Source organism: Aliivibrio sp. SR45-2, assembly GCF_963890165.1.
GTDB classification, from domain to species: domain Bacteria; phylum Pseudomonadota; class Gammaproteobacteria; order Enterobacterales; family Vibrionaceae; genus Aliivibrio; species Aliivibrio salmonicida.
Genome location: NZ_CAWPRC010000161.1, coordinates 136,693 through 252,035, shown reverse-complemented (window position 1 = coordinate 252,035; position 115,343 = coordinate 136,693). Strand labels below are relative to the sequence as shown.

The window sequence follows — 115,343 nt, the reverse complement described above, 5'->3', positions numbered from 1 at the left end:
TTACGACTATTTTCTATAAAACGATTAATTATGCGATAAATCGTCTCTGGTTTTTCTGCATGCAACCAATGCCCGGTTCCATTCACTACATGCGCTTTTGCAGTAGGGAATTGAGCCATGATGCTTGCTCTATGCTCAGGCAGAATATAATCGGAATTTTCTCCTTTTATAAATAAGACATGGCCTGAGAAGGGAGTGATGTCATGCCAACCAATAATGTCAGAATACTGATTAAATAACGTCGACACGTTAAATCTAAAAGTTAACGTATTATTTACTTTATGCAATGACTTACTTAAAAATTGTCTAACTCCGGGATCAATAATTGAGGTTGATAATAAGACATCTGCTTCTTTTCGAGACGTTGGTGGCGTTGTTATTACACGTTGTAATCCAGCAAAAACAGCATCATGTTTTCGTTCTGGGTATGAAACTGGGGCCATGTCTAAGATAGAAAGAGAATTAATTTTTTCTGGGGAAGATCCAGCAATAGCCATTGCTACTTTGCCTCCCATTGAATGCCCAATAATATGGGCAGACGTAATGGAAAGATGATCCATTAATTCAATTACATCAGTCGCAAGTAAGTCATAATTATGTTCATTAGAGTGAAAAGAAAGTCCGTGATTACGAAGATCAACACTGATCACTTGATAGCTACTTTCAAATTGACGTGCTATCAATCCTAGGTTATCTAAGCTTCCGAATAGACCATGAATAAGGATCAATGGATCCCCGTTTCCTTGTTGTTTGTAATTAAGTCGCTTCATTTTTCTATGTTGTGTTAGGTTTGTCGTAGAGTATCACGATTATACAAGGTATAATTATGCCTTCATAAATAGATTAAGAATACGAACCATATAATGAAGACAATTGAAGTAGATGAAGAACTATACCGCTTTATTGCGAGCCAAACTCAACACATCGGTGAAAGTGCCTCTGATATTTTACGTCGTATCTTAATGCAATCATCCGCAACTGAACTTGTTGTTACAGCGCCTTCTGCTGTTATCAAACGAGGCATTGTCGTTAGTAAAGATGCCGGCAAAGAGATCTCTGTTGATCGAGTGAAAGCAGTACGTACCTTATTAATTTCTGATGAATTCTCCTCACTAGATAAAGCGATCGATCGCTTTTTAACTGTATTATCAGAATTATATACCATTGACTCTAAAGCTTTTTCTGAAGCAACAGAAGTTAAAGGTCGAACTCGAGTTTATTTTGCTGATAATCAAGATACCTTAATAGCAAGTGGTAAAACGACTAAGCCTCGAGAAATCAAAGGAACGCCTTTCTGGGTTATTACAAACACGAATACTAATCGCAAGCGCCACATGGTTGAATTATTAATGGAACGTATGGGTTTCCAACATGATTTAACAGAAAAAGTGTGCGCGGCGATTTAATTTTTTGAGTTAGCACTCAAATCATAATTTGTCACAAGGAATCGTCAAATGGCTATACATCCTCGCGCTGGGCAAAAAGCTCAGCAAGAAGATTTACACAATATCCCAGCATTAGTTGCTAATTATTTTTTATTAGAGCCAAACCCAGCTAATGCCGATCAGAAAGTGCAATTTGGTACTTCTGGACACCGTGGAACGGCGGATAAATCAACGTTTAATCAGCATCATATTTGGGCAATTGCTCAAGCGGTTGTTGATGTTCGTAAAGCGAATGGAGTGACTGGTCCTCTGTTTTTAGGGAAAGATACTCACGCATTATCTGAACCTGCATTTACGTCTGCAATTGAAGTATTTGTTGCAAATGGCGTTGAAGTTATTATTCAAGAGAATAATGGCTACACTCCGACCCCCGGTATTTCGCATGCAATTTTAACGCATAATGTTAAATTTGATGAGAAAGCGGATGGTATTGTGATTACACCTTCTCATAACCCACCTCAAGATGGCGGCATTAAATATAATCCTGTTCATGGAGGACCGGCAGAAGGTGAGCTGACGACAGCCATTGAAAATCGTGCGAATCAATTGATTGCGAATGAATTAACAGAAGTTAAACGCGTTTCTATAACAGAGGCGATGGCTTCTGATCTTGTGAAGCAAATTGACTTAGTTCAACCGTATATTAATGATCTGAAAAATGTGATTAATATTGAAGCGATTCAAAAAGCAAATTTAAAATTAGGTGTCGATCCACTTGGCGGTTCTGGCATTGAATATTGGCGTCAAATTGGTCAGGCGTTTGAACTTGATTTGACTCTTGTGAGTGAAGCTATCGATCCGTCATTCCAGTTTATGTCGTTAGATAAAGACGGTGTAGTTCGTATGGACTGTTCTTCACCTTATGCAATGGCTGGATTATTATCATTAAAAGATGATTATGATTTAGCGTTCGGTAATGATCCTGATTATGATCGCCATGGTATTGTTACGCCATCAGGACTAATGAACCCAAATCATTACCTTGCAGTATGTATTGATTATTTATATCGAAATCGACCTCAGTGGAAAAACGAAGTCGCTGTAGGTAAAACTCTCGTTTCTTCAGCTATTATTGATAAGGTTGTGGCTGATTTAGGCCGTGATTTATGTGAAGTTCCTGTTGGTTTTAAGTGGTTTGTTGATGGTTTATACAATGGGACACTAGGCTTTGGTGGTGAAGAAAGTGCAGGTGCTTCTTTCTTACGTTTTGATGGTACACCATGGTCAACAGATAAAGATGGTATTCTTTTGTGTCTACTTGCTGCTGAAATTACAGCAATAACAGGTATGAACCCGCAAGAATATTATAATAAACTTGCGGCTCAACACGGTGAATCAAGTTATAACCGTATTCAAGCGGTTGCGAATAAAGAACAAAAAGCGGTATTAAGTAAACTCTCTCCAGAGATGGTGTCTGCAACAACATTAGCAGGTGATGAGATTACTGCACGTTTAACGCATGCTCCTGGTAACGGTGCTGCGATTGGTGGTTTGAAAGTAACAACGGCGAATGGTTGGTTTGCTGCACGCCCATCTGGAACTGAAGAGATTTATAAAATTTACTGCGAAAGTTTTAAAGGTGCTGATCATTTGGCATTGATTGAGCAAGAAGCACAAGAAATTGTAAGTAATGTATTTAAAGACGCTGGATTATAGTGGTCTAGTATAATTTCAGTAAAATATTAATAAAAAAGCAGCGCATGTCGCTGCTTTTTTTATTTTAAATATAGGGACGTGATAGTGAATAATTTTCAGTTAGAAACAGTACTAAATAATGAATTAAAACCTCAATTAATTAAAGACTATTGCCCAAATGGACTTCAAGTTGAAGGTAAAAATGAAGTAAAGAAAATCATTACAGGTGTAACTGCTTCTCAAGCACTTATTGACGCTGCGATAGAGCATAAAGCAGATGCATTATTAGTTCATCATGGCTACTTCTGGAAGGGCGAAAATGAGTCAATTAAAGGGATGAAAGGCAATCGTATTCGTTCTTTAATTAAAAATGACATTAATTTATTTGCTTACCATCTTCCTTTAGATATACACCCAACACTTGGTAACAATGCGGAGTTAGCTCGTTTATTTTCAATTATAAATGTTGAAGGGCTAGAGCCAACGCCTCAATCCATAGCAATGAAAGGAGAGTTTGACGTTGCATTATCTGGCGAAGATCTTAGTTTAAGAATCAGCCAAATATTGAATAGAGAGCCCTTACACATTACCCCAGATGTGAATAAAAATATTAAAACAGTGGCTTGGTGTTCTGGTGGAGGTCAAGATTATATTGAGTTGGCGGCAGAGCAGGGGATAGATGCGTTTATATCAGGAGAAATATCTGAAAGAACGACTTATATCGCACGTGAATTAGGCATTCATTATTTTGCAGCTGGTCATCATGCAACGGAACGTTATGGAGTTAAAGCTCTTGGTGAGTGGTTGGTAAGAGAGCACGGATTTGACGTTAAATTTATTGATATTGATAATCCAGTATAGGCATTTACTTATGGATTCATTATTTGATGTTATTTAAATCAGAATAAAAAAGGTTGATGCTAACGCATCAACCTTTTTATTTAAGAAATAGTGACTATCTACATGAACTCTAAATTATTCACGTTCGTGAAGTGGTCTAAATTCGCGTAACTCTTCACCTGTATAAAGTTGGCGAGGACGACCAATACGGTTATCTGGATCACTGTGCATTTCGCTCCAGTGTGCGATCCAACCAACAGTACGAGACAGTGCAAAAATAACAGTAAACATTGATGCAGGGATCCCAATCGCTTTTAGAATAATACCTGAGTAGAAATCTACGTTTGGATACAGTTTTTTAGATACAAAGTATTCATCAGATAACGCAATTCGTTCAAGTTCCATTGCTACATCTAACAGTGGATCTTTAATGTTTAGCTCTTTCAATACTTCATGACACGCTTCACGCATTACTGTTGCTCGTGGATCGTAGTTTTTATAAACTCGGTGTCCAAAGCCCATTAATCGGAAAGGGTCTTCCTTATCTTTTGCTTTTGCAACGTACTCATCAATATTATCAAGAGAGCCAATTTCTTCAAGCATACGCAAACAAGCTTCATTTGCACCGCCATGTGCTGGTCCCCAAAGAGAAGCAATACCTGCGGCGATACATGCAAATGGGTTTGCACCTGAAGAGCCCGCTAAACGAACTGTTGATGTTGACGCATTTTGTTCATGATCAGCATGCAGAGTAAATATTTTATCCATAGCACGAGCAACAACAGGATTTACTTCATATTCTTCACATGGGTTTGCGAACATCATGTGCAAGAAGTTTTCAGCATACGTTAAGTCGTTACGTGGATAGATAAACGGTTGACCAATTGAATATTTGTAGCACATCGCTGAAAGTGTTGGCATTTTAGATAGAAGTCTAAATGCCGCAATTTCACGATGTTCATCATTATTAATATCTAGTGAATCATGGTAGAAGGCCGCTAATGCACCAACTACACCACACATTACAGCCATTGGGTGAGCATCACGACGGAACCCATGGAAGAAGCTTGAAATTTGTTCGTGAACCATCGTATGACGGGTAACAATATCTTTGAACGTTTCGTATTCTTCACGGCTTGGTGCTTGGCCATTCAGTAGTATGTAACATACTTCTAAGTAATCAGCATTATTTGCTAACTGATCGATTGGGAAGCCACGGTGTAGTAATACACCTTTATCGCCATCAATGTAGGTAATTTGAGATTCACAAGATGCAGTGGCAAGAAAACCAGGGTCAAAAGTGAAGTAACCATTAGCGCCTAATTTGCGTACATCAATCACTTCAGGTCCGATAGTGCCTTCCATTACTGGCATGTCTATTGGTGCTTGACCTTCAATGTGAAGAGTTGCTTTCTTATCAGCCATAACATTCTCCTTTTGTTATATTTTTATTCTATCCCGGATATGAGAGTGACAACTTTGTACCCATTACACGGGCTAATGTCAATTTTTGTGCGCTTATGTGTGCACTTGTTTATATTTTTGATGAAAAAAAAGTTAATTTTCTGTGGTGTGATGTAGGTGTTATTTATGCGTTTGTAATCAGATGTTTCACATCGTATACTGCGGCTGAGTCTCTGGTCTGTCCCTTGTATTATATAGGGTTAACGTGAATTTCATCTACTTAAAAATAGAGTTTTATTTGTTAAATAACTCGCATAAAGAGATGTTGCTCACAACGAAAGTTATGAAAATGTTAAATTTAACTGACTTTTGATAGATCAGGGGTATCTATAACAATAAAATGCTCAATGGAGCTGAGTGAGCCCCTTGTGAAAGTTAAGAAGTCAAGACCTGTCAACTTAGATCTACAAACGATCCGTTTTCCAATAACGGCTATCGCCTCTATTTTACACCGTGTAAGTGGTGTAATTACTTTTGTTTCTGTTGGAATATTGCTTTGGTTATTAAACCTATCGCTTTCTTCACCTATTGGATTTGCACAAGCCGCTGATCATATCGATGGCTTTTTTGTGACGTTCATTATGTGGGGTATCCTGACTGCTCTCGCTTATCATATTGTTGTTGGTATTCGTCATTTACTGATGGATATGGGACATTTTGAAGAGTTAGAGTCAGCCAGCCAAAGCGCTAAAATTGCGTTTGTAATTACAGCAGTGTTATCTCTTTTAGCAGGAGTATTGGTATGGTAGCTAATGTATCTTCCCTTGGTCGTAGCGGAGTTCATGATTTTATCTTGATCCGTGCTAGTGCGATCATCCTAACCCTCTACACACTATATATTGTTGGTTTTTGTGTTTTTGGCCCAGAGCTAACCTATATGTCATGGACTAACTTCTTTGGTGGTTTGTTCACCAAAGTATTCACCATGCTAGCTTTACTCTCCATAATCATTCATGCGTGGATAGGTTTATGGCAAGTACTTACAGATTATATTAAACCAGTATTGTTGCGTGCTCTGCTTCAACTAGGTTTGGTTGCTGTTTTGCTTGGGTATTTCTTCTCTGGTTTAATTATTGTGTGGGGTGTGTAGTGAGTATTGCTGTTAGAGAATTTGACGCTGTTGTAATCGGCGCTGGTGGTGCAGGAATGCGAGCTGCACTACAAATTTCAGAACAAGGCTTATCATGTGCTTTGTTATCAAAAGTGTTTCCAACTCGTTCTCATACTGTATCTGCTCAAGGTGGTATTACCGTTGCTCTCGGTAATGCGCATGAAGATCACTGGGAACAACATATGTACGATACCGTAAAAGGTTCCGATTATATTGGCGACCAAGATGCAATCGAATACATGTGTAAGAATGGCCCTGAATCAGTTATCGAATTAGAGAAGATGGGATTGCCTTTTTCTCGTTTTGATGACGGTACGATTTATCAGCGACCATTCGGTGGTCAATCTAAAAACTTCGGTGGTGAGCAAGCGGCACGTACTGCGGCGGCAGCTGACCGTACTGGGCACGCCTTGCTTCATACGTTATACCAACAAAATATTAAGCACAAAACGACCATTTTTTCTGAGTGGTATGCGCTTGACCTTGTTAAAAATGAAGACGGTGCGATTTTAGGCTGTACCGCGCTTTGCATGGAAACAGGGGAGATTTGTTACTTTAAATCGAAAGCAACCATCCTTGCTACAGGTGGCGCTGGTCGTATTTATGCGTCAACAACGAATGCGCACATTAATACCGGTGATGGTGTTGGTATGGCGATTCGTGCTGGCGTTCCAATGCAAGACATCGAAATGTGGCAATTCCACCCGACGGGCATTGCCGGTGCGGGTGTTCTTGTTACTGAAGGTTGTCGTGGTGAAGGTGGTTATCTTCTAAATAAAGACGGTGAGCGCTTCATGGAGCGTTATGCTCCAAACGCGAAAGATCTTGCTGGTCGTGATGTTGTTGCTCGTTCAATGATGGTTGAAATTCGCGAAGGTCGTGGTTGTGATGGTCCTTGGGGTCCTCACCTTAAACTGAAGTTGGATCATTTAGGTAAAGAAACGCTTGAATCTCGCCTACCTGGTGTGTGTGAGCTATCTCGTACCTTTGCTCATGTTGATCCAGTAAAAGAACCAATCCCAGTGATTCCTACTTGTCATTACATGATGGGTGGCGTACCAACACAAGTGTCTGGTCAAGCTATTAAGCAAGACCCAACGGGCGCAGATGTAGAAATTCAAGGTCTATTTGCTTGTGGTGAAATTGCGTCGGTATCGGTCCATGGTGCAAACCGCCTAGGTGGTAATTCACTGCTTGATTTAGTCGTGTTTGGTCGTGCAACCGGTCTTCATTTAGGTGAAACACTGAAGAAACAAGCAGAAGCTAAGCCGGCTACTGAAGCGGATATTGAAGCGTCTCTCGATCGTTACAATCGTTGGGAGAACAGTACGGGTGGTGAAGACCCAGTTCAAATCCGCAAAGACTTACAACAATGTATGCAAAATAACTTCTCGGTATTCCGTGAAGGCGATGCAATGGCTAAAGGTCTTGAAGAGCTTAAAGCGATTCGTGAGCGTTTGAAAAATGCTTATCTTGCCGATAAATCAACAGAATTTAACACTCAACGTATCGAATGTTTAGAGTTAGAAAACTTGATGGAAACGGCATTTGCAACCGCGGTTGCAGCTAACTACCGTACAGAAAGCCGTGGCGCGCACGCTCGTTTTGATTTTCCTGAACGTGATGATGCAAATTGGTTATGTCACTCAGTATATAATCCTGAGACGGAATCAATGACAAAGCGTAGTGTAAACATGGAGCCTATCCATCGTGAAGCATTTCCACCTAAAGCACGTACGTACTAAGAGAGGGCAGAAAGATGAAATTGAATTTTTCAATCTACCGTTATAATCCGGATGTAGATAATGCCCCTCATATGAAGGCGTATACGTTAGAAGTGGAAGAAGGCTCTGATATGATGGTGCTAGATGCACTTATCTTATTAAAAGAGCAAGATCCTACAATATCATTCCGTCGTTCATGTCGTGAAGGTGTATGTGGTTCTGATGGCTTAAATATGAATGGTAAAAATGGGCTTGCTTGTATCACTCCGTTATCAGAGTTGATTGGTAAAGGTGATCTTGTTATTCGTCCATTACCAGGCTTACCTGTCGTTCGAGATTTAATTGTCGATATGGCGCAGTTCTATGAAAATTATGAGAAAGTGAAACCTTTCCTAATCAGTGATGGTGCTACACCGCCTTCTAGAGAAAACCTACAGTCTCCTGAAGAACGTGAACACTTAGATGGGTTGTATGAATGTATTATGTGCGCATGTTGTACGACATCATGCCCATCATTCTGGTGGAACCCTGATAAGTTCATTGGACCTGCTGGGCTTCTTGCTGCTTACCGTTGGTTAATTGATAGTCGTGATACCGCAACAAACGAACGTTTGTCTAATTTAGACGATGCATTCAGTGTTTTTCGTTGCCATGGCATAATGAATTGTGTAAGTGTATGTCCTAAAGGGTTAAATCCGACAAAAGCGATTGGTCATATTAAGACCATGCTATTGAAGAAAGCGGTATAACCATACTCCCTCAACTTACTCATTGGTTTTATGAATCTTATTAAGCGGTGAGTAAGTTGAAGTTTATAAGCCCGGCACAAAAGACCGGGATAGACGTGAAACTACTGGATTAAGGGAAAATAATGCAGAATAGCGTGATGAAGGCATGGTTTGAGTCTTCACATTTAGCTGGCGCTAATGCAACGTACGTAGAAGAACTCTACGAACTCTATCTCAGTGACCCGGAAATCGTTAGCGATGAATGGAGAGAAGTTTTTGATACACTTCCAGTTGAGAATACTGGTGTATCAGAACAAGCCCATTCCCCTGTACGAGATTATTTCCGTCGTCTTGCGAAAGAAACAAAGCAAGTTAGTGCTCAAGTTAATGATCCAGATGTAGATGCTAAGCAAGTACGTGTTTTGCAGTTAATTAATGCATACCGTTTCCGTGGTCACCAAAATGCGAATTTAGACCCATTAGAGCTACAACAACATGAATATGTTGCAGAGTTAGAACCTGCTTTTCATAATCTAACTGACGCCGATTTCTCCGAAACGTTTAATGTTGGTTCTTTTGCTTCTGGGCAAGAGACAATGAAGCTTTCTGATTTGTATGAAGCACTACGAGGCACTTATTGTGGTTCTGTTGGTGCAGAATACATGCATATCACTAATACAGAAGAGAAACGTTGGATCCAACAACGTTTAGAATCTGTTGCGGGTAAACCAACATTTACGCCTCAAGAAAAGTTAACCTTCCTTGAAGAGCTAACTGCCGCCGAAGGGCTAGAGCGTTACTTAGGAGCTAAATTCCCTGGCGCCAAACGATTCTCATTGGAAGGTGGCGATGCCATGGTTCCGATGGTGAAAGAAATTATTCGCCGTGGTGGTGAAAATGGATGTCGTGAAATCGTTATCGGAATGGCTCACCGTGGACGTTTGAATATGTTAATCAACGTCCTTGGTAAAAAACCTCAAGACTTATTCGATGAATTTGCGGGTAAACATGGCGAATCATGGGGTACTGGTGATGTAAAATATCATCAAGGTTTCTCTTCTGATTTTGCTACGCCAGGCGGTAATGTTCACCTAGCCCTAGCGTTTAACCCCTCTCATCTTGAAATTGTTAACCCTGTAGTCATCGGTTCAGTTCGTGCACGTCAAGACCGTTTGAATGATGCCGCAGGTGACAAAGTCATTCCAATTACTATCCATGGTGATTCTGCGATTGCGGGTCAAGGTGTGGTGGCTGAAACATTCAATATGTCTCAGGCTCGTGCATTCCATGTTGGTGGTACGATTCGTATTGTTATTAATAACCAAGTTGGTTTTACAACATCGAATCCTAAAGATATGCGTTCAACGCAGTATTGTACTGATATTGCTAAAATGGTTCAGGCACCGATTTTCCATGTGAATGCGGATGATCCTGAAGCGGTTGCTTTTGTTACTCGTATTGCTCTTGATTATCGTAATGAATTCAAACGTGATGTTGTGATTGATTTAGTTTGTTATCGCCGTCATGGTCATAACGAAGCTGATGAACCAAATGCTACACAGCCTTTGATGTATCAAAAAATCAAAAAACATCCAACGCCTCGTAAGTTGTATGCAGATACATTGATTGCGCGTCAAGATCTTGAGCTAGAAACAACAACTCAATTAATTAATGAATATCGTGATGCTCTTGACCATGGTGAAGTCGTGGTTAAAGAGTGGCGTCCAATGCAACTGCATAATGTAGATTGGTCTCCATTTCTTGGTCACGATTGGAATATTGAGTGGGCTAACGAATTCGATAAAAATCGTTTGGTTGAGCTTGGTCAGCGTGTTTGCCAATACCCAGACAGTCATAAATTACACAGTCGCGTGAATAAGATGTGTAATGATCGTATTTCTATGGTTGCAGGTGAAAAAGCAATTGATTGGGGTATGGCCGAAACATTAGCCTATGCAACTCTTGTTGATGCGGGTCAGCGAATTCGTATTACTGGTCAAGATTCTGGCCGTGGTACTTTTTTCCACCGTCATGCTGTACTGCATAATCAATCTGATGCGAGTACGTATGTTCCGTTGGCAAATATTCATGATAAGCAAGGCCCATTTGAAGTACATGATTCTGTGCTTTCAGAAGCGGCGGTACTTGCGTTTGAATATGGCTATGCAACGGCAGAACCAAGTGGTTTAACCATTTGGGAAGCACAATTTGGTGATTTTGCTAACTGTGCTCAAGTGGTTATTGACCAATTTATCTCTTCTGGTGAGCAAAAATGGGGTCGTATGTGCGGTCTTACAATGCTATTACCTCACGGTTATGAAGGTCAAGGTCCTGAGCATTCATCTGCACGACTTGAGCGTTTCTTACAAATGTGTGCTGAACAAAATATGCAAGTTGTTGTTCCATCAACACCTGCACAGGTTTATCACATGCTGCGCCGTCAAGTTGTTCGTCCAATGCGTCGTCCATTGATCGTAATGTCACCAAAATCATTACTACGTCATCCTCTATGTACATCGTCACTAGAAGATCTTGCTGAAGGTAATTTCCAACCAGCAATCCCTGAAATCGATGCTCTGGATCCTGCGTTAGTTAAACGCGTCGTGTTCTGTTCTGGTAAGGTTTATTTTGATCTTTTAGAGCAGCGTCGTACTAATGAACAGAATGATGTTGCTATTGTTCGTATTGAGCAGCTTTACCCATTCCCTAAAGAAGACGTAGAAGCCGCCATCGCACAATATACAAATGTAGTGGATTATGTTTGGTGTCAAGAAGAGCCACAAAACCAAGGTGCTTGGTACTCAAGCCAACATAACTTCCGTTCAGCATTACCTGCGAGCGCAATATTACACTATGCAGGACGTCCAGCGTCTGCCTCTCCGGCAGTTGGCTATATGTCGGTGCACGTGAAACAACAAAAAGCGTTAGTTGAAGACGCTCTGACCCTAGATAAGAACTAGAAAGTATAGGAAAACGGATATGACAATCGAAATTCTGGTTCCAGATTTACCTGAATCTGTAGCAGACGCTACTGTAGCAACATGGCATAAACAACCTGGTGATGCAGTTGAGCGTGATGAAATACTTGTAGATATTGAAACAGATAAAGTGGTTCTTGAAGTACCGGCTCCTGAAGCTGGTGTACTCGAAGCTATTTTTGAAGATGAAGGTGCGACGGTTCTTTCTAAACAGTTGCTTGCTAAAATCAAACTAGGTGCAGTTGTTGGTGAGCCAACAAAAGATGTGACGAATGAGACGGAGTCTTCTCCTGATAAACGTCACACCGCATCGTTAGCAGAAGAGAAAAATGACGCATTAAGCCCTGCGGTACGTCGTTTACTTGGTGAGCATGACATTAAAGCATCAGATGTAAAAGGCACCGGTGTTGGTGGTCGAATTACTCGTGAAGATGTTGATGCACATGTTGCAGCATTAAAAGCAACATCAGCAAAAGCCACGGTATCTAATGAGCCAGCTGCGCCATTAGCTCATCGTAGCCAAAAGCGCGTACCAATGACTCGTCTTCGCAAAACAGTAGCAAGACGTTTATTGGAAGCGAAAAACAGCACGGCAATGCTAACGACGTTTAATGAAGTAAACATGAAACCAATCATGGAACTTCGTAAGCAGTATCAAGAGCAGTTTGAAAAGCGTCACGGCACTCGTTTAGGTTTCATGTCTTTCTATGTGAAAGCGGTAACTGAAGCACTTAAACGCTACCCTGAAGTGAACGCATCCATTGATGGTGATGATATTATTTATCATAACTATTTTGATATTAGCATGGCGGTATCTACGCCACGTGGTTTAGTGACTCCAGTACTTAAAGACTGTGATGCACTTGGTTTTGCTGATATTGAAAAAGGCATCAAAGAGCTTGCAATCAAAGGCCGTGATGGAAAATTAGCGGTTGAAGACTTGATTGGTGGTAACTTTACTATCACAAATGGCGGTGTATTTGGTTCGCTTATGTCGACCCCAATTATTAACCCACCACAAGCTGCAATTCTAGGTATGCATAAAATCCAAGATCGTCCAATGGCGGTTGACGGAAAGGTAGAAATTCTACCAATGATGTACCTTGCACTCTCTTATGATCACCGTCTAATCGATGGTCGTGAGTCAGTAGGTTTCCTCGTAACGATTAAAGAGTTACTTGAAGATCCTGCTCGCTTACTACTAGACGTTTAGTAATAAATATCTAGAAATAAACAAAGGCTATCATGCTCACGATAGCCTCTTATTCAACTTCATTATTGGATAAAAATAGAAAGATGCCTTAGAGCGTCTTAGGACATTAAAAATTCCCATTAAAGGGAATAACATAAAATGGATAGAACATAATGAACCTACATGAATATCAAGCAAAGCAACTCTTTGCAGAATACGGCCTTCCTGTACCCGAAGGTTACGCTTGTGATACGGCTCAAGAAGCTTTTGAAGCGGCTGGACGTATAAGCACTGCGAAAAAAGTGGTTAAGTGTCAAGTCCACGCTGGTGGTCGCGGTAAAGCGGGCGGTGTTGAGCTGCATGACACAAAAGAAGGCGTTAAAGAATTCGCTCAAAAGTGGCTAGGTAAAAACCTAGTGACTTTTCAAACGGATGCTAAAGGCCAACCAGTAACGAAAGTCTTGGTTGAAGAAGCATCAAATATTGCAAATGAATTATACCTAGGTGCGGTTGTTGACCGTGCTACGCGTCGTATCGTGTTCATGGCATCGACTGAAGGTGGTGTGGATATTGAGAAGATTGCTGAAGAAACTCCAGAGTTAATTCATCAAGCGGCTATTGACCCATTAGTTGGTCCTCAAGCTTTCCAAGGCCGTGAATTAGCCTTTAAACTTGGTCTTGAAGGCGATCAAATTAAGCAATTCGTTAAGATCTTTCTAGGTCTTGGCAACATGTTTGCTCAGTATGATTTAGCGCTACTTGAAATTAACCCACTTGTGGTAACGGCAGAAGGTAACCTTCTGTGTCTAGATGGTAAAATTAACATTGATTCTAATGCTATGTACCGTCAACCAAAACTGCGTGAAATGCATGATCCATCTCAAGAAGATGAGCGCGAAGCACATGCAGCACAATGGGAATTAAACTACGTTGCCCTAGATGGCAGCATTGGTTGTATGGTAAATGGTGCAGGCCTTGCTATGGGCACAATGGATATCGTGAATCTACACGGTGGCCAACCTGCTAACTTCCTAGATGTTGGCGGCGGTGCAACAAAAGAGCGTGTAACAGAAGCCTTTAAGATCATCTTATCAGACAGCAATGTAAAAGCGGTTTTGGTTAACATCTTTGGTGGTATTGTTCGCTGTGACCTTATTGCTGATGGCATTATTGGTGCGGTTGAAGAAGTGGGTGTAAAAGTGCCTGTTGTTGTTCGCCTTGAAGGTAATAACGCACCACTAGGGTCACAAAAACTGGCTGAAAGTGGCCTAAATATCATTGCGGCTACTTCATTAACTGAAGCGGCTGAAAAAGTTGTTGCTGCTGCGGAGGGCAAATAATGTCTGTACTAATTAATAAAGATACAAAAGTTATCTGCCAAGGTTTCACTGGTGGCCAAGGAACATTCCATTCAGAGCAAGCAATTGATTACGGAACAAAAATGGTTGGTGGCGTATCACCAGGCAAAGGTGGTCAAGTTCATTTAGGCCTTCCTGTATTTAACACCGTTCGTGATGCAGTTGAAGCAACTGGCGCAACCGCTTCTGTTATTTATGTACCAGCACCTTTTTGTAAAGATGCGATTCTTGAAGCAATCGATGCGGGCATCAAATTAATCGTAACGATTACAGAAGGTATTCCTACGCTTGATCTTCTTGACGTTAAAGTTCGTCTAGATGCTGAAGGTGTTGTGATGATCGGTCCTAACTGTCCGGGTGTAATTACTCCTGATGAATGTAAGATTGGTATTATGCCTGGTCACATTCATAAAAAAGGTAAAGTAGGTATTGTCTCTCGTTCAGGTACATTGACTTATGAAGCCGTGAAGCAAACAACGGATGAAGGTTTCGGCCAATCAACGTGTGTTGGTATTGGTGGTGACCCAATTCCGGGTTCAAACTTCATTGATATCCTAAAGCTATTCCAAGAAGATCCAGAGACTGAAGCAATTGTAATGATTGGTGAAATCGGTGGTACAGCGGAAGAAGAAGCGGCTGAGTTCATTAAGCATAATGTAACTAAACCTGTAGTTTCTTACATTGCAGGTGTTACCGCGCCTCCTGGTAAGCGTATGGGGCATGCTGGTGCAATCATCTCTGGTGGTAAAGGCACTGCTGAAGATAAGTTTGCAGCACTTGAAGCTGCAGGTGTTAAAACAGTTAAGAGCCTTGCTGATATCGGTAAAGGATTACGTGAAATCACTGGTTGGTAATCAACTGTTGATATTACCGTAAAAATAAACCCCGAGTTCTTGTGAACTCGGGGTTTTTATTTATGGGTATCATCTAAAGCTTATTATATTAAGACTGTTATTGAGTCGTTTTCTTTAACTGAGATAACATAAAGATAGCTGCGCCAGAAACAACAACGGAAGGGCCCGCTGGGGTATCGTAGTGCCAAGAAAGGGCAAGACCTGCAATAACGGCAATACAACCAAAGATTGATGCGAATAGCACCATTTGTTCTGGTGAACGAGAAAAACGTCGAGCGGTAGCAGCAGGAATAATTAGCAACGAAGTAATAATTAATGCACCAACAAACTTCATTGATATCGCAATGACTAACCCAACCATTAGCATTAAGACTAAACGCATTAACTCTACATTTACTCCCTCAACTTGAGCCAATTCTTCACTGATCGTGGATGACAATAGTGGGCGCCATACAATGTATATCAAACCTAAAACGATGATAACGCCGGTATAAATATAAATTAAGTCGTCATAAGTAACGGCAAGTAAATCACCAAACAAATAAGACATTAAATCCACACGCACATTATCTAAAAAGCTGACAGCAACGAGTCCTAGCGAGAGAGAGCTATGCGCTAAAATACCAAGTAAGGTATCAGTTGCGACTAAACGTTGTTTTTGTAGCGTAACTAATAATAATGCGATGGCAATACAGCAGACGATCAACGCTAAATTTAAGTTGATGTCGAATAAAAAGCCAAGAGATAACCCAAGTAAAGAGGCATGAGCGAGAGTATCGCCAAAATAGGCCATTTTTCTCCATACAACGAAAGAACCTAATGGCCCTGCAAGTAATGCAATGCCTAATCCTGCTAAAAGAGCAGGAAGTAAAAACTCAATCATGATGATGCCTTTTTATTTTTACTGCAGCATGAACCATTGGTAGGTTCACCAGAAAGATCATGATTGTGGTGGTGGTCATGATGGTAGAAGGCCAATTCTTGATCTCGTTGTTGACCAAATAATGCAATGTATTTAGGGTGTTTAGAGATCGACTCTGGCGCACCAGAACAACAAATATGATGCTGCAAACAAATGACCTCGTCTGTTTTCGCCATCACAAGATGCAAATCATGAGAGACCATAAATATTGCGCAATTAAAACGATGACGAATTGACTCTATTAGCGCATACAAACTGATTTGACCTTGAACATCGACACCTTGGGCTGGTTCATCAAGTACTAGTAAGTCTGGACGTTGTAGCAGTGCTCTTGCGAGTAATACCCGCTGAGATTCGCCACCCGATAATTTATGCATATTTGAGTTAAGTAAATGTTCAGCCTCGACCAGCTTTAATGCATCAAGGTATTCTTGTTGGCTGTATTTTCCCGCTAACTTCAAAAAGCCTTGTACTGTTAGAGGAAGGGAGTCATTTAAATGTATTTTTTGAGGTACGTAACCAATGCGTAATTTTTTTTCTCTTTTAATCTGACCACTGGTCGGTTTTTGCAAACCGAGAATAGCTTTCACTAACGTTGATTTACCTGCACCATTGGGACCAATCAAAGTAATGATCTTATTTGATTCGATGGATAATGAAATATTATCGAGAACATGACGGTCATCAAAGACAACGCAGACATCTTGTAAAGTGAGTAAAGTAGTCATTTTAAAATAAGAGTCGTTTGCAATTAGTAAGTGTTATAATGTAACATTTTAGAAATCCAACCGCCATCACATTTTTTAAGAGAAGAAAATGAGTAAAAAAAATCAATTTATTGCCTTATGTTTATGTACATTGTTAAGCGCTCAAGCTCAAGCAATGAACGTGTTGTCATCAGTGAAACCGATTAACCTAATCGTGCAAGAACTGACAAATGGCGTATCGGAGTCCTCTTACTTGGTTCCACAAAGTGCTTCTCCACATGATTATGCATTACGTCCTTCTGACATTAAAAAAATAAAAAATGCCGATATGATCATTTGGTACGGAAATGATTTAGAACCTTTCCTAAGTAAAGTGTTAGCGGACCAAAAAAATGTCATCACGATCAGTGAATTTAGTTCGGTTGATTTTTATCATTTTGATCAACATGGCCATGACGATCATGCCGAAGAAAGCGGGCATCATCACAATACTGATCCGCATTTTTGGTTAGGCCCAAAAGAAGCTTTGGGTGTCGCAAAAGAGATAACGGTTCAATTGATTAAAATTGATCCATTGAATAAAGACCAATATAAGTCTAATCTTGCAGCCTTTGAAAATAAGTTAGCACAGGCTGTGGAGACTATTTCAAAGCAATTAAAACCAGTGCAGAGTAAAGGCTACTTTGTCTTTCATGACGCATATGGTTATTTTGAACGTTATTTTGGAATGAATAACTTGGGGCACTTTACGGTGAGTCCGGATAGAAAACCGGGTGCAAAAACTTTGATTAATATAAAAAAATCACTTTTAAATCAACAAGCGGTATGTGTTTTTTCTGAACCTCAGTTTGAACCGGCAATTGTGACTACAATTACCAGAGGAACAGAAGTGCATAAAGGGGAACTTGATCCTTTAGCCATACAGCAAGCGGATGAAAATGGGGCTTATTTTATATTTCTATCAACCATCAGTAATGAGTTATCACGTTGTCTAAGTCAATAAAATATAAAAAAGCCATCGCGGCTAAAGTAGGTACATTATCAAAAAGACATAAGTTTATTTTATTGTCTTTATCTCTGTTTACCTGCGTTATCTTAATTTGGGAACCTACCCACAGTCTAGGTACTTCCTCATCAGTTCAAGGTCGAAATGAAGTGTCATTATCAAGTGATAATCTTCAAACATTAGCCGATCAAAACAGTGAACCTGTTGAGACAATCTTTGAACAAGATGATCCTAATTTCAATGCACCTAAAGATGAACTCGATAAACAGTTAGATGCAGCAGATACTGTGCATTCTCATACTGTGGCAAGCGGTGAAACACTCGGTGAAATATTCAAACAATATGCGCTACCAATGGCGGATATGTATTCATTATTGGATGTGAATAAGTCAGCAGCGAACATGAGAGTTGGTGCTGATCTTGAATGGCAGCAAGATAATGATGGAAAATTAACTGAACTTAAAATTCATCGTAATATAAAAGACACTGATGTTTACGCGTGGAGTGGTGATAAATACACATTTACGCAGTTAGAAGAGAAAGGTGAAATTAAACCGGTATTTCTAACGGGCAGAGTGACGAGTAACTTTTATAACTCAGCACGTTCAGCAGGATTAACGCCTGGACAAATTCAAACATTGGCTAAGCAATTACAGTGGAAATTTGATTTTGGCAGAGAAGCACGTAAAGGTGATAAATTTGCGGTTGAGATAAATAAAGAATTTATTGATGGAAAGGCAGTGTCATCTGGTGAAGTTGAAGCGGTACTGTACAAAAATGGCAGTAGAGAAATTACCTTACTGAAACATACGGATGGTCATTATTATGATGTTCAAGGCCGAAGTTTAAACCGAGCATTGGATCGTTATCCAACACATGAGCGTTTTAGAATCAGTTCGCCATTTAACCCATACCGAAAACACCCAATTACAGGGCGTATTTCACCACATAATGGGACAGACTTTGCAGCTCCAGTAGGCACCTCTGTTTATGCGACGGGTGATGGAGTGGTTGTTCGAGCTTTACACCATCCTTTAGCGGGTAATTATGTGATTATTAAGCATGGCCGTGAATACATGACGCGTTACCTTCACTTGAGTAAGATTTTGGTGAAGAAAGGGCAGAAAGTATCTATGGGCGATAAAATTGCATTAAGTGGTAATACAGGACGCTCAACAGGGCCACACCTGCATTATGAGCTGATTAAAAATGGGCGAGCGGTAAATGCAATGAAAGTTCCTTTACCTCAAGCTTCGCCTGTAGATAATAGCGAAAGAGCACACTTTAAACAGCAAGCAAAACTCACGATTGATGCATTGCGTGATCAAGTTTAATTATCCAGTGTGATAAAAAATGTAAGCCTTTTCTAATACAGAAAAGGCTTTTTTTATGATTAAGCCAGAGCTTGTGTTGGGAGGTAAGATTTCCAAGCGTTAGCATATAAAGATTGAGATAATGCTCTCAGTTTTGTTATGCGTGCTTGTTCAAATTCAGTGAATTTCCTGTCCTCGACAAATACAAGACGTTCCATATTTTGTATTTCTTCGTAAATTTTATGTTCAGCGCCATTCTTAACAATCGCGATGTCTTTTAAATGCAATTGGACTTCTGCAACGAGTTTTGTTTTTGGCAATTCAACTAATAGTTTTATATCTCGATACCCTGATTTAGCAGGTGTTGAAAAACGATTCGTTACACTCAGTATGGTTGTTTCTCTATTTAATGATTCATAAGCAGTCACGAGATCAGGAATGGAATCAGCGACGATGGTTGCTCGTGCGATGTCTGTGAGCTTATTTACCTGCCCGCTTAATTCTTGCTCTATTTTTAATAAAGCGCGCTCGCTACTTTTTACGCCAGCAAATTGAGGCTGAGTATTTGAAATCAGAGCGGTTTCTTTACAAATATTTTCTAACTCTCGTTGAGCTTGATGAGCTTTAGAATTTAAGATGTCGAAATCGGAATAAGGTTGATGTGAAAACTGGTTCCAACTTTCAATAGAAAGTAGGCCATTTAAGCTATGAAGGACATGATGGCGATCTAATTCTGATTGGTTAGCTTCTTGAAAATCAGGTTCAATGGACTCAATTAAAGAGGCTGCTTGTACTTGAGGTCGTCCAAAGACGAGAACCATTAAGACGGCAGCGCGGGCAAACTTTTTCATTCTTTTTCCTTAGCAAGATAGAAAGAAATAGCAACTAAGTAAAGCGTATCTTAGCAACACCTACTAATGAAATATGGGCATAGTTAGCAGATTCAATACCTAGCAAATAACCATTATTTAGGTTTGAGTTAGGCATCACAAAATGACACTTTATGACGTAAATATAGGTCAAAATTTGAACTTTTCTAATCTGGAAATGAAAGCAATTGTAACGAGAATATTTGATATTAATTAATCATAAGAGATTGATACGGCGACGAAGTGCCTTTTTAGTCACTAACTCTGTTATTTAGCCGCTAAATGTGTAAAATCGAGACTTCTTTTTTATACCGAAATTTAGAGTACAAGTAGGTTATCTATGACAGCAACAAATGAATTATTGCAGGATTTAAAAGCTCGTGGGCTTATTGCACAGTGTACAGCAGATGAAGAACTTGCTGAGCACCTATCTACAGACTGTCGTACTCTCTATTGTGGTTTCGATCCGACAGCAGACAGCTTACATATTGGTAGCCTTGTTCCTCTTTTAGTGCTTAAACGTTTTCAACAAGCAGGTCATAAGCCATTAGCACTTGTTGGCGGTGCAACTGGCCTAATTGGTGACCCAAGCTTTAAAGCGGCTGAGCGTCAATTAAATACATCAGATGTTGTTGGTGATTGGGTTAATAAAATCCGTGCACAAGTGTCTGCATTTGTTGATTTTAATGAATCAAAAAATGGCGCAGAAGTGGTGAATAACCTAGATTGGATTGGTGAAATCAATGTAATCGAATTCATGCGTGATATCGGCAAACACTTCAGCGTAAACGCAATGATTCAAAAAGAATCAGTGAAGCAGCGTATTGACCGTGAAGGTTCTGGTATTTCATTTACTGAATTCAGCTACATGCTACTTCAATCATACGATTTTGCTGCATTGAATAAAGCGAAAGAATGTACGCTTCAAATCGGTGGTTCTGATCAATGGGGTAACATTACTGGCGGTATCGATCTAACTCGCCGTATGAACCGTAATAAAGTATTCGGCCTAACGCTACCTCTAGTGACTAAATCAGACGGTACTAAATTCGGCAAAACAGAATCAGGTACAATTTGGTTAGACCCAAGCAAAACGTCACCATACGCATTCTTCCAATTCTGGTTGGGAACAGCAGATGCTGATGTATATGATTTCTTACGTTTCTTCACATTCTTATCTGTTGATGAGATTGCTGCTATTGAAGAGAGTGACAAAAGTGTACAAGGTCGTCCTGCTGGCCAAGGTGTACTAGCTAAAGAAGTCACTCGCTTAGTGCATGGTGAAGAAGGTTTAGCGTCTTCTGAGCGCATTACAGCCGCGTTATTCTCTGGTGACTTAGCCTCTCTAACTGAAACCGATTTAGCACAATTAGCACAAGATGGTCTACCAACGACTGAACTTGAGGCTTCTGAGCAAACTATCGTTGAAGTACTGACTCAATCTGAACTAGCAAAATCAAATAAGATGGCGCGTGAATTTATCGGTAACGGTGCGGTTTCAGTGAATGGTGAAAAAGTGGCTGATGCTGAAGTGATTTTGAAAAAAGAAGACGCATTATTCGGTAAGTACAGCGTGATTAAGCGTGGTAAGAAACTGTTTAACTTATACATCTGGAAATAATATTAGCTTCCGTTGATGAGGGATTTGTCTCTCATTAATGGGAGATAAATTATTCATTGTTCAGATAATAAAAAAGCGAACCGACAAGGTTCGCTTTTTTTATGCATGTTAATTTGTTCTATTTAAGAAACCGTAATTAACGGTGTTTTGGTTTATTACGTTTTGGTGCTGAACCGTTTGGCTTATTTGCAGTAGGTTTACTGCTACCAGGTTTGCCATTACCACTTGGTTTGTTGTTTGAATAACCGTTGCGAACCCCATTCTTTTGACCGCTAGAGGCTGGTTTATCTGAACCAGAATTCCCTGTACGGTTTTGTTGCTGTCCTTGTGTAGCAGGCTTGCCACTGCGGTTACTATTATTTTGACCACTGCGATTATTGCTAGTACGAGGATCACCATCAAACTGCGCTTGCGTATGCTTAGTTGCAAAGCGTTTTGCGCCATGACGACCAGTTTGACGACGTTCAGCCGGTGTTTGTGTATCAATGTCATGTTCAGGTACTAAACAGTGTGGTTTGTCACCAATAAGGTGCTTTTTACCCATCTCAGTTAATGCTTCACGGATCATTTTCCAGTTTTTAGGATCATGATAACGCAATAGGCCTTTGTGCAGTCGGCGTTGACGCTCACCTTTTGCAACGGTCACATCTTCACGTTTTTTATATTTAACGCGTTTTAGTGGGTTGGTTTCTGAGTAATACATTGACGTTGCATTACACATTGGTGATGGATAGAAGTTCTGAACCTGATCACACTCAAGGTTGTTCTTTTTCAGCCACATCGCTAGATTCAGCATGTCTTCATCTTCTGTGCCCGGGTGAGCCGAGATAAAGTAAGGGATCAGATATTGTTTCTTACCTGCTTCTTTGCTGTATTTCTCAAACATTGTTTTGAAGCGATCGTATGACCCCATCTCAGGCTTCATCATAAGATCTAATGGGCCTTTTTCAGTATGTTCAGGGGCAATTTTTAAGTAACCACCAACGTGGTGAGTCACTAACTCGCGTACGTATTCTGGCGATTCAATCGCTAAGTCGTAACGAACACCTGAGGCAATTAAGACTTTCTTTATGCCTTTTACTTGGCGTGCTTCACGGTACAAATCAATCGTATGTACGTGATCGGTATTTAACTTGTCACAGATCTTAGGGAAAACACAAGATGGTCGACGACACGTTGCTTCCGCTTTTGGTATTGAACAACCTAAACGGTACATATTTGCTGTTGGGCCACCAAGATCTGAGATCGTACCGGTAAATCCAGGAACCTTGTCGCGAATTTCTTCTAATTCATTAAGAATTGATTTTTTAGAGCGGTTTTGAATGATACGACCTTCGTGCTCTGTAATACTACAGAACGAACAACCACCAAAACAACCACGCATAATGTTGACTGATGTTTTAATCATCTCATACGCAGGGATTTTTGCTTTGCCATACATAGGGTGTGGTACGCGCGCATAAGGCAGATCAAACACAAAATCCATTTCTTCTGTTGTCAGAGGAATTGGCGCTTGGTTTACCCATAACTCACGATCACCATGACGTTGGATTAATGCACGACCAGAATATGGGTTCGTTTCTAAATGCATAATACGACTAGCATGAGCATAAAGAATACGGTCACTGTTTAATTTTTCAAACGGTGGAATGCGAATTGCTGTTGTTTTTGAATCATGGCGAGAAGCGGTTACCGTAATAACTTGTGGTTGCTCTTCTTTCACCTCAGCTTTATTAGTTTCGCATTGCTCTTCTGTCGCGTATGGATTGATAGGAACAAAAGCAGCTTTGCCTGGTTTCTCAATACGAGACGAATCAATGATTTTAAATCCTTCAGGTTCGGCTGCGAGGTTAACGGCAGTACCACGGATGTTGGTCATTGTTTTCACGTCTTCACCACTAGCAAGACGGTGAGCAACCTCAACTAACGCACGTTCCGCATTACCAAACAGAAGAATGTCGCCTTTTGCATCAAATAATACAGAACGGCGAACTTTGTCAGACCAGTAATCATAATGTGCTAAACGACGAAGGCTTGCCTCAATACCACCCAATACGATAGGGGTATCTTTAAATGCTTCACGACAACGTTGAGAATAGACTAATACCGCACGATCAGGGCGCTTACCGCCTTCATTGTTTGGAGTGTAAGCATCATCGTGACGAAGTTTTTTATCCGAGGTATAACGGTTAATCATGGAATCCATGTTACCCGCAGTGATACCAAAGAATAAGTTTGGTTGACCAAGAGCCATGAACTCGTCTTTGTTTTCCCATTTTGGCTGGGCAATGATACCAACGCGGAAGCCTTGTGCTTCTAGCAAACGTCCGATGATCGCCATACCAAAACTTGGGTGATCCACATACGCATCCCCAGTTACAATGATAATGTCGCAGCTATCCCAACCAAGTTGGTCCATTTCTTTACGAGATGTCGGAAAGAAAGGGGCTGTTCCATAGCATTCTGCCCAGAATTTCGGGTATTCGTTTATTGGAGTTACGTTGTGCATTAGTTCACCTCAGAATTTGGAGGCCGAATTATACCGATTTGAGAGTGTTTTAACCAGAAAAGAAAGGCCCCTTTCTAAGTAAGAGAATTATGTGAAGAAAGATTATAAAAATAAACGGTAAAGATAAGCGACAGAAGTGGCGGAGAGAAAGAGAGCGACAAGGATGGCTGTTTGTCTAATCATTACTAATTTACCTATTAATTGTAGATTCATATTTGAGGTAAATATATAGGCTATCGATGCATTTTGGGTGAGCAAACTGTAAATTCTTTGTGATAAAGGTGCCTACTGTAATAAAAAACGCCAGTAGTTTTACACTGCTGGCGTTAATATGGTTTTTTCTTAGTTATACGTACATAGGAACCAGTACCATTGTACCTACGATAACCGTAATTAAACCGCAGATTACAGGGACAGAAGTACGTTTAACTACTTCAAATGGACTGATTTTAGCCATACCAGATGTCGCAACGATAACCCCTGATACCGGTGAAATAGTACGACCAAGGTTAGATGCTTGAAGCATCGGAATGATTAAGAATGCAGGGCTTAGGCCCATTTTATCCGCAAGTTGTGGAGCAAGCTCAACAAAGGCATAGAATGGTGCGTTACCCGAACCGGTAGCAATTGCAGCAGCTACGGTTAAACCAGTAAGAAGAAGCATTAACGCCATACCACCAGCACCAGCAGAATCAGCAAGGTGAAGTAGGTTATCAATGGCACCTACTGACATTAGACCTTGTGCAAATACGCCTGCGGCTACCAATAGCATTACCACACCTTTGAACGCATCGGCCATGCCTTCGTAGCATGATTCTAAATCTTCAAGTGTTGCTCTGCCGTTAAAGCGATTAGTAATGAAATTGACGATTGCGCCAATAAAGATAGACGCTACAACGATAGTATAAATATCTAAAGATAAACCAGGGATCGTTTCACCGTTGAAGATAAAAACACCCACAATTGGCAAGAAAGGCAAAATCGCATAATAAGAAGGCGCGTTTACTTCCATTGCCGAAATATCCACTTTTTCCATTGGCGTGTTTTCTTTCTTATCTAGATATTTGTTCCAGAAGAAAGCGGCGGCTGCCATTACAATGATTGCACAGATAGAAACTGGTAATACCGTTTCAACCGCAAAGGTATGTAAAGGAAGGCCAGACTTTTCTGCTGCAACAATAACATCACCAGAGGTCGGAGAAAGAATGATTGCGGCTGGTGAAGCACAAACGGCTACTGCTGCTGGGCGAGAAATACCCATTGCTGTCATCATTGGGAAAAGGGTCGCCATTAACAGCACACCAAGACCTGTTGCCGAACTTACAGCAAGAGACATTAAACATGCCACAATGTAAGCCGCTACAAGTAACACATAAGGTGATTTAATAAATGCTAATGGTTTAGAAAATTGTTTAACAACGACATTATTTGCGCCAATGTGAGTCATGTAAGAAGCAAAACCACAAAGTAGCATGATTTGCATACCCAAGCCGCCCCCACGATATTGCAGCATGTATTTCACGTATTCTAATGCGTCTGTTAATAAGTTACCTGTTGTCGCAACTTTAGCTGGTAAAACAGTATGACCTAATAAACCCGCAATCATTAATAACGCTAAACCCGCAGTCAGTAGAACACCGGCAGCCTTATATCCTTTGACAATAAAGTAACCAACCAAAACGGTGATCACTAAACCAATCATTAACTCCAACATGGAATTTCCTTCTATAAAGTTTCAAAAATACAAAAATTGTGTAACTTACATACACTTTCTTACACATTTCATAATAGAAACTTACCTAAGTTTTGTTTGTGGCACATCACCTAGTTAACTTCATTATGATCTAAAACAAACAATAATTAATTTTGTTAATAACATGCTATTAGCTTGTTGTTCTTGTTGCTATAAAAGGATAATAAGTTGAAAGAGATGATGTGATGTTTTGAGATGTTGAGTAGGTATGGTTGTTTTTTCACCGTCACTAGACGAAGTTAAAATAGGGTTTATACTAGCGTTATTCTAATCCAGTGGCGTAATTATGTTTTTTCAAACCTTACAATATATTCTTATTCCTGCACTGTTAGGTGCACAAATCCTGTTAACTATTATTTTGCATAAAGGTGATATTTGTCCTGGTCAACGAGGACGCATTCACAAATGGTTACCAGTATTAATTTTAGGTTGGTGTCTTATTGCGGGGGTTGGGATGACTTACGCGATGGTTTTTGCCATTAACCTTATTCCTGCTATTGCCATTGCTGGGTTTTATTTTAGTGTTAAAACCAGTAAAACTCGAGATAAAGGGCCTCTAATTATTATGGCTCTAGCGAATGGGTTTGCAGCCGCAAGTTTTGTTAACTTAGCGTTAGGCTCTGGCTCATTTACGCAATTGTTTTTTGCTCTTATTGGTCCTTTCTTGTTTGGTGCTCTGTTAACTCATCTTTTATTAACGTTGGCACGAACTCGCTTACAGGCATTTCATCGATTATTACCCATCAGTGGAATTATTAGCGGAATAGTGATGGTTGTTATTTTACTATGTCAAACCCTAAGTATTCATGAAATTTTCTTAGACAGAATGGCCGTTAAGTTGGGGATTGGTTTAGGACTGATGTTACTGAGCCTTGGTTTATGGAACTTTCATTTGTTTAATAAGCAAGCCGCTAAATGGCAATTTTTAGTACCAGCAAGCATTATTATGGCTATTTCTGGTTATTATCAATTTCAGTTGTTTTTTGTGATGTAGCCCACGCCTTACTTCCAAAATCTGGTCTATTCTAATCTTGTCTCTTAAGCAACATGGAGGGTGAAGATTGGATTTAAGTAATGCTCATGGCCTAGAAAGTGGAATTCTGCTCGGCATCATTAACGAAAAATTGCGATTGGAATGTCACAGTCTAGAAGAATTATCCAGAATGTATGAGCTTGATACAGAAGGAGTTCAAGACAAGCTCAGTGGCTTGGGTTATAAATATGACCCATTAACGAATCAATTTAAGAATAAATGATTTTAAACATACCTCATTTAAGTCATTTTAATACCATCTAAATGACTCTGGCTCTGCTGTTTCGCAGTAGAGAAAAATGCTTGTAAATATTTTTTATCATGTTCGCTGTCTCTAACGGCAGCGAACAATCTTCGCCATAACCCTTTCCCTAATGGTTTACTTTCAATCAACCCCTGTCGTGAAAATTCGCTAATTGCCCAATTCGGCAATGCTGCAACCCCTAATCCTGCGGATACCATCTGTATTAACATTAATGTGTTTTCTGCCTGCTTCCATTTAGCGGGTTCAACGTTGTTTGGCGATAAAAAATGCTTAACCACATCCAAGCGTTGCTTTTGTACTGGGTACGTCATCATGGTTTGATCGATCAAATCTTCCGGTTCAATGTATTCTTTACTTGCAAGAGGGTGATTGGTTGCCATGACCAGGCGCATTTCAAAATCGAACAAAGGCTCGTAATGCACTTCATTACGAGGTTGAATATCAGAAGTGATAACCAGATCTAAATCTCCATTAACTAATGCAGGTAAAGGTTCAAAACCAAAACCAGATGAAAAATCCAATTCTACTTCTGGCCAACCGACTTGATATTCTTTAATTGCTGGCATTAACCACTGAAAGCAAGAATGACATTCGATAGCCATGTGCAGTCTTCCATGAAGATCTTCTTTTAAACTTGCGATGTCATATTCAGCTCTGGCCATTTTAGGCAGAATATCATCAGCAAGCGTTAACAGTATTTCACCTTCAGATGTAAATTTTACAGGGCGTGTTTTTCGTAAAAAAACAGTGCCACCAAGGCGAGTTTCAAAATCTTTTAATTGATGAGACAGTGCTGATTGAGTGAGGTGTAGGGCATTCGCTGTTGCGGTTAATGATCCCGTATCTCTAAGTGTGACTAAGGTTTTTAGGTGTTTTAATTCAATCATTATAATTCCTCAAGTTCCGTTTGAGTCAGTTCAATAATCTTCACAGTAAAGTGAAAAATCGTCAAAGTAAACATCTAGACGGCTAAATGATGTTAATACTTTAATTAAAAAATTATTGTTGTTGAAATAAATTCATAATCAATGTGAATATTTCTCCGTTGTGCTAGGTAAAGAAAAGAGTCATTGTTTAGCCATCCAAACGGCTAAGGGAATTAGAGCAATGACAACAGAATTGAAAACAAAAACAGTAACGCATATTTTAGGTTATCCACGAGTAGGCGCTCAACGTGAACTTAAGTTCGCACAAGAGAAATACTGGCGCGGAGAGATCGAACAAAAAGAATTATTATCAGTAGGCAGTGAGCTTCGTCAGCGTCATTGGAATGATCAGGCGGCGTCTGGATTGGATTTTGTTACTGCGGGTGATTTTGCTTGGTATGATCATGTATTAACGACAAGTTTATTATTAGGTCATGTACCTGCACGTCACAATACCGGTTTTCCTGATTTAGATACCTTATTTAGAGTTGGCCGCGGTCAATCACAAAATAGCTGTGGTTGTGGTGAAGCGGCTTCAGACATGACGAAATGGTTCAACACCAATTATCATTATATTGTTCCTGAGTTTTCAAAAGACGATAAATTCAACGTCAGTTGGTCACAATTGTTTGAAGAAATTTCAGAAGCACAAAAACAAGGTCATACCGTTAAACCCGTACTTTTAGGCCCACTAAGCTACTTATGGTTAGGTAAAGAAATTAACGATCAGGAAGTTGAGCAAGGGTTTGATCGTCTTTCATTATTACCGCGTGTATTAACGGCATACCAAGCTATTTTCTCAAAATTATCAGCATTGGGTGTTGAATGGGTTCAAATTGATGAACCTATTTTAGCGCTTGAATTACCAAAAGCATGGGCAGATTCCTTCAAGCTTGCTTATCAAGTGATCCAAAGTGATGTGAAGTTACTTCTAACCACTTATTTTGATGGTGTTGAACATCATTTAGATAAAATTACAGAGCTAGCCGTTAATGGGTTACACATTGATATATCAGCAGCTCCTAAGCAATTAGATACTATTGTGAATGCATTACCTAAAGACTGGGTATTGTCTGTTGGTGCTGTCAATGGTCGAAATGTATGGCGAGCAGATTTAGAGCGCTTGCATGAAAAACTAGAGCCAGTAAAAGCGAAACTGGGGGGGAAGTTATGGATTGCAAGTTCGTGTTCTCTGCTGCATAGCCCTGTAGATTTGGAGCAAGAAACGGAATTATCACAAGAAACAACGCAGTGGTTTGCGTTTGCTAAGCAGAAACTAAAAGAAGTGACATTGTTGGGGGATGCACTTGATGGCAACCAAAACGCAATTCTAGCGTGTCATCAATACAGTCAACCATTACGAGAACGAGAAACCGCAGATCACATTAATAAACCGGCAGTGCAACAGCGCTTATCGGCGATTACCCCAGCATTGGCAGAGCGCGCAGAAGCGTATTCAGTACGAGCGCAGCATCAAGCTGAAAAATTAGGGTTACCATTATTACCAACCACAACCATTGGTTCATTCCCACAAACGTCTGATATTCGTCAACAGCGTAGTGCGTATCGTGCAGGTAAATTGAATGAGCAAGATTATATAGCTGCGATGAAAGGGCATATTGCCGATGCAGTAGAGCGTCAAGAGCGTTTAGATCTTGATGTGCTGGTGCATGGTGAAGCAGAGCGTAATGACATGGTTGAATACTTTGCGGAGCACTTAAATGGCTTTCAAGCAACACGATTTGGTTGGGTTCAAAGTTACGGTTCTCGTTGTGTTAAGCCAGCTATCGTGGTGGCAGACATTGAGCGTGAAGCCCCAATTACTGTCGATTGGACTCAATATGCACAATCTTTAACGAAAAAACAAATGAAAGGAATGTTGACGGGTCCCGTTACTATTCTTGGTTGGACGTTCCCACGTGAAGACATTACCCGCAAAGAAATTGCACAGCAGTTAGCTCTCGTGTTACGTGACGAAGTGTCAGATCTTCAGCAAGCGGGCATTAATATTATTCAAATTGATGAGCCAGCGATTCGCGAAGGCTTGCCGATTAAAAAGAGCGATCAAAAAGCGTATTTAGATTGGGCAGTTGAAGCGTTTAAGATCTCAGCAGCCAGTGCAAAATCAGAAACACAAATTCATACCCACATGTGTTACAGCGAATTTAATGAGATTATTGAATCGGTGGCGGCACTTGATGCGGATGTGATAACGATTGAAACGTCTCGTTCAAACATGGAATTATTAAAAGCGTTTGAAGATTTTAATTATCCAAACGAAATTGGACCGGGTGTTTATGATATTCACTCACCTAATATTCCAAGTGAAGAATGGATTATCGGTTTAATTGAGACAGCAGCAGCGAAAGTTCCTGTAGAGCGTTTATGGGTGAACCCAGATTGTGGCCTTAAAACTCGAAACTGGAAAGAGACAGAAGCTGCGCTTGAAAACATGGTAAAAGCCGCAAAAGCATTACGTAAGAAATGGCAAGTTAACGCGGCTTAAATATCGTGTATTAAATAGAAAAAGCGAAGCTATATTAGCTTCGCTTTTTTATTGTTTAAATAGTTATGATTATCGAGTTGCGATCCAAAGACCATGAATCATTCCTGGTATCCAGAAAAAGACAGTTAGAATGATATTGATCAATAGATCTTTACCTACGCCTTTAGCAAAGAAAACACCGACAGGAGGAAGTAAAACACACAGAATAATTAATACGAGCTTGTTCATGATATCCCTAATTAAGTTTGTTAAATAAATGCATATAGTTTGTATGCTGTCTTTTTGTTAAGCGATATATCAAGGGTTATGTGATTTTTCGAAGTAACATCAGTTAATCTTTATTGATATTTATATAAAATAACCAAATGACGCCGTACATTTTGTTAAATCTAATGATTAGCTATTTATATTAAATATAGATGCTATAAAATACCTCGCAACTAATAAGCTCTTAAAGTTGTTTTAGGTCTCTTTTATGAAAAAAGTTCTCGTTATTTCTCACTCTCAAAGTGGACAATTAGCAAAATTTGTTGACTTAGCAACTGCCCCTTTACGTCAAACTGATTCAGTAAAAGTGGATTATCACTGTGTTGAACCTATCAATAAATACCCATACCCTTGGTCGTTTTATCCTTTTTTTGATGCATTCCCCGAAGCTATCTATATGAATGGCTGCGAAGTAAAACCTGCTGAGGATTTAGACGATGAATATGACTTAATTATTTTAGGTTATACGGTGTGGTTTTTGTCGCCCTCCATTCCAATCACTGGTTTTTTAAAAACACCACAGGCTAAAGCGCTTATTGAAGGTAAACCAGTTGTTACTTTCATTGCTTGTCGTGATATGTGGGTAATGGCACAAGAGAAAATGAAAGCGGTTATTGCCGATCTAGGTGGTACGCTGATTGATAATGCCGTATTAACGGATCAAGGCGGGTCTATATACGCTTTTATTACAACTCCTCGCTGGTTGCTTACCGGAAAAAAAGATCCGTTTTGGGTATTTCCCGCAGCGGGTGTATCAGAAAAAGACCTAAAAGAAAGCGAACGTTTTGGTCATCGCTTAGTCTCTGCATTAGATAATGATTTAGAAAAGAATAAAGAACCCTTATTGACGAAGCTCAATGCTGTGACAGTAAATGGGAAATTGGTTGGGTCTGAAAAAATCGCCACGCGTTCATTCATGGTGTGGGGAAAGTTAATTCAAAAATCGGGTAAACCGGGCTCCTTTCCACGAAAAATAGTCATTACTATATACGCCGTATTTCTTGCTTTAATGGTTCTAACGTTAGTGCCGATAAACTTGTTAGTAAAAAAATTAATCTCTCCTTTTAGAAAAAAAGCGGTTGAAGAAAGCATCACTTATTATGAAAAACCATCAGGACGTTAGAATGAATAACAAAGTATATATTAACGATATTCAGGCTTTTCTGCCGAATGAAGCCGTTAATAATAAAGAAATAGAACACGTCCTTGGGCAAGTGGGCTCTCGTCCTTCTCGTGCAAAAAATCTTATATTACGCTCTAACAAAATCAAACAACGCTATTATGCGATAAACCCAGAAACGGGTGAAACGACACACACCAATACCGAGTTAACCGCGGAGGCAATTAGAAAACTAAATTCAGTATCGTTTGATATTAATCATACTGAGTTATTGGCTTGCGGTACGACGATTGCCGATCAGATTTTACCTAATCACGCTTTAATGGTACATGGCGAGTTAAAGATCCCTGCTTGTGAAGTGATTGCTACCTCTGGTATCTGTCTTTCTGGCACCATGTCATTGAAATATGGCTACATGTCTATATTGAGTGGTCAGAGTAATAATGCCGTGGTGACAGGTTCTGAAAATGCGTCAGCCATGATGCGTGCGAATAAGTTTCAGGCAGAAATTGAGACGGTGGTTAGTGAATTAGAACGTCAGCCAGAAATCGCATTTGAAAAAGATTTTTTACGTTGGATGCTGAGTGATGGTGCCGGTGCCGCTTTACTGACATCTAAACCAAATGTCGATTCTATCTCTTTAGAAATTGAATGGATGATGCAGAAATCTTACGCGAATGAACTCGATGCATGTATGTATGCAGGAGCGGATAAGCAAGATGATGGTAGCTTAAAAGGATGGCGTGAGTACGAATCTCAAGCGTGGCTTGATCATTCTATCTTCTCGGTTAAACAAGATGTTAAGCAACTTAACGAAAATATTGTTGAGTACACCGTTATTAAGCCCCTTAAAGAGTTGATTGAGAATGGCAAAGTAAATCCAGAAAGCATTACCTATTTTGTTCCTCATTACTCTTCAGGTTATTTTCGAGATCGCTTATATGAAGGGATGGTAGAAGCGGGTTGTGATATTCCACAAGATCGTTGGTTTACTAATTTGTCCTCTAAAGGGAATACGGGATCGGCGTCTATTTATATTATGTTGGAAGAACTGTTTCATTCTGGTTCATTAAAGGTGGGTGACATAGTGTTGTGTTATGTACCTGAAAGTGGGCGTTTCTCTACCGCTTTCATGCAATTGAAGGTGGTGTAATGGACGTAAGTAAGGTCCCACAAGATAATATCTCAACGTATGCGAATAATTCGAAAGCGGTATACGCAACCGATGAAAATGGGGACTATTCTGTTATTGCATCTACTGGGTGGGAAGTCGAAGAAGAAGTGACAAAGCAAGCGCTGAATGAGTTTGAACGTCAAGCGCTTGAAGCGTATGAATTGGTACGGCAAGGTGAAAAATCACCACTGTATTATCATATGTTTGCTCAACGAATGGATATCATTGTATTGGCTCAATCCGTCGGTTGGTTTCAATGGCGAGTTAAACGTCATTTCTCTCCATCAGTGTTTGCCAAGCTTTCATCGGCCAAATTAGCAATCTACAGCGATGCATTAGGGGTCTCAGTAAAGCAGTTAGCCTTACTCCCTAATCTTTCCAATAAAAATAAATAAAGCGTGCTCATGACCAATAATAACCAATTTAAACACCAACATTATGCACACTGTGAAAGTGGCGTTATGTCTTCTATGTTAACTCATCATGGATTACCGTTATCGGAACCAATGGTGTTTGGTTTATCGAGTGCGCTAGTGTTTGCTTATCTTCCTTTTGTGAAAATAAGTGGTATGCCATTAATTGCGTATCGCTCGATGCCTAAATCAATCATGAAAGGGCTTCAAAAAAATATTGGTTTGAAAATGAAATTAGAAACATTTTCTAAACCAGAACAAGGCACAAAACGATTAGATGAGTTATTGGAACAAGGTAAAATTGTAGGGGCTCAAACCTCGGTATTTTGGTTACCTTATTTTCCAGAAGAAATGCGTTTTCACTTTAATGCGCATAATTTGATCGTCGTAGGCAAAAAGCATGGTAGCTATAAAATCAGTGATCCTGTATTTGAGCATCTTGTTGAAGCAGAAGAAAAAGCACTACAAAAAGCGCGCTTTGTAAAAGGAGTGATGGCACCTAAAGGTTCTTTGTATTATCCAACGTACATTCCAGAATTTATTGATTATCCTAAGGTAATTGAGAAAAGTATTAAGAAAACTGCAAAAACGATGCTGAAAACGCCAGTGCCGATTGCAGGCTTAAAAGGAATGTATTTTCTTGCGAAACATATTCGTCAGTTAGCAAATAAAGATGAACACTACGCCAAATTATTCTTAGGCCATATCATTCGTATGCAAGAAGAAATTGGAACCGGCGGAGCTGGGTTTCGTTATATTTACGCTTCTTTTTTACAAGAATCGTCAGAGCTAATTAACAACGAAAAGTTGAAGGCCGCTTCTGTTGAAATGACCGCTATTGGTGATGAGTGGCGTGAATTTGCGCTCTTAATTGCCAAAGCCATTCGCCCAAGAAATAAAAATGCGATTGAGTTTGATGTTATTGCAACAAAGCTTGAATCTGTCGCTGAGCAAGAAAAGCAGTTATATCAGTTGTTAATGCGAGCGTTTTAATGATAGAGATTAACTCGCTAGATAAGTGTTATGGGAATAAGAAGGCCTTAGATGGGCTGTCATTATCGATCCCTGAAAACTCTATTTATGGCCTACTTGGCCCTAATGGAGCAGGAAAAACAACGTTAATCTCGATTCTAAATGGCTTGATTTCATTTGATTCGGGCGATATTTCGTTTTTTGATTTACCACTGAAAAAGAATCTAAAAATCATTCGTGAGCGCTGTTCTTTAATTCCACAAAGTTTGGCGTTTTATGAGCATTTAACGGTAAAAGAAAATTTGAATTTCTTTGCCGGCGTGCAAAAGATCAGAGGTAAAACATTGCAACATAACTTGGCGTATGCTGTTGATACGAACCGACTTTCAGCCATGATGGATCAAAAGTCAGCCACGTTATCTGGCGGTCAAAAGCGTCGTTTAAATATTGCGATTGGGTTATTAAACAATCCGGATGTGTTGTTTTTTGATGAGCCAACGGTGGGTATTGATCCTGAATCTCGCAATGAGATTTTAAATACGATTAAAGCGTACAAATCGGATAATAAAACCGTTATTTATACCTCACATTACATGCCAGAGATTGAGAAAATTTGTGACCAAGTAGCCATCATGAATGCCGGAAAAGTAGTTAAGCAAGGTTCTATCTCATCAATGGTGAATAATGAAGAAAGCCAACAGGTCATTGTTGAGCTTTATCCTCATACTTCAATGCATTTACACTCTACAATTACCTTACTTGAAGACGTTTCCTTCATTGATGAAACGACTCTATTATTAAACTCTTCAAACAGTGATTTGGTTTCTGAAATATTGATTTTACTTGAAACTCATCATATTAAAGTGAAGCAAATTCGCTACGGAACAACGACGTTAGAATCATTGTTCATCAATTTAACGTCTAAAGGCAGATCTGATGTTTAAAGTGATGTTGATAAAAGAATTCTTATTAGTCAGCCGAGATAAACATGCATTAGCGGCTTTGTTTATTATGCCTGCGGTGTTTATTTTGATTATGTCATTAGCGCTTAAAGATGTGATGAACGAAGATAAAGCATTAATGACGTATGCCCTTGTCGATCACGATCAAAGTTCAGGCAGTGAAGCCTTAATTAATAAGCTGTCTAATTTAACTGCATTAAAAAAGCATGAGTTAGCGTCTGATCATTATCTCTCACCTGAAGAGGAAGGTGTGCAATTTATCATCGACATTCCTGAGGGTTTTTATCAAGATGAGGTGCCACTCAATATTAGTGTAGCTGCCGATACTTCTCCGTCATTGCTGACTATTTTTAAAAATCAGATAGCACTTAGTTGGATGGGTAATCAGCTTGATGAAATGAAATCATCCAATCAAGACGGATTTGACTTCTTAGATGACGAAAACTCAAATGTCCCCGTTAATTTTGATGAAACGTTGTTAATAAAGGTGCAATACGCCAAATTATCGGAAGATGAGAAGCCAACGTCAACTCAGCAGAGTGTACCGTCCTGGATCGTCTTTGGTTTGTTTTTTGTCATCATTCCTATGTCTACGATTTTTATTAGTGAACGAAAACAAAATACCCTCATGCGTTTAAGTACCATGAATCTAAGTTTGCCCGTGTTGTTTGGTGGAAAAATCCTGCCTTATATGCTGATAAATCAAGTTCAGGTTTGGCTAATGATTGGGGTTGGTATGTACATTGTGCCTCTATTTGGTGCTGCGCCTTTAACTATTGGAGGCTCGGTTTTTGGGTTGATTTTAATCTCGTTGTCATTGAGCTTATCGGCTATTGGGCTCTCTATTTTAGTGGCGACAGCAGTCGATAGTATCGAACAAGCAACCACTATTGGCGGGATCATTAATATTTTATTAGGTGCGATTGGTGGCGTTATGGTGCCTAAGTTTGTGATGCCAGAAGCGATGCAGAGCTTTGCTAATATTTCCCCTATGTCGTGGGGGTTAGAAGGGTTTCTGGATATATTTTTACGCCGAGGGACAGTAATGGATGTGTTGAATGAATCCATTGCGTTGACTTTATTTGGTGTGGTGTCACTGTTGATTGCAAGCGTTATATTTACCTATAAACAAAGGAAAAACTCATGAAAGGCTCTTTAGATACTGAATTTAAAGTAAAACTAAAAACCATGATCTTAGAAGAGTGCGATAGAGAAGATATTTTGGCTAACGAATTGGCGGATGATGTCGAACTTTTTTCTGATGAGAGCGAATTAGAATTGGACTCTGTGGATGGATTGCAAATTTCAATGTTATTGCAACGCCATTTTAATTTACGTTTGGTTGATCCAAAAGAGTTCCGCAGGGTAGTTACGACGATTAATAACCTTGCCGACCATTTACAACCAGAATAGTGACGATGATAACTCTTTTAGCGGGCGATACTTTGAGTGCCCTCGGTGATATTAAGCAGAGAATACAATCCCTGAGATCTGGACGTTATACCACCGTAAATAAATCGGTAAAAGTGTTCGAACAGACCAAAACGTTACCGTATTACGCGATTCAGAACGAAGGGGATTTTAGTGTTCTTTTTGATCCTCTTCCTCATTTAATTACCTTAATCTCGCCTATTTTTGAACAGCATCAACTCACTACCGAACAGCTGAGTCGTTGTGGTGTTTTTGTTGGATGCGCAGCAAATGATATTTCTTTAATGGTGCCATTAGGGCAAGGCATTAAAGAGGGAGCGCTTCCTGAATTAGAACAACAGCGTGTTGGAAACGGACATTATGCTGATGTGATTTCAGCGTACTTTGGTTTAAGTACCTTTAGCTTAACCTGTAATACCGCATGCACATCAAGTTCTAATGCCGTGTTAGAAGCCGCTACGATGTTAGAAAGTGGCATTATTGATTATGCGCTTGTTGTTGGGATGGAAATGTTTGCCCCACATTCGTTTGAAGGCTTTGTTTCTATGCAGTTACTAGCGCAAGAAACAATAAAGCCATTTGATACAAACCGAGATGGTTTATTACTGGGGGAAGCATTGAGTGCGATTTTAATGAGTCGTGATGATGTGTGTGATTCGGGCTGGCACTTTTTAGGTGGTGCGAGCGAGTGTGAAACACACAGTGTAACGGGTGTTAATTCGGATGGCTCTGGGATTAAACGAGTGCTATCTCAAGCTTTGTTAAATAGTCAGGTTAACGCTGCTGATATTACGGCGGTGAAAGCTCATGGTACTGCAAGTCATTTAAGTGACTTGGCAGAAGTCAGCGGTATGAAACAAGTATTTAATCAAATGCCTTCGTTTTTCTCATTAAAACCTTATATTGGTCATACACTAGGAAGTTGTGGTGTCAGTGAATTGGTATTAATGATGAATAGTATTGATCATGGGTTTATCCCAGCAACGCCAAATTTTTCACTGCAAGATAATGAGATTGAGTGGGGCCCACTTACTGTGGCTCAAGAATGCCATGAAGGGGTGTTTTTATTAAATTGCTTTGGTTTTGGTGGAAATAACAACGCGTTGGTAATAAAAAAGGTATCGGCATGATGTATGTTCATCGAGTATCAACGCTCAATATTAAACAAGATGAAATGTTTGATACAAAAGTAGAATGTAAGAAAGTTGCGTCGGGCTATGTTCGCCGTACTGATCGTTTTATTCAACTTAGTTTATTAGGCGCTTCTGGGTTATTAAAAGAAAAGGATGGTATTGAATTAGGGGGTATTGATAAAAATACCGCCGTATTTATGGTATCAGGGCAAGGTAATCTGGCTGTCTTCAATCGTTTGTGTCATCAACGTTATATTGAAGAAATGCCGCCAAAACCGGTTGATTTCATCAATTCATTAAGCAATACCGCAGGCTTTTATATTGCTAAATATTTGGGATTAGAAAGCAAAAATCTGAACTTAGCTCAACAAGGTTTCGTGGTCGAAAATGCATTACTATTAGTTCATGCAAATTTGAAGTTAGGCAAAGAAACACAAGTGCTGTTAGGAGGCATTGATGAGAAACCAGAAAACAACACGCTTCCGCACGCTTATTTAGATCTCCCTATTCATCAAGCGATTGGTGAAGGAGCTAATTGGATGCTACTTAGTGGCGATTTTAAAAATGCACTTGCAAGTATTGAGGTCTCTTCTTGTCAATTTGATAGCACAACCATTGTTGATTATATCGCCAGTCGGAGTGATATTACTCACGTCGCATTTAGTCAGAGAATACCTAATGCTATATCTGAGCAATTAGTGTCGCAAATTAATATTCCTCAGTTTGATGGTCTTGATGAGTATGATTTTTATGAGACAAATGCACTGTTTGTATTAAATTGTTACATAGAAAAAGAACAAGGTAGCTTAGCTTATATTGATTATTTTAATAGTATATATAGAGTAATAACTCTGAACTTAACTAAAAATCAATAGCTTAGTAATGTTTTGTAACCGTATGTCAGATTTCTATCAGTCTACTTCCTTGTGAGTATTCATCGTTGTTATAGGATGGTATAGTCTGACTCCATATCTTTCTCATATTAAAAGTAGAGTGAATGTCTAATTCTTTGTTATTCCATAAAACCTATGAACATGAATCAAGCTCAAAGTGGGTTGTGTTTGTTCATGGAGCAGGTGGAAGTTCCACTACATGGTTCAAACAAATCGCTGCTTTTAGAAAGAATTTTAATATTTTGCTTATTGATTTACGTGGCCACGGTCGCTCAAGTCACTTCTCACAATTAAAAGAATTCATTAATAAACAGTATTCTTTTAAGGTCGTAAGCCAAGATATTATCGATGTCCTTGATCACCTTAATATTAAATCAGCACATTTTGTTGGTATGTCTCTTGGCACCATCATTATTCGTAACCTAGCGGAACTGGCACAAGACAGAGTCAGTTCGATGGTATTAGCCGGTGCAATTACGCGTTTTAATTTCCGCTCTCAGTTTTTGATTAAAATGGGTGATATTACTAAAAATATCATGCCTTATATGTGGCTGTATAAATTGTTTGCTTATGTTGTCATGCCACAAAAAAGCCAAAAAGAATCGCGTCATATTTTCACCAGAGAAGCTAAGAAATTATGCCAGAAAGAGTTTAAACGTTGGTTTAAATTAGCTGCGGATGTGAATCCATTAATGCGCTGTTTTAAAGATAAAGAATTACCAATCCCCACGCTGTATGTCATGGGCGAAAATGACTACATGTTCATGAAACCAGTACAAGAAATGGTTGCGGTACATGAACACAGTCATTTATTGCAAATTCCAGAATGTGGTCACGTATGTAATATCGACAGGCCGAGAGAATTTAATAAACACGCGATAGAGTTTATTACTGCACAATAATTGGATTGAATTCAAATTAAGAACAAATAAAAACGGAGATCATGATGATCTCCGTTTTTTTGTATTTACGACATTATTTAAAGAATAACGGTCTTATTACCATAAACAAATACATGGTCATTCAGAACTTTTGTTAAGGCTTTACTTAATACTGATTTCTCAACGTCACGTCCTGCCATTGCCATATCTTCTGCACTGAAGTTATGATCAATAGGGATAACATCTTGTTTGATGATTGGACCTTCATCTAAATTATTGGTGACAAAGTGTGCTGTAGCACCAATGATTTTCACACCACGATCATAAGCTTGCTGATACGGTTTTGCACCAATGAAAGCAGGTAAGAAACTGTGATGAATATTGATGATTCTTTTTGGAAATTGCTCAACAAATTCAGGGGTAAGTACACGCATGTATTTTGCTAAAACGACGTATTCAGGAGCGTATGAATGAATAATGCTTAGCATTTTGTCTTCATGCTCGCCACGTGACAAGCCTTCATGAGATACATAATGAAAAGGAATATCAAACTTCTCAATCAAGGCACCTAACGTATCGTGGTTACCAATAACCGCCGAGATCTCGATGTTCATTGCACCAGAATAGGCTTTGATTAGAATATCGCCAATACAATGAGCTTCTTTAGTGACAAGAATAACGACTTTCTTTTTTGGTTCTAATACTAACTTTCGTTGGCTGCCTGGCGGCAATGCTTGATCAATATCGAGTAAGAAGGTTTCATCATTAAAGATCCCTTCAAGTTCGGTTCTCATGAAAAATTGACCCGTAACGTTGTCTACGTATTCATTATTGTGAACAATGTTCAGCTGATGTTTGTAACAAATGTTGGTTATTTTGGCGATTAGCCCACGAGAATCAGGGCAATCCGTTAATAATATTTTCTTTTCCATTATATCTCTCGTGCTCACAAAGTGTGTCTATAAATTTGGACTGTCTATGGTTGTACCGACAAAAGAAGGGAACGTAAAGTGTTTTTCGCCCTGAAAAATCAAAAATATAAATAAGATACCGATCATAATGCATTGTAATTAAGGAACTGCGCGATGGTTAAGATGCTGGCGAATAAACATTATAAAGTCGGTGGGGCATCAATTATATAAAACGCCACAATGTCATGTTGATGAGAGTAAATTACTTGGTTTGTTAGAAATAATATTTATTGGAGTTATGAAGACAAAGTACTGAGTCCGTGAATTCAACGTTTATGGTCAACTCGTTATCTGAATAAGTAAACTTAACGTTTAGTTTCTCTGTAAATCTTGGCATAATCTCAACCTTATTTTAAAATCACGATGAGTATGGGTTGATATGATTGCTAAGATTTTTTCGTCATCAGGCGCGTTAGGAAAAGCGATTCCGGGTTTCCAACCTCGTCAACCTCAATTAGATATGGCTCATGCGGTTCATGCTGCTATTAAAGATGGTACACAATTAGTGGTAGAAGCGGGTACGGGAACAGGAAAGACGTTTGCTTATCTTGTTCCTGCCCTGATTAGTGGCAAGAAGACCATTATCAGTACGGGTTCTAAAAACTTACAAGAACAGCTTTTTCATCGTGATTTACCTTTAATGACGTCTTCATTGGGTTTTTATGGCCAAGTGGCTTTATTAAAAGGACGCTCAAACTACCTTTGTCCAGAGCGTTTAAACCAGCAATTAGTCGAAAGTCATACTCCTCAAGCTGATCCTGAGTTATTAACGCAACTTGTTAAGGTGCGTGCTTGGTCATCAGAAACAAAAACAGGGGATCTTGGTGATTGCACCGCGATTGCCGAAGACAGTCCGATAATTCCTTCAATTACTTCCACCAACGACAACTGTTTAGGTAAAGATTGCCCGAGCTTTGATGAGTGTTTTGTGGTTAAAGCGCGAAAGAAAGCAATGGATGCTGATGTCGTGGTGGTGAACCATCATCTATTTCTTGCTGATTTAGCGATTAAAGAAACAGGTTTTGGTGAACTGATTCCTGAAGCCGATATTTTTATTTTTGATGAAGCCCATCAATTACCAGATATTGCGAGTCAATATTTTGGACAAAACCTATCTAGCCGCCAGTTGACCGAATTAGCAAAAGACATCGAAATTGGCTATCGCAGCGAAGCAAGAGACATGCGCCAATTGCAAAAAGTAGCAGAGCGTCTAGCGGGTGCAGCAATGGACTTACGTATTGTGTTAGGTGAGCCTGGATTTCGAGGTAATTGGCGAGAGGCCATTAAGTCGGCGGCGGTTCAACGTGAAATTGTACGTATAAATGATGCGTTTGAGCTGGCTCATGATGTTTTGAAATTAGCATTAGGGCGTAGCCAGCTATTGGATGCCGCTTTTGATCGTTGTGCCTTATTAAAGAATCGTCTAGAGCGTGTATGTGATACCACGATTGGTGGTTATTCCTATTGGTTTGAATGTACTCCTCGTCATTTTAGTTTGAATATTACACCATTGTCTGTCGCGGATAAGTTTAAAGAACAAGTGGCAGATAAAGAAGGGGCTTGGATATTTACGTCGGCAACACTGGCCGTAAATGATGATTTCTCTCATTTTACCGAGCGCTTGGGGTTGGAACCTACAAAACAGTTTTCATTACCGAGTCCGTTTGATTATCAAACTCAAGCGTTGTTGTGTGTTCCGCGTTTTCTTCCTGAACCGAACAGTCATGGGATTGCGAATAAACTTGTAGAATTACTGCTACCAGTGATTAAACAAAATAATGGTCGGTGTTTCTTTTTGTGCACGTCACATCAAATGATGCGGGATTTGGCAGGACAGTTCAGAGAGATGTTAGATCTGCCGGTATTAATGCAAGGTGAGACGACCAAGCAAAAATTGTTGGCGGAGTTTATGGAACTTGGCAACGCGTTATTGGTTGCTACAGGGGCTTTCTGGGAAGGTATTGACGTTAGAGGTGATGCGCTAAGCTGTGTTATCATCGACAAACTTCCCTTTACTGCCCCTGATGATCCGCTCTTGAAAGCGCGTATTGAAGATTGTCAGCTAAGTGGTGGTGACGCATTTTCACAAGTACAAATACCTGATGCTGTTATTACCTTAAAACAAGGGGTAGGGCGATTAATTCGCGATACCAAAGACAAAGGGGTATTGATTATTTGTGACAATCGTTTAGTTACTAGGCCTTATGGGGCTACGTTTCTACAAAGTTTACCGCCGATACCAAGAACTCGAGATTTAAAAAATGTGTCTGAATTTTTAGCGAAAGCAGATCAACATAAAAAATTAGAGAAACAAGAAGTTATTTTAGAAAATTGAGGCACTAATGAGCGTAAAAATTTTAGCGGTAGATACCGCCACTGAAAACTGTTCTGTCGCATTAATCATTGACGGAAAAGTCCATTCTCGAAGTGCAGTGGCACCGCGTGAACACACCATTAAGATTCTTCCGTTTGTGGATGAAGTATTAAAAGAAGCGGGTGTGCGTTTGCAAGATTTAGATGCATTAGCATTTGGACAAGGTCCTGGTAGCTTTACCGGTGTCCGTATTGGTATTGGTATTGCTCAAGGTTTGGCGTTTGGTGCCGATTTACCTATGATAGGTATTTCTACATTAGAAGCAATGGCTCAAGCGGCTTACCGTATTCATGGTGCAACACAAATTGCAGGCGCAATTGATGCACGAATGAGTGAAGTCTATTTTGGCATGTATCAACGTAATGACGATGCAACGTGGTCACCACTTGTTTCTGATATGGTTTCAGTTCCGGCTGAATTAGCGGCTAAACTACCAGATCAAACGGGTGAATGGCTAACGGTAGGCACTGGTTGGGATGCTTATCCTGATGCATTAGAGACATTGCCTCTTGAGACAAAGGCGAGTGATATTCTATACCCTGAAGCTCAGGATATGGCGATACTTGCATTACAAAAATTTGAACAAGGCTTAGCGGTTCCTGTTGAGGAATCAACGCCTGTTTATGTTCGTGATACCGTGACATGGAAAAAATTACCAGGTCGTGAGTAATCTTTCTATCTCTAACAGCGAGATTAATTAGCTCGCTGTTATTATTAATTTAAAAGGTCACTATGGTTTCTATTCAGGGTTTACCTCCTGCGCTAATACAAAAGCAGCAAGCAGTAGGAAAGAAAAATCAGGTAAAGAAAGCAGGAGGTGATAAAGCTTCTGTTTCTCAGCCATCTCAAGTGGCCAAAGCGGTAACTAATCACATTAAACACCTTGATGCATCTGCTTATGCTGATTCTCGACTTCAATATGATTTACCTGAGGGACGAAATCGTCATGCGATGGAAGAATACATGGATATCATGTTGCAGAAACGTCGAGAAGAACTTGCTCAATTAGTGGGTGTCGATCTTTATATCTAAATTAATAAGGAGAAAGTGATTATGAAACGTTCATTATTTTTATTATGTGCTTTGTTTTTGGCTGGGTGTAGTTCTTTACCGACCGAGCTAGAGTCAAACCAAGAAAATACGATTGTTACCTATACGCCATTTTCTGATGCGTCGGAATCAGGAAACGCGGTTGCTGTTCGTTTAGGCGGAGTGATTGCTCGTATTGATAATCAAGCAGAAAAAACTCGAATTGAAGTCGTTAACCTACCGATCTCATCGGCTGGAAAACCCGATATATCAGAAGAACCGAATGGACGATTTGTTGTTTATATGGATGGTTTTGTTGATCCAATCGCTTACGCGAAGGGACGACTTATTACTGTGTTAGGAAAAACAGCATCGATTGAAAAAGGGAATGTTGGTGACTATGAATATTCATTTCCTGTGATTGATGGCAGTGCATTGCATTTATGGCAAATTCAAGAATACGTAGTAACGAATGATTTTGATATGGATTATATGCCATGTCGAGGAACGCGCTGTATGTATCAACGCAGCCATATTGATACTCGTCGTGGCAAAGTCGTTCAGGAAGTTCAATAAGCGGTTATGCACGCATTTCATCAATATGACCTATCGCTTCATCACGGTTCGTTAGCGATAATAGAGCTTGGACCTAAGAATGCCGATAATGTAGTTTTATTTTTACATGGTTGGCAAGATAACGCGGCTACGTTTTTAAGTACAATGACGGCTTTTTCCGTTTCTAACCCGACCTGTCGCTTAATTGCATTTGATTGGTTTGGGCACGGATTATCTGATCATAAAGGCGTCGATAATTTTTATCATTTTTTTGATTATGTTGATGATCTTCATCAGGCAATACTGTCTTTAAAACTAGATAGCGTTATTTTGGTGGGGCATTCATTGGGCGGGTTGATTGCGAGTGCTTATAGCGCTGCTTTTCCTGAAAAAGTGGCTGCATTAATGATGATAGAAGCATTAGGCCCTTTAAGTGAAGAGGCGGAGAAAACATCCGAACGATTACGTGAAGGTGTATTAAGTCGTCAGCGTTATCGTCATAAGCCCCAAAGAACATTAAAAGATAGGCAAGCAGCGTTAGCGTTGCGCTCTAAGGTAAACCAATTACCAGAAGTGTTATTAGAACCTATAATGCAAAGAGCAGTACGTTCAACCTCTGATGGCGTGCAATGGACGACGGATGCAAAAGTAAAATGCGAATCTTTGTATCGAATGTCAGAAGCTCACGCATTGGCTCTACTGTCTGATATAACATGTCCCGTGATTGTCATTATTGGGGTTGACGGGTATGGACATTTAAAGCAAAAAGAGCATCGCTATTCTTATATTCAACACGTTGAGTCTTTTCAAATCGAAGGTGGGCATCATTGTCATTTACAACACCCGGAAAAAATCTCAACGTATTTAAATGTGTTATTTAACAAAATTAATACTTAAAAAACGTTTAAATGTAAACTTTCGTCACATTCATGATGAAATTTCAGTCAAATCTATAATTGATAATAAAATAAGTTGACTATAATACTAGAGTAAATAGTCTACCCACTTAAAGTGATGCTTATCACAGCCAGAGGCTTATTGTGAGATAAACAATGAGTCTCTTATAAAGATATAGGAGAAAAGCGTGGATAAAGTTTGGCTTTCACGTTACCCAGAAGACGTACCTGCAGAAATTAACCCTGATGCATACACCTCATTAGTTGATATGTTTGAGCAATCAGTTCAAAAACATGCAGACCAACCTGCATTTATTAACATGGGTTCAGTCATGACGTTTCGTAAGTTAGAAGAGCGCAGTCGCGCCTTTGCCGCTTACTTACAAAATGATCTGAAGCTTAAAAAAGGTGACCGTGTTGCATTGATGATGCCAAATTTACTGCAATACCCAATTGCATTATTTGGTGTATTACGTGCTGGTATGATTGCGGTCAATGTTAATCCTCTTTATACCCCACGTGAATTAGAGCATCAATTAACCGATTCAGGTGCTGCCGCGATTGTTATTGTTTCAAACTTTGCCAGTACACTAGAAAAAATCGTAGATAATACGCCGGTTAAACACGTTATTTTAACGAATCTTGGTGAGCAGTTACCAAGAGCGAAAGGGACCATTGTCAATTTCGTTGTTAAATACGTGAAAAAAATGGTGCCTAAATACAGTTTGCCACATGCGACCTCTATGCGTAATGCATTACGTAAAGGTCGTAGAATGCAGTACATAAAACCATTTATTGATAGTGAAGACTTAGCTTTTCTACAATACACGGGTGGTACGACAGGCGTTGCGAAAGGTGCAATGCTAACTCACCGCAATATGGTGGCGAATGTCATGCAAGCTAAAGGTGCTTATGGCCCTGTACTAACGGAAGGGCGTGAGCTTATCGTTACGGCATTGCCTCTGTATCATGTATTTGCATTAACAGTGAACTGTTTATTATTTATTGAAATGGGAGGCCGTAATTTATTAATTACGAATCCTCGTGATATTCCTGGCTTTATTAAAGAGCTACAGAAATACCCATTTACGGCCATAACTGGTGTAAATACACTGTTTAATGCGCTGGTTAATAATGAAGATTTTCATGGGTTAGATTTCAGTAACCTACGCTTATCTGTTGGTGGTGGCATGGCTGTGCAACGTGCAGTTGCAGAACAATGGCAGCAGCATACTGGTTGTTATTTACTTGAAGGCTATGGTTTGACTGAGTGTTCACCACTAGTTGCAGCTTATCCTCATAATTTAACGTCATATAATGGTTCAATTGGTTTGCCAGTTCCATCAACTGAAGTTCGTATGGTTGATGATGAAGGTAACGTTGTTGGAAATGATGAGGTTGGTGAGCTTCAAGTTCGTGGCCCTCAAGTTATGAAAGGTTATTGGAATCAACCTGAAGCCACTAAAGATATGATCACGGAAGATGGCTGGGTAAGCACTGGCGATATCGTTAAGTTTGATGAAGGCTTCCTACATATTGTTGACCGTAAAAAAGACATGATCTTGGTTTCTGGTTTTAATGTATACCCTAATGAGATTGAAGATGTTGTTGCACTGCATGGCAAAGTATTAGAAGTTGCAGCAGTAGGTAAACCTCATCCAACATCAGGTGAAGTGGTTCGTATTTGTGTTGTTAAACGAGATCCAAGCTTAACAAAAGATGAACTGATTGCTCACTGTCGTCAGCATTTAACTGGATATAAGATCCCTCGTATTGTTGAGTTCAGAGATGACTTACCAAAAACAAACGTAGGTAAAATCTTGCGCCGTGAACTGCGTGACGAATATAAAGCAGAAGAAACCGCATAATTTAGTTACAATACTCAAACCGAAAATGCCAGCCTCGTTGCTGGCATTATTTTTATTTGAAGAGACAAGATAGCTTAGTTTTTCTAACGTTAAGCTATCTTGCCTTAGACCAATTAATAGAAGCGTTACAGATTTTTAAGGAAGAAATTGTGGAATTTGAAATCGTTAAACACAGCCAACGTTTAGCTGAAATTTGCCAACAGGCAAGTAATAAACCTTTTTTAATGCTGGATACTGAGTTCGTACGTACGAGAACTTTGTATGCACGTTTAGGTTTAATTCAAATGTTTGATGGTGAAACATTAGCGTTAGTTGATCCTGTTGAAATTGATGATTTAACGCCGCTTTGGGATTTATTAAAAAACGAAAGTGTGACTAAAGTTCTTCATGCTTGTGGTGAAGATTTAGAAGTATTTCAACATTATGCTGGCTGTATGCCGACACCAATGATTGATACTCAAATTATGGCGGCATTTTTAGGCTATGGTTTGTCGACAGGCTTTGCGAAATTAGTGTCTGATTATTTAGGTGTTGATCTCGATAAAGGTGAATCTCGTACTGATTGGATGGCGCGTCCTTTATCAGATAAACAATTAGATTATGCCGCAGCCGATGTGCATTATTTATTACCATTATTTGAGAAACTACAAGCAGAATTAGCTCAAACAGAGTGGGAAAAAGCAGCGTATCAAGAATCGTTACTTGCGGTTAAAAAGCGTGAAAAACAACCTGATCCTGAGAAAGCGTATTTAGATATTAAAAATGCTTGGCAATTAAATGGTAAGCAGTTAGCTATTTTAAAAATGGCAGCACAATGGCGATTAGAAGAAGCAAGAAAGCGCGATTTGGCGGTTAACTTTGTTGTACAAGAAGCAAACTTATGGAAATTAGCTCGATTTGGACTTCGCAGTAAAGAGCAAATGCTAAAAGAAGAGTTTGATTCGAGAGAGGTTCAACGTCATGGTGGAAAACTATTGCGTTTCACATACCTTGCCGATGAGCTAAATGAAAACGAATATCCAGAAACGTTAACACGATTAATGGATTATCCTGGCTATAAGCAAATTTTTAAGTTGTTAAAAGATGAAGTAAAAGCGGCCTCTGATCAATCGGGTTTGATGCCTGAGTTTTTAGCCTCTAAAAAACAGCTTAATCAATTGTTGTCTTGGAAATGGAAGAAAAACAGTCACCCTGATTTAAAACCAGACGTATTAAAAGAGTGGAGAGAAGGGTTACTTGCTGAGCGTTTTATGGCGGTGTTAGATAAAAGCTAATCTCAATAAACAGAAACAAAAAAGGTGACTCTGATAGGTCACCTTTTTTATAGACTCTGATTAACGAAATAGTGTTTAATTATCGTCTTCTGGCAGAGTGATATTTAGCTCTAATACTGAGAGGTCTTCTTCTTTTTGTTCTAGTGAAACCGTGATCATATCAGGGCTTACATTAACATATTTACTAATTACTTTAAGAATATCTTCTTTAAGTTGTGGTAAATACGAAGGTGCTGGACCTCCATTTCTGCGTTCAGCAACAATGATCTGTAGCCTTTCCTTCGCTATGTTAGCAGTGGCTTTTTTTTGTGGTCTGAAAAACTCTAGCAATGCCATGCTTAACCTCCAAATAGTCGTTTAAAGATACCTTTCTTCTCTTCTTCTAAGAAGCGGAACGAAACTTCCTTGCCTAACAGACGGTCAACTGCATCTTGGTATGCAGAGCCTGCGTTTGATTCTTCGTCAAAAATTACTGGTACACCTTTGTTTGATGCATTCAATACTGATTGGCTTTCTGGAATCACACCCAATAGAGGGATATTTAGAATTTCTTCAACATCACCCACACTTAACATTTCACCTTGATTTACACGTGTTGGGCAATAGCGAGTTAATAATAGGTGTTGTTTTACTGGCTCTAAAGCTTCTTCTGAACGGTGAGATTTAGAGTCTAAAATACCTAAAATTCGGTCAGAATCTCGAACAGATGATACTTCAGGGTTTGTGGTAATGATGGCTTCATCCGCAAAATATAATGCCATTAATGCGCCAGCTTCAATACCTGCTGGAGAATCACAAATAATGAAATCAAAGTTCATTGCGATTAACTCATCAAGAACACGACGAACGCCTTCTTTGGTTAATGCATCTTTATCACGAGTTTGAGACGCAGGAAGGATAAATAAATTACCTACACGCTTATCTTTAATCAATGCTTGGTTTAGCGTTGCTTCACCATTAATAACATTAACAAAATCATAAACAACGCGACGTTCACAACCCATGATTAAATCAAGATTACGTAAGCCAATATCAAAATCAATTACCGCGGTTTTCTTGCCAGCCAGAGCAAGCCCCGATGCAATGGCAGAGCTAGAAGTAGTTTTACCTACGCCACCCTTACCAGAAGTCACAACGACAATACGTGCCATTTTATTATTCCTTTTATGTTGTGCTATAACGTTAGGGTATCGATCTTAATATGGTCTTCAACCATAGTGACCATGACATTTTGATGCCAATACTCTTTGTCAATTTGATCGCTTAGCCAATAATTTCCGGCAATGGATATCAGCTCCGCTTGTAAATTTTTGCAAAATATCTTTGCTTCTTTTTGGCCACTGGCACCGGCAATTGCTCTGCCTCTTAACGTACCGTGAATATGTATGCTGCCATCGGCGATAACTTCGGCCCCAGGGCTTACATGATTTAAGATCACAAGGTCAGCATCCTTGGCATACACTTGTTGTCCAGAACGAATAGGGGTTCTTACCACTTTCGTTGGTTGCATATTTGCTTTTTGTGTTACTTGTTGAGGTGTAAAAGACGTCATTACCGCAAAACCTGCAGACGTTGCCTGCGCTTGCTTTTCTTTATCTTTGCAACCGGTAATGCCAACAGGGATCATGCCTGTGCGCTCTACACCTAATTTAAGTTCAACAAAATTAATTTCATTCGATACATTTTCAATATTAATGACCACTGGAGCGGAAGCAAAAAAAGAAGGCGCTTGTGCTACTTTTTGCTCAAGCATACTAAGGGCTTGAGTGATGTCATCATTAGGTAAATGTAATACTGAAAGGGTGAAATTACTGCCCTTCAAATCGGCTGTTTTTGTCATGCTCTCGGTATCTTCGCTGTTATGAATATTCAGATTTTCAGACGGTAATTTTAATACCACAAATCTGATACCATGTTATAGTCAGTTTGACCACACAGCAAGTTATCTTATTGTCTTAAGTGTACTTTCTAACAAGGCTCTCATCAAATAGACAGGAGAAGAGACTTCTGGATTGGGAGCAATATCAACTCTATCAATATTAGGTTCTAAAATGTACTGTTCGATTTATAAAAGCTCTAAAAAGCAAGGTGCTTATCTTTATATTGAGAAAAAAGATGATTTTTCTCCAGTACCTCAAGAATTGATGACAATGTTTGGTACGCCAAAAATGGTTATGGTGGTAAATTTAGAAGGCAGAAAATTAGCCTCTGTTGATATTGAAAAAGTAGAAGCTTCTTTAAAAAATGACGGCTATTTTTTACAATTACCGCCACCTCCTGAAAATTTGCTTGAGAAATACAAGCAAGATAAAGCCAAACGAAACGAGAAATAATATGAAGAAAAGATTACTGCTAGGGATAGTCAGTTTGTTAATGGCCACAAGCGTATCTGCGAATACACCTGAAGGGGATTTCCAGGATTATATCGTTAGCTTAAAAAATGAAGCGCGCGAGAATGGTATTTCAGAGCCTATTTTAGAACGAGCGTTTAAAAATGTGGCTTTTAAAGAAAAAGCGGTCAAATCTGATCGGAATCAGCCAGAAAAAAAATTAACACTAGATGAATATATTCCACGAGCAGTACCAAAGTGGAAGATAAAACAAGCGAACGATTTATATCAAAAACACCATGAAGTGCTTACTAGAATTGGCAAAGAATATGGGGTTCAACCTCGATTTATCGTCGCGTTATGGGGTGTTGAAAGTAATTTTGGTAAGCTAACGGGGGGTTATAATGTGATAGAAGCATTAACTACGTTGGCTTATGATGGTCGCCGTGAAGCCTTTTTTAGAAAGCAAACAATGGCGGCATTAACCATTTTAGAACAAGGTCACATTACCCCTGAAAACATGAAAGGTTCATGGGCAGGTGCAATGGGGCAATGCCAGTTTATGCCAACGTCATTTTTGGCTTATGCTGTTGATGGCAATGATGATGGTCGTAAAGATATTTGGACGACTCATGCCGATGTGTTCGCTTCTGCGACGAATTACTTGAAACAAGTGGGTTGGGATGATACGTATACTTGGGGTCGTCAGGTAACGTTGCCTGATGCTTTTGATGCAGAAGCCCTAAAGGGACTTTCTGAAGATAAAGGAAAGTTACTCTCTGAATGGGGGGCATTAGGGGTTCGTCGTTTAAATGGAAAGTCGTTACCTAATGTTGAGTTAGAAGCATGGTTAGTGCAACCAGACGATAATGATGGTCGTGCTTACCTTGTTTATAATAACTATCAAGTGTTAATGGATTGGAATCGCTCGCATTATTTTGCATTAGCGGTGAGCCACTTGGCTGATTCTATTAAGTAAAAGATCAAGATTTAGGTAGCTGTGATCAGAGGAGTTCGTTGTGAGTTTATCATTTACAACGAACTCCCCTGAAACGGGTAAGAGAGCTTACGACCGAGCTAAAATCGGCTATTCCTTTCTCTTAAATATCCAACGGTTTTCCTTTCAATAACCTTCTTACCCATAATCTTCCCGGATGTAGACCTTCAAGCACTGAATTAGGCAATGGGATGGGATCGCCCATTATTTGAGAAACTAAGGTTTCCGCTAATAAAGGAGCCGAGCTTAAGCCTCTAGAACCTAGCGTCAACATACAGAATAAACCTTCATAGATAGGGATCTCTTTTGCATCGCGCTGCCAATGACGCTTTTTATAAAGGTTCTTATATTCTTCCTGCATCGCTTCAAATCGAACGACATTACCAATGAAGGGCAAGTGGTCACGACTGGCGCAGCGAATACCAACACGAGCTTGGTTTGAGCTTGTATCTGCTTCTTTTGGCCATGCTTCGTTAGGAATACATTTATGTAAACGCTCACCATTTTCAACTTGGTCTGATTCTTTAAATTTTAAATCTAAATCACGACGATCGTAACTCGCTCCAATACAATGAGTTTGGTGTTTGGTGTTTTCTGGTGTCAAGTAACCGTCATAGCACAATACGGTGTTGAGTTTTTTCAATGATTCAGTGGTGGGAATATGACTCACTTGCCCACGAACTGCGGTCGCAGGGATATCTTTCGTTTGTTCAAAATCAGTGAAACGATGCCCATTAGCGACAATGACGGTTTGATGTGGATGCACGCTATCGCCTAATAACACATGCCATTGTTTATCATTGGTTTGTTGAAGAGAGGTTACTTCTGAATCACAGTGTAAGGTAAATAATGGGTTGGCAGCAAAATGATCAAATAACCCACGAGTGAGTTGTTTTGGGCAGAGCCATCCACCAAGAGGATAATGAACACTTTCCATGTTAATAGGTAACCCAACGTGTAGGTTGGTGTCTTCTTTGTTTAATTCTGTGACTAATTCATTTGGAAAATGGGCAGCAAGCATCTTGTTGAGTTTTTTTTCTGATTTATCGTCCCATTTTAGTTGAGTTACGCCACACCAATCGTGATCAAATTCCACCTGTTCAGCGGCTTGTTCAATGAATTGACGTGCAAAAATAAACCCGGGAGCAAAAAAGCGAGAAAGTGAATTATATTTCTCATTTAGTAGAGGGTAAACCGCGCCTTGTTGATTGCCTGATGCACCTTGTGCTGCTTTTTCATCTTTGCAATATACCGTCACTTTTACACCACGACGAAGCAGCGTCATAGCTAGTGCAGCACTGGCAACGCCTCCACCGATAATAGCGACATCAGTAACCTCTTCCGGAGTCGTTCGGGCATACCAAACTGCGTGATTTGCTTTTGCTTTTCGTTCTGTTAATGTGCCTGCGATCATCTCTCGTTTATGAGCGAATCCTTTGACTTTTTTCATGTCAAAGCCTGCTTCTATTAATCCTCGACGAACAAAGCCCGCAGAAGTGAATGTCGCACAAGTACAATGTTCTTTCGCGAGGTTTGCCATATTATCGAAGAGATTTTGGTTCCACATCTCAGGGTTTTTACTTGGCGCAAAACCATCTAAGAACCATGCATCAATAATACCGTGATCATCCATCCAAATTTGAGGCATACAATCTTTTATGTCACCAAACCAGAGATCGAGTGTTATCATGCCTTCTTCTAGTACTAAACGATGGCAATCAGGAACGGCGGCAGGGTAATACTTATGTAGTTGCTCTGCGAATTCGGCCAACTCTGGCCATGCTTGGTGTGCTTTAACTAAATCAGATTTAGTGACTGGAAATTTTTCAAAGCTAACAAAATGAAGTTCTTTAAGTGGTGCATCAGGGTATTGGGCGCGAAATTCTTTAAAGCATTGCCACACGGCAAGGAAGTTTAAACCCGTCCCAAATCCCGTTTCGCCAATAACAAAACGACGTAAGTCACACTCTTGCCATCTTCGCAGGAGATGATTTTGTTGTAAAAAGACATAGCGTGTTTCTTCTAACCCATTATCATTAGAGAAATACACATCATCAAAATCATTGGAGACTGGTGTTCCAGACTCATTCCATTCTAAGACAGCATTGGTTATGTTGTTCTTTGGTATAACGTGGTTTTGTGACATAAATTTGAACCATTAAAGATAATCTACGTCGGATTTTAACGACTTATAGGAAAGCTGACCACTTTGTTGTGCTATCTTCGCTATTATCTACCAAGATTTATGACTTATTAGGAAAGAATCATGAAAAGAGCCGTAATTACAGGCATGGGCATTGTTTCAAGTATCGGTAACAATGTTGAAGAAGTATTAGAATCTCTGAAAGCGGGTAAATCAGGCATTAACTTCTCTGAGCAGTTCGCCGAAAAAGGCCTGCGCAGTAATGTTTGGGGCAATTTGAAGATGAACCCAGCGGATCACATTGATCGCAAAAAAATGCGTTTCATGGGTGATGCGGCTGCATTTGCTTACATCTCAATGGAGCAAGCAGTAGCGGATTCTGGCTTAACTGAAGATCAAGTTTCAAATGATCGTACCGGTATTGTTGCAGGTTCTGGTGGTGCATCATCACTAAACCAAGTTAATGCAGTGGATATCTTGCGTGAAAAAGGCGTTAAGCGTGTTGGACCATATATGGTTCCTCGTACAATGGCTTCTACAGTATCGGCGTGTCTTGCAACTCCGTTTAAAATTCGCGGAGTTAACTACTCAATGAGTTCTGCATGTGCAACGTCTGCGCACTGTATTGGTCACGCGGTAGAGCTTATTCAATTAGGCAAACAAGACGTAATGTTTGCTGGTGGTGGTGAAGAGCTAGATTGGTCTTTAACGATGATGTTTGATGCGATGGGCGCACTATCATCGAAATACAATGACACACCAGATAAAGCATCTCGTACGTACGATACGGACCGTGATGGTTTTGTTATCTCTGGCGGCGGCGGCATGGTTGTTATTGAAGAACTTGAACACGCATTAGCTCGTGGCGCAAAAATCTACGGTGAAGTCGTTGGTTACGGTGCAACATCAGACGGCTACGACATGGTAGCTCCGTCAGGTGAAGGCGCAGTTCGTTGTATGAAAATGGCGATGCAAAATGTAGACAGTGTTGATTACGTGAATACTCACGGTACATCAACGCCTGTTGGTGACGCGAAAGAGCTAGGCGCTATCCAAGAAGTTTTTGGTACCAATAGCCCAGCAATTTCTGCAACTAAAGCAATGACTGGTCACGCACTAGGTGCGGCGGGTGTTCATGAAGCTATTTATTCAACATTAATGTTAGAGCACGGTTTTATCGCGCCAAGCATTAATATTGAAACCTTAGATCCTGCAGCTGAAGGCCTTGATATCGTGACTGAAAAACGTGATCAAGAACTAACAACGGTAATGTCTAACAGCTTTGGCTTTGGTGGCACAAACGCAACGTTAGTAATTAAGAAATACGAAGCATAATATTGCGCAGTGACTAACGTTTAAAATAATGAAAACCCAGCCAATTGGTTGGGTTTTTTTATGACTGTTTTTTATTGCTAGGATTAATACTTAGGTAGATAGGTGTAATCGAGCGGTGATACACTGAACCGATGAATCTAAAGGACAGATATTGAAAATATGAAAATATTGATTGATGAAAATATGCCTTATGCCGCAGAACTTTTTAGTGAACTCGGCGAAGTAATAGCTAAACCAGGAAGAACCTTGACGGCTGATGATTTAATTGACGTTGACGCGTTGATGATTCGTTCAGTCACTAAAGTGAATTCAGAATTATTGAGTAAAGCGAATAAACTTTCTTTTGTTGGTACTGCTACCGCTGGTATGGATCACGTTGACCAAGCTTTATTGAAAAATAAAGGTGTCTTTTTTACGGCGGCTCCAGGCTGTAATAAAGTAGGCGTTGCTGAATACGTATTAAGTTGTGTGATGGTATTAGCTCAGCAACATGGTTTTTCTATTTTTGATAAAACGTTCGGTATTATTGGTGCGGGCCAAGTGGGTTCATATTTAGCTCAATGTCTTGATGCGTTAAGTATTCCTTACCTATTGAATGATCCGATTAAAGAGCAAGAAGGGGACACTCGTTCTTTTGTTTCTTTAGATGAATTATTAGAAAAGTCAGACGTTATTAGTCTCCATACCCCGATTACACGTGATGGTGATTTCCCTACACATCATTTGATTGGTCAAGAGCGCTTATTAACATTGCGTCATGACCAAATATTGATCAATGCCGCTCGTGGTCCCGTGGTTGATAATGATGCGTTAAAAAATCGCCTATTAATCCAAGATGGTTTTAAAGCCGTATTGGATGTTTTTGAGTTTGAACCAGAGGTTGATATGGCGCTCTTGCCATTACTTTCTTTTGCAACGCCGCACATTGCAGGTTATGGCTTGGAAGGTAAAGCTCGAGGAACGACCATGATATTTAATTCGTTCTGTGAGTTCTTACAACGGGAAGAGCGTGCTGATCCTCAAAATCTATTGCCTGTCGCTCCAATCCCTAATGTGACACTAAATCAGCAGTGGGATCATTCAACACTGCACAATTTGATTCAGTTAGTCTATGATGTGCGAAAAGATGATGCGGTATTTAGAAAAGAAATCTCAACAATCGGTGCGTTTGATAATATGCGTAAAGATTATTGGGATAGAAGAGAATACAGTGCAATCACTATCACGGGTAATAAAGACTGTGGTCTTACCCCGTTACAACAACTTGGATTTACAATCGAGGAAGTCTAATGACTCAAGAATTTGATGTTGCCATTCTAGGCGCAACTGGTGCCGTTGGCGAAGCAATCATAAATGTATTACAAGAGCGCAAGTTTCCTGTACGTAATTTATATCTTCTAGCTTCAGAGCGCAGTGAAGGCAAAACAGTTCGTTTTAATGGTAAAACATTAACGGTTGAAAACGTAGAAGAGTTTGATTGGAGCCAAGTGCAATTAGGTTTATTTTCTGCTGGTAGCGAATTGTCTGCTAAGTGGGCGCCTATTGCGGCTGAATCTGGTGTTGTTGTTATCGATAACACATCACACTTCCGTTACGATCAGGACATCCCATTAGTGATCCCTGAAGTGAATCCAGAAGCATTAGCTGATTTCCGTAACCGTAACATTATCGCGAACCCTAATTGTTCAACGATTCAAATGTTAGTGGCATTAAAACCAATTCACGATGCTGTTGGTATTGATCGTATTAACGTATCTACGTATCAGTCAGTATCTGGTTCAGGTAAAGCGGGTATTGATGAGCTTGCAGGCCAAACTGCAAAACTACTCAATGGACTACCTGCAGAAAATAAAGCATACGATAAGCAAATTGCATTTAACTGTTTGCCTCATATTGATGAGTTTATGGATAATGGCTACACCAAAGAAGAAATGAAGATGGTGTGGGAAACGCAAAAAATATTTGCAGATGAGAGCATCACAGTGAATGCAACGTGTGTGCGTGTTCCTGTTTTTTATGGCCATGCTGAATCTGTTCATGTTGAAACTCGTGCTCCAATTGATGCAGAAGAAGCGACTCGCTTACTTGAAGAAACCGATGGTATTGAAGTATTCCATGGTAATGATTACCCAACGCAAGTAAGCGATGCAACGGGTAAAGATCATGTAATGGTTGCTCGTATTCGTGCTGACATTAGTCACCCTATGGGACTAAATATGTGGGTAGTTGCTGATAATGTACGTAAAGGTGCGGCAACAAATGCGGTTCAAATTGCAGAAGTATTAATTCGTGACTATTACTAATCGTCACCATTAATTTAATGATTAAAGAGTACCTTATTCATTGATTGATAAGTTTATTCTTTCTTTTAAAAAAAGCCTTAGTGGAAACTAAGGCTTTTTTCTTCCATAAACCACACAGTTTTTGCTTAAAAACTACAGTTTTCTGATTATTATCCGATATAGTTACACCGGTATTGTTTTTTTCATTTTATTAAGAGGCATCTCTAGTGTCTGACGCATCTAAAAAATTCTTTAAAACGCTAACACCTTTAGCGTTGTTCGTTGCATCTCAGTGTTCGGTTGCGAATGCTGCAAGTACAATTCAAATTGTTGGTCCTGATGGGAAAGATCAAACGATCAGTTCGCAAGTGGTTGCCCCTGCATCACCAACAAGAACCTCAACAGTTAAGGCTTCTTCTTCTGCGGTTAGCGCTCCGACGGCAACTAAAATTTATGGACCAACGGGTGAAAATGAAACCCTCTGGTCTATTGCAAGTCGTGTTAATCCATCAACGACGACATCGGTACAGCAAACCTTACTTGCTATTTATCGTCTAAACCCACAAGCCTTTGAAAATAACAATATTCATGGTTTAGAGCCAAAAAGCCGTTTACGTCTACCAACACTAGAACAAGTTCGTCGTGAAAATACGGATGATGCGAAGCAATTACTTGCCGCACATAAAAAGAAACAAACGGCACAGAAAAAAGCAGACACTCGATCGTCGGTAGCTCCTAAAGCATCCACAGAACCTAAAGTAGATGTAAAACCAAAACTAGAGAAACCAACGTTTACTGAGAAAAAAACCGCAGTAGAAAAAACAGTAGCGCCAGTAATGGCAGAAAAAACAACTGGCCTTGGTGAGTTAAAAACAGAACTTGCAACAACAGAGCAAGAGTTCTCAGCGTTACAAGAAAATAATCATCAATTACGTGTGCGATTAGCTGAAGTTCAAAATGAAGTTGATAATTTAAAAAATGAACTAGGCAATGAAGATCGTATTCGTAATGAAGTTGAGAAATTCATTACTGAGCAAAAACAACTTGCCGTTTCTGAGAAAAAAGCAGAACCAAGTTCAATGGATAAATTGGCATCAAGCCCTGGTTTGATCGCATTACTTGCGTTAATTCCTGGTGCGTTAATCGCAGGCCTCATTGCTTTCTTCTTATCACGTCGTAAGAAAGAAGAGGAAGAAGAAGCAGAAGAGAATACGCAAACCGATCTACCGTCAGCTCTGATTATGCCTGATGACCATTTCAATATGGATGATGATATTCCAGAGATCAGCTTAGATGATGACGATGATATCTTAGGCGATCTAGATAATGATGAGTTTTTATTCGGTGACGATACGAACACGGATTCTAACGATGATTTGTTCGCGGAGTTTGAAAATGAAAACACAGATTCTCTTGATGACCCGTTTGCATCGTTAGATGATGAAGACGATTTAGATTCATTATTATCAAAAGGAGATTCGGAGTTAAGTGATTTAGATGATCTTGATAGTTTAGATGATTTGGATGACGATCTTGATATGTCAGGCAGCGCATTAACTGTTGATGCAGAAGAAAAGGCGCTTGGCTTAGAAGAAATGGAAAAAGCCCTAAACGACTTTGATAGTGATTTATTCTCTGAAAGTGATCTAGAAGCGGAGGATGATGATTTTGACTTATCATTAATTGATGATTCTGATCTATCGGCTTTAGATAAAAAATCACCAGAACTTGAAGACAATGAAGATCTTGAAGGTGGTGAATTAGACCAATCGATGCTAGATGATCTTTTCTCATCAATGGATACTGAAGAAGATGAAGAATCTGTCTTAGACCAAGGTTGGGATTTGGATGAAAAAGAAGAAACTAAAATTGTTTCTGAACCAGAAAAAAGCGGTCTAGAAGAAGACGTAGATTTCGAATCATTATTAGGTGATATGGCTAATACTGAAGACGACAGTATTGATTTTAATCTTGATGACGACACGGAAGTATTGAATAACATACTTCCTGAACAAAATGAAAAATCGGATACAAGTTTAGAGCTTGAAGATGACAGCACGGCATTGCTAGATAAAATGCTCGCTGAATCAGATGACGACGATATTAACTTAGACATTGATGATGATAACACTTCGTTATTAGATGAAATGTTAGCTGAATCAAATGATGATGACGATGATTTAGAGCTTGATGATAATAGCACTGCATTATTAGATGAATTACTTGAAGAGTCAGATCACGATAGTACCGATCTTGATGATATTGAAATAGATGAAGACAGTACGGCGCTTTTAGATGAACTATTAGCTGACGACGAGGATGATTCTACGTTTGAATTAGATGAAAACAGTACCGCTTTATTAGATGAACTAATCGGTGATGATTCTGATGAGGAAGAAGCTCTGGGAAAGAGTGGCGATGATGCTGAAGAAGGTGTAACAGTATCAGAGACGCTTTCTGAAGAAACACCGAGAGATGAAGATTGGTTAGTTGAAAGTGATGATGAAGAGGATGATATTTCTTTATTTGAACCAGAAACCGCTCTTGAGACTGAAGCGTTTGATATCGATGAAGAATTACCGCTAGAATCTGAAATGCCAACAGATAACGAGCTTGAAGATGACGTTATTGAAACGTTGAATACGGATACAGAAGAGCGTAATGACGTTGAACTGGCAGAAGAGATCGGATCAGCTTCGCAAGAGAATGACGAACTTGACGCGTTTGATATTGATGACGAAGAGTTACCTCTAGAATCTGAAATGCCAACAGATAACGAGCTTGAAGATGACGTTATTGAAACGTTGAATACGGATACAGAAGAGCATAATGACGTTGAACTGGCAGAAGAGACAGAATCAGCTTCGCAAGAGAATGACGAACTTGACGCGTTTGATATTGATGAAGAAGAGTTATCTCTAGAATCTGAAATGCCAACAGATAACGAGCTTGAAGATGACGTTATTGAAACGTTGAATACGGATACAGAAGAGCATAATGACGTTGAACTGGCAGAAGAAACAGGATCAGCTTCGCAAGAGAATGACGAACTTGACGCGTTTGATATTGATGACGAAGAGTTACTTCTAGAGTCAGAAATTCCAACAGATAGCGAAGACCTAAACGAAAGTACTATTAGTGATCTTCTTTCTGAACAAGAAGAACAAGAATCATTATTTGATGAGATTAATGTTGATGATGAACTTCTTTTAGATAACGAAGAACGTCCACAAGAGCAAGAAGTATCTTCTCAATTAGAAGAAACAGAGACGGCTACTGAAGAAGATGAGACGTTATCGGAACTGGATGATTTATTGGCTGATTTTGATACTGATGTAGAGATAAGTGATGAGGAAGCTGGCATTGAAACGCCAGAAATCGAAGAGCTTGTTACTGATGAAGAATCAGAGATACCATTATCTGACATGATTTCTGAAGATGAGAACGAAGACGAAAGTGATTTTTCATTGGATGATTTTGTTGCATCAAACGCAACTGACTTTACTGATGATTCACGTGAGCATGATACTGAGTTATCTGAAGCGAATAATGAAGAAGATATACTTCCTTTAGTTGATGATATAGAGAAAGAAGATCATCAATTTGATGGTTTATCAATTGAAGATGCTTTAGCTGCACTTGAAGAAGAAGATGATCTTCAAGTGACTCCTTTAACGGATGAGACGGCGGCACCTTTTAATTTTTCATCGCAAGTATCTGATGAAGAAAAAGAAGCATTAACGCATGTTGATAGTGCCGGTTTAGATATTGATAGTATGTTAGAAGATGGAGGAAGCGACTGGAGTGGTTTCTCTCTTGATGACACATCGAATGTTGACGACGCATTAGAAGATGAAGATTGGTCAGAGCAACCAAATTTAGAAAATACGCCGAATAGGGCGGATCAATTCCTAAGCATTGATGCTTTGATCGCTGAAGCTGAAAGCGGTGAAAGAACAGACATTGATGATGAAGAGTTAAACCTTGATGTTGGTTTGGATGAATTCCCTGATGTTCTAGGAAATGTAGAAGCTCATGATGTCGATATAAATAGCGATGCTCATAGTAAGCTAGACTTAGCGAAAGCTTACATTGAAATGTCCGATGATAAAGGCGCACTTGAATTATTAGAAGAGGTATTACGTTGTGATGATCCTCTGCTTAAAGTGGAAGCTGAGAAGTTGATGAAGCAACTCGATTAACTTTTACATCAACAATCTTAAAAAGGCGGTGGCAGTGAGCTCCGCCTTTTTTTATAATGGCGTATAACTGAATAAAAAGAATTGAAATCATGCGAATAGCTTTATGTATTGAGTACGATGGTGCCAGTTACCACGGTTGGCAGTCCCAAAAAGACGTAACAAGTGTCCAAGAAGAATTGGAAAAAGCCTTAATGGTCGTTGCTAATGAACCGATTGAGGTTATGTGTGCAGGCCGAACGGATGCTGGCGTACATGGAACAGGTCAAGTAGTACATTTTGATACAAATAGCGTGCGTAAATTGCCAGTGTGGATGGTAGGAGTGAATGCTAACCTACCAAAAAATATTGCGGTTCGTTGGGTTAAAGAAGTAAACGAAGATTTTCATGCTCGTTTTACTGCTACCGCGCGACGTTATCGTTATATTATTTTTAATAATCGTCAACGCCCAGCCATTTTTAGTCATGGTGTTAGTCATTATCATGAAACACTTGATGCTGATTTAATGCATGAAGCTGGCCAATATCTACTGGGAGAGAATGATTTTACGTCTTTTAGAGCGGTTCGCTGTCAGTCACGTACCCCTTGGCGTAATTTAATACACTTAAAAGTAACGCGTCATGGCGATTTTATTGTTATTGATATTAAAGCGAATGCCTTTGTTCATCATATGGTCCGAAACATTACAGGTAGCCTAATCGAAGTGGGCAGAGGCAAGAAAAAACCTGAGTGGGTGCAGTGGTTACTAGAAGCGAAAGACCGCAAGCTAGCAGGAGCAACAGCAAAAGCTGAAGGATTATATCTTATTGATGTTGATTACCCTAAAGAGTGGGATTTGCCTAGAGTTCCGTTAGGGCCTTTATTTTTACCAGATAATTGATTCAATTAATGATAAAGATTAAACCTTAAAATAGTGTAAAAAGTAGATGTGGATTCAATATTGAAAATAGGTACAACCAGTTTTTTATCTACACTGGTCATTATTTATGGTTTAATCATCGTTAATTGAATTTATTTCTCTTGCGATGGTGCGAGAGATCACTAATAGAAAAGGTCGTCCATGAGTTGGCTTGAAAAGATTTTTAATACAAGCAATATTGTTAGTTCACGTAAAGCATCTATCCCTGAAGGGGTTTGGACGAAGTGTACGTCATGTGAACAAGTGCTTTATTCAGCAGAGCTAGAGCGTAATCTAGAAGTATGCCCAAAATGTGATCATCACATGCGTATGAAAGCTCGTAAGCGCCTAGAAACATTTTTAGATGCGGAAGGTCGTGTTGAGCTTGGTCAAGAATTTGAACCAAAAGATCTTTTAAAATTTAAAGATTCAAAACGCTATAAAGATCGTATTTCAGCAGCACAAAAATCAAGTAATGAAACCGATGCGCTTATCGTAATGCAAGGCACATTGTTAGAATTGCCTATCGTTGCTTGTGCATTTGAATTCTCCTTCATGGGCGGTTCTATGGGTTCAGTTGTTGGCGCTCGCTTTGTTAAAGCAGTTGATGCAGCGATTGAAAACAACTGTCCATTAGTGTGTTTCTCTGCAAGTGGTGGTGCTCGTATGCAAGAGGCGCTTATGTCTCTAATGCAAATGGCAAAAACAAGTGCAGCACTGGCTCGTTTATCTCGTAAAGGCCTACCATTCTTCTCTGTATTAACTGACCCTACAATGGGCGGTGTTTCTGCAAGTTTAGCAATGCTGGGTGATATTAATATCGGTGAACCTAAAGCATTAATTGGCTTTGCTGGTCGTCGTGTTATTGAGCAAACAGTACGTGAAGATTTACCTGAAGGTTTCCAACGCAGTGAATTTTTATTAGAGCACGGTGCTATCGATATGATTGTTGACCGTCGTGAAATGCGTCAACGTATTGGTGGTTTGATGGCTAAAATGACAAATCAAGCATCACCATTAGTTGTTCCTGTTGATGGTTCTGTAAAAAATTAAATCAAATGTAAATTGTCTTAGGGTGTTATTTCTTTCTTTAAATAAGTACCTTAAGTCAATATACTGTAACTACGTTCCGTCAGTGAAGTAGTTGAACAATGACAACATTTGATTCTCCGACAGCCACATCTGATTTATCGGTGTGGCTTCGTTATTTAGAAAGTATTCATACTAGTGCGATTGATTTAGGCCTTGACCGTGTTCAGCGTGTCGCACAGAGAGCAAAATTGACAAAACCTGCCCCTACAGTGATTACTGTTGCGGGAACCAATGGTAAAGGATCTACCTGTGCGTTAATGGAATCTATTTTACTCAATGCAGGTTACCGTGTTGGTGTTTATAGCTCCCCTCATCTTATTCGTTACAATGAACGTATTCGTATCAATGGTAACGATCTATCTGATTCGCTTATCTCTCAATCTTTTGCTGCCATTGAAGCGTGGCGTAAAGACACACCATTAAGCCTTTTTGAATTTGGTACCTTAGCTGCGTTATGGGCTTTTAAAGCGCATCAAGTGGATGTGCTATTGCTTGAAGTCGGTCTTGGTGGCCGTTTAGATGCAACTAATGTTGTTGATCATGATGTGTCTATTATCACAAGTTTAGCGGTTGATCATGTTGATTGGCTTGGTGATGATATTAATGTGATTGGGTTTGAAAAAGCGGGGATATTCCGTTCAGACAAACCCGCAATATGTGGTCAACCTAATCCACCATCGAGCGTTGCTGCCCATGCGGATGATATTAATGCAGATTTGCATCAAGTAGGGTATCAATTTACTTATAAGGTAAATGAAGACAATAAAACATGGTCTTGGCAGAGTGGGGCATTTGACTTAACGGGTCTTCCTCTACCTAAATTACCGCTTGCTAATGCGGCAACGGCAATTATGGCGCTTGGCTGTGCTGATTTAGAATTAACGGATGTTAATATTGTCGAAGGGTTGAAAGCCGCACATTTACCGGGTCGTATGCAAATACTAACCCGTGGTGAAGAGATCATTGAGCCACTTATTCTTTTAGATGTCGCACATAATCCACATTCTGCTCATTATCTAGTACAACAAGTAAGACTGCGTTACCCAAATAAGAAAATTCATGCAGTAGTTGGTATGCTACATGATAAAGACATTGAATCGACAGTGAATGAGTTCACGGGCGTTGTTGATGTTTGGTATCCTGCTTCTCTTTCTGGGCCCCGTGCCGCGAAAGCAAGTGAACTTGTTGCATTTATAGAGCAAGAAACAACAGAATACAGTTCACCAGTTGAGGCATTTAAAGTTGCACTTCAACACGCTGGTGATGATGAATTAATTTTAGTTTTTGGTTCTTTCCATACGGTTGGTGAAGTATGGAATTACTGGAAACAAGGATCGTGAGGTACATGAGTGTCTAGTCCATTTCAACGACGTTTAGTTGGCACCATTATTTTGGTTGCTATTGGAGTTATTGTATTACCCGACTTATTTGATGGTAAGAAAAAATCGTATCAAGAAGAGTTTGCGAGTATTCCGATTAAACCTGAATTGTCTAAAGATGTAGAGCAATTCGCAATACAAGAACCGATTGATTTTGATGCAGAACTTCCAGGAGAACCTGTTGAAGTGACTGTTGGTAGTTCGCCGACAGAACCTGAGAAAGAAGTCCTAACCATTGTTACAAAACCCGCGTCGATTGAGGCAGAAAAAACACCTAAAATTGATTATGCTAAAAGTGCATGGATTATCCAACTCGGTGTTTTCAGAAATGCGGATAACGCAAAAAACTTGGCTTTGAAGTTAAGAAAACAAGGTTTCCAAGCGCATACTTTTCCTAAAAACCCTAAAGAAGGCGATTTAGTTAGAGTGGCAGTAGGCCCTGATGTGTCAAAACCCGATCTAGAGAAACAGCTACCTAAACTAAAAGAAATTACGGGACTAAATGGTCAATTGCTTAAATTTGCACCACTAAACCCATAAGAAAACGTTTGCGTAGCGGATTTTTCTGTTAAAATGCGCAGCAAGAGAGAAAATATATATTATGATTTGGATCGATTTTGTCATTTTAGGCGTGATTAGCCTATCTGCTTTTATCAGTTTGATTAGAGGTTTTGTAAAAGAAGCCTTGTCATTGGTTATTTGGTTTGGTGCTTTCTTTGTTGCGAGCAACTTTTATCCAAAACTGGCGGCATATTTTACAAATATCCATGATGAAATGGTCAGAAACGGCAGTGCAATAGCTGCCTTATTTGTGGCCACCTTGATTGTCGGTGCTGTGGTTAACTATGTGGTTGCCCAGTTGGTACAGAAAACAGGGCTGTCTGGAACAGATCGAGTGTTAGGTGTCGTTTTCGGTGGATTAAGAGGGGTGCTAATTATAGCGGCTGTTCTGTTTTTTATTGATGCCTTTACCTCATTGTCAGATTCGGAGTGGTGGAAGCAATCTCAATTGATACCGCAATTCTCGGTAGTAATTGAATGGTTCTTTGATTACTTAAAAGATACATCAAGTTTTCTTCCTGGCGCTAAATAGCGCCAGTTTTTTATCAAATAAAGGACTCTAGGACATGTGCGGTATTGTTGGAATCGTAGGCGCAACACCTGTAAACCAGTCAATCTATGACGCTTTGACTGTGTTACAACATCGTGGCCAAGACGCTGCTGGTATTATTACCGTAGAAAGCAATCGTTTCCGTCTAAGAAAGGCGAACGGTTTGGTTAAAGATGTATTTGAAGCAAAACACATGCAACGCCTAAAAGGTAACGTTGGTATCGGCCATGTTCGTTATCCTACTGCAGGCAGTTCTAGTGCTTCTGAAGCTCAACCTTTCTATGTTAACTCACCATTTGGGATCACATTGGCGCACAATGGTAATCTAACCAATGCGAATGAAATCCGTGAGACCTTATTTGAACAAGAACGTCGTCATGTTAATACAACGTCAGATTCAGAAGTATTATTAAATATTTTTGCTCATCATCTTGATTCAACCACTCATTACCCTCTTACAGCTGATGACATTTTTAAAACCGTCGCTAACGTGCATGAGCAAATTCGTGGTGCGTATGCGGTAACTGCAATGATCATCGGGCATGGTATGGTTGCATTCCGTGATCCAAATGGCATTCGTCCTTTGTGTTTAGGGAAGCGTGACGTTGAAGGTCGTACCGAGTACATGGTTGCGTCTGAATCTGTTGCTTTGGATGCGGTTGGTTTTGATTTTGTTCGTGATGTCGCTCCTGGCGAAGCCATTTATGCGCCATTTGAAGGCGGATTGTATACACAACAATGTGCGCACGATCCAAAGTTAAATCCATGCATTTTCGAGTTTGTGTATTTTGCTCGTCCAGATTCTTTTATTGATAAAATTTCGGTCTATAGTGCACGTCTTGAAATGGGCAAACGCTTAGGTGATAAAATTAAACGTGAGTGGGATGATCTCGACATTGATGTGGTTATTCCGATCCCTGAAACATCGTGTGATATTGCACTAGAAATCGCTCAAATTATTAATAAACCATACCGCCAGGGGTTTGTGAAAAACCGTTATGTTGGTCGTACGTTTATTATGCCAGGGCAGCAAGAACGTAAAAAATCAGTACGTCGAAAATTGAATGCAATCCGTTCTGAATTTAAAGATAAAAATGTACTGCTAGTTGACGATTCAATTGTTCGTGGCACAACATCAGAACAAATTATCCAAATGGCTCGTGATTCGGGTGCTAAAAATGTTTACATGGTGTCAGCAGCACCTGAGATTCGTTTCCCTAACGTATACGGTATTGATATGCCGAGTGCAAACGAGTTGATTGCTCATGGTCGTGAAGTCGATGAAATTTGCCAGAAAATTGGTGCAGATGCATTAATTTTCCAAGATTTATCTGATTTAGTTGATGCGGTTGGCTGTGGTAACCGAGAAGTTGAACAATTTGAAACATCGGTATTTAATGCACACTATGTTACCGGTGATGTAGATCAAAACTACCTAGAGTACCTCGAAAGTTTACGTGGGGATGATGCTAAGCAAGAAAGCGAAGCTCAAGATGTGGCAAGTTTAGATATTTACAATGAAGGCGTTTAAATTCGTTTAGAAATGAACGTATTTTAATTATGTTACGCCTATAAAGTTAAAAAAGCCTGTGATGTATTCACAGGCTTTTTTGTTATTTTGGAATATGATTACTAACAAAATCAATAAATAATCGTACTTTTTCAGGCTGATGATCTTTGTAGTTATAGATCATGTAAATGTCTCTAGGGTTGGCTGACCAATCTTTTAATACGCGAACTAATGAACCGTCTTCAAGGTACTTACTGATCATAATATCAGGCATTAACGTAATGCCTAAGCCATCAGAACAAGCCATGCGAATAACATTAAGCTCACTGGCTTCAAAACGACCCGCATCAGTAATCGTTACTGATTCACCCTCAATGTTAGTTAAGCGCCAGCGCATTAATGGATGGCCTTTCAATAAGCTGTGGTCATGTAATTCTTGAGCATGAGTCGGTTCAGAACGTTGCTCTAAGTAAATAGGGCTAGCGACTAAAATATCTTCTAATGAACCAATTTGGCGAGCAATAAGAGATGAGTCACGTTGTTTTCCAACTCTGAAAATAATGTCCCAATCCGTTGGGTCTAGCTGCTCAGGTTGGTTGCTCATGGTTAGGTTGATATTAATATTAGGATAAATCAGCATAAATTGATTTAAAATAGGCTGTATCATGCGTTTTGTTAAATTAGAGGGAGCCGCAATATTAAGTTTCCCAGCGGCACCACGACATTCTTCACTCAAATATTCACTGATATTAACTAAGTTAGACAGAATTGGAGAACATTCGTCATAAAATTTTTGACCAGATTCGGTGAGAGACAGTTTTCTTGCATGGCGGTTGAGAAGGCGAATATCTAAGGAATCTTCTAAGGCTTGAATGCGACGAGTAATTGTTGCAACAGGGATTAGAGTCTTTCTTGATGCTGCAGTATAGCTGCCATTATCCACTACTTGTCGAAACAAATTTAAATCATCTAACTTCATGATATTGAGATTCTCTCTGGTTTAGCGAATGTAGAATTGTAACTAAAACACTAAAGTAGGTGTTGTTATAAGTCAACTAAAGTGGAAATCTATCAGTAAAAGTCAGGTAATGATAATTTTGCGAGTAATATTGGTTAATTTATTTGTGCTCATTGAGATATCGAACTAAATTCATAAGATGAACAATAAAAAGGCGTCTTAACATTATTCGCTAATAAAACGTGCAGAGGGTAGTCGTATGTCGATAGAGCAAATAAAAGAAAAAACAAAAGAAGACAATACACCAGTCGAAGACTTATTGGTGAACAAAGACGTGTTAATTGTAGACGATGATCCCATATTCCGCTCTATGGTCAAAGCAGTTTTAGAATCTTACTCATGTAATGTTAAAGAGGCGAATAACGGTCTTGAAGGATTACAAATGCTACAGCATTCTTTGCCTGATGTTTTGTTGTGTGATTTATCTATGCCGATCTTGAATGGCCTTGAATTTGTAGAAGAGGTAGTGTTGGAGTACCCAATGCTGCCAATCATTGTCATTTCGGGTACGGGAGACATGCAAGATGTAGCTAAGGTTTTAAGACTGGGAGCAAAAGATTTCTTGGTTAAACCAATCAGCAATGTATCCCTGTTAGTTAAATCATTAGTGTCGGCTTTAAAATTGAGTGAAGAAAGCAGTTTAAGAATGCAGGACTTTTCAAGTCAATGGTTCCGAACGTCTGATCTTGATAAAAGTTGCACTGAAGAATTGCATTGGCACTTAGAGCATTTGCAAAATGAACCGAACATTGGCCGAGAATTGTTATTTGAACTATTACCTGAGAGTGATGCTCAGCACGGCGAGTGGAAATTAGCGTATCGCTTATTGCAATCAACAGATGGTATGCCACTTATTTTTGATTATGAATGGTTATTGGATGGCCGTTTGTTTTTCTATCTTGTTGATTCTCAATCTGGTGGCGAGAATAGCGTCGTTTCTTGTTTACTTATACGAGCATTTTTTAATGATTTTATCCGAGATCAACATATTTCTCTGGACGTTATTTCTAAAATGGTCGAATCAATAGAGAAAGGGATGGGAACGATGGAAGAGAGCGAATCTATCTCTGCTCTTTTTGGTTATGTTGATTTTGCAGAGCAGGCGTTGTTTATTTTGTCAGCGGGTTTAGGGGCCGTATGGGAAAGCACACATTCACGTCATGTACTCCAGATCGGTGAACTCTTAACGTCTGAAAGATCCAATAATAAAGTGCAGCGCTTCCCAATTGCTAAAGCCAATAATAGCCTGTCTTTAAATTGCGTGGGTTGCAGTAGTTTTAAAATGGAATTGAATTCGTTTTAAAGGTTGATTCGTTTTTTTAAATAGAGCGATAATGGCAGTTAGTTGTATTTAAATTGTAGAGATACTTTGCTTAAATTTTCTCATAAAATCTTGTGGTTTTTCTTTGGTGGATTCTTTTTATTGTTAGGCATTATCGGTATTGTTTTGCCTTTATTGCCGACAACGCCTTTTGTTCTTCTGGCTAGTGCTTGTTTTATGCGGGCTTCTCCAAAAATCCATTTGTGGTTAATTTCACATCGCTATTTAGGCCCCCCAATTGTTGAATGGCAAAGTAAAAAAACGATTAGCAAAAAGATTAAGAAGAAAGCCGTTATTATGATCGTTGGCAGCTTTGTTCTTTCTATCTGTATAGCTCCAATAATCTGGGTTAAAGGGATTATTGCTGTGATCGGAATAGCACTCTTAATTTGGTTTTCAAAAATACCGTCGTCCTAACTTGCTCATAGTGAAGAAAGTGAATACCATTAGTCGGTTAATTTTTTAAGATACCGGCTATCGGTACAATTAGGTCTTTAAACCATGTCTACAGAAACATTAGAACTTATCAAAAATAGCATTAAATCTGTTCCTGATTATCCAAAAGCAGGCATCATGTTCCGTGATGTTACAAGCTTGATGGAAGATCCAAAAGCTTACCAAGCAACGATTCAGTTATTGGTTGAAAAGTACAAGCAAGGTGGTTTTACCAAGATCGTTGGAACTGAAGCTCGTGGTTTCTTATTTGGTGCTCCTTTGGCACTAGAATTAGGTGTTGGTTTTGTCCCAGTTCGTAAACCGGGTAAATTGCCACGTCCAACGATTGCACAAACGTATGATCTTGAATACGGAACAGATACGTTAGAAATTCACACAGACGCAATTGTTGAAGGTGACAAGGTTCTTGTTGTTGATGATTTACTTGCAACTGGCGGAACCATCGAAGCAACAGTGAAACTTATTCGCCAACTTGGTGGTGATGTTCAGCACGCTGCATTTGTTATCAACCTTCCAGAAATTGGTGGTGAAACGCGTTTAGAAGGCTTAGGTCTAAACGTGTACAGTATTTGTGAGTTTCCTGGTCACTAATTCTTCATATACACAATAAATGTAATGAGATCTCTCTATCAATGAAGATCTCATTTTTTTGCTGTGCTACGATTTAGATCTATTTTATTTTGGGCTGTATTCTATGAGCTATCAAGTTCTGGCACGTAAATGGCGACCACATCATTTTAAAGATGTTGTTGGTCAATCCCATGTGCTTACGGCGTTGGAAAACGCGCTTGACCATAATCGACTTCATCACGCTTACTTATTTAGTGGCACTCGCGGTGTGGGTAAAACTACTATTGCTCGTTTGTTCGCTAAAGGACTAAACTGTGAAGAGGGGATTACATCAACACCTTGTGGCGTGTGTTCTACCTGTAAAGAAATTGATGAAGGACGATTTGTCGATTTACTTGAGATTGATGCCGCTTCTAGAACCAAAGTAGAAGATACTCGTGATCTATTAGATAACGTTCAATATAAACCTGCGCGTGGTCGTTTTAAGGTTTACTTGATCGATGAAGTTCACATGCTATCGCGACACAGTTTCAATGCATTATTAAAAACATTGGAAGAGCCGCCAGAATACGTCAAATTCATATTAGCCACGACCGATCCACAAAAGCTGCCTGTGACGATTTTATCTCGTTGCTTACAGTTTCATCTGAAACACATCAGTGTTGATCAAATTCATGCGCAATTAGATCTCGTTTTAGACAAAGAAGAAGTGTCTAAAGATGGAAGAGCGTTAGGGCTGATAGCTCATGCTGCAGATGGCAGTATGCGTGATGCATTAAGTTTGACCGATCAAGCTATTGCGTTAGGTAATGGTAATGTAACTGCTGATATTGTGTCTATGATGTTGGGTACGTTAGATACCGATCAAGCGATTCGTATTCTAGAAGCGATCAGCACAAAAAACATGCAAACGCTGATGAGCTGTATCAATGATTTAGCAGATATTGGTGTCGAGTGGGATGGGTTAGCAAAAGAAATTGCGGCACAACTGCATAAATTGGCGATGTACCAAGCGTTACCTGCAACGTTAGATAAAATTCAACCGGATGCTGAGAGAATTGAATTATTGAGTGGTCAGTTATCACCACAAGAAGTTCAATTGTTCTACCAAATTGCATTACAAAGCCGTAATGATTTACCTTTAGCCCCAACCGAAAAAACGGGCGTAGAGATGATGTTATTGCGTATGGTCGCATTTCGTCCTGTGCATGCTCAAGCAATAGAGGCATTACCGATTGCCGTGCCTAGTATGGAACCTGCTGCCGTAAATGTTGCACCTCAACAACCTGCGCCAGCCTCTAGAGTTCAGCAAGTTATTGCATCAGCTCCAAATGCTGAAGTGCCTGTTGCTCCTAAGCCAATGCAACCGCAAGCAGTATCTCAAACGGTGTATTCTCCGGTTTCTAATTCGCAACAATCTAGTTCAGCACCGTTAGATTCTACAGAGGCTCAACCGCCAGTATATGATGCACCACCATTGGGGGAATCATCACAATCTGATTCCGCACCAGTGCAAAATATACCAGAAGAGCCTATAGCAGCCCCAAGAAGTGGGTTATTAGGTGTGCGTAATCAATTACGTAGTGCAAAAAATAATTTATCAAATACAACCACCGGTACTAGCCCAAAAAAGGGTAGTGCGGCATCCGATAAGAAAAAAACGAGCTCAGTGTTAGAACGTATTGCTGAAAAGCAACATCTCGCTCCTCGTACTCAGGTGTCGCAACTTGGAACGTCTGTTTCTCAAGAGAAAAAGCCAGAAGAACCATACCGTTGGAAAGCCAGTCAGCCTGAAGTGAAAAAAGTAGTGAGTGATATTACTCCTACGAAATTAAAGCAGGCACTTGAACATGAAAAAACACCTGAGATGGTTCAAGAACTTGTTGATGAAACAATAAAGCAAGATACGTGGTCTGCATTAGCGATGTCATTAGCGTTGCCTAAATTGGTACAACAACTTGTATTGAATTCTTCTTTTGAAGAACATGACGATCAGGTTTCATTGCATTTACGTTCTGCACAATCACATTTAATTAATGACAAGGCGCATGAATTGGTTAGCCAAGCGTTGAGCTCTGCTCTAAACAAAGAGATTAAATTAAATATTGAGATTAGTGCAGAAGGTACAAGTCCGTTAGAGTTACGTGAGCAAATGTATCAAACTAAATTACAGACGGCATACCAGAGCTTGCAACAAGATCCTCATGTTAATTTCTTTATGCAGCGTTACGGTGCAGAAATAGATCAAGAAAGCGTGAGACCAATTTAAAGAAAGATAAGGTAAGAATGGGTTGAAATTCTACATATCATCCCCATTTTTGTAGTATTAAAGATATAAACACTAAGAGAGAATGAATATGTTCGGTGGAAAAGGCGGCATGGGCAACTTAATGAAGCAAGCCCAGCAAATGCAAGATCGCATGCAGAAAATGCAAGAAGAAATTGGAAACATGGAAATCACTGGTGAATCTGGTGCTGGCCTTGTTAAAGTAACAATCACTGGTTCTCACAGTGTTCGTCGTGTTGAAATTGATCCAAGCTTAATGGAAGAAGACGAAAAAGAAATGCTAGAAGATTTGATCGCAGCAGCGTTCAATGATGCATCTCGTCGTATTGAAGAAACACAAAAAGAAAGAATGGCGGGTGTAACTGGTGGAATGCAAATGCCACCAGGATTTAAAATGCCATTCTAATTTATCTTAATTGATAAAAACTAAGATGAATAACGCATTATTTATCTTAGGGTAATTAGGCGGCTCATAGCTGCCTTTTTCTATTTAGGAATATAAGAAATTATGCGAACCAGTGGTTTATTAGAACAATTAATGGAATCGTTACGATGCCTTCCCGGTGTTGGACCAAAATCAGCCCAACGAATGGCATTTCATCTTCTACAGCGTAATCGACAAGGTGGTATGCAATTAGCCGATGCACTTTCTCGTGCCATGTCTGAAATTGGGCATTGTTCAGAGTGTCGAACGTTTACCGAAGAAGACACGTGTGCAATTTGTCTTAATCCTAAGCGTCAAATGAACGGTGAGCTGTGTATTGTTGAAAGCCCTGCCGATATCGTTGCAGTGGAAGCCACGGGACAATTCTCAGGTCGCTATTTTGTATTGATGGGGCATTTATCCCCATTAGACGGTATTGGCCCAAGTGATATTGGACTGGATTTACTTGACCACCGCTTAGGGCGTGGGGACATAAAAGAAGTCATTCTTGCCACAAACCCAACGGTGGAAGGTGAAGCTACGGCGCACTATATTGCGGAGATATGCCAAGAGCATCACGTGTCTGCAAGTCGTATTGCTCACGGTGTGCCAATGGGAGGTGAGTTAGAGTTAGTTGACGGTACTACGTTGTCTCATTCTATTTTGGGTCGTCAGAAGCTTTATTAGCCACTAAAAAGACACACAATTGGAGCATTCCACCACTGAGTGCTCCAAATAAATGAGCGTCTGTTGCGACACTGGCGTTAATTAGGGAAATCGTGGATGCGCTTGCTCCAAATAGTTGCTCCCAACCTATTTTAGCGAGAACGCCCAGTAAGAGAAGCCAACCAGTATAACGTTTGTGCTTAATGTCTTCGATGGCAGCCCAAACAAAGAGCCCATGTAATACGCCAGATAAACCTACGTAGCGTTCAATTGGTGAGAGAAGTAAAAGTGAACCAACCATAACACTGAGGGCAAGCAATAATCCCCACAGTTTCTTTGTATTTAGATAATCTTTAAAGATGACGCTAAAAATACACAGTGCGGCACTGTTCATCAATAAATGGGGGAGGTTAGTGTGTGTAAAGTTACCTGTAACAAGCCGCCAAAGCTCACCATTGATGATTAAACTCTTATCCCATACAAGATAACCAGAAATTACGTTTAGTTGAGCTAGAGCAAGCACAGCTAAAATAGGTAATAGTAATTTAATCAAACAAAAGGTCCTCTGTGATTCGATTTTGCCTGCAATGCTTAAAAACAAAAAAAGCCTGTATTTGTGAGTGGATAACACCAATCACAACGGATGTTGAATTAATCATACTACAGCATCCAACAGAAGCTAAGCGCCCATTAGGTACCGCGAAAATATTGTCGTTAAGTCTGGCAAATTGTCGTACGTTTATTGGTGAAAACTTTACCGAGCATAACGAGTTAAATCAATTGTTAGCACAAGATGACTATCTTCATCAGGTGCTCTTTCTCGATAATGAAAGTAAGGCAATTAACGGACAAAAGATAGATTCAGATCAGAAACAACGGATTATCTTATTGGATGGTACGTGGAAAAAAGCGTATAAAATGTGGCAATTATCGACCAATTTACATGGACTTCCAAAAGTTCATTTGGATACCGAGTTATCAGGTAATTATCGAGTGCGTAAGGCACCTAAAGATAATGCGTTATCAACCGCGGAAGCGGGATACCATGTTTTGAGTCAATTGGATTTAGACGGTTCGATTGTGGAAGATGGAGATAAGTTCGATTCAATTTTGATTGCGTTCGATAACATGATCGAATTTCATATTAGTCAAATGCCTGAAGGCGTTTACCAAAAGAACTACCGTTCAGAGTAGTTCTTTTGGTGGTATCAACAGATCGTTAAATTGGCACAAAGAGTTGATTATATAAACGCTGCGCATAACCGTCAGTCATACCAGCGATATAGTCGGCAATGATCCGGTGGTGGTTTGTGCCACTTTCTTTTGCTTCACGCCATTCTCTTTTATCATTTTCGGGTAATAGACGCTCTGGATCTGAATTCAGTGCGTCAAAAATTTCCATTACAATTTGTTGGCCTTTATATTCAATACGTTGCATTTCAGAATTATGAATTACGTATTGACCGACAAATTTCTTAAGAATGTCTAGAGCGTAGCTCATTGATGGGCTTAGATAAGCATTCCATTTTAGTAATTCTGATTCGAATGATTGCTCTTCTTCAAAGGTGCTTTTTTGGATGGTAATGGACGTTAATAACGCATTAACCATGCCGCCGATACCGTCTTTACGCTGATATTGCAGGCCTGAAAACAGCTTATCTCCAATGTTATTTATATGCGCTTCAAACCACTCATCCCCACATTCAGCAAGTTTGCTTGCGACTGATTCTTGCCATTGGTTACGAGTCACTATACCCATGACTATCGCGTCTTCAAGATCATGAATGCCATAAGCTATGTCATCGGCTAGTTCCATGATTGAGCAATCAATGGATTTGAAACGGGTTTTTTTATGTACTTTGTCATTTTCTTTTTGAAAGCGAAAAGTAGAGAATAACGCTTTATCGGCTTCAGATAATGGGGCGGTTATCCAATGTAGAATGCTCTCATCATCACGATAAATTCCTTTAGGCGGATGCCATTCAATGGATTTTAAGTGACGTAAGTTAGTCACATCATCCGGTCTGTATTTAGAATGAACTTGGTCAAGAAAAGCAGGGTATTTTAATACACCCATTAATGTTCTTCTTGCTAGGTTCATTCCGAAATGTTCGGTATAAGGTTCTAATTTACTCAAAATACGCAGAGTTTGTCCGTTGCCTTCAAAGCCGCCATGATTACGCATCATGTAATTTAGCGCGATTTCCCCACCGTGGCCAAAAGGCGGATGACCAATATCATGAGCGAGACAAATACTCTCCATCAAACTGGTTGAGGTTAATAAATGACGAAACTCTGGTTGCCTCAATTTCAATTGAGCCACAATACCGGTCCCAATTTGAGAGACTTCTAAAGAATGAGTAAGGCGAGTGCGATAAAAGTCATTTGCGCTGCCGGGGCCATGGACTTGAGTTTTTGCTTGCAGGCGACGAAAGGCAGCCGAGTGGAGAATACGAGCGCGATCTCGTTGAAAAACGCTGCGTTGATCATTACGACGTAACTTTTGTTCGTTACTGATGCGGTCTTCCCAATGGGGAGAAAGGGTAATATCTATCGTTTTATTCATTATTATTGTTCTCGAATTAATTATTACCCTGTGATCATTACAGACTTGGCATAAAAAGATCAATCAGTTATTTGAGAAATAGAAGCATCACATAATTGAACATTATTGTTATTTAGTCGTTTAGATACCTTGCTATAATCATGTTCTATCTGTTGAATGGAATAAGAAAAATGGATGATGTAGTTAAGTTAAAATCAGAGTTTACGCAATTTCAAGACGCTTACCAACGTAATCCTTATCCAATAAAAGAAGAGAGGTTGGGCCATTTATCGACATTGAAAGCCGCATTACTGGCAGAGCAAGTTGCGGTCATTGACGCGTTAACCGCAGATTATGGGTTTCGTAGCAAATTTGATTCGACGATTTGTGATGTTATGCCAACCATTCAACACATCAATTACACCGTAAAACGTGTACCAAAATGGCTTAAACCTGAAAAACGCAAAGCGGGATTATTGCTGTCACCATCAACGCTATCGATTACTTATCAGCCGCTTGGGGTTGTTGGTATTATTGTGCCGTGGAACTTTCCTATATTTTTAAGTATAGCGCCTATTGTGACGGCATTAGCGGCGGGTAATCGAGTGATGGTAAAGCTAAGTGAATATACACCAGAAACGAATCAGGTATTGCGTCGTGTATTTTCATCATTGACTGAACATATTTGCGTCATCGAAGGGGACGGAAATATAGCCGCTGAATTTTCTCAATTACCCTTTAACCATTTATTATTTACAGGCTCAACTCAAATAGGAAAGTTAGTTGCGAGTTCGGCGGCTAAGAACTTAACCCCTGTGACTCTTGAGCTTGGAGGAAAATCTCCTGTAATCATTGCTGATGATGCTGAAATAAGCACTGCTGTAGATGCCATTATGCTCGGTAAATCGATTAATGCAGGGCAGATATGTGTTGCGCCTGATTATGTCTTTATTCCGAAAGACAAAGTAGATGTGTTTATTCAGCGTTATTCGCAGCGTTTTCTACAGGCATTTCCTGAGAAAAAAGGAAAAAGAGAATACAGTCATATTATTAATCAGACTCAGTATGATCGGTTAACTCATTACAGCCAAGACGCTCAAAATAAAGGGGCAACAATTATTTCTATTGGTGAATCAAGTAATGACCAAGGACGATTATTTTTACCGCAACTGATGACGAACGTCAGTGATGAGATGTTGGTGATGCAAGAAGAGATTTTCGGTCCTATTTTACCTATCATTGGTTACGATAACGTAGATGAAGCGATCACTTATATTCAAGCGCACCCTCGTCCGCTAGCGTTATATATCATGTCGAACGATAAAGAGATGATTCAGAATATAATAAAACAGACTCATAGTGGTGGGGTCGCCGTGAATGATACTATGATGCATGTGGCGGCAGATGATGCGCCTTTTGGTGGTATTGGTGATTCTGGTTTAGGGAGTTATCACGGTATTGAAGGCTTTAAAACCTTTTCTCATGCGAAGACAACCTTACAAACACCTAAATGGCTCCCTCGTTCAAGATTGCTATTAAAGCATAAAAAATGGATGCTGAAATTACTGAGCATCAAATTCATAAAATAGCCTGCGTTATTATAGGTTGGCAAAGGAGGGGATAGGTCGTATGATCTGATTCCCTTTTTTATCACGAATCGTTTATTTATGTCTCAACATCAACCAGTCCAAGGGGCATCTTGGATGTTAACTGCGGGCCTTGCCTTTGCTATCGTTAACAGTATTGCCCAATATTTAAGCATTAATTTTGGATTGCCTTCAACCATGGTTGCTTTGGTGCAATATGCGATTGCTTTAGTGGTTATTTTGCCTTATTTACGCACATTAGGGATCCGAAATTCACTAAGAACTGAATACTTTGGTATGCATGTTATACGTGTCTCTCTCGCTGTTGTTGGTATTCAATTGTGGCTATGGGCATTAGCCTACCCAGTGCCTATTTGGCAGGGTATTGCACTGTTAATGACATCCCCATTATTTGCGACGATAGGTTCAGGGCTTATTTTAAAAGAGAAAGTAGGTGTCGCTCGTTGGTGTGCAACATTAGCAGGCTTTGTTGGTGCAATGATCATTCTTGAACCGTGGGCTGATGATTTTACATGGGCAACATTATTACCCGTTGGAGCTGCGTTTTTTTGGGCGTGCTATTCATTAATGGTAAAGAAAATGTCATCAAAAGATTCACCATCAACCATGGTGGTGTATTTGCTGATATTGATCACGCCGTTTAATATTTTATTAGCGTTACCTGAATGGCAAGTACCTAGTGATATGACGATGTGGATGTTGTTATTTGGTGCTGGTGTCATGACGGCGTTGGCACAATGGGCTATTGTAAAAGCATATTCAGCGGCAGATGCGTCTTTTGTACAGCCTTTTGACCATGCCAAATTACCATTAAATGTCTTGGCCGGTTGGATGGTTTTTGGATGGGCTCCTCCGGGACGTTTATGGCTAGGTGCTGCGATTATTATTGCATCGGTAGCCTTTATTACGCAGTGGGAACGTAAGAAACAGACCGTAATTAAATAACATAAATACATTTGCTGACGTTAACAATGAGAAAAGCCGATTCAACTAACCGTATTGTTAAGTTGAACAGGCTTTTTTATGTTGATGCTAAGTCAGTTGTAAAAACTACTTCACCGCATCTTCAAGAATTGCACGAGATACATCAAGAGTAATTGCTTGGTTCTCACCTAAAGCAACCATGCCATGAGTTTCAAGTTGTTTGATGATGGTATCAATTGCTGATGCTTTATCATCACCGTGCTCTGTTAACTCAGTTGGTGAGTTTAGGCTATGGTAGAAGGTTTCAATTGCAATAATTGTACGTTCTGCTAAATCATCAGACGCTTCTAGGCCAAATACGTTTTTACCCATTTGCTCTAATTTTGCTCGTTTCGCTTCAATTTGGTTACGAAGTAAAGACGGTTGAATGATAGAAAGAGAACGAGCGTGATCAACGTGATACAGAGCCGTTAGTTCATGACCGATCATGTGTGTTGCCCAGTCATGTGGAACACCAGAACCAATTAAGCCGTTTAATGCTTGGTTAGCTGTCCACATTAGGTTTGAACGCCACTCGTTATTATCACGGTTATCGTATTGAGCGCCAAGAGTCAGTAGGTTACGAAGTAAGGTTTCAGCATAACCGTCTTGAACCATTGCACCGATTGGCATTGTTAGGTATTGCTCACAAGTATGAACCCATGCATCGACTAATCCATTGATTAATTGACGTTCAGGTAGCGTCTTCATTGAATCAGGATCAAGTACCGCAAATTTAGGCTGTACTGCTGCTGCCATGAAAGGCAGTTTTGTTTGAGTTGATTTTTGTGTAATAACTGAACCAGAGTTAGATTCAGAACCTGTCGCTGGTAGCGTTAGAATAGCACCCAGTGGAATTGCTTCTGTTACGGTGTGCTTACCGATCAGAATATCCCAACCATTGCCATCGTATTTTGCTGCAGCGGCAACGTATTTAGAACCGTCGATAACTGAACCACCACCAACCGCCAGAATGTAATCAATCTTTTCTGCTTTTGCGATAGCAACGGCGTTATCTAATGTCTCAACCGTTGGGTTAGGCTCAACGCCTGAAAACTCAATCCAAGAGTGGTCAGCTAAAGCGGCAACAACTTGGTCGTAAACGCCATTGTTCTTGATAGAGCCGCCGCCATAAATGACTAATACTTTTTTATCTTGTGGGATAGATGTTGCGATGGCAGCGATTTGACCTTGGCCAAAATGAATTTGGGTAGGATTAACATAAGAAAATTTCATTGCTGTACCTCATTGGTTCCAAAAGAAGAATGCCCTGTTTTTTACAAAGCTTATTATTTCAATAAGTGCATATTAGTCTTGAACTGTAACTTTAGAAAGGTGAATTACTGTATTTTTATTGCCTATTTCTACAATTGGCTGTATTTTTTAAAACAGAAGTAAATAGATGTGATCATAGTCTAATAAAGGAAAAATGATGAAATCTCTTGGTGATTTAATGCAAAGTTATGCCGACAGCTATGGTTTTAATGATCTTGAAGGGATCAGGGAAACGGCAGTACCCGGAGTGTGGTTTTATCGCAGTAGCAAAGGGAATCAACGGCAACCATTTGTTTACCAATCAGGGATTATTGTTATGGGGCGAGGGCATAAGCACATACATATCGGTAATCAACCTGTTCATTATGGTCCTGATGATTATTTGGTTGTTGGTGTCCCAATGCCATTAGAGTGTGAAGCCTTTCCAGAAAAAGGTGAACCATTATTGGGATTAAGTATTGATGTTGATTCGGCCTTATTGCATCGATTAGTGAGTGAATTAGAAAATGCCAAGTTTCAGGTTTCAGCGCATTCTGAGCAAGACGGCTTTGGATTAATATCGGTTAAAATGGCTGATGATATGCTTGAGAGTTGTAAGCGTTTAATGCTCGCTTTACACAGTGATTTAGATACTCAAATGCTCGGAGAGTCATTACTTACTGAGATTGTTTATCGAGTGCTTACTGGTCCAGAAGGACACGTATTATTTAACCTTGCTCATCATGACAGTCAATATGCTCGTGTAGCAAAAGCCTTAAATAAAGTGCACCAATCTTACGCTGATGGGCTTACGGTTCAGAATTTGGCTGAAGAAGCGAACATGAGTGTTTCTGCGTTTCATTCGGCATTCCGAAAAGTGACACTAGAGTCACCATTGCAGTATTTAAAGAAAGTCCGTTTGAATAAAGCGAAAGAGCTTATTCAATTGGAAGGTCGAAGAGTAAATGATGCTGCTCACCTTGTAGGTTATACCAGTACATCTCAATTTAGCCGTGAGTTTAAGCGTCATTTTAATATGACGCCTAAAGGGGTAATTGCTTAGTTTGAGTGCTTAAGGGCGACACAATAGAAATGCAGTGGCCCTTTTATATATTCTGTAATATTGATTAGTTCTGCTTGGTTGCAGTTTAATGCAAGTGCAAATCCGTGTAAGTAATCAGCGAGTAGATCGAGCGCATTTTTCTTTGCTTCATCGCTTAAGTTTAATTTTCGGATGACGGCATTGAAGCGCTCGGTAAATACCGCCGCAGGGCTGTGAGACGACATAGAAAGCAGGGTTTCAAGTAGGCCTGGGTAGGTCTGAAGTAATGCTAAGTAACTGGCACATAATAGATTTAGCTCATTCTCCCAATCCTCTTTACTGTCAGGTTGATATATATCTTCAATTAATGATGTTGTGATGGTTTCAAGTAAGGCATTTTTATTGCTGAAATAATAATAGATTGCCATCGCGTCGACATTCAAATGTAAAGCCAACTTACGAATACTGGGGACTTTCCCATCTTCTTTCATCAAACTCTTTGCCATATTCATAATTGAATCTTGGCTAAGATGCTTATTTGAACCACTAGGTCTTCCGCGCTTTTTCTCCTTGACAGACATCGAATCCTCTCGTTAAACTAATCTTTAATTTCTACAGTGTAGAATAATTATATAGAAAGAAATATATAAAGCCAAGTGAAGATCATAAACGAATAAAATTCGGAGCCTACAATGTCAAACAGCGTATTTATAGCAACAAGTTTAGATGGATATATTGCAGATAAGAATGGCGGTATTGATTGGTTACATACAATACCAAATCCAGATCAAAATTCGATGGGGTATGTAGAACATTTTGACCGTATTGATGCAATGGTGATGGGACGAAATACGCTTGATATGGTATTAAGTTTTGGTGTCGATTGGCCGTATTCCAAACCTGTTTTTGTATTAAGCAATACAATGACCTCCGTCCCTGTTGGTTACGAAGATAAAATTTTTTTAGTTAAAGGCCCATTAAAAGAGGTTCTTAAAGGTATCAATGAGCAAGGATTTGAACATTTATACATTGATGGTGGTGTGACGATTCAAAGCTTCTTAAAAGAAGATCTGATTGATGAAATGATCATTACCACTATTCCGGTACTTTTAGGTGGTGGATCGCCACTGTTTGGTGATTTAAACGCTCCCTTAAATTTCAAATTCGTGAAGAATGAGATTTTTCTTAATGCCATCGTTCAGAATCATTTTGTGCGAGAGCGTTGAGTTATTTTTTGAATAAAAAAAGGTCTGCAATTATGCAGACCTTCGTTTGTTTAGTACGTATTTATTATTGCTTATAAGTATGTAAGAAACGCTCTAAGCGTCCGATCGCAACTTCTAAGTCATCTACGCGAGGCAGTGTAACGATACGGAAGTGATCAGGTGTTGGCCAGTTAAAACCGGTACCTTGAACGAGTAATACTTTTTCTTTGATCAAGAAATCCAGTACGAATTTCTGGTCATCTTTAATTTTGTACATCTTCGGATCAAGTTTAGGGAACAAGTACATTGCGCCCTTTGGCTTAACACAACTCACGCCTGGAATTTGTGTGATTAATTCATACGCTTTATCACGTTGCTCCAATAAACGGCCACCCGGAAGCAGAAGTTCATTAATACTTTGATAACCACCCAATGCGGTTTGAATAGCATGCTGCATTGGTACGTTGGCACATAAGCGCATTGAAGCCAACATATCAAGACCTGCAATATACCCTTGAGCATGATCTTTAGGGCCATTCAAGAACATCCAGCCACCACGGAAACCACAAACACGATAAGCTTTAGATAAACCGTTAAATGTTACGGTAAGTAAATCGGGTGCTAGTGTCGCCAATGTCGTGTGAATTGCGCCGTCATAAAGAACTTTGTCATAAATTTCATCAGCAAAAATGATCAAATTGTTTTGACGAGCAATTTCGACTATTTGCAATAAGAAGTCACGGCTGTATACCGCACCTGTTGGATTGTTTGGGTTAATTAATACAATCCCTTTGGTGTTCGGTGTGATTTTCTTTTTGATGTCGTCAAGATCTGGATACCAATCAGCCCCTTCATCACATAAGTAATGAACAGGATTACCACCAGATAACGATACTGCCGCAGTCCATAAAGGATAGTCAGGTGCAGGAACCAGCATTTCGTCGCCATTGTTAAGCAACGCTTGCATTGCCATTACGATTAATTCAGAAGCCCCGTTACCTATGTACACATCTTCTACGTCAAGATCTAATAAACCACGACGTTGATAGTGTTGTACAACCGCTTTACGCGCTGAATAAATGCCTTTTGAGTCACCGTAACCTTGTGAGGTTGGTAGGTTTTTAATTACATCAACAAGGATTTCTTCAGGGGCGTCAAAACCAAACTGGGCGGGATTCCCAATGTTTAGTTTAAGAATTTTCTGCCCTTCTTCTTCCATTCTTTTAGCATGTTTAAGAACAGGACCGCGAATGTCGTAGCATACACTGCTAAGTTTTGATGACATTGCAATATTTTGCATGGTTTAACCTTGTTGATATAAAAAACGATATAAGCCCAAATTACACTATTTCTTATAGACTGAGAAACAATTTTTAGAAAAAAATCGTGTAAAAATGGCTCTTGCAGTATTTACGTCTGGAGGGTGAGGATAATTTAGATTGATTTAGCCTTCACAAAGAGACACATTTTGATACCAGTTTTATTTTTTAGACATACTATTGATGTGAATTATTTTTTATTTGCTGCACTTTTGCTAGAATCACTACATCTAACAAGGAAATAGCAAGCAATTCGGCTTGTGTATAACGGTGCCATGATGGCTGAAAACGATCAGGAGAGGTTAATTTGTCCACTTTTCAAGATGCCATTGAATCGATTCGTCATCAAATAGCACAAGCAACATCATCTCATACCATTTGTATTGACTTAGATTGGGCGGTTGGTGATCAACTTATTGATTGGCTTGAAGCGCAACCGATTTACCCTAAGTTTTATTGGCAATCTCGTGATGGTGAAGAAGAAGTTGCGGTGTTAGGCCAAGTGAAGACTTTTACTGATCCAAAGGCGGCGCAACAAATATTAGCGCCTCAACAACGAGTGTGGGGTGGGCGATCGTTTGATGGACGCACTGAGCGAAACCGTCGTTGTATGTCTTCATTTTTCTTTTTGCCTAAAGTTGAAATTACGCGTTTAAAATCATCGTGGCATTTCATGGTCAATTTGTCAGATGATAATTCTCGTTTATTGTCAACGTTAGATAAATTAAGTGAGCAATTTACGTCATTATCTGAATTGCATTGTCGTGTTCAACAACGTATCAATACGCCTGAAAAAGAAGATTGGTCAAACATGGTCAATAAAGCGTTGACTGCCATCTCAAATAAGAAATTTGAAAAGGTGGTATTAGCACGAAAAACAACACTAACGCTTGACCAACCGTTGTCGTCTGCACAATTTTTAAAAGCGAGTCGTAAAGCCAATAGCCACAGTTTTCATTTTATGATGGCGTTGGATAGCGAACATTGTTTTATCGGTTCAACCCCTGAGCGTTTATATGTTCGTAATGGGTATGCGTTAAAAACAGAAGCGTTAGCGGGAACCATTGGTCGTGGTCATGATGAAGAAGAAGATGATCAACTTGCATCATGGTTAATCTCTGATAAGAAAAACCAATATGAAAACCGTCTTGTAGTGGATGATATTGTTAATCGCTTATCTAAATTCAGTCTTTCAATGAAGGTAGCTGAAAAATCTGAGCTGGTTAAATTACGTAAAGTTCAACATTTAAAACGTCCAATTTCAGCTGAAATTAATCAAGAATGCAGTGATTCTCAATTGCTTGATAATTTACAGCCAACAGCGGCTATTGCGGGGCTACCTCGCATGTCTGCATTGGACTTTATTATTGATAACGAACCTTTTGCTCGTGGTTGGTACAGTGGTGCCGTTGGTTTTTTAAGCCAACAACGCAGTGAGTTTTGTGTCGCGATCCGAAGCGCATTGGTTATGGGCAATAAACTTCATCTTTTTGCTGGTGCAGGTATCGTTCCTGGTTCAGAGCCAAGCAGTGAATGGGATGAATTGGATAGAAAGACATCAACGTTATGCACCTTATTAGAATCTGATATTACAATGAATCCAGAAATTACGGAGTCGCAAGTCGCATGATGCAACCAGAGCAACAAGTTATGCTAAACCAAGTTTGGGCTGAATTAATTATTGAAGAATTGGTTCGAAATGGAGTAAAGCATGTTTGTATTGCTCCGGGATCTCGCTCAACACCATTAACTCTTGCTGCCTCAGAGCATGAGAACTTATCGATTCATACGCATTTTGATGAGCGTGGATTAGGGTTTTTAGCCTTAGGTATTGCGAAAGCTTCGCTGCAACCTGTTGCTGTTATTGTGACTTCGGGTACCGCCGTAGCCAATTTATTGCCTTCAGTGGTTGAATCTGGATTAACCAAAGAAAAACTTATTCTCTTAACGGCAGACCGCCCTGTTGAATTGATCGATTGCGGAGCCAATCAAGCCATTAATCAACATAATATTTTCTCTTCTCATGTGTGCCATTCTCTTTCTTTACCTTCTCCTAGTTTGAATGTACCTGCTCAATGGGTATTAAGTCGTTTGGATCAAGCTTGCTTTACTCAGAAAGAGCAAGGCGGGGCGATTCATGTGAACTGTCCTTTTCCAGAACCTTTTTATGGCAAAAAAGACGAAACCCTTTTACTCGCGTATTTAGCGCCGATTCAAGCGTGGAAAACAACAACGCTTCCTTATGTCGAACAATTAACGCCAAACTATGATGTCGCTGTATCTCCTCAGTGGATGCAAGTCGCTCAAAAGAAAGGGGTCGTGATCATCGGCAAAGTGACGTTAGTTGAGGCGCAAGCGGCTGCAGATCTAGGGCGAGAGTTAGGTTGGCCTGTTTTGTCTGATCCTCAATCTGGTTATTGTTCTGAATGGGCTCATTATGATTTATGGATGCAAAACCAAGACTGTTTAGCGTTATTGGGTGATGTAGAGTGCGTGCTTCAATTTGGTGCGCGTTTGGTATCAAAGCGTCTTAGTGCGTGGTTATCTATGTACGATCAACAGTATTGGATAGTGGATACACATCCCGAGTTACTTGATTCAACGTTCCGTCAGCATACTCGTTATCATGCCTCTATTATTGATTGGTGTACGGCACACACAGAACGTTTACAAGGAAGAGATTGTTACTTTGATCATGCCCCATTAACGCAATGGAGTGAGTCATTAAAAGTGGCCTCTCAAAATATCTTGGCGCTTACGTGCTCAATGGTTTGTCATACTGAGACATTATCTGAATTAAGTTTCGCACTGACGGTTGGCCAAAAGGTAAATCACTGTGACTGGTTTATTGGTAACAGTTTAATTGTTCGTTTATTAGATATGGTTGGTGAGATTAATCAGCAACCCGTTTATACCAACCGTGGTGCTTCTGGTATTGATGGGTTAATGGCAACAGCAATGGGGGTTCATCTTTCGAATCAGAACCCTTTATTGTGCTTAGTGGGTGATACGTCATTACTTTATGATTTGAATTCATTAGCATTATTAAAACAAGCGACACAACCGATTGTTGTTGTCGTTTTAAATAATGATGGTGGTGGTATTTTTGATTTACTGCCTGTTAATGAAAAGAAAAAAGACGATTTCTATCGTATGCCTCATCATTTAGAATTTAGCCACGCGGCTGCCATGTTTGGGTTGACCTACCATAAGCCCGAAACTTTAAGCTGTGCAATATCCATGATCAATGGCGGTTTAAAAAGCGGTGTTCACTTAGTTGAAATTAATACACCGTCAGGTCAAGCAGGCGAAGAATTAACACGATTATTCCAAACCATTCAACATGCCACTTTATTCTAAATTGATTGAACCCATAGAAAGCACTACACAACCTTGCGTGGTGTTTTTACATGGACTATTGGGCTCAACAAAAGAGTGGGATCAGATAGCTTCCGTCATTGCTCAATCACACCCTGTATTATTAATTGATCTTCCTGGACACGGTAAAAGTCAGTCGGTGGAATTGGAAGAGTCAACCGGATTTGAACAAGCATGCCAGCTTATTATTGAGCAGTGCCACAGTTCTCCGTATCAAGAGTTTGTGCTTGTCGGTTACTCTTTAGGAGGACGTTTGGCGATGTATCTGAGTGCTTTTTTTCAGCTTCCTAATGACATAACCCTCCGAGGTTTGTGCGTTGAAGGAGGGAACTTTGGTTTAATCTCAAAAGAAGAAAAGCACATTCGTTGGCAAAATGACACGATGTGGGCAGAACGATTTGAACAACAACCGATTGCTGATGTTTTAGACAATTGGTACCAACAAAAGGTATTTTCTTCACTAAACCCTGAGCAAAGACAAGTTTTAGTGGTAAAGAGAAGTGATAATCTTGGACTCTCGATTGGAATGATGTTGAGATCAACCTCACTGGCTAAGCAACCATATTTGCTTAACGAGCTGCATCGTTGCACCATCCCTACGCTTTATATTTGCGGTGAAGCAGATCAAAAATTTCAACACTTGGCTGAGCAAAGTCAATTAACGTATCAAATCATTGCTCAGGCTGGTCATAACGCTCATGTGGAACAGCCCGAACGCTTTACACATGTACTTAATACATTCTTACAACAATGGACATAACCCCATGGCAAGAACTGTTGGCATTTCAGAAGAAGAACTTTACGCTCCAGTAAATTGGACAGATTGCACTGCGCAATATGAAGACATTCAATATCATAAATCTGCAGATGGCATTGCAAAAATTACGATTGCACGTCCGCAAGTACGTAACGCATTCCGTCCTGGTACGGTTAAAGAGATGATGGATGCGCTAGCAGATGCTCGTTATGACGAGAAAGTTGGCGTTATTATTCTAACGGGGTTAGGCGAAGAGGCTTTCTGTTCTGGTGGTGATCAGAAGATCCGTGGCGATTACGGTGGTTACCGTGATGACAGTGGCACACACCACTTAAACGTATTGGATTTCCAACGTCAAATTCGTACGTGTCCAAAACCAGTGATTGCTGCGGTTGCAGGCTACGCTGTTGGTGGTGGTCATGTTCTTCATATGATGTGTGATTTAACTATCGCAGCAGAGAACGCTCAATTTGGTCAAACAGGCCCTAAAGTCGGTTCTTTTGATGGCGGTTGGGGTGCATCTTACATGGCTCGTATCGTAGGCCAGAAAAAAGCCCGAGAGATTTGGTTCTTATGTCGTTTCTATGATGCTCAAGAAGCACTAGACATGGGTTTAGTAAACACCGTCGTCCCTGTTGCTGATTTAGAGAAAGAAACGGTTCGCTGGTGTCGTGAGACGCTACAACATAGTCCAATGGCATTACGTTGTCTAAAAGCAGCATTAAATGCAGATTGTGATGGTCAAGCCGGTCTTCAAGAACTTGCTGGTAATGCAACAATGATGTTCTACATGACTGAAGAAGGTCAAGAAGGTCGTAACGCATTTAATGAAAAGCGCCGCCCTGATTTCGATAAATTCCCTCGTAATCCATAAGCGACACTATCACTTATTTTGATAAGTTTGAGAGGCTCTCTGAGTCTCTTTTTTCTTTTTATTGGTTGGAGTAACAAATGAAAACAGCCAAGATATATCAATATCAACTCCCTATGGACAGTGGAGTGATTCTTCGTGAGCAACGTCTTCAACAAAGAGATGGGTTGATCATTGAATTAAGTGATGGAAAACACACAGCAAAAGGTGAAATTGCGCCTTTACCTGAATTTAGCCAAGAAAATTTAGAACAAGCACGTGAAGATCTAATCTCATTAACTCAAGCGTGGTTAAATGATGAAGTTCTGGATGTGGATGCCAATTGTCCCTCTGTTGCTTTTGGTTTTAGCATGGCATTACTTGAGCTTGAAAATAATCTACCTGAAGTTGGTAATTATCAAGCAGCTCCTTTGTGTTCTGGTGATCCAGACGATTTAGTGGTGAAGCTAAATGAGATGAGCGGTAAGAAAGTCGCGAAAATTAAAGTTGGAATGTATGAAGCGATTCGTGATGGAATGGTTGCGAATATGTTTTTAGAGTTGATCCCCGATCTCTCTTTGCGTCTTGATGCTAATCGCGGTTGGACTCCTAAAAAAGCAGAGCAATTTGCGAATTATGTTAGCCCGCAATACCGTTCTCGCATTGAGTTTTTAGAAGAGCCTTGTCATAGCCCAGAAGAAAGTCTTGAATTTTCTAAAGCGACGGGAATTGCCATTGCGTGGGATGAAACCGTACGTGATGAAGGTTTTGAAGTGAAAGCTCAAGATGGCGTGGCGGCAATCGTAATTAAACCGACGCTAGTTGGCTCTGTCGGTAAATGTATTGAACTTGTTGAGCAGGCACACCAATTAGGAATGCAAGCCGTGATCAGTTCAAGTATTGAATCAAGTTTAGCGCTAACACAACTTGCACGACTTGCTGCTTGGAAAACACCGAATACGATCCCTGGTTTAGATACCATCGATTTATTTAAAATGCAGTTAGACACACCGTGGCCTCATTGTGAGTTACCGATGCAAGCGCTGTCCGATCTCGAGGTGATATGGGTAAGTTAATTACGCCTGAATTTACAACTTGGCCGTGGGTTAAGTGGAGTGAAACACGTGAGCTTGAAATCGCATTACGAGATGGTGATACGATCTGGACATGGGCTGAAGTATCGACTCAAATAAATCGCTACGCGAACGGATTACTCCAGCAAGGTGTTAAACGTGACGAAGTCGTTGTCGGTATTTCTAAGAACTGCATTGAATTAGTCTGGTTGCAACTTGCTTGTGTCCGTATCGGAGCACGTTTTGCAAGTATTAATCCCAAAAAACCAGAGTGCGAACTTCATCAGTTAGTTACGAGTATTTCTGCGAGTTATATTTGGTTTGGTAAAGACCAAAAAACAATCTCGGGAACGTGGCATCATTTACAATTGATTAATGCTGAATATGGCGTCATAGCAGCCACTTGGCAGTTGGGTCGGTTAGCCACATTGACCTTTACTTCTGGGTCGACTGGCTTACCAAAAGCCGTTGCACACAGTGCGAATAATCATTTACATTCTGCGGCAGGCTTACTTAGTTGGATGGATTTTGATGTATGCGATTCGTGGTTATTATCGTTACCACTATTTCATGTATCTGGTCTTGCGATTGTGTGGCGTTGGCTACTCTCCGGTGCAACATTAGTCATGCCGACATCGAACGGACTTCTTCATGATTTATCTAGTGTCACTCATGCGTCATTAGTGCCAACACAGCTAGCTCAAATCTTGGCGGACGACCAAGTATCCCGTTTAGCCTTAAAGCGCGTATTGTTAGGGGGAGCCGTTATCCCTCCTGAACTAACGGACGCGGCTGAATTGCAAGGTATTGAATGCTGGTTAGGCTATGGTATGACAGAGATGGGTTCTACTGTTACCGCTAAGCGAGCGGATGGTCATACTGGCGTTGGAAATGTCCTCCCTTATCGAGAGATTAAAATTGATCATGGTGAGGTTTTAGTTCGAGGCGAAACGTTAGCACTTGGCTATTATCGTTCATCTGGCATCATCGATATTGCTGAAGACGATGGCTGGTTTAAAACAAAAGATTTAGGTGATGTTTCTACGGGTGAGCTGCATATTAAAGGACGTGCTGATAACATGTTTATTTCTGGAGGGGAGAATATACACCCTGAAAAAATTGAACAAGCGTTATTATTGCATCCAATGATTGAGCAAGTGATTGTCGTTGAAAGCGTGAATGAACAATTTGGTTATCGACCTGTTGCCGCTGTCGTTACTACATCAGAGATTAAGGAAGAAGAGCTTACTTATTTCTTATCTGACAAACTTACCTCGTATGAATTGCCTATTCGTTATGAATTAATGCCTGAGTCGTTACTCAATACGGGCATTAAAATATCTCGACAAAAAGTAAGAGAGTGGGTAAACGATTTATTACCCGCATAAATAAATTATCAGGGTGTGCATTTTATTAAAGATATCGTGCTTTAATAAATCGAGATACACGCCCTGAAAATCGGTAAAAAAGATACACGGTTACGCATAAATTCATTGCTGATAATAATCCAAAAAACTGCGGTATTGATAAATTTACGACAGAAAGCATTATAATTCCGAGAAGGGCACTGCCTACCATGAACAGGGCATTATAAATGTTATTTGCAGCAATAATTTGAGAACGATACTTTGGTTGTGGGTAGGTTTGAATCATGACATAAAGCGGAACAATAAATATCCCACCAGACACGCCGAGTAAAAACAAACTGATGAAAACAGGCAATAAATCCAAGTTAGATAATAATTGAATAAAACCTATAGCATCAACGGGTGCGGTTGGGGTCATGACATAAAGGATTGAGCCAAATACAGAGATACCTAAACTGCCTAATGGAATTATCCCCAATTCAATTTTATGCTTTGAAATCACATCGCAAGCTAATGATCCTATCGCAATACCAATAGAAAAAAGAGCTAATAACACGGTTACCGTTGTTGCATTGCCATTCAAATGTAAATGGGTGTAATTTGGGAATTGAGTAAGGTAGCTTGCGCCTAAAAACCAGAACCAACTTATTCCCATAATTGCTAAAAATACCACAGGGTTACGTTTGGCTATTTGAATTGTGTGTTTTGTTTGCTTAACTGGACGCCATTGGAAGTTAAGCGTTGGGTTCATGGCTTTGGCGTAAGGAATCGAACGGCTCGTTAAATAGCCTAAGATAGCCAAGAGTACGACAGCGGCGGCGGCGATATAGTGAGCATATTCTTGTGATGCAATAAACCCCGCACCAATGGTCCCAAACAAAATAGCGAGAAAGGTGCCTGTTTCTACTAATGCATTCCCAGAGACTAATTCTTCTTTTTTTAATTGTTGAGGGAGTAGTGCGTATTTTACTGGCCCAAAAAAGGCGGATTGTGTGCCCATTAAAAACAATAAGATTAACAGTAGAGTGTAGTTTTGCAGAATAAAGGCAACAGCTCCCAATAACATAATACCAATTTCGGCCAATTTTACTTTACGGATAAACGCTGATTTTTCATATTTGTCGGCTAAAATTCCGGCAGGTGCGGAGAATAGAAAAAAAGGAAGAATAAATAAACCAGCGGCTAAATTTATAAATAAATTGGATGAGATAGGCAAAGAATCGGCACTGGCAAAAGCTACAAATAATAAAAGGGTATTTTTATAAATATTGTCGTTAAATGCACCTAAAGCTTGAGTCATGAAATATGGAAAAAATCGACGCTGAGTAAGTAGTTGCGCTTGCTTCGCCATAAAAATCCTTTTAGTAACTCAAAAATTAAACTAGCTGATCTTCCATTGATTAATGTAATTATCAAATAAGTTATCGATTAATTGGTGCCCATCAAATGGTAAGCCGGAGAAAAATAAATCATCAACACTTAATTGTGTAATTCCGTGAACGCTTGCCCAAATAACACGACTGGTTACGACTATATCACCATCACTCTTTGAGGGGTTAATGGTTCGAATAATACTTTCTAGCATTGTCATGATTTGATTGATGCGGTCTTCTTGCCATTCCGGTAATAATTCACCATTCATATTATGCTCAAAGATTAGCTGCCAGCGATTAGGGTGTTGTTTTGCAAAGTCGTAATAGCAGTAAGCAATGGCTTTTAATGCTTCTTCTGATGTTGTGCTATTTTCTATACCTAATGCGATTCGTTGCATCAGTTCATCAAGTGTTTGGGCAATGGAGCGAAGCAGTAATAAATTGTAGCTACCAAAAATATTGACGAGCGTGCTAGGGACATAACCAATGCTTTTGGCTAATTTTCTTAAACTGAGTTCGTGATGTGAGTGTTCTTCAAGATACAACTTCACATTATTTAATGCCATTTCACGTATTTCTTGATGAGAATGGTCATTTCTGCGAGCCATAATAACCTTTAATGAGTAATGTTGAACAATGTTCTTAATTCTAAATGTAATTGGTGATTCTTCAAGTAAGAGTTTTATCAATTAGGGCGGAAAGCACAATGTTGAGAATCAAACTAATATCGTTTTAACACTCTGAAACATACTCATCCATATTAAAGCTCCCAATGTGCAGCGATGCAGGCTATTATCGGATCAAATTATTTTAATAGAGTAAAGGAAGAGATAATGAAACGTCTTTTATCTGTTGCTGCCCTTATGTTTGTTTTTGTTTTTGCTGCTCCTCATGCAGAGGCAAAGAAATTTGGTGGTGGTAAATCATTTGGTAAGAGCTTTAAAACAGCCCCTGCACCAAAACAAAAACAACAAAATACCAACACAATTGGTAAGCAAGATACCGCTAAAGGAGCATCAAGTAAGAAAGGCCTTATGGGCGGATTACTTGGCGGCCTTCTTGTCGGTGGCCTTCTAGCATCAATGTTTGGCGGCGGCGGCTTTGAAGGTATCCAATTTATGGATATCATTATTATGGCTGGTGTTGCATTTGTTTTATTCAAACTTTTCCGTATGTTTATGGCGTCCAAAGCCGGAAGCATAAATCAGAGGCAAGGGGCCGCCTACGCAGGCCCACAAGCGTCTCATGATGAAAAGCCGAGTTTCCGTGATAACCAACAGTATTTCCAAGGCGATCAAGCTCAACCACAAACACAAGCAACAGGTGGTTTTGGTTCGATTGGTTCTGATGAAGTGCCGCATAACTACCCACCGGGTTTTGATTTGCAAGGTTTCATCAATGGTTCTCGTGAGCACTACCGTATTTTACAAGGTGCATGGAACCATAACCAACTTGAAACTATTCAAGAGTACGTATCAATCAGTCTTTACAATGATTTGGTTCAAGAACGTGCAAACCTTGAAGGTGAGCAACATACTGACGTTATGTTTGTTGATGCAGAAGTTGTTCGTGCTGAGCACAATGCAAGCAGTGCACAATTAAGCCTACAGTTCTCAGGACGTTACCGTGATTCAGTGGAAGGTCTTGAAGAAGACATCACTGATGTTTGGCATTTAGAGCGCGATCTTACGCAGCCTAATGCACCATGGTTAATCATCGGTATTCAAGCTTAAGTGCTTTAGATACAAGAAAGTTGATTAAAAAATATCCTCATAGAGAGTAATCCTATGGGGATTTTTTATAGGTGTGATCTAGCTCTGTTTTAATCTTTGAAAGACAGTCTATGCTGAAATCAGTTAATAAATAAGAGAGATTATATATGCCATTTAATAAAGATATTATTGAAGAAATGAACCTTCTCAAGCAATTCCCACTAGAAAGCACTCAAGCGGGTTTAAAAGTTCATTCAGACGCAGCACCCGAAGCAATCGAAGCAATGAAGCGTCTTTTCACGAAAGGATTGGTAACACAAAATGATGGTGGTTATTTAACAGCCCACGGTACTGAAGTCTCAGAGCAAGTACAAAACGTTATTCGCGTATTATCGTAATTAAAGCGTCATTGATTCTAATTCAGTGATCGTTTGCAATGCTTGTTCTGAGGTTGAACCACACACGTCAGGGCAAGCTTTAAATTGGTGACACACCTTTGGGCGTTCAGCCTGACCAAATAGCTTACACAGATTCTCATCGTTCAATTGAACACAACGCACACCAGCAGGTTTCCCATTTGGCATCCCAGGAATAAATGAAGTAATACTTGGGGCAATACAGCAGGCACCGCAATATAATCTACATTCCATACATCATCTCATTGCATCAATTAAAGGATGCGCAAAATACCACTCTTCATCTTTCAGGTCAAAGTTAGTCTGGATTCTTATCTTGTGATCTGTAAACCACTTGCACTTTTATCTCAAGATGGGTATAAAACCGCCTCTTCCCATAATGAGTGTAAAGCAATGACTGAGCAATTTTGGCAACAAAAAAAACTAGAAGAGATGACAGAGCAAGAGTGGGAATCTCTTTGTGACGGCTGTGGGAAGTGCTGTTTACATAAATTAATGGATGAAGATACCGATGAAGTTTACTACACCAACGTTGCGTGTAGTTGGCTAAATAGCAAAACGTGTTCATGCAAGGATTACGCTAAGCGTTTTACCTCTGGTGAAGAGTGCTTAAAACTGAGTCGTGAGAATATCGCCGAGTTTAACTGGCTCCCAGTAACTTGTGCATATCGTTTATTAGCAGAAGGCAATCCGATCCCAGAATGGCACCCATTGATTACCGGATCTAAATCAGCGATGCATGCGGCTGGCGAAAGCGTTAGAAATAAAGTTGTGTATGCGATTGATGTGAAGAACTGGGAAGATCACATTACAAATCATCCTCACAGAAGTTAAGCTATAGCGTGGTTTCAATGGGTTACGATTTAAATTAAAGTGAAACCACTGTATATAAAAACATATGAATGTATATGTAGGATTTTTTTGTAGTCACTATGTAGTCATTTTTTTAGTTGATAAAGTGGATTTTTTGTCACGACGTCTTCAAGGTGATCTGGTGATAAATGGGCATAGCGCATAGTTTGTTTAATATCGCTATGTCCTAAAATTCGCTGTAGAGCAATTATATTCCCACCATTCATAAGATAGTAAGACGCAAAAGTATGTCTAAGAACGTGAGCTGCTTGATTTTTCAATCTAGGTACATGCTTGGATATAAAACGATAGATAGTTGAATATGCAATGTTAAATAAAGCTCCAGATCCTTCTTTATAAATTTCATTGTATAATTCAATTCCAATAGGAACGGTTCTATTTTTTTTCCCTTTTGTTTGAGTAAACGTCACTTTATATTGAGATAGTTGAGAGCCTGTTAACGTAGACACCTCTAAAAATCGCCCACCAGTGGCTAAGCACAGTTTAATTATCTTATGTAAGTCTTTATGAGTTTCATAGCGCTCAGCTTCATCTACAAGCATTATTATTTCATCAATAGTTAAGAACTCCATTTCAGCTTCATGTAGTCTAAAGTGACGTACGCTTTGAAGTGGGTTTATTGCTTTCCATATTTCCATTCGTTGTAATTCAGAAATCATAGCATTCAGCAGGTCTTGCTCTATGTTACAAGTTCGAAAAGAAACCGCAGTGTAGTGATTGTTTAAATCTGGAATAGCACCAGCGATTCGTGCTGCTCTATATTCAGTGAACATTTGTGCAGATAAAGAAGAGTAGATAGGATTATTTACTCCCATTACGATGACTTTTAATTTTCTATAAGTATATTTTGCATGAGCTAGTGATTGGCCGTGTCGTTCGTGCCAAATATCAAGCATATCGAGCAACCTTTTTTTATTCGATTTCTCACCTAACCACGGCTTGTCGTCAGTTTCTCTTAAAGTGAATTTTTCATAAGCTAATGCTTCTCCTTTGGTCGCAAAGCGTTTACGTACACGCTTACCATTACGTCCATTAGGATAAACATCACAAAGCCAAGGGTTCTTTTTACCATCATCTAATTTACGAATTGTCATATATAGCACCAAATAACTGTATATATAAACAGTATTTGATTGTGGCTCAATATTCAATGTTTTAAATGAAGAGAAGTAAACATAGTTATTACGGGGTAAATCGAAAGGAAAAAGCCTCCAAATTGGAGGCTCTTTTTAGTAATTAAAATAATTTCATTGAGGAAATAACTACACCCACAATCGTACACTTTCCATTTATAGGAATTATAGGAGTCGGCCAGTTTGGATTCACTGCTTGTAAATATTTATGTCCATCTTCGATGATGAGTTGTTTGAATGTTGCTTGATTGTCATCATCTAAACGAGCAATAACATATTTTCCATTGGTTGCATCAACTTCAGGGTCAACGAAAATCAAATCCCCTTCAGTGAAGACTGGATTCATACTCTTGCCAACAACTTTCAAAAGAAACGTGTTATCGCTACATTTGATAGGGCATGGGTAGTGGTCTGCATCATACCTACTCGTAAGGTTAATATCATTCCAACCGCCTGCCTGAACCCAAGAGATTAAAGGAAACGCGCCTTGTGGTTTTAATGCTACAGAGACAACTGAAGTTTCTTGAGGTTCTTGTTTTGCAGGTTCGGGCGAACCTTGTCCATTTAAAAGCCAATAAGCATCACATTTCAGAGCCTTTGCTAATAAAAAAAGACTCTCGCCCTTCGGGAACGTATCCCCTTTCTCCCACTTGGAAACAGCTTGCTTGGAAACACCTGATGCCTTTGCTACATCAAGCTGGGTAAGAGCTAGCTGTTTTCGTCGTTCTAATATTCGCTGGCTTTTCATAGGGAATATTCTTAATTAATTAGTCAACCTATGGTTACTATCTCACATGCAGAGTAACTATAGGTTGACTAATTGCTTGACAACAAACGTTGACCTTCGTTACTATTAGTCAACCAAAGACAACAAAGGTGGACAAGAATGAAAACTAAAGAAGCTATTTCTTATTTTGGTACTGCGGTCGCTTTGGCTGGAAAGTTAAATATAACAAAACAGTCTGTATCTAAGTGGGGTGAAGAAGTTCCACAACGTCGTGCTTTTGAAATTGAGCGAATTACCAACGGTGCTTTGAAAGCGGATTTTATTCCGATGCACTCAAATTAAGTAAGGATATATGTTATGAGCCAACCACTAGTTATTGCGATAGAAGCCCCATATGTCACCGCTAAAAGATACGCAGAACTTTCAGGAATGAAGAAGGGCACGATTGAAAAAAAAATTAAAGAAGGAAAGCTGCCAATTTTACCAAAAGATGGATCGGGTGAACTTAACCTTATTAATCTCGCGCTTTTAACTAAGAAAGCTCTAGAAGCTAAGTTTTAGTTATTACGTTTCATTTGCTACCTGTTGAGTATCTGATATGTCCGATAAAACAACAATGTTCGATTTTCGAGCGTCCAAACAAAAGGCATTTGAAGAAGCATGTTTTGCTTTTCGTGAAAGCGAGAACATGACAGCAATCGCCGAGTCTTTGGAAATGTCACCAACGATGCTTAGAAATAAGCTCAATCCAGAGCAATCACATGTTTTAACGTGTGTTGAAATGGTGATGATCTCCAAAGCCTCAAATAACTTCACTGTTGTAAATAGTCTTTTGCGTGGGCTTGGTGTGGTGACTGCACAGGTTCCTAACGATGCAAGTGAAGAAACCTTTACTAAACGAGCATTAGAGAATTCAGTTCATGCAGGGGACTTAGCGCAAGCGGCGTTAACTCATGCGGGACAAACTCGAATTACCCACCGAAGTAAACAATCCATTATTAAAAAAGCCCAAGCCTCCATCGGGAACTTAGTTTTACTCATCAATGATATTGAAAGCCAAACACCTAACTCGGCTTCACTTTTATCTATGGGTATTGATTTTCTTGCGTCTGGTGCGCCATTGCCGGGCTTCGCATAAGGATTTAGTTATGAGTCAGTTAAAAAAACCTGAACAGTTCTATCAAGAGTCTTTAGTTAATCTTGAGAAAGCCACGAAATTATATGAATCAATGGAAGCAACAGAAAGAAAAACCGTCGCATTATTCTCTCGTTTTATTGATGGCACAGCATCACGTGAAAGTGTTTGCGCAGCTGGTGAAGTGATTGGTTATGTTGAGAACGTAGAGCAACAAGCCATTGCCAATCTTGAAGCAATTAAATCACGCGATGTATTCGCGGTGATTAATTCTATTGTTGCTATGACGTTGGATGTACCAAAAGCATTAACTGCGATGTTCAATACTAATTCAATGATTTCATCATTTAGTGTGATTGTTTGGGGTGCAGAGGATGAAACATTACTTCATGACACGGTTAATTTAACTTGGGAACATCCTCTTAAAAATGCGATTGCGTTAGAAAGTAAACTTGCTGAGTTAATCATTGCAGCAAAAGATAGCGAAGAGGTGACAGCATGAGTGTTATTTCTGTTTATCAAACTGATCTTGAATACGCTTTACGTGGTGCAGGTTTTACGACTCGTAAGATTGAGCAATTCCTAAAGGCTTTCTCTAAAGAAACAGTATCACAAGGTGTGGTTTGTTCGCTTGATTCACAACGCGCAATGCTTGTGAATGTTCAGGGCACAGAGCAGGGGTTATGCCTTTCTGATTTTATCACCGCTTGGTGGTCGTTTTGGGTTGTGGTTTTTGATACCACTGAAAATCCAGATTTAGAGCAGCAATCTCTTGGTGCTATTCGTGCCCTTTTCTTCATTTCTTCTTCGTGTCGTTCAATGGCACAACAAACAATGATGCAAACATGGTGGCGTGATTTTGAACCTGAGCATGGCTCTCCAATGATGGAAGCGTTGTGATGACTAAAGAGCAATTCTTAGCAAACATGGTGCTTGGTTACCTGCAAAACCATGGCTCTGCACCAACAGATCATCAATTAGATAATTGGTCAGAATTGTATGTCGCACTTGAAAGCAAGGGAGGTCAATGATGTTGCGATTTCTTGCTGTGTTTTTGAATAGTGGCGGTGGTGTCGTTCGTGAGGGTGACACTCAAGAAGTTCGAACGCATGAGCTTGGTGAGTTTGAATCCAAAGAGCTTGCCATTGCTAACGCTTGTCTTGAATTGAACTGTGAACATATCACCAATGGCGTCCTTATTCGTGGTGATCATACTGGCGGTTTTATGATTTGTGATACACAAGATTTTTCAGAGCTATAAGTAAACATTCATCAACGTTACATAAAGGAAGTACCTATGAAAAACACACCGTTACATTCAATCAATATGGATTTTTCACATTCAAGTGAAGCGCAAGCCTTACTCGATATTGTTTCTGCTCGTATTTGTCCAAAGCCAGAAGCAGAGGATTACTTAAACAAAGTAGAAGAGCAGCTCACAGAAGCAATCGAACTTATTCAAAGCATGGAGGAATAAAGCGTTAGTACAAACAACCTATAAATGGACTCAACGTGGAGGCAGTAAATCATGAGTACTTATATTACGGGGAGCGACACAAGCGTGACCACTGAGCCTTGTCACATGCCGTGTCCCAATATCATTGACATGGAAGCCATTACGTCAAAACAACAAGCGACTGCTCTGAGTAAGATTCAAGAGTTGAAAGACCAATTAAAGCAGTCGCAATTGGATGCTGAAGCGTCGAATTTAAGCAAAGCGATGAAACGAAAAAACTACCTCGCTCGCTTGTCCATTAAAGCGAATCAATTACCTAACCGCATCATGAGGAATACCAATGAAAACTTATAATACGTTTACTCATAATGCACTTCAAAAGCTCCCTGTGAATCTTAATAAAGAGCTTCTTACCTACCTTGAAAACCAAGTTGGTACTTCTCAGATTGAATGTATTAATGGGCGATTTGTTCATGATGGGAAACAAACCCCTCGCGAGAAAGTGTTTGAATTTGCCAATCAATGTGCGAACAAATTCAAATTGCCTGCGGACATTCGAAACTACTTAGATAAAGCCTCTGCGATTCGTTTTAGAAAGTACGGTTTTAAACGTGCAATGGCATTTATTGAACGACGCAGTGCGGCGGTTTATGCGGCACTTGCGGTGTTACCTGAGCCTTATTGGAAAGTAGATACTGAATTTAAACGTGCCCGCCTTGCTGATGAATTAGTAGGGCGTGCTTGTTTACGTTTAGAGGTTGCGGCCAAGCATGGGTTTGATGTGATGGAGACGATTGATTCCATTAATCAGTATGTGGGGGCGGCGATGTGGATGCCACAGTTTGCGTCCGCTAAAAATGAAGATCATGCGTATTCCATTCTTGTTCGCTTGATAGATGATGCGGTTTGGAAGCGTGCGATAGAAAGACAAACCATTGCCGCGTTTGAAAATGCTCGAAGAGCGGCGGGAATGGTATCACCGCACGTTTCACCTTATGCGTCTTATTCAGCGTGCCAGTGGCTCAAAATTCGCCAAGACAGACAACGCGAGTGGCTACAATTAATGGCGATTGAATCAGAAGAAGGTGCTGTGATCCCAATGGAAGAGGTGCATCAATCCTCGGTTTCAAACCCAACAAACAGACGTAATGAACTGATGACTCGTATTGCGGGTTGCCAAGAATATGCGGATTCAAATAATCACATTGCAGTCATGATCACAATGACGGCGGCGGGTAAATATCATCGCCTTAAACAACAAGGTAAGTATTTCATTGAAAATGATAAATGGAATGGGGCATCTGCTCAAGATTCACATCAATGGCTTTCGACTTCATGGATACGCTTTCGCAGTGCAGCCGATAGAGCAGGGCTTATTTATTATGGAATGAGAGTGGTAGAGCCTCACGTTGATGGAACTCCGCACTGGCATGGTGTTTTTTTTATGCCACTTGAACACTTCCGTGAATTCAAAGGACTGTTGGAAGATTACCAATACCAACGTGACAGTGATGAGCTGTTCTTTGACGATGGCACACCTAAAACCAAAGCAATGAAAGCGCGCGTGGATGTAAAGATTATCGATAGAAGTAAAGGCGATGCGGTGGGTTATATCGCGAAATACATTTCAAAGAACGTCGATGGCTACGGCCTCGAAGGGCTGTACGATTTGGATGCAAAGAAAATCAATTTACAAAGCACGGTTCAGAACGTGACGGCTTTCTCGCGAGCCTTTTCATTTCGCCAATTCCAATTTCAAAAAACACCCTCGGTTACTGTGTGGCGAGAGCTTCGTCGTATTGAAGAAAAGCAAGAATATAGCCTGTTTGAGAAAGCGCGTAGAGCGGCGGACATGGGGTTCTTTTCTGCCTTTTTTGATTACATGGGCGGTCATAGATTGAGTCAACGACTGCGCCCGATAAAGATGCTTAAAGAGCAAAAAGAGAATAAATACGGTGAGATTGTTGAATCAGTGATTGGCCTTATTGGTGATGGCTTATCGGTGTTAACGCATGAGATTGAGTGGAAGTTAATTAAGAAGCCAACAGAGGCCGTTCTTGATCTTAAGGCTTTTGCTTCTGAGGCTCTTTTAAGCAAGCGGGAGCTTGCGCCTTGGATTAATGGCAATAACTGTACGCGTGCAGATCCACCTACGCGGCAGCAGAAAATAATAGCGAATTTCTTCTTAAATATGGAGTTGAACGGCGGCGGAACGCCAGAGTGGGAAGAGTTCATGAGTAGGAGTGATCCCGAATGCTAATTACATGCCCAAAATGTTTAACCAAAACACGCATTGCAACCTCTCGCTCTGTGTCACCTGAAACGCGCGAATTGTATTGCCAATGTTTGAACCTAAATTGTGGAAAAGTGTTCGTTGCACACACATCTTTTTCTCATTTTGTGGAGTCTACAGGCCAAAAACCTGACTCAGAATTGCAACCAGAGCTGTGCAAAGACGGAAACCAAATAGATATTTTCGACCAAATGTAAAAAACGCAAGAAAACGATCTTAAAGGATCTCTAAAACGATCACCTAGAAGTGCAATTAATTCAAATCAAACAATTACTTGTGTTTAATAGAATGGCTCCACTTTTTCGCGCTTATTTTTCGTTTTTTTATCGTGTTGAATTTTGGTGTGGAGGGGAGGGTGAGTCCGAGCGAGCGCAGAATGCCTGCCTCAGTGATAAAAAAGTCAGGACTTACACGGTGTTTTACGTTGGTTGAGAGAGTGTTGTGTCATGTGGGAAAGAGAATACGAACAAGGGCGATGGAACGGCGTCGTCCTGAACATACTCGGCACCTCATTGAATGGAGGTAAACGCCTTCAAGTCAGCGAAATTCCCTACGCTGAATTACCCGACATTAAAGTGATGGGCAGCTCTGCCAATAACATTGAGATTGATGTCGTTCTGGTGGGCAGTAACTCCTTGGTTGAGGCCAATGCCTTATTGAATAACCTAAACAAAACCCCAAAGGGTGAGCTCGAACATCCATGGCTCGGTGAGCTGCCCTTGGTGTTTGAAACCTATGGGCAAAAGCTCAGTACCAAACTTGGGTTAGTCACGTTGTCACTTAAGTTTATTCGTGATGGTAAACAATCTGCATTAACGACCTCGACCGTGGTGACTTCTGTTCAAACCGAGCAAGCCAACACTGTTGAAACCGTCTCAACGAAAACGTTCGTGGAAGATGTGGACACCATGAACATTGCCGACACCAACAGCTTGCAAGCAGATTTTACTCACGCCATCACTCAGCTTTCAGGCATTGCCAATCAATTAAGCATTCCAAGTCAAACCCTGTCGGCATTAAATCAAGAGATAAACAGCGCGCTTGTGTCCATCTCAAGCATTGCCAATGCCCCTGCCCAATTTGCGGAGCAGTTGAGTAAAACCATTGATAGTGTCGCGGACGCGGTTCGCTCAGAAACCGATTCAGACAATGAAGCGACGGACAATTCCAGAGCGGCGCAAGCTTCGATGTTAGAGGCGATTAATACACAAAGCCCAAGTTCTCACTACAACGTTCAATTAGTGGTCGCGGCGGTGAAGATGAGCAAAGATATTGAACGACTAGAGCAAGAAGACACCTTTGATATTTTGAGCTCAAACGGCCAAGCCTCAACCATCCTAAGTGACTTACAGCGAATTACGAGGGAGATTGATGCGCGAGTGTATGAAGTGACCACGGTGTCCACGCTTGAAAGCTTAGAGCTGTTTGATGCGCTGATTAGTTTAAAAGAAGGCGTCTCTTCTCAATCAAATAAGGTAAAGAAAGGCTCTGAGCCACAAGGGTTTCTTGAGCGTGCGCGTTTCATTCCGGCCTTAGTGCTTGCCAAAAAAGAAAAGAGTTCAGCGCCCTTAGTGATGGCGTTAAACCCATTACAACACCCACTCTTTTTATCTGGAGTCATTGCGATGAGAGGAAACGAATGAAGAAGCTGACGCTATTAATCGACAACAAACCGACTGTATTTTTTAGTGCGGACATTACGTTCTCGATAGAGCAATTAGCGCATGAGTTCAGTTGTCGTATTCGGCCAATGAGTATCGAGCGTCCTTTGCCGATTGAATTTAAATTGGATGGCAAACGTATTTTTATGGGGGCGATTGATACCGCATCAACGGCCACATCAAGCAGCGCCCATTCCATGAGTATTTCAGGACGCTCAAAAAGTGCCAATATGATTGATTCGTGCATCACGATGGACGCGGAGTATGGGCAAACGGTGGATGTATTACTGCGAACCATAGCGAAACAGTTTGGCCTTGGCGTGAATTGCTTAGTTGATCCATCGAGCCTTAAACCCATCGCAGAGTTTCAAATCAATGCTGAATCGCCCGTCGATAACTTTGCCCAGCTCATTAAAGAGCAGGGGTTTATTTTGGTTGAGCGCAATGGCGTATTGACCATTGAACACCCTGCCCATGATGCTGTGCAGGGGGTGGTTCTTGAGGTAGGTAAAAACATTGAATCGTTAAACATAGACCGAAATTTTACCGAGCAGTTTTATCGTATTGAAGTGCAAGGCCAGTGGGATGATGCGCACGCGGTGGTGACGTATGCCGCTGCCAATACACAACGAAAAAAGGTCATTGTCTCCGACCAATTGCAAAGTGCAGAGTCCTGTTTGTCCCGCGCTGAATATGAACGTGATCTTGCCATTGCCAAAGGCTTAAACGCCTCTACTTCCATTGCTGATTTATTCATTGAGCTGACAGGCAGCGCCATCAATCGCACCCTTCGTGTGATTGATACCCATCAAGCCTTTAATGAAATGTTGCTTGTGAAATCACTGACCTTATCGGTCACCGAATCCACATCAGAAACAAAGGTCGCTTTCTTTCGTCTCTTCAAGGAGAAGCCCAATGTTTAGTCGTTTAATGAGTCGCATTAAAAACATGATCGTGATTGGGGGCGTTACGGGGGCGGACACCAAGATGCTGCAAATTAAAACCTCAACAGGAAAAACCAATGATCGCATTAAGCGATTACACAATTACGGGTTTATGAGTCGGCCAAAAGTCGGCGCTCGCAGTTACGTGTTGTTTCTTGGTGGCGTTCTCAGTCGCGGCGTTGCCGTGTGCGTGGAAGACGAACGGTACGAGATGGAATTATCCGAGGGGGAAGTGGCCATGATGGACGATAAAGGCAATCTGGTTCATTTCACGGAAAATGGAATATCTATCACTTCACTTGGTTCGGTAGCAATAACCGCAAAGAAAGACGTCACGGTAAAAACCGATGGCAACGTGATCGCTAATGGCGCTCAAATTAAATTGAATGACGGCACGGGTGTTATCACTTGTGAAAGTATTTGCCCCTTTACGGGCAGTGGTCATGTTGATGGGTCAGCCACCGTATTTGCAGGTAAAGAATAATGCCAATCAATAACGGCTCATTAAAAGCAAAGATAGTCAAAGAGATGAACGCCAAAGGCATGGTCACTGAAGGTGAGTTTGCCAAAGCCGCCGATTTAGCCGAAGCCATTGCGAATGCCATCGTTGATGAAATTACCACGAACGGGTTGGTGGTGATTGATAAAGGCAGCTCAGAAGGGAGTTATAAAATCACATGAATCATTTTAATCTTAATGCATTAACCGCCCCAATGACGGACATCGAAGGCTTAACTCATGCGGTGCTGCAAAGTGTCTTGAATCATGCCGAGTCCACTCAAAACGATCGCGCTCGCATGCTGAGTGATGAGCGTGGCGGCTGTTGGAGTGATGAATATGTTCATGGGGTTGGCTCGCGAGATTGGACGCTTAAGCGTGAAAAGCTGACAGAGCAAACCATGACGCGAGCAAAACGATTTTATGAAGATGCCCTGGCATGGCTTGTGGAAGAAACGCACGTAAAAGCGGTGACGGTTGAGGTATTCAAACTCTCACCTAAGCAGTTAGGCCGACGCGTTATCGTTACGCTCAATGATGGCGCAACAATGGAGGTGCATTTATGAGTACTCAACGAAGTTTACAGTCGTTAATTGACCGAGCAACCTCGACCTTAATTGCAACGACAGGCCAGAACAATCCCGCCATCAATGCCATTGCCTGTGCGATTGCGGGGGTGAGTTATGGCCAGTATGGATACCAAGACCAACTCTTTCGAGAGTTAAACCCTGAAACCGCCTCTGAGCCGTGGTTGTATCTTCACGCTAAACGTCACGATGTTGAACGCCTTTTACCCACGTTCGCGCGAGGCTTGGTTCAGTTTGAGCAATTGGGTGAGCGAGTTGAAATTCCAAAAGGATCGTTAATCACTGACATTACGGGCGGTGAATATCAAACCCTCCAAGCGCAATACAGCGATGAAGACGTTGAAGTGATTGCCTTAGTCGCGGGAATTTCAAGTAACTTACCTAATGGGGCGGTTCTCACTCTATCAAAAAGCATCAGTGGGGTTAATCCTGATAATGTTTTATGTCTTGGCTTTGATGGTGGGGCTGACATTGAAGAATTAGAGCATTGGCGTCAACGTATCTGCACCGCGTTTAATCAGGGTGAAGAAATTGGTCGTCGTGAAGATTATGAGAGTTGGGCATTGTCCGCTCACTCTGATGTGGATTTTGCGTGGGCATTAGATAACACGCCTGAGCGTGGCATGGTTCGTGTTTATATTGGGGCGAGAGAAAACAACCCAACGGTTTCCACCGAAGTGGTCACCATCGTCCAAACCTTTATTGATAAAGAACGCCTTGCTGGGTGTCATCCCGTGGTTGGGATACCGACTCATAAAACCATTGATGTTGAAATTCAAAATGTCCAAGACGAGCAAGTCCGTGCGGATATTCTCATTGCGCTGCAGGAGTTATTTCAAGACAAAATGGGAAAGCGGGATGAATCGGTTAATCCACCAAAACAAGTGTCCATTACCCCGACTGAAATCGTACTGGCCATTGCGCCTATCACAAGTAATTACATCGTTAAGCAACCGACCGAAGAGCAATTTATTACCGATGATGAAATTCATATTTTAGGAGAGGTGACATGGACACCGGTGATTTAATTGTTGATTACAGCGAGAGCAATTTTGCCGATGCAATACGCGCCTTATTGCCCGAAGGGGAGTATTGGCAAGATGCGGATAACGCTGAATTAACCAATGTAATTTTAGGCATGGCGATTGATTTCAAAGTCACCAGTGATGAAATTCAGTTGGCGTTACTCTCGGATTTTTCAGAGCGTTTATTTGGGTGGAAGCTCAGTGATTATCAAGCGTTATTAATCAGCAGTGGCGGCAAAGGCGAAGTGACGGACGAGCGAGCAAAACCGAATTTAATTTATGTGTCATTGGCGACCAATGAGCGGTGTGAAAAAGCGTGGTTTGAGTTTGAAAAGGTGCGGTTGCCTCACACCGAAATCGAATGGATTTATAACGCGGCCATCGATGTTCAAACCCAAATTGCCAATTCAAGACACATTAGAAACGTTAATCAATACGAGGTGACTCAATGAGTTTATTAATTACCAATGCGGGGATAGCGGCCTCCATTCATGCGGGTGAGTTGGGGGTCAGTTATAAAATTACCCACATAGCTATTGGCCTTGATGGGTATCTTCCTACTCTAGACCAAACGCAATTGAAAAGCGAAGTGGCGCGTGAAGCGTTAACTCGTGGCTCGGTGCCTGCCCTTGGGCAACTTCACTTTGAAGCGGTGTTTGCCGATAAAAAAGAATTTGAAGGTAAAGAAATTGGCTACTACCTAGAAGATGGCACCCTATTCGCAGTGGATAGTCGAGAGGGCGAAATACTCTCATTAAAGCGCAGTAACACCATTATCACCGAAGCGTTGGAGTTAAACCTTGCAGGCTCAAGCATTGAGAACATCACGGTTGAACTGATGGGCACGCCCTATGCCACTGAAGCGGTGGCAGGCATTGCTAAGATAATCACCAATGCCGAAGTGGATGAGGGCACAAACGACAGCAGTTTTTTAACCATTAAGAAAATGATACGCGCTTTTGATGCGCCTTATCTCATCAACAAATTGGTGAATAATCTGTGGTTGAAACTCGCGGCAAAAATCTTTCCTGTGGGCGCGGCCATTCCTTGGTTTACGGATATTGCCCCTGATGGTTTTGGTATCATGAAAAACCAAGCCTTTGATTTAATCGCCAATCCTGAGCTCGCTAAAATCTGGCCTGATGGCATTATTCCTGACATGCGCGGCTGTGGTGTCATGGGCAAAGAAGACGGTGAAACAATAGGGGCTTATGAAGAGGGGCAAGTCAAAGCGCATGGGCACCCTAATTCAACAATAAGCTCTACAAATCTAGGAACAAAAACAACCAATACAGACACGCATAATCATGTGATGGGGAATACCGATGCCGGAGGCGGTGGGACTACTTATACGAAACAATGGAGAGTAACAGGCCGACCATCATCAGTGATATCAACCAACAATGACAGTCATAATCACACGGTGGCTATTGGCTCTCATGCCCATACCGTCATGATTGCTCTGTTTGGTGCACTGAAAAACACCATCAACCACCGTAAAGTTAACTGGATAGTGAGAATGGCCTAATGAATACATTTTTTAAACAATCTCAAAGCGTCGAGGTGTCGCGTCTTTCTAATGAGGGTTGGTGGCTAGAAAATTGTACTGAGCATGTGGTTAAAGGCACCGCGCTTGGTACTGATTTTACCCAAGTCATTTATACGCCCTCAAGCGATGGAATGATTGCGCGGTTTGATAGAGAAACAACGCAATGGTCTAATGAAATCGAAGACATGACATGGAAACCGTTCTTCGATGTTTATGGCCGTGAGTTTGTCATTGGTGAGCCTGATGGCGATTATCCAAAAGGCGCAATAAAAGAAACCCCACCCGAATACGATAATGAAAAACAAACCGTATTTTATGAAAACGATACTTGGAAAATCTATGATATTGAACTGGGCAAATCTTATTGGGATGCTGAAACCAACGAGTTTATTATCTCGGATTACAATTTCACGCTCCCTGAAAAACACACCTTCATCGAGCCACCAGAAAAGGATAAAGGCTTTGCGGTTTGCTTGGTTGAGGGACAGTGGCAACAGATTGAAGATCATCGAGATAAAACCATTTATAACTGTGAAGATTGCACTCAATCAAAAGTTATGCAAAAGCTAGGCAACATCAAAGACGGTTTTACTTATGATGAGCCAAGTACTCCTTATGATGAATGGATAGATAATCAATGGGTAACCAATCAAAGCAATCAACACATTGCAGATTTTAACCAAATAGATGAAACACGTCGTGGCCTATATGGCCGAGTTTGTGATCCTCTGATTGCCGAGGCAAACATCAAGCGATTGCAAGGAGATGAACAAGCCGCGCTTGAGATGGAAGCGCAAGCATTGGCGGCAAGAATTGAAATACAAAGTCAACATCCTTGGCCTTAATCAATCATAAATCCCACCCATAAACCCAACCTTCGCGTTGGGTTTTCTACATCTGGCATATAGGAATGACATCAATATTCACCCCTACGCCTGCGCGATACACTGAATCAAATCCATAACCTGAGTACAGCATGTCTGAGAAAGAGATAGCACGTATTGATGCCGCGATGAACAACCTTGCTAACTTGATGCGAGAGCAAAACAGTACACTGAATAAAGTGCTTATCACGTTAACGAAAACTCAAACCATTCAAGTTTCAAACTCTAAACGAATAGATAAGCTCGAATCAGACAAAACATGGTTGGTTCGATTAATTTTTGGTTCAGTAATCGCCGTTGCGGTTGCTGCTTTAAAGGTAATGTAATATGAATAAATTCAGCAGAACAAGCGCAACTCGATTGGCTTCTTGCCACCCTAACTTACAGAAAGTTTTTACTGCCGCACTTGAGGTGTGTGATTGCTCTATTCTTTGTGGCCATCGAACCAAAGAAGAGCAAAACGCCCTGCCAAGCACGAACACTCAAGTTCGATACCCAAACAGCAAACACAATTCATTACCAAGCAAAGCGGTTGATGCAACCCCGTACCCATACGATGAAGATGATCGTAAACGCTTCAGTTATTTTGCAGGCATTGTGATTGGTGTCGGTGCCTCAATGGGCGTGGCCATTCGTTGGGGCGGGGATTGGGATAAAGACAATGAGCTAAAAGACAATGGCTTTGATGACTTAATGCATTTTGAATTGATTGATGAGTAGGGAATGAATGATGGGATTATTCAGCAAGATATTTGGAACCGATTCAGCCATCAAAGCAGGCATTGATTTAATCGCCAATACAGGGGATGCGCTTGTGTTTACCGATGAAGAAAAGTCGAAACAACACATTATGTTACTCAAAGCGTATGAGCCTTTTAAGTTGATACAACGTTTTATCGTTATGGTCTTTTGTGTGCCTTACATTGGGCTGCATACTATTGTGATCATCGGGTGTATTTTTGGAGCGGATTGGGGAGCAATTAGCACCATGATTAATGATGCGTTTGGCTATCCAGTGCTTGCGGCTGTAGCGTTGTATTTAGGCGGTGGGGCAATTCCAAAACGCGGAAAATAAAACTATTTACTGTTAATTTAAATAGAGTAATGGTCTATATTTATTCAATTATCTATTTTATTGTGACGAACTAATAAAATTAATATTTTTATACTCTTCATAAACTGAATAAGCCAGTATACTGTTTGGTGCTCGGTAATCATAAAAATATATAAGTAGGCTAAATATGAGTGAAAAAGTTAAAGGTTCAACGGTTGTTGCCGGTGTTGGTTCAGTCGCAACAATTGCTACTGGTGCATCAACAGCTTCTGCCGTAGTTGGTGGTTCCGCTGCAACTATAATGTCAGCTACAGCAGGAACAACAGGTGCGGCACTTGCTGCAACTGCGGGAACCGCGGGAACCGCCGGTGGAGCAGCAATTGCATCTGGTATGGCAAGTGTTGGTGGCGTTGTTGGCGGTGGTATGGCTACTGGAGCTATCATTACAGCTGCAGCCCCAGTTGCTATTGTTGCAGCTATTGGCTATGGTCTTTTTAAATGGTTTGAAGATTAATTGTTAATTTTCTGATTGAAAGGCTACTTTTAGAGTGGCCTTTTTAATGTTAACTACTTTCATTTCTGAAAATAACTGCTTGAGTTCAACTTTCCCCAAACACAGTAATTTATTCGATAGGTCATAATTGGCTCACATGTTCTAATTATATTTGACAAAATATTATTATGGTCAGATAAAGATTGAAGTTTATTTAGTTATTTCACCTATTGTTTCAGTAAAAATGCATCTTATTTTTAATTTATCCTTACAAAGGGATTTAACGTTAAGTTAGGGATAAGATGAAAGTCTGGGATGAGAAAGTAGAAAAATTTGTTGAATCGGTTGATGAAGATGCCCCTAAGTTTGTTCGGGCGCATTACTCATGGAATGAAGAGCTCGCAAGAGAAGCGAAAGTCGATGTCCCTCACTATGAAGCAGTGAAAGAGATATTGGCAAAGACGGCGGCTTTTGAGTATTCAATTGAAATTGCGTGTACGAAAGATGAATTAAACACGTATCAAGTGGGTGTGTTCTCTTTAGGAAAGACCAAAGAAGAAGCAAACATTTCATCATGGAATAAAACACAAACAGAGAAAGGGTTTACGTTACTTACAGCGAGCGTAAATGTGAATGAGCCAAAAACACTTAATCGAGAGTTTTTTATCTCAAGTGGGACTGCATTGTCATTTGATGATGTGCAACCAGTAGAGCAAGGCGCGGGAACCCATACCGAGTCCTTTATTCCTGTAAAACCTGCGGTTCAAGTGGGTGAGCGTCTTGGTTGGCCAACCGAGGGGTACTTTTATCATTTTGTTGACGATGCACTTACTCATGAATATAAATTAATGGGTGATGGTAAGTGGGCATTTCAGGTGACTCGAACGACTGACGATAGTCTAACTGATGAGTTAGTCTCTGATCATCAATACAGCTTTATTTTACTTCCTTGGAAAATCAACAACACGGTTGTTACTCGCCAACACTTACTTTACCTCCCTCAAAAAATGACGGCACAACAACTTGAAGAATTAACGGCAGATTGGCTGAATGAAAATGGTTGTTTGCTTGATGTGAATGAGATCGCTGATACAAGAAAAGAGAAAGCGGCCGAGCGAGAAAAAGTAAGTAACGATGACCTTGTATATGCCATTCAATCAGGCGATACATTATCAGGCATCGCAGAGAAAAAAGGATTAACACTCTCGCAATTGGTAATGTTAAATCCACAATATAAAGGCCAAGAAGATCATATTAAAATTGGTGATAACTTGGTTTTAGAAGTGGAAAAAGAAAGAAAAACCTTACCACCTGTTGATGTCACAAAAGAGAAAACGGTCTTTTCATGGGAGAATCTATGGAGTGATCCTCAATCCCCAATCATACATCCAGTGGTTGCTACACTTCATAAAATGGACTCAATCCCCAAAAACACACCAGTCATAAATGTAAGAGCTAAAAAGCATGGTATAAATCCAGATAATATGTATTGGCCTGCGTATGATTTCACCAAAGAAGGTGATGAACGTTATTTAAATGTTGAGTACACCCAGAATGTGGTTAAATTTGCGGTACTAAGTCCAGAAGAGTGGGCGGTATTCTTTGATTCATTTGGGAAGTTCAAAACATTAAAAGATGGCGTTACTGGTTTATATGATGCCAGAGAAACAGCTAAAGCATTAGGTGGCATTGGAGTTACTGTACTTGTTAGAACTGTTGATGGCGTTGATTATGTGATTTTAAAAAATTATGATAAATGGAAGCAAACATTGCTTTACGGTGGTGTTTTTAAAGCTAACAACAGTAAAATAATTAAGCTTGGCTTAGGTGGATTAGATACTGCAAAGGGAATGGCAAAATTTGTAAGAGTCACTGCGCCATTGGAAATATTAGTGGGTACGTCTATAAATGTACTCCAATTTATATTAAATGATGAATATACGTTAAGTAAGTTAGGTGTGGATGAAGCCAAATTGTTTGTTCATGTATTAGTTGTTTCTGGTGTCGCTTTTATTGGTATTTCCTTAGCTGCGATTTCAGCACCTGTAACAGTATCAGGTGGACTTATTCTTTACGCAGTATCTGGTGTTGCAGTATCTGTTGTTGATTGGGTAACGGATTTTGAAAAAGGGATTGTAGAAAGTGTTATTGAGGTTTTTGATAGTGAGTAAAGATAAAAAACAATTAGTGATTGGATTGTTGTGTGGAATTTTTGTCTATTACTGGTTGCTATTAATTTGTTATTGGTTAATTAAGCCTCTAATCATTCCGTATGATGAAATTGAAAAGATAGGTTTTAGCTTTGATGGGTTGGTGTATATCGCCATGTTTTCGACGCTAGGTTTTTTTATTGATGCTCTTTTTAATATAAGAAAGACAGTAAAAGAAACATTAGCAGGAACACCAAAGACGATAAAAAAACATCGATGGAAACTAGCCATAATATTTGCATTTATTGGTCTTAGTTTTAATTACGCTAACTATTTTTTTGTTATAAAACCCAATAATATGATTGAATGCCCGAGTAGTACGGGGTACAAAAGTAATTTAATGAAGGACTACGTTAAGAATATTAATCAATGTAATTGATGCAAAATAAAACCGAGTCCGAGAACTCGGTTTTGTTTTATGCGGCCACCGTATCCAAGCTCTCATACTCTTTAATGCTCACCACTTCCATGCCTGCAAAGTCATTCAATTCACACACTGCTTCTAAAATAGGAATAAGTTCATTCTTGTAAAAGATGCGATCGACTTTATTTAAGTCACTGCTTGAGTTAAATCCTTCACGAACCACGCTCATTAAATCTAATGGAATACGATGACTCGATAACACATCATTGGTCGTCATGTTCTTAATGTCTTTAAAGGCGTCTTTTGCTTCCACTTGACCAATAGGTGTCAACGCAGGTGGTGTGCCATCTTTGCCTTTACCGTTAATGAATAAGTTTTTGAATGCACCTAATCCTGCCTGTTTCTTTAACTTGTCTTTAATGTCGTCTTCTTGTGTTTCCGTTAAGTTTGGGTCGTTCATGTAAAGTAAATAGCCTGCATGAGAGCCGTTGTTGTAATAGCGACGACGAAACAGAGTGGCGTCTTCGTTCAACCAGATTGAACTCAATGCACCAATGTATTGCGGTAAACCATAAATCTCTTGGCAGACATCGTATTCAGATAAA

At 40.1% G+C, this 115,343-nt stretch carries 118 protein-coding genes and 1 pseudogene (2 of these 119 only partly in view); 92 read left to right on the top strand and 27 right to left on the bottom strand.

Going from position 1 to position 115,343, the window contains the following annotated elements; translation table 11 throughout:
• Positions 1 to 770, bottom strand: the 5' portion of a protein-coding gene (locus tag AACV33_RS13510; RefSeq protein WP_017022425.1) for an alpha/beta fold hydrolase. It extends 7 nt beyond the left edge of the window; only the first 770 of its 777 coding nucleotides appear in the window; its start codon is at positions 768 to 770; the stop codon falls past the left edge of the window.
• Between the two features lie 93 nt (positions 771 to 863).
• On the opposite strand from AACV33_RS13510, the gene seqA reads away from it, so the two are divergent.
• The 3 genes from seqA (at position 864) to AACV33_RS13495 (ending at position 3,941) form a co-directional block, all read left to right on the top strand.
• Positions 864 to 1,406 carry a replication initiation negative regulator SeqA gene (gene seqA, locus AACV33_RS13505; protein WP_182699373.1) on the top strand — a complete coding sequence of 181 codons (543 nt, stop codon included), beginning with the start codon at positions 864 to 866 and terminating at the stop codon, positions 1,404 to 1,406.
• Between the two features lie 48 nt (positions 1,407 to 1,454).
• A complete protein-coding gene (pgm, locus tag AACV33_RS13500; RefSeq protein ID WP_182699372.1) occupies positions 1,455 to 3,101 on the top strand; it encodes a phosphoglucomutase (alpha-D-glucose-1,6-bisphosphate-dependent) in 1,647 nt (548 codons plus the stop codon).
• A gap of 84 nt (positions 3,102 to 3,185) precedes the next feature.
• The gene (locus tag AACV33_RS13495) at positions 3,186 to 3,941 is read left to right on the top strand and encodes a Nif3-like dinuclear metal center hexameric protein (RefSeq protein WP_023603602.1); all 756 of its coding nucleotides are present in this window, start codon (positions 3,186 to 3,188) and stop codon (positions 3,939 to 3,941) included.
• Positions 3,942 to 4,055: 114 nt separating this feature from the next.
• Here the strand turns inward: AACV33_RS13495 and AACV33_RS13490 are convergent, their stop codons facing one another.
• A complete protein-coding gene (locus tag AACV33_RS13490) occupies positions 4,056 to 5,345 on the bottom strand; it encodes a citrate synthase (protein WP_017022428.1) in 1,290 nt (429 codons plus the stop codon).
• Between the two features lie 392 nt (positions 5,346 to 5,737).
• Between AACV33_RS13490 and sdhC the strand changes: the two genes are divergently transcribed.
• The 8 genes from sdhC (at position 5,738) to sucD (ending at position 15,329) form a co-directional block, all read left to right on the top strand.
• Positions 5,738 to 6,133, top strand: coding sequence for a succinate dehydrogenase cytochrome b556 subunit (sdhC, locus tag AACV33_RS13485; protein WP_023603601.1), 396 nt, complete (start codon positions 5,738 to 5,740; stop codon positions 6,131 to 6,133).
• Complete coding sequence (gene sdhD / locus AACV33_RS13480) at positions 6,127 to 6,474, top strand: succinate dehydrogenase, hydrophobic membrane anchor protein (protein WP_012549630.1); 348 nt, start codon at positions 6,127 to 6,129, stop codon at positions 6,472 to 6,474. Before sdhC ends, sdhD begins: the two co-directional genes overlap by 7 nt.
• A complete protein-coding gene (gene sdhA / locus AACV33_RS13475) occupies positions 6,474 to 8,240 on the top strand; it encodes a succinate dehydrogenase flavoprotein subunit (protein ID WP_023603600.1) in 1,767 nt (588 codons plus the stop codon). Before sdhD ends, sdhA begins: the two co-directional genes overlap by 1 nt.
• A 14-nt stretch (positions 8,241 to 8,254) precedes the next feature.
• Positions 8,255 to 8,968: a succinate dehydrogenase iron-sulfur subunit gene (locus AACV33_RS13470; protein ID WP_012549632.1), complete on the top strand. Its 714-nt coding sequence runs from the start codon at positions 8,255 to 8,257 to the stop codon at positions 8,966 to 8,968.
• A 122-nt stretch (positions 8,969 to 9,090) separates the two neighbouring features.
• Positions 9,091 to 11,907, top strand: coding sequence for a 2-oxoglutarate dehydrogenase E1 component (sucA, locus tag AACV33_RS13465; RefSeq protein WP_023603599.1), 2,817 nt, complete (start codon positions 9,091 to 9,093; stop codon positions 11,905 to 11,907).
• Positions 11,908 to 11,926: 19 nt separating this feature from the next.
• Positions 11,927 to 13,138, top strand: a complete 1,212-nt coding sequence (odhB, locus tag AACV33_RS13460; RefSeq protein ID WP_065611333.1) for a 2-oxoglutarate dehydrogenase complex dihydrolipoyllysine-residue succinyltransferase — start codon at positions 11,927 to 11,929, stop codon at positions 13,136 to 13,138.
• Positions 13,139 to 13,290: 152 nt separating this feature from the next.
• Positions 13,291 to 14,457 carry an ADP-forming succinate--CoA ligase subunit beta gene (gene sucC, locus AACV33_RS13455; RefSeq protein ID WP_012549635.1) on the top strand — a complete coding sequence of 389 codons (1,167 nt, stop codon included), beginning with the start codon at positions 13,291 to 13,293 and terminating at the stop codon, positions 14,455 to 14,457.
• Positions 14,457 to 15,329, top strand: coding sequence for a succinate--CoA ligase subunit alpha (gene sucD / locus AACV33_RS13450; RefSeq protein ID WP_017022432.1), 873 nt, complete (start codon positions 14,457 to 14,459; stop codon positions 15,327 to 15,329). The genes sucC and sucD overlap by 1 nt, the downstream gene beginning before the upstream one ends.
• Positions 15,330 to 15,426: 97 nt before the next feature.
• On the opposite strand, the gene znuB is transcribed toward sucD, so the two are convergent.
• Together znuB and znuC are read right to left on the bottom strand one after the other, a co-directional pair.
• The gene (gene znuB, locus AACV33_RS13445; protein ID WP_065611331.1) at positions 15,427 to 16,212 is read right to left on the bottom strand and encodes a zinc ABC transporter permease subunit ZnuB; all 786 of its coding nucleotides are present in this window, start codon (positions 16,210 to 16,212) and stop codon (positions 15,427 to 15,429) included.
• A complete protein-coding gene (znuC, locus tag AACV33_RS13440; protein WP_012549638.1) occupies positions 16,209 to 16,979 on the bottom strand; it encodes a zinc ABC transporter ATP-binding protein ZnuC in 771 nt (256 codons plus the stop codon). The genes znuB and znuC overlap by 4 nt, the downstream gene beginning before the upstream one ends.
• Positions 16,980 to 17,067: 88 nt before the next feature.
• Here znuC and znuA point away from each other — a divergent pair, with 88 nt between their 5' ends.
• Together znuA and mepM are read left to right on the top strand one after the other, a co-directional pair.
• On the top strand, positions 17,068 to 17,961 hold the full coding sequence (gene znuA / locus AACV33_RS13435) for a zinc ABC transporter substrate-binding protein ZnuA (protein WP_017022434.1): 894 nt from the start codon (positions 17,068 to 17,070) through the stop codon (positions 17,959 to 17,961).
• Positions 17,958 to 19,298 (top strand): murein DD-endopeptidase MepM, encoded by a 1,341-nt coding sequence (mepM, locus tag AACV33_RS13430; protein WP_023603597.1) that lies wholly within the window; start codon positions 17,958 to 17,960, stop codon positions 19,296 to 19,298. The genes znuA and mepM overlap by 4 nt, the downstream gene beginning before the upstream one ends.
• 59 nt (positions 19,299 to 19,357) lie before the next feature.
• Here mepM and AACV33_RS13425 read toward each other — a convergent pair whose 3' ends face one another.
• On the bottom strand, positions 19,358 to 20,128 hold the full coding sequence (locus AACV33_RS13425) for a phosphoribosylglycinamide formyltransferase (protein WP_182699371.1): 771 nt from the start codon (positions 20,126 to 20,128) through the stop codon (positions 19,358 to 19,360).
• A 358-nt stretch (positions 20,129 to 20,486) separates the two neighbouring features.
• Here AACV33_RS13425 and tyrS point away from each other — a divergent pair, with 358 nt between their 5' ends.
• Complete coding sequence (gene tyrS / locus AACV33_RS13420; RefSeq protein WP_017022437.1) at positions 20,487 to 21,767, top strand: tyrosine--tRNA ligase; 1,281 nt, start codon at positions 20,487 to 20,489, stop codon at positions 21,765 to 21,767.
• 136 nt (positions 21,768 to 21,903) lie between these two features.
• On the opposite strand, the gene AACV33_RS13415 is transcribed toward tyrS, so the two are convergent.
• Complete coding sequence (locus AACV33_RS13415; protein ID WP_182699370.1) at positions 21,904 to 24,276, bottom strand: YgiQ family radical SAM protein; 2,373 nt, start codon at positions 24,274 to 24,276, stop codon at positions 21,904 to 21,906.
• Between the two features lie 346 nt (positions 24,277 to 24,622).
• A complete protein-coding gene (gene dcuC / locus AACV33_RS13410) occupies positions 24,623 to 25,990 on the bottom strand; it encodes an anaerobic C4-dicarboxylate transporter DcuC (protein ID WP_017022439.1) in 1,368 nt (455 codons plus the stop codon).
• A gap of 325 nt (positions 25,991 to 26,315) precedes the next feature.
• Here dcuC and AACV33_RS13405 point away from each other — a divergent pair, with 325 nt between their 5' ends.
• Together AACV33_RS13405 and AACV33_RS13400 are read left to right on the top strand one after the other, a co-directional pair.
• Complete coding sequence (locus AACV33_RS13405; protein WP_012549645.1) at positions 26,316 to 27,023, top strand: hypothetical protein; 708 nt, start codon at positions 26,316 to 26,318, stop codon at positions 27,021 to 27,023.
• Between the two features lie 67 nt (positions 27,024 to 27,090).
• Entirely contained in the window at positions 27,091 to 27,285 is a 195-nt protein-coding gene (locus tag AACV33_RS13400) for a DUF4250 domain-containing protein (RefSeq protein WP_012549646.1), read from the top strand.
• 17 nt (positions 27,286 to 27,302) lie between these two features.
• Here the strand turns inward: AACV33_RS13400 and AACV33_RS13395 are convergent, their stop codons facing one another.
• Positions 27,303 to 28,214 (bottom strand): LysR substrate-binding domain-containing protein, encoded by a 912-nt coding sequence (locus tag AACV33_RS13395; protein WP_012549647.1) that lies wholly within the window; start codon positions 28,212 to 28,214, stop codon positions 27,303 to 27,305.
• A 220-nt stretch (positions 28,215 to 28,434) separates the two neighbouring features.
• Between AACV33_RS13395 and metE the strand changes: the two genes are divergently transcribed.
• Positions 28,435 to 30,759: a 5-methyltetrahydropteroyltriglutamate--homocysteine S-methyltransferase gene (gene metE / locus AACV33_RS13390; protein WP_182699369.1), complete on the top strand. Its 2,325-nt coding sequence runs from the start codon at positions 28,435 to 28,437 to the stop codon at positions 30,757 to 30,759.
• A gap of 69 nt (positions 30,760 to 30,828) precedes the next feature.
• Here metE and AACV33_RS13385 read toward each other — a convergent pair whose 3' ends face one another.
• A complete protein-coding gene (locus tag AACV33_RS13385) occupies positions 30,829 to 30,987 on the bottom strand; it encodes a YqaE/Pmp3 family membrane protein (RefSeq protein WP_023603594.1) in 159 nt (52 codons plus the stop codon).
• A 247-nt stretch (positions 30,988 to 31,234) separates the two neighbouring features.
• On the opposite strand from AACV33_RS13385, the gene AACV33_RS13380 reads away from it, so the two are divergent.
• The 10 genes from AACV33_RS13380 (at position 31,235) to AACV33_RS13335 (ending at position 40,026) form a co-directional block, all read left to right on the top strand.
• The gene (locus tag AACV33_RS13380) at positions 31,235 to 32,149 is read left to right on the top strand and encodes a hypothetical protein (protein ID WP_023603593.1); all 915 of its coding nucleotides are present in this window, start codon (positions 31,235 to 31,237) and stop codon (positions 32,147 to 32,149) included.
• A gap of 1 nt (position 32,150) precedes the next feature.
• Complete coding sequence (locus AACV33_RS13375) at positions 32,151 to 33,299, top strand: beta-ketoacyl-ACP synthase III (RefSeq protein WP_017022444.1); 1,149 nt, start codon at positions 32,151 to 32,153, stop codon at positions 33,297 to 33,299.
• Positions 33,299 to 33,715, top strand: a complete 417-nt coding sequence (locus AACV33_RS13370) for a hypothetical protein (RefSeq protein ID WP_017022445.1) — start codon at positions 33,299 to 33,301, stop codon at positions 33,713 to 33,715. Before AACV33_RS13375 ends, AACV33_RS13370 begins: the two co-directional genes overlap by 1 nt.
• Before the next feature lie 9 nt (positions 33,716 to 33,724).
• On the top strand, positions 33,725 to 34,726 hold the full coding sequence (locus AACV33_RS13365; RefSeq protein WP_023603591.1) for a BtrH N-terminal domain-containing protein: 1,002 nt from the start codon (positions 33,725 to 33,727) through the stop codon (positions 34,724 to 34,726).
• Positions 34,726 to 35,649 (top strand): ABC transporter ATP-binding protein, encoded by a 924-nt coding sequence (locus AACV33_RS13360; protein WP_182699368.1) that lies wholly within the window; start codon positions 34,726 to 34,728, stop codon positions 35,647 to 35,649. Before AACV33_RS13365 ends, AACV33_RS13360 begins: the two co-directional genes overlap by 1 nt.
• Positions 35,642 to 36,814, top strand: a complete 1,173-nt coding sequence (locus AACV33_RS13355; RefSeq protein ID WP_182699367.1) for an ABC transporter permease — start codon at positions 35,642 to 35,644, stop codon at positions 36,812 to 36,814. The genes AACV33_RS13360 and AACV33_RS13355 overlap by 8 nt, the downstream gene beginning before the upstream one ends.
• Complete coding sequence (locus AACV33_RS13350; protein WP_017022449.1) at positions 36,811 to 37,080, top strand: hypothetical protein; 270 nt, start codon at positions 36,811 to 36,813, stop codon at positions 37,078 to 37,080. Before AACV33_RS13355 ends, AACV33_RS13350 begins: the two co-directional genes overlap by 4 nt.
• Positions 37,081 to 37,085: 5 nt before the next feature.
• On the top strand, positions 37,086 to 38,228 hold the full coding sequence (locus AACV33_RS13345) for a beta-ketoacyl synthase N-terminal-like domain-containing protein (protein ID WP_175286805.1): 1,143 nt from the start codon (positions 37,086 to 37,088) through the stop codon (positions 38,226 to 38,228).
• The gene (locus AACV33_RS13340) at positions 38,225 to 39,106 is read left to right on the top strand and encodes a hypothetical protein (protein WP_182699366.1); all 882 of its coding nucleotides are present in this window, start codon (positions 38,225 to 38,227) and stop codon (positions 39,104 to 39,106) included. The genes AACV33_RS13345 and AACV33_RS13340 overlap by 4 nt, the downstream gene beginning before the upstream one ends.
• 122 nt (positions 39,107 to 39,228) lie before the next feature.
• Positions 39,229 to 40,026: an alpha/beta fold hydrolase gene (locus AACV33_RS13335; protein WP_012549688.1), complete on the top strand. Its 798-nt coding sequence runs from the start codon at positions 39,229 to 39,231 to the stop codon at positions 40,024 to 40,026.
• Positions 40,027 to 40,103: 77 nt separating this feature from the next.
• Here the strand turns inward: AACV33_RS13335 and purU are convergent, their stop codons facing one another.
• Entirely contained in the window at positions 40,104 to 40,937 is an 834-nt protein-coding gene (gene purU / locus AACV33_RS13330) for a formyltetrahydrofolate deformylase (protein ID WP_017022452.1), read from the bottom strand.
• A gap of 418 nt (positions 40,938 to 41,355) precedes the next feature.
• Between purU and AACV33_RS13325 the strand changes: the two genes are divergently transcribed.
• From AACV33_RS13325 to rnd, 7 genes are all read left to right on the top strand, one after another.
• Positions 41,356 to 43,311: an ATP-dependent DNA helicase gene (locus AACV33_RS13325; protein WP_023603585.1), complete on the top strand. Its 1,956-nt coding sequence runs from the start codon at positions 41,356 to 41,358 to the stop codon at positions 43,309 to 43,311.
• Positions 43,312 to 43,318: 7 nt separating this feature from the next.
• Complete coding sequence (gene tsaB / locus AACV33_RS13320) at positions 43,319 to 44,020, top strand: tRNA (adenosine(37)-N6)-threonylcarbamoyltransferase complex dimerization subunit type 1 TsaB (RefSeq protein WP_012549685.1); 702 nt, start codon at positions 43,319 to 43,321, stop codon at positions 44,018 to 44,020.
• Positions 44,021 to 44,082: 62 nt separating this feature from the next.
• A complete protein-coding gene (locus AACV33_RS13315; RefSeq protein ID WP_017022454.1) occupies positions 44,083 to 44,382 on the top strand; it encodes a hypothetical protein in 300 nt (99 codons plus the stop codon).
• A gap of 21 nt (positions 44,383 to 44,403) precedes the next feature.
• Entirely contained in the window at positions 44,404 to 44,955 is a 552-nt protein-coding gene (locus AACV33_RS13310; protein ID WP_182699365.1) for a Slp family lipoprotein, read from the top strand.
• A 6-nt stretch (positions 44,956 to 44,961) separates the two neighbouring features.
• The gene (locus AACV33_RS13305; RefSeq protein ID WP_182699364.1) at positions 44,962 to 45,831 is read left to right on the top strand and encodes an alpha/beta fold hydrolase; all 870 of its coding nucleotides are present in this window, start codon (positions 44,962 to 44,964) and stop codon (positions 45,829 to 45,831) included.
• A gap of 187 nt (positions 45,832 to 46,018) precedes the next feature.
• Entirely contained in the window at positions 46,019 to 47,698 is a 1,680-nt protein-coding gene (gene fadD, locus AACV33_RS13300; protein WP_065611298.1) for a long-chain-fatty-acid--CoA ligase FadD, read from the top strand.
• Between the two features lie 149 nt (positions 47,699 to 47,847).
• The gene (rnd, locus tag AACV33_RS13295; protein WP_017022458.1) at positions 47,848 to 48,972 is read left to right on the top strand and encodes a ribonuclease D; all 1,125 of its coding nucleotides are present in this window, start codon (positions 47,848 to 47,850) and stop codon (positions 48,970 to 48,972) included.
• Positions 48,973 to 49,047: 75 nt separating this feature from the next.
• On the opposite strand, the gene minE is transcribed toward rnd, so the two are convergent.
• Genes minE through minC form a run of 3 tightly spaced genes read right to left on the bottom strand, consistent with a single transcriptional unit; the run spans position 49,048 to position 50,812 of the window.
• Positions 49,048 to 49,308: a cell division topological specificity factor MinE gene (gene minE, locus AACV33_RS13290; protein ID WP_012549820.1), complete on the bottom strand. Its 261-nt coding sequence runs from the start codon at positions 49,306 to 49,308 to the stop codon at positions 49,048 to 49,050.
• Positions 49,309 to 49,310: 2 nt separating this feature from the next.
• Positions 49,311 to 50,123, bottom strand: coding sequence for a septum site-determining protein MinD (minD, locus tag AACV33_RS13285; RefSeq protein ID WP_012549821.1), 813 nt, complete (start codon positions 50,121 to 50,123; stop codon positions 49,311 to 49,313).
• 23 nt (positions 50,124 to 50,146) lie between these two features.
• A complete protein-coding gene (gene minC / locus AACV33_RS13280) occupies positions 50,147 to 50,812 on the bottom strand; it encodes a septum site-determining protein MinC (RefSeq protein WP_023603582.1) in 666 nt (221 codons plus the stop codon).
• A 211-nt stretch (positions 50,813 to 51,023) separates the two neighbouring features.
• On the opposite strand from minC, the gene AACV33_RS13275 reads away from it, so the two are divergent.
• Complete coding sequence (locus AACV33_RS13275; protein ID WP_017022460.1) at positions 51,024 to 51,305, top strand: YcgL domain-containing protein; 282 nt, start codon at positions 51,024 to 51,026, stop codon at positions 51,303 to 51,305.
• A 1-nt stretch (position 51,306) separates the two neighbouring features.
• Positions 51,307 to 52,281: a lytic murein transglycosylase gene (locus tag AACV33_RS13270; protein ID WP_182699363.1), complete on the top strand. Its 975-nt coding sequence runs from the start codon at positions 51,307 to 51,309 to the stop codon at positions 52,279 to 52,281.
• 121 nt (positions 52,282 to 52,402) lie between these two features.
• Here the strand turns inward: AACV33_RS13270 and mnmC are convergent, their stop codons facing one another.
• The gene (gene mnmC, locus AACV33_RS13265; protein WP_065611296.1) at positions 52,403 to 54,445 is read right to left on the bottom strand and encodes a bifunctional tRNA (5-methylaminomethyl-2-thiouridine)(34)-methyltransferase MnmD/FAD-dependent 5-carboxymethylaminomethyl-2-thiouridine(34) oxidoreductase MnmC; all 2,043 of its coding nucleotides are present in this window, start codon (positions 54,443 to 54,445) and stop codon (positions 52,403 to 52,405) included.
• Between the two features lie 120 nt (positions 54,446 to 54,565).
• On the opposite strand from mnmC, the gene fabB reads away from it, so the two are divergent.
• The 10 genes from fabB (at position 54,566) to purF (ending at position 68,270) form a co-directional block, all read left to right on the top strand.
• The gene (fabB, locus tag AACV33_RS13260) at positions 54,566 to 55,777 is read left to right on the top strand and encodes a beta-ketoacyl-ACP synthase I (protein WP_017022463.1); all 1,212 of its coding nucleotides are present in this window, start codon (positions 54,566 to 54,568) and stop codon (positions 55,775 to 55,777) included.
• A gap of 159 nt (positions 55,778 to 55,936) precedes the next feature.
• Positions 55,937 to 57,067 (top strand): 4-phosphoerythronate dehydrogenase, encoded by a 1,131-nt coding sequence (locus AACV33_RS13255; protein WP_065611294.1) that lies wholly within the window; start codon positions 55,937 to 55,939, stop codon positions 57,065 to 57,067.
• Positions 57,067 to 58,080 (top strand): aspartate-semialdehyde dehydrogenase, encoded by a 1,014-nt coding sequence (locus tag AACV33_RS13250; protein ID WP_012549828.1) that lies wholly within the window; start codon positions 57,067 to 57,069, stop codon positions 58,078 to 58,080. The genes AACV33_RS13255 and AACV33_RS13250 overlap by 1 nt, the downstream gene beginning before the upstream one ends.
• Before the next feature lie 206 nt (positions 58,081 to 58,286).
• Entirely contained in the window at positions 58,287 to 62,261 is a 3,975-nt protein-coding gene (locus AACV33_RS13245; RefSeq protein WP_182699362.1) for a FimV/HubP family polar landmark protein, read from the top strand.
• An 89-nt stretch (positions 62,262 to 62,350) separates the two neighbouring features.
• Positions 62,351 to 63,139 carry a tRNA pseudouridine(38-40) synthase TruA gene (truA, locus tag AACV33_RS13240; protein ID WP_017022940.1) on the top strand — a complete coding sequence of 263 codons (789 nt, stop codon included), beginning with the start codon at positions 62,351 to 62,353 and terminating at the stop codon, positions 63,137 to 63,139.
• Positions 63,140 to 63,319: 180 nt separating this feature from the next.
• Complete coding sequence (accD, locus tag AACV33_RS13235) at positions 63,320 to 64,210, top strand: acetyl-CoA carboxylase, carboxyltransferase subunit beta (protein WP_012549831.1); 891 nt, start codon at positions 63,320 to 63,322, stop codon at positions 64,208 to 64,210.
• 98 nt (positions 64,211 to 64,308) lie between these two features.
• Positions 64,309 to 65,589 (top strand): bifunctional tetrahydrofolate synthase/dihydrofolate synthase, encoded by a 1,281-nt coding sequence (folC, locus tag AACV33_RS13230; protein ID WP_023603577.1) that lies wholly within the window; start codon positions 64,309 to 64,311, stop codon positions 65,587 to 65,589.
• A 9-nt stretch (positions 65,590 to 65,598) separates the two neighbouring features.
• A complete protein-coding gene (locus tag AACV33_RS13225; RefSeq protein WP_017022942.1) occupies positions 65,599 to 66,168 on the top strand; it encodes an SPOR domain-containing protein in 570 nt (189 codons plus the stop codon).
• Positions 66,169 to 66,229: 61 nt separating this feature from the next.
• A complete protein-coding gene (locus AACV33_RS13220; RefSeq protein WP_012549834.1) occupies positions 66,230 to 66,721 on the top strand; it encodes a CvpA family protein in 492 nt (163 codons plus the stop codon).
• A 34-nt stretch (positions 66,722 to 66,755) separates the two neighbouring features.
• Positions 66,756 to 68,270 (top strand): amidophosphoribosyltransferase, encoded by a 1,515-nt coding sequence (purF, locus tag AACV33_RS13215; RefSeq protein ID WP_017022943.1) that lies wholly within the window; start codon positions 66,756 to 66,758, stop codon positions 68,268 to 68,270.
• 82 nt (positions 68,271 to 68,352) lie between these two features.
• Here the strand turns inward: purF and AACV33_RS13210 are convergent, their stop codons facing one another.
• Positions 68,353 to 69,228 carry a LysR family transcriptional regulator gene (locus tag AACV33_RS13210; RefSeq protein ID WP_012549836.1) on the bottom strand — a complete coding sequence of 292 codons (876 nt, stop codon included), beginning with the start codon at positions 69,226 to 69,228 and terminating at the stop codon, positions 68,353 to 68,355.
• 238 nt (positions 69,229 to 69,466) lie between these two features.
• On the opposite strand from AACV33_RS13210, the gene AACV33_RS13205 reads away from it, so the two are divergent.
• The 6 genes from AACV33_RS13205 to recR all read left to right on the top strand — a co-directional run bounded on the left by AACV33_RS13205 (position 69,467) and on the right by recR (position 75,012).
• A complete protein-coding gene (locus AACV33_RS13205) occupies positions 69,467 to 70,570 on the top strand; it encodes a response regulator (protein ID WP_017022944.1) in 1,104 nt (367 codons plus the stop codon).
• A gap of 42 nt (positions 70,571 to 70,612) precedes the next feature.
• Positions 70,613 to 71,005, top strand: a complete 393-nt coding sequence (locus tag AACV33_RS13200) for a YbaN family protein (RefSeq protein ID WP_182699361.1) — start codon at positions 70,613 to 70,615, stop codon at positions 71,003 to 71,005.
• 84 nt (positions 71,006 to 71,089) lie between these two features.
• Complete coding sequence (gene apt, locus AACV33_RS13195) at positions 71,090 to 71,635, top strand: adenine phosphoribosyltransferase (RefSeq protein ID WP_012549839.1); 546 nt, start codon at positions 71,090 to 71,092, stop codon at positions 71,633 to 71,635.
• A gap of 103 nt (positions 71,636 to 71,738) precedes the next feature.
• Positions 71,739 to 73,883, top strand: coding sequence for a DNA polymerase III subunit gamma/tau (gene dnaX, locus AACV33_RS13190; protein WP_182699360.1), 2,145 nt, complete (start codon positions 71,739 to 71,741; stop codon positions 73,881 to 73,883).
• Positions 73,884 to 73,971: 88 nt separating this feature from the next.
• Positions 73,972 to 74,307 carry a YbaB/EbfC family nucleoid-associated protein gene (locus AACV33_RS13185; protein WP_012549841.1) on the top strand — a complete coding sequence of 112 codons (336 nt, stop codon included), beginning with the start codon at positions 73,972 to 73,974 and terminating at the stop codon, positions 74,305 to 74,307.
• 102 nt (positions 74,308 to 74,409) lie between these two features.
• Positions 74,410 to 75,012, top strand: a complete 603-nt coding sequence (gene recR / locus AACV33_RS13180; protein ID WP_012549842.1) for a recombination mediator RecR — start codon at positions 74,410 to 74,412, stop codon at positions 75,010 to 75,012.
• Here recR and rrtA read toward each other — a convergent pair.
• Positions 74,984 to 75,544 carry a rhombosortase gene (rrtA, locus tag AACV33_RS13175; protein ID WP_012549843.1) on the bottom strand — a complete coding sequence of 187 codons (561 nt, stop codon included), beginning with the start codon at positions 75,542 to 75,544 and terminating at the stop codon, positions 74,984 to 74,986. The two genes, recR and rrtA, sit on opposite strands and share 29 nt — an antisense overlap.
• Positions 75,545 to 75,558: 14 nt before the next feature.
• Here rrtA and AACV33_RS13170 point away from each other — a divergent pair, with 14 nt between their 5' ends.
• The gene (locus AACV33_RS13170; protein WP_017022947.1) at positions 75,559 to 76,185 is read left to right on the top strand and encodes a tRNA-uridine aminocarboxypropyltransferase; all 627 of its coding nucleotides are present in this window, start codon (positions 75,559 to 75,561) and stop codon (positions 76,183 to 76,185) included.
• A 25-nt stretch (positions 76,186 to 76,210) separates the two neighbouring features.
• Here the strand turns inward: AACV33_RS13170 and AACV33_RS13165 are convergent, their stop codons facing one another.
• Entirely contained in the window at positions 76,211 to 77,557 is a 1,347-nt protein-coding gene (locus tag AACV33_RS13165) for an anti-phage deoxyguanosine triphosphatase (protein WP_023603574.1), read from the bottom strand.
• Between the two features lie 170 nt (positions 77,558 to 77,727).
• On the opposite strand from AACV33_RS13165, the gene AACV33_RS13160 reads away from it, so the two are divergent.
• The gene (locus AACV33_RS13160; RefSeq protein WP_026469730.1) at positions 77,728 to 79,125 is read left to right on the top strand and encodes a coniferyl aldehyde dehydrogenase; all 1,398 of its coding nucleotides are present in this window, start codon (positions 77,728 to 77,730) and stop codon (positions 79,123 to 79,125) included.
• Positions 79,126 to 79,203: 78 nt separating this feature from the next.
• Positions 79,204 to 80,088: a DMT family transporter gene (locus tag AACV33_RS13155; protein ID WP_012549847.1), complete on the top strand. Its 885-nt coding sequence runs from the start codon at positions 79,204 to 79,206 to the stop codon at positions 80,086 to 80,088.
• Positions 80,089 to 80,193: 105 nt separating this feature from the next.
• On the opposite strand, the gene AACV33_RS13150 is transcribed toward AACV33_RS13155, so the two are convergent.
• On the bottom strand, positions 80,194 to 81,342 hold the full coding sequence (locus AACV33_RS13150; RefSeq protein WP_023603572.1) for an iron-containing alcohol dehydrogenase: 1,149 nt from the start codon (positions 81,340 to 81,342) through the stop codon (positions 80,194 to 80,196).
• Between the two features lie 196 nt (positions 81,343 to 81,538).
• Between AACV33_RS13150 and AACV33_RS13145 the strand changes: the two genes are divergently transcribed.
• Complete coding sequence (locus AACV33_RS13145; protein ID WP_017022952.1) at positions 81,539 to 82,423, top strand: AraC family transcriptional regulator; 885 nt, start codon at positions 81,539 to 81,541, stop codon at positions 82,421 to 82,423.
• Here AACV33_RS13145 and AACV33_RS13140 read toward each other — a convergent pair.
• Entirely contained in the window at positions 82,420 to 82,983 is a 564-nt protein-coding gene (locus tag AACV33_RS13140) for a TetR/AcrR family transcriptional regulator (RefSeq protein ID WP_023603571.1), read from the bottom strand. The genes AACV33_RS13145 and AACV33_RS13140 overlap by 4 nt on opposite strands.
• 111 nt (positions 82,984 to 83,094) lie before the next feature.
• Here AACV33_RS13140 and AACV33_RS13135 point away from each other — a divergent pair, with 111 nt between their 5' ends.
• Complete coding sequence (locus AACV33_RS13135) at positions 83,095 to 83,628, top strand: dihydrofolate reductase family protein (protein WP_017022954.1); 534 nt, start codon at positions 83,095 to 83,097, stop codon at positions 83,626 to 83,628.
• A 64-nt stretch (positions 83,629 to 83,692) separates the two neighbouring features.
• Here AACV33_RS13135 and AACV33_RS13130 read toward each other — a convergent pair whose 3' ends face one another.
• Together AACV33_RS13130 and AACV33_RS13125 are read right to left on the bottom strand one after the other, a co-directional pair.
• A complete protein-coding gene (locus AACV33_RS13130; RefSeq protein ID WP_012549851.1) occupies positions 83,693 to 84,907 on the bottom strand; it encodes a pyridoxal phosphate-dependent aminotransferase in 1,215 nt (404 codons plus the stop codon).
• 196 nt (positions 84,908 to 85,103) lie between these two features.
• The gene (locus AACV33_RS13125; RefSeq protein WP_023603567.1) at positions 85,104 to 85,241 is read right to left on the bottom strand and encodes a hypothetical protein; all 138 of its coding nucleotides are present in this window, start codon (positions 85,239 to 85,241) and stop codon (positions 85,104 to 85,106) included.
• Between AACV33_RS13125 and AACV33_RS13120 the strand changes: the two genes are divergently transcribed.
• The 6 genes from AACV33_RS13120 to menE all read left to right on the top strand — a co-directional run bounded on the left by AACV33_RS13120 (position 85,234) and on the right by menE (position 92,372).
• The gene (locus tag AACV33_RS13120) at positions 85,234 to 86,556 is read left to right on the top strand and encodes an isochorismate synthase (protein ID WP_017022957.1); all 1,323 of its coding nucleotides are present in this window, start codon (positions 85,234 to 85,236) and stop codon (positions 86,554 to 86,556) included. The genes AACV33_RS13125 and AACV33_RS13120 overlap by 8 nt on opposite strands.
• Positions 86,553 to 88,286, top strand: a complete 1,734-nt coding sequence (gene menD / locus AACV33_RS13115; protein ID WP_182699359.1) for a 2-succinyl-5-enolpyruvyl-6-hydroxy-3-cyclohexene-1-carboxylic-acid synthase — start codon at positions 86,553 to 86,555, stop codon at positions 88,284 to 88,286. Before AACV33_RS13120 ends, menD begins: the two co-directional genes overlap by 4 nt.
• Complete coding sequence (gene menH, locus AACV33_RS13110) at positions 88,270 to 89,064, top strand: 2-succinyl-6-hydroxy-2,4-cyclohexadiene-1-carboxylate synthase (RefSeq protein WP_065612039.1); 795 nt, start codon at positions 88,270 to 88,272, stop codon at positions 89,062 to 89,064. Before menD ends, menH begins: the two co-directional genes overlap by 17 nt.
• A 4-nt stretch (positions 89,065 to 89,068) precedes the next feature.
• Positions 89,069 to 89,935, top strand: a complete 867-nt coding sequence (gene menB, locus AACV33_RS13105; RefSeq protein WP_017022960.1) for a 1,4-dihydroxy-2-naphthoyl-CoA synthase — start codon at positions 89,069 to 89,071, stop codon at positions 89,933 to 89,935.
• Positions 89,936 to 90,012: 77 nt separating this feature from the next.
• Positions 90,013 to 90,987 (top strand): o-succinylbenzoate synthase, encoded by a 975-nt coding sequence (menC, locus tag AACV33_RS13100; RefSeq protein WP_017022961.1) that lies wholly within the window; start codon positions 90,013 to 90,015, stop codon positions 90,985 to 90,987.
• Positions 90,975 to 92,372: an o-succinylbenzoate--CoA ligase gene (menE, locus tag AACV33_RS13095; RefSeq protein WP_182699358.1), complete on the top strand. Its 1,398-nt coding sequence runs from the start codon at positions 90,975 to 90,977 to the stop codon at positions 92,370 to 92,372. Before menC ends, menE begins: the two co-directional genes overlap by 13 nt.
• Positions 92,373 to 92,415: 43 nt before the next feature.
• On the opposite strand, the pseudogene AACV33_RS13090 reads toward menE, so the two are convergent.
• Positions 92,416 to 93,702: pseudogene (locus tag AACV33_RS13090) on the bottom strand (MFS transporter); the annotation flags it as partial.
• Positions 93,703 to 93,732: 30 nt separating this feature from the next.
• Complete coding sequence (locus AACV33_RS13085; protein ID WP_012549762.1) at positions 93,733 to 94,332, bottom strand: TetR/AcrR family transcriptional regulator; 600 nt, start codon at positions 94,330 to 94,332, stop codon at positions 93,733 to 93,735.
• Positions 94,333 to 94,557: 225 nt separating this feature from the next.
• On the opposite strand from AACV33_RS13085, the gene AACV33_RS13080 reads away from it, so the two are divergent.
• Positions 94,558 to 95,457 carry a Tim44 domain-containing protein gene (locus AACV33_RS13080; protein ID WP_023603561.1) on the top strand — a complete coding sequence of 300 codons (900 nt, stop codon included), beginning with the start codon at positions 94,558 to 94,560 and terminating at the stop codon, positions 95,455 to 95,457.
• 146 nt (positions 95,458 to 95,603) lie between these two features.
• Positions 95,604 to 95,834, top strand: a complete 231-nt coding sequence (locus AACV33_RS13075; RefSeq protein ID WP_012549764.1) for a TIGR02647 family protein — start codon at positions 95,604 to 95,606, stop codon at positions 95,832 to 95,834.
• Here AACV33_RS13075 and AACV33_RS13070 read toward each other — a convergent pair whose 3' ends face one another.
• On the bottom strand, positions 95,835 to 96,086 hold the full coding sequence (locus tag AACV33_RS13070) for a YkgJ family cysteine cluster protein (protein ID WP_017022965.1): 252 nt from the start codon (positions 96,084 to 96,086) through the stop codon (positions 95,835 to 95,837). It lies immediately after the preceding gene.
• A gap of 159 nt (positions 96,087 to 96,245) precedes the next feature.
• Here AACV33_RS13070 and AACV33_RS13065 point away from each other — a divergent pair, with 159 nt between their 5' ends.
• Positions 96,246 to 96,686 (top strand): YcgN family cysteine cluster protein, encoded by a 441-nt coding sequence (locus tag AACV33_RS13065; RefSeq protein WP_182699357.1) that lies wholly within the window; start codon positions 96,246 to 96,248, stop codon positions 96,684 to 96,686.
• Positions 96,687 to 96,790: 104 nt separating this feature from the next.
• On the opposite strand, the gene AACV33_RS13060 is transcribed toward AACV33_RS13065, so the two are convergent.
• Entirely contained in the window at positions 96,791 to 97,819 is a 1,029-nt protein-coding gene (locus tag AACV33_RS13060; protein ID WP_182699356.1) for a phage integrase, read from the bottom strand.
• 142 nt (positions 97,820 to 97,961) lie between these two features.
• Positions 97,962 to 98,606 carry a LexA family protein gene (locus tag AACV33_RS13055; protein WP_182699355.1) on the bottom strand — a complete coding sequence of 215 codons (645 nt, stop codon included), beginning with the start codon at positions 98,604 to 98,606 and terminating at the stop codon, positions 97,962 to 97,964.
• A 138-nt stretch (positions 98,607 to 98,744) separates the two neighbouring features.
• On the opposite strand from AACV33_RS13055, the gene AACV33_RS13050 reads away from it, so the two are divergent.
• The 26 genes from AACV33_RS13050 to AACV33_RS12925 all read left to right on the top strand — a co-directional run bounded on the left by AACV33_RS13050 (position 98,745) and on the right by AACV33_RS12925 (position 114,753).
• Positions 98,745 to 98,927: a Cro/CI family transcriptional regulator gene (locus AACV33_RS13050; protein WP_182699354.1), complete on the top strand. Its 183-nt coding sequence runs from the start codon at positions 98,745 to 98,747 to the stop codon at positions 98,925 to 98,927.
• 15 nt (positions 98,928 to 98,942) lie between these two features.
• On the top strand, positions 98,943 to 99,146 hold the full coding sequence (locus AACV33_RS13045) for an excisionase (RefSeq protein WP_182699353.1): 204 nt from the start codon (positions 98,943 to 98,945) through the stop codon (positions 99,144 to 99,146).
• A gap of 37 nt (positions 99,147 to 99,183) precedes the next feature.
• The gene (locus tag AACV33_RS13040) at positions 99,184 to 99,723 is read left to right on the top strand and encodes a phage regulatory CII family protein (protein ID WP_182699352.1); all 540 of its coding nucleotides are present in this window, start codon (positions 99,184 to 99,186) and stop codon (positions 99,721 to 99,723) included.
• Between the two features lie 10 nt (positions 99,724 to 99,733).
• Positions 99,734 to 100,222 (top strand): hypothetical protein, encoded by a 489-nt coding sequence (locus tag AACV33_RS13035; RefSeq protein WP_182699351.1) that lies wholly within the window; start codon positions 99,734 to 99,736, stop codon positions 100,220 to 100,222.
• Positions 100,219 to 100,620, top strand: a complete 402-nt coding sequence (locus tag AACV33_RS13030; protein WP_182699350.1) for a hypothetical protein — start codon at positions 100,219 to 100,221, stop codon at positions 100,618 to 100,620. Before AACV33_RS13035 ends, AACV33_RS13030 begins: the two co-directional genes overlap by 4 nt.
• Positions 100,620 to 100,751, top strand: coding sequence for a hypothetical protein (locus AACV33_RS13025; RefSeq protein ID WP_017022228.1), 132 nt, complete (start codon positions 100,620 to 100,622; stop codon positions 100,749 to 100,751). The genes AACV33_RS13030 and AACV33_RS13025 overlap by 1 nt, the downstream gene beginning before the upstream one ends.
• A complete protein-coding gene (locus tag AACV33_RS13020; protein WP_182699381.1) occupies positions 100,751 to 100,981 on the top strand; it encodes a hypothetical protein in 231 nt (76 codons plus the stop codon). Before AACV33_RS13025 ends, AACV33_RS13020 begins: the two co-directional genes overlap by 1 nt.
• A gap of 36 nt (positions 100,982 to 101,017) precedes the next feature.
• Entirely contained in the window at positions 101,018 to 101,197 is a 180-nt protein-coding gene (locus AACV33_RS13015) for a hypothetical protein (RefSeq protein WP_182699349.1), read from the top strand.
• Between the two features lie 51 nt (positions 101,198 to 101,248).
• A complete protein-coding gene (locus AACV33_RS13010) occupies positions 101,249 to 101,530 on the top strand; it encodes a hypothetical protein (RefSeq protein WP_182699348.1) in 282 nt (93 codons plus the stop codon).
• Complete coding sequence (locus AACV33_RS13005) at positions 101,517 to 103,436, top strand: replication endonuclease (protein ID WP_182699347.1); 1,920 nt, start codon at positions 101,517 to 101,519, stop codon at positions 103,434 to 103,436. Before AACV33_RS13010 ends, AACV33_RS13005 begins: the two co-directional genes overlap by 14 nt.
• The gene (locus tag AACV33_RS13000) at positions 103,430 to 103,666 is read left to right on the top strand and encodes an ogr/Delta-like zinc finger family protein (protein ID WP_182699346.1); all 237 of its coding nucleotides are present in this window, start codon (positions 103,430 to 103,432) and stop codon (positions 103,664 to 103,666) included. The genes AACV33_RS13005 and AACV33_RS13000 overlap by 7 nt, the downstream gene beginning before the upstream one ends.
• Positions 103,667 to 103,915: 249 nt before the next feature.
• Positions 103,916 to 105,112 carry a DNA circularization N-terminal domain-containing protein gene (locus AACV33_RS12995; protein ID WP_182699345.1) on the top strand — a complete coding sequence of 399 codons (1,197 nt, stop codon included), beginning with the start codon at positions 103,916 to 103,918 and terminating at the stop codon, positions 105,110 to 105,112.
• Positions 105,109 to 106,053 carry a phage tail protein gene (locus AACV33_RS12990; RefSeq protein WP_182699344.1) on the top strand — a complete coding sequence of 315 codons (945 nt, stop codon included), beginning with the start codon at positions 105,109 to 105,111 and terminating at the stop codon, positions 106,051 to 106,053. The genes AACV33_RS12995 and AACV33_RS12990 overlap by 4 nt, the downstream gene beginning before the upstream one ends.
• Positions 106,046 to 106,558: a phage baseplate assembly protein V gene (locus AACV33_RS12985; RefSeq protein WP_182699343.1), complete on the top strand. Its 513-nt coding sequence runs from the start codon at positions 106,046 to 106,048 to the stop codon at positions 106,556 to 106,558. Before AACV33_RS12990 ends, AACV33_RS12985 begins: the two co-directional genes overlap by 8 nt.
• Positions 106,558 to 106,755, top strand: coding sequence for a hypothetical protein (locus AACV33_RS12980; protein WP_182699342.1), 198 nt, complete (start codon positions 106,558 to 106,560; stop codon positions 106,753 to 106,755). Before AACV33_RS12985 ends, AACV33_RS12980 begins: the two co-directional genes overlap by 1 nt.
• Positions 106,752 to 107,138 (top strand): phage GP46 family protein, encoded by a 387-nt coding sequence (locus AACV33_RS12975; RefSeq protein ID WP_182699341.1) that lies wholly within the window; start codon positions 106,752 to 106,754, stop codon positions 107,136 to 107,138. The genes AACV33_RS12980 and AACV33_RS12975 overlap by 4 nt, the downstream gene beginning before the upstream one ends.
• Positions 107,135 to 108,187, top strand: coding sequence for a baseplate J/gp47 family protein (locus AACV33_RS12970; protein WP_182699340.1), 1,053 nt, complete (start codon positions 107,135 to 107,137; stop codon positions 108,185 to 108,187). Before AACV33_RS12975 ends, AACV33_RS12970 begins: the two co-directional genes overlap by 4 nt.
• Positions 108,169 to 108,636: a hypothetical protein gene (locus AACV33_RS12965; protein WP_182699339.1), complete on the top strand. Its 468-nt coding sequence runs from the start codon at positions 108,169 to 108,171 to the stop codon at positions 108,634 to 108,636. Before AACV33_RS12970 ends, AACV33_RS12965 begins: the two co-directional genes overlap by 19 nt.
• Positions 108,633 to 109,712: a phage tail-collar fiber domain-containing protein gene (locus AACV33_RS12960; RefSeq protein ID WP_182699338.1), complete on the top strand. Its 1,080-nt coding sequence runs from the start codon at positions 108,633 to 108,635 to the stop codon at positions 109,710 to 109,712. Before AACV33_RS12965 ends, AACV33_RS12960 begins: the two co-directional genes overlap by 4 nt.
• Positions 109,712 to 110,578 (top strand): hypothetical protein, encoded by an 867-nt coding sequence (locus AACV33_RS12955; protein WP_182699337.1) that lies wholly within the window; start codon positions 109,712 to 109,714, stop codon positions 110,576 to 110,578. The genes AACV33_RS12960 and AACV33_RS12955 overlap by 1 nt, the downstream gene beginning before the upstream one ends.
• Positions 110,579 to 110,709: 131 nt before the next feature.
• Positions 110,710 to 110,943, top strand: coding sequence for a hypothetical protein (locus tag AACV33_RS12950; RefSeq protein WP_182699336.1), 234 nt, complete (start codon positions 110,710 to 110,712; stop codon positions 110,941 to 110,943).
• Position 110,944: 1 nt separating this feature from the next.
• Positions 110,945 to 111,337 carry a M15 family peptidase gene (locus AACV33_RS12945; RefSeq protein WP_182699335.1) on the top strand — a complete coding sequence of 131 codons (393 nt, stop codon included), beginning with the start codon at positions 110,945 to 110,947 and terminating at the stop codon, positions 111,335 to 111,337.
• A 7-nt stretch (positions 111,338 to 111,344) separates the two neighbouring features.
• Positions 111,345 to 111,692 (top strand): hypothetical protein, encoded by a 348-nt coding sequence (locus AACV33_RS12940; RefSeq protein WP_255458472.1) that lies wholly within the window; start codon positions 111,345 to 111,347, stop codon positions 111,690 to 111,692.
• Positions 111,693 to 111,858: 166 nt separating this feature from the next.
• Positions 111,859 to 112,185, top strand: coding sequence for a hypothetical protein (locus AACV33_RS12935; RefSeq protein WP_182699382.1), 327 nt, complete (start codon positions 111,859 to 111,861; stop codon positions 112,183 to 112,185).
• A gap of 281 nt (positions 112,186 to 112,466) precedes the next feature.
• Complete coding sequence (locus AACV33_RS12930) at positions 112,467 to 114,335, top strand: MIX and LysM peptidoglycan-binding domain-containing protein (RefSeq protein WP_182699334.1); 1,869 nt, start codon at positions 112,467 to 112,469, stop codon at positions 114,333 to 114,335.
• Complete coding sequence (locus AACV33_RS12925; RefSeq protein WP_182699333.1) at positions 114,328 to 114,753, top strand: hypothetical protein; 426 nt, start codon at positions 114,328 to 114,330, stop codon at positions 114,751 to 114,753. Before AACV33_RS12930 ends, AACV33_RS12925 begins: the two co-directional genes overlap by 8 nt.
• Positions 114,754 to 114,790: 37 nt before the next feature.
• Here AACV33_RS12925 and AACV33_RS12920 read toward each other — a convergent pair whose 3' ends face one another.
• Positions 114,791 to 115,343 carry the 3' portion of a phage portal protein gene (locus tag AACV33_RS12920; RefSeq protein ID WP_182699379.1) on the bottom strand. Its footprint extends 389 nt past the window's final position, so the window shows 553 of its 942 coding nt (coding positions 390–942); its start codon lies off the right edge, out of view; it ends in the stop codon at positions 114,791 to 114,793.

Bases quoted from the DNA above. Each gene is read 5' to 3' on its own strand.
- seqA (WP_182699373.1), top strand. From the start codon at position 864: ATGAAGACAATTGAAGTAGATGAAGAACTATACCGCTTTATTGCGAGC.
- pgm (WP_182699372.1), top strand. From the start codon at position 1,455: ATGGCTATACATCCTCGCGCTGGGCAAAAAGCTCAGCAAGAAGATTTA.
- AACV33_RS13490 (WP_017022428.1), bottom strand. From the start codon at position 5,345: ATGGCTGATAAGAAAGCAACTCTTCACATTGAAGGTCAAGCACCAATA.
- sdhD (WP_012549630.1), top strand. From the start codon at position 6,127: ATGGTAGCTAATGTATCTTCCCTTGGTCGTAGCGGAGTTCATGATTTT.
- AACV33_RS13470 (WP_012549632.1), top strand. From the start codon at position 8,255: ATGAAATTGAATTTTTCAATCTACCGTTATAATCCGGATGTAGATAAT.
- sucA (WP_023603599.1), top strand. From the start codon at position 9,091: ATGCAGAATAGCGTGATGAAGGCATGGTTTGAGTCTTCACATTTAGCT.
- odhB (WP_065611333.1), top strand. From the start codon at position 11,927: ATGACAATCGAAATTCTGGTTCCAGATTTACCTGAATCTGTAGCAGAC.
- sucC (WP_012549635.1), top strand. From the start codon at position 13,291: ATGAACCTACATGAATATCAAGCAAAGCAACTCTTTGCAGAATACGGC.
- sucD (WP_017022432.1), top strand. From the start codon at position 14,457: ATGTCTGTACTAATTAATAAAGATACAAAAGTTATCTGCCAAGGTTTC.
- znuB (WP_065611331.1), bottom strand. From the start codon at position 16,212: ATGATTGAGTTTTTACTTCCTGCTCTTTTAGCAGGATTAGGCATTGCA.
- znuC (WP_012549638.1), bottom strand. From the start codon at position 16,979: ATGACTACTTTACTCACTTTACAAGATGTCTGCGTTGTCTTTGATGAC.
- znuA (WP_017022434.1), top strand. From the start codon at position 17,068: ATGAGTAAAAAAAATCAATTTATTGCCTTATGTTTATGTACATTGTTA.
- AACV33_RS13425 (WP_182699371.1), bottom strand. From the start codon at position 20,128: ATGAAAAAGTTTGCCCGCGCTGCCGTCTTAATGGTTCTCGTCTTTGGA.
- tyrS (WP_017022437.1), top strand. From the start codon at position 20,487: ATGACAGCAACAAATGAATTATTGCAGGATTTAAAAGCTCGTGGGCTT.
- AACV33_RS13415 (WP_182699370.1), bottom strand. From the start codon at position 24,276: ATGCACAACGTAACTCCAATAAACGAATACCCGAAATTCTGGGCAGAA.
- dcuC (WP_017022439.1), bottom strand. From the start codon at position 25,990: ATGTTGGAGTTAATGATTGGTTTAGTGATCACCGTTTTGGTTGGTTAC.
- AACV33_RS13405 (WP_012549645.1), top strand. From the start codon at position 26,316: ATGTTTTTTCAAACCTTACAATATATTCTTATTCCTGCACTGTTAGGT.
- AACV33_RS13395 (WP_012549647.1), bottom strand. From the start codon at position 28,214: ATGATTGAATTAAAACACCTAAAAACCTTAGTCACACTTAGAGATACG.
- metE (WP_182699369.1), top strand. From the start codon at position 28,435: ATGACAACAGAATTGAAAACAAAAACAGTAACGCATATTTTAGGTTAT.
- AACV33_RS13385 (WP_023603594.1), bottom strand. From the start codon at position 30,987: ATGAACAAGCTCGTATTAATTATTCTGTGTGTTTTACTTCCTCCTGTC.
- AACV33_RS13380 (WP_023603593.1), top strand. From the start codon at position 31,235: ATGAAAAAAGTTCTCGTTATTTCTCACTCTCAAAGTGGACAATTAGCA.
- AACV33_RS13375 (WP_017022444.1), top strand. From the start codon at position 32,151: ATGAATAACAAAGTATATATTAACGATATTCAGGCTTTTCTGCCGAAT.
- AACV33_RS13370 (WP_017022445.1), top strand. From the start codon at position 33,299: ATGGACGTAAGTAAGGTCCCACAAGATAATATCTCAACGTATGCGAAT.
- AACV33_RS13365 (WP_023603591.1), top strand. From the start codon at position 33,725: ATGACCAATAATAACCAATTTAAACACCAACATTATGCACACTGTGAA.
- AACV33_RS13360 (WP_182699368.1), top strand. From the start codon at position 34,726: ATGATAGAGATTAACTCGCTAGATAAGTGTTATGGGAATAAGAAGGCC.
- AACV33_RS13355 (WP_182699367.1), top strand. From the start codon at position 35,642: ATGTTTAAAGTGATGTTGATAAAAGAATTCTTATTAGTCAGCCGAGAT.
- AACV33_RS13350 (WP_017022449.1), top strand. From the start codon at position 36,811: ATGAAAGGCTCTTTAGATACTGAATTTAAAGTAAAACTAAAAACCATG.
- AACV33_RS13345 (WP_175286805.1), top strand. From the start codon at position 37,086: ATGATAACTCTTTTAGCGGGCGATACTTTGAGTGCCCTCGGTGATATT.
- AACV33_RS13340 (WP_182699366.1), top strand. From the start codon at position 38,225: ATGATGTATGTTCATCGAGTATCAACGCTCAATATTAAACAAGATGAA.
- AACV33_RS13335 (WP_012549688.1), top strand. From the start codon at position 39,229: ATGTCTAATTCTTTGTTATTCCATAAAACCTATGAACATGAATCAAGC.
- purU (WP_017022452.1), bottom strand. From the start codon at position 40,937: ATGGAAAAGAAAATATTATTAACGGATTGCCCTGATTCTCGTGGGCTA.
- AACV33_RS13325 (WP_023603585.1), top strand. From the start codon at position 41,356: ATGATTGCTAAGATTTTTTCGTCATCAGGCGCGTTAGGAAAAGCGATT.
- tsaB (WP_012549685.1), top strand. From the start codon at position 43,319: ATGAGCGTAAAAATTTTAGCGGTAGATACCGCCACTGAAAACTGTTCT.
- AACV33_RS13315 (WP_017022454.1), top strand. From the start codon at position 44,083: ATGGTTTCTATTCAGGGTTTACCTCCTGCGCTAATACAAAAGCAGCAA.
- AACV33_RS13310 (WP_182699365.1), top strand. From the start codon at position 44,404: ATGAAACGTTCATTATTTTTATTATGTGCTTTGTTTTTGGCTGGGTGT.
- AACV33_RS13305 (WP_182699364.1), top strand. From the start codon at position 44,962: ATGCACGCATTTCATCAATATGACCTATCGCTTCATCACGGTTCGTTA.
- minE (WP_012549820.1), bottom strand. From the start codon at position 49,308: ATGGCATTGCTAGAGTTTTTCAGACCACAAAAAAAAGCCACTGCTAAC.
- minD (WP_012549821.1), bottom strand. From the start codon at position 50,123: ATGGCACGTATTGTCGTTGTGACTTCTGGTAAGGGTGGCGTAGGTAAA.
- minC (WP_023603582.1), bottom strand. From the start codon at position 50,812: ATGACAAAAACAGCCGATTTGAAGGGCAGTAATTTCACCCTTTCAGTA.
- AACV33_RS13275 (WP_017022460.1), top strand. From the start codon at position 51,024: ATGTACTGTTCGATTTATAAAAGCTCTAAAAAGCAAGGTGCTTATCTT.
- AACV33_RS13270 (WP_182699363.1), top strand. From the start codon at position 51,307: ATGAAGAAAAGATTACTGCTAGGGATAGTCAGTTTGTTAATGGCCACA.
- mnmC (WP_065611296.1), bottom strand. From the start codon at position 54,445: ATGTCACAAAACCACGTTATACCAAAGAACAACATAACCAATGCTGTC.
- fabB (WP_017022463.1), top strand. From the start codon at position 54,566: ATGAAAAGAGCCGTAATTACAGGCATGGGCATTGTTTCAAGTATCGGT.
- AACV33_RS13255 (WP_065611294.1), top strand. From the start codon at position 55,937: ATGAAAATATTGATTGATGAAAATATGCCTTATGCCGCAGAACTTTTT.
- AACV33_RS13250 (WP_012549828.1), top strand. From the start codon at position 57,067: ATGACTCAAGAATTTGATGTTGCCATTCTAGGCGCAACTGGTGCCGTT.
- truA (WP_017022940.1), top strand. From the start codon at position 62,351: ATGCGAATAGCTTTATGTATTGAGTACGATGGTGCCAGTTACCACGGT.
- accD (WP_012549831.1), top strand. From the start codon at position 63,320: ATGAGTTGGCTTGAAAAGATTTTTAATACAAGCAATATTGTTAGTTCA.
- folC (WP_023603577.1), top strand. From the start codon at position 64,309: ATGACAACATTTGATTCTCCGACAGCCACATCTGATTTATCGGTGTGG.
- AACV33_RS13220 (WP_012549834.1), top strand. From the start codon at position 66,230: ATGATTTGGATCGATTTTGTCATTTTAGGCGTGATTAGCCTATCTGCT.
- purF (WP_017022943.1), top strand. From the start codon at position 66,756: ATGTGCGGTATTGTTGGAATCGTAGGCGCAACACCTGTAAACCAGTCA.
- AACV33_RS13210 (WP_012549836.1), bottom strand. From the start codon at position 69,228: ATGAAGTTAGATGATTTAAATTTGTTTCGACAAGTAGTGGATAATGGC.
- AACV33_RS13205 (WP_017022944.1), top strand. From the start codon at position 69,467: ATGTCGATAGAGCAAATAAAAGAAAAAACAAAAGAAGACAATACACCA.
- apt (WP_012549839.1), top strand. From the start codon at position 71,090: ATGTCTACAGAAACATTAGAACTTATCAAAAATAGCATTAAATCTGTT.
- dnaX (WP_182699360.1), top strand. From the start codon at position 71,739: ATGAGCTATCAAGTTCTGGCACGTAAATGGCGACCACATCATTTTAAA.
- AACV33_RS13185 (WP_012549841.1), top strand. From the start codon at position 73,972: ATGTTCGGTGGAAAAGGCGGCATGGGCAACTTAATGAAGCAAGCCCAG.
- recR (WP_012549842.1), top strand. From the start codon at position 74,410: ATGCGAACCAGTGGTTTATTAGAACAATTAATGGAATCGTTACGATGC.
- AACV33_RS13165 (WP_023603574.1), bottom strand. From the start codon at position 77,557: ATGAATAAAACGATAGATATTACCCTTTCTCCCCATTGGGAAGACCGC.
- AACV33_RS13160 (WP_026469730.1), top strand. From the start codon at position 77,728: ATGGATGATGTAGTTAAGTTAAAATCAGAGTTTACGCAATTTCAAGAC.
- AACV33_RS13155 (WP_012549847.1), top strand. From the start codon at position 79,204: ATGTCTCAACATCAACCAGTCCAAGGGGCATCTTGGATGTTAACTGCG.
- AACV33_RS13150 (WP_023603572.1), bottom strand. From the start codon at position 81,342: ATGAAATTTTCTTATGTTAATCCTACCCAAATTCATTTTGGCCAAGGT.
- AACV33_RS13145 (WP_017022952.1), top strand. From the start codon at position 81,539: ATGAAATCTCTTGGTGATTTAATGCAAAGTTATGCCGACAGCTATGGT.
- AACV33_RS13140 (WP_023603571.1), bottom strand. From the start codon at position 82,983: ATGTCTGTCAAGGAGAAAAAGCGCGGAAGACCTAGTGGTTCAAATAAG.
- AACV33_RS13135 (WP_017022954.1), top strand. From the start codon at position 83,095: ATGTCAAACAGCGTATTTATAGCAACAAGTTTAGATGGATATATTGCA.
- AACV33_RS13130 (WP_012549851.1), bottom strand. From the start codon at position 84,907: ATGCAAAATATTGCAATGTCATCAAAACTTAGCAGTGTATGCTACGAC.
- menD (WP_182699359.1), top strand. From the start codon at position 86,553: ATGATGCAACCAGAGCAACAAGTTATGCTAAACCAAGTTTGGGCTGAA.
- menH (WP_065612039.1), top strand. From the start codon at position 88,270: ATGCCACTTTATTCTAAATTGATTGAACCCATAGAAAGCACTACACAA.
- menB (WP_017022960.1), top strand. From the start codon at position 89,069: ATGGCAAGAACTGTTGGCATTTCAGAAGAAGAACTTTACGCTCCAGTA.
- menC (WP_017022961.1), top strand. From the start codon at position 90,013: ATGAAAACAGCCAAGATATATCAATATCAACTCCCTATGGACAGTGGA.
- menE (WP_182699358.1), top strand. From the start codon at position 90,975: ATGGGTAAGTTAATTACGCCTGAATTTACAACTTGGCCGTGGGTTAAG.
- AACV33_RS13085 (WP_012549762.1), bottom strand. From the start codon at position 94,332: ATGGCTCGCAGAAATGACCATTCTCATCAAGAAATACGTGAAATGGCA.
- AACV33_RS13080 (WP_023603561.1), top strand. From the start codon at position 94,558: ATGAAACGTCTTTTATCTGTTGCTGCCCTTATGTTTGTTTTTGTTTTT.
- AACV33_RS13075 (WP_012549764.1), top strand. From the start codon at position 95,604: ATGCCATTTAATAAAGATATTATTGAAGAAATGAACCTTCTCAAGCAA.
- AACV33_RS13070 (WP_017022965.1), bottom strand. From the start codon at position 96,086: ATGGAATGTAGATTATATTGCGGTGCCTGCTGTATTGCCCCAAGTATT.
- AACV33_RS13065 (WP_182699357.1), top strand. From the start codon at position 96,246: ATGACTGAGCAATTTTGGCAACAAAAAAAACTAGAAGAGATGACAGAG.
- AACV33_RS13060 (WP_182699356.1), bottom strand. From the start codon at position 97,819: ATGACAATTCGTAAATTAGATGATGGTAAAAAGAACCCTTGGCTTTGT.
- AACV33_RS13055 (WP_182699355.1), bottom strand. From the start codon at position 98,606: ATGAAAAGCCAGCGAATATTAGAACGACGAAAACAGCTAGCTCTTACC.
- AACV33_RS13050 (WP_182699354.1), top strand. From the start codon at position 98,745: ATGAAAACTAAAGAAGCTATTTCTTATTTTGGTACTGCGGTCGCTTTG.
- AACV33_RS13045 (WP_182699353.1), top strand. From the start codon at position 98,943: ATGAGCCAACCACTAGTTATTGCGATAGAAGCCCCATATGTCACCGCT.
- AACV33_RS13040 (WP_182699352.1), top strand. From the start codon at position 99,184: ATGTCCGATAAAACAACAATGTTCGATTTTCGAGCGTCCAAACAAAAG.
- AACV33_RS13035 (WP_182699351.1), top strand. From the start codon at position 99,734: ATGAGTCAGTTAAAAAAACCTGAACAGTTCTATCAAGAGTCTTTAGTT.
- AACV33_RS13030 (WP_182699350.1), top strand. From the start codon at position 100,219: ATGAGTGTTATTTCTGTTTATCAAACTGATCTTGAATACGCTTTACGT.
- AACV33_RS13025 (WP_017022228.1), top strand. From the start codon at position 100,620: ATGACTAAAGAGCAATTCTTAGCAAACATGGTGCTTGGTTACCTGCAA.
- AACV33_RS13020 (WP_182699381.1), top strand. From the start codon at position 100,751: ATGTTGCGATTTCTTGCTGTGTTTTTGAATAGTGGCGGTGGTGTCGTT.
- AACV33_RS13015 (WP_182699349.1), top strand. From the start codon at position 101,018: ATGAAAAACACACCGTTACATTCAATCAATATGGATTTTTCACATTCA.
- AACV33_RS13010 (WP_182699348.1), top strand. From the start codon at position 101,249: ATGAGTACTTATATTACGGGGAGCGACACAAGCGTGACCACTGAGCCT.
- AACV33_RS13005 (WP_182699347.1), top strand. From the start codon at position 101,517: ATGAAAACTTATAATACGTTTACTCATAATGCACTTCAAAAGCTCCCT.
- AACV33_RS13000 (WP_182699346.1), top strand. From the start codon at position 103,430: ATGCTAATTACATGCCCAAAATGTTTAACCAAAACACGCATTGCAACC.
- AACV33_RS12995 (WP_182699345.1), top strand. From the start codon at position 103,916: ATGTGGGAAAGAGAATACGAACAAGGGCGATGGAACGGCGTCGTCCTG.
- AACV33_RS12990 (WP_182699344.1), top strand. From the start codon at position 105,109: ATGAAGAAGCTGACGCTATTAATCGACAACAAACCGACTGTATTTTTT.
- AACV33_RS12985 (WP_182699343.1), top strand. From the start codon at position 106,046: ATGTTTAGTCGTTTAATGAGTCGCATTAAAAACATGATCGTGATTGGG.
- AACV33_RS12980 (WP_182699342.1), top strand. From the start codon at position 106,558: ATGCCAATCAATAACGGCTCATTAAAAGCAAAGATAGTCAAAGAGATG.
- AACV33_RS12975 (WP_182699341.1), top strand. From the start codon at position 106,752: ATGAATCATTTTAATCTTAATGCATTAACCGCCCCAATGACGGACATC.
- AACV33_RS12970 (WP_182699340.1), top strand. From the start codon at position 107,135: ATGAGTACTCAACGAAGTTTACAGTCGTTAATTGACCGAGCAACCTCG.
- AACV33_RS12965 (WP_182699339.1), top strand. From the start codon at position 108,169: ATGGACACCGGTGATTTAATTGTTGATTACAGCGAGAGCAATTTTGCC.
- AACV33_RS12960 (WP_182699338.1), top strand. From the start codon at position 108,633: ATGAGTTTATTAATTACCAATGCGGGGATAGCGGCCTCCATTCATGCG.
- AACV33_RS12955 (WP_182699337.1), top strand. From the start codon at position 109,712: ATGAATACATTTTTTAAACAATCTCAAAGCGTCGAGGTGTCGCGTCTT.
- AACV33_RS12950 (WP_182699336.1), top strand. From the start codon at position 110,710: ATGTCTGAGAAAGAGATAGCACGTATTGATGCCGCGATGAACAACCTT.
- AACV33_RS12945 (WP_182699335.1), top strand. From the start codon at position 110,945: ATGAATAAATTCAGCAGAACAAGCGCAACTCGATTGGCTTCTTGCCAC.
- AACV33_RS12940 (WP_255458472.1), top strand. From the start codon at position 111,345: ATGATGGGATTATTCAGCAAGATATTTGGAACCGATTCAGCCATCAAA.
- AACV33_RS12935 (WP_182699382.1), top strand. From the start codon at position 111,859: ATGAGTGAAAAAGTTAAAGGTTCAACGGTTGTTGCCGGTGTTGGTTCA.
- AACV33_RS12930 (WP_182699334.1), top strand. From the start codon at position 112,467: ATGAAAGTCTGGGATGAGAAAGTAGAAAAATTTGTTGAATCGGTTGAT.